94 protein-coding genes, 3 tRNA genes and 1 pseudogene (2 of these 98 cut by a window edge) are annotated in these 115,343 nt (G+C 46.7%); 51 read left to right on the forward strand and 47 right to left on the reverse strand.

Annotated elements, in window-relative coordinates; all coding sequences use genetic code 11:
• Positions 1-352 carry the 5' portion of an efflux RND transporter periplasmic adaptor subunit gene (locus DWX84_RS06320; RefSeq protein WP_008779760.1) on the reverse strand. Its footprint begins 680 nt before the window's first position, so only the first 352 of its 1,032 coding nucleotides appear in the window; its start codon is at positions 350-352; its stop codon lies beyond the left edge, outside the window.
• A gap of 145 nt (positions 353-497) precedes the next feature.
• Between DWX84_RS06320 and DWX84_RS06325 the strand changes: the two genes are divergently transcribed.
• From DWX84_RS06325 to DWX84_RS06335, 3 genes are read left to right on the forward strand one after another with little or no spacing between them, the layout of a single operon-like run.
• Entirely contained in the window at positions 498-1,376 is an 879-nt protein-coding gene (locus DWX84_RS06325; protein WP_005862798.1) for an AraC family transcriptional regulator, read from the forward strand.
• 58 nt (positions 1,377-1,434) lie between these two features.
• Positions 1,435-1,749 carry a nucleotidyltransferase domain-containing protein gene (locus DWX84_RS06330; RefSeq protein ID WP_005862799.1) on the forward strand — a complete coding sequence of 105 codons (315 nt, stop codon included), beginning with the start codon at positions 1,435-1,437 and terminating at the stop codon, positions 1,747-1,749.
• The gene (locus DWX84_RS06335) at positions 1,746-2,153 is read left to right on the forward strand and encodes a HEPN domain-containing protein (RefSeq protein WP_005862800.1); all 408 of its coding nucleotides are present in this window, start codon (positions 1,746-1,748) and stop codon (positions 2,151-2,153) included. Before DWX84_RS06330 ends, DWX84_RS06335 begins: the two co-directional genes overlap by 4 nt.
• Before the next feature lie 13 nt (positions 2,154-2,166).
• On the opposite strand, the gene DWX84_RS06340 is transcribed toward DWX84_RS06335, so the two are convergent.
• A complete protein-coding gene (locus DWX84_RS06340) occupies positions 2,167-3,072 on the reverse strand; it encodes a glycyl-radical enzyme activating protein (RefSeq protein WP_121960735.1) in 906 nt (301 codons plus the stop codon).
• Between the two features lie 3 nt (positions 3,073-3,075).
• The gene (gene hypD, locus DWX84_RS06345; protein ID WP_121960853.1) at positions 3,076-5,508 is read right to left on the reverse strand and encodes a trans-4-hydroxy-L-proline dehydratase; all 2,433 of its coding nucleotides are present in this window, start codon (positions 5,506-5,508) and stop codon (positions 3,076-3,078) included.
• A 345-nt stretch (positions 5,509-5,853) separates the two neighbouring features.
• On the opposite strand from hypD, the gene DWX84_RS06350 reads away from it, so the two are divergent.
• On the forward strand, positions 5,854-8,301 hold the full coding sequence (locus DWX84_RS06350) for an ABC transporter permease (protein WP_121960736.1): 2,448 nt from the start codon (positions 5,854-5,856) through the stop codon (positions 8,299-8,301).
• Positions 8,302-8,375: 74 nt separating this feature from the next.
• Here the strand turns inward: DWX84_RS06350 and xylE are convergent, their stop codons facing one another.
• From xylE to DWX84_RS06370, 4 genes are all read right to left on the reverse strand, one after another.
• Positions 8,376-9,923: a D-xylose transporter XylE gene (gene xylE, locus DWX84_RS06355; RefSeq protein WP_121960737.1), complete on the reverse strand. Its 1,548-nt coding sequence runs from the start codon at positions 9,921-9,923 to the stop codon at positions 8,376-8,378.
• A gap of 96 nt (positions 9,924-10,019) precedes the next feature.
• Positions 10,020-11,348, reverse strand: a complete 1,329-nt coding sequence (xylA, locus tag DWX84_RS06360) for a xylose isomerase (RefSeq protein WP_121956782.1) — start codon at positions 11,346-11,348, stop codon at positions 10,020-10,022.
• A gap of 35 nt (positions 11,349-11,383) precedes the next feature.
• On the reverse strand, positions 11,384-12,868 hold the full coding sequence (locus tag DWX84_RS06365; protein WP_122377450.1) for a xylulokinase: 1,485 nt from the start codon (positions 12,866-12,868) through the stop codon (positions 11,384-11,386).
• Positions 12,869-12,880: 12 nt separating this feature from the next.
• Entirely contained in the window at positions 12,881-13,621 is a 741-nt protein-coding gene (locus DWX84_RS06370; protein WP_048928412.1) for an NUDIX domain-containing protein, read from the reverse strand.
• Between the two features lie 240 nt (positions 13,622-13,861).
• On the opposite strand from DWX84_RS06370, the gene DWX84_RS06375 reads away from it, so the two are divergent.
• Both DWX84_RS06375 and DWX84_RS06380 read left to right on the forward strand, forming a co-directional pair.
• Positions 13,862-15,682 carry a TrkH family potassium uptake protein gene (locus tag DWX84_RS06375; RefSeq protein ID WP_048928411.1) on the forward strand — a complete coding sequence of 607 codons (1,821 nt, stop codon included), beginning with the start codon at positions 13,862-13,864 and terminating at the stop codon, positions 15,680-15,682.
• A gap of 12 nt (positions 15,683-15,694) precedes the next feature.
• On the forward strand, positions 15,695-16,381 hold the full coding sequence (locus DWX84_RS06380; RefSeq protein WP_048928410.1) for a TrkA family potassium uptake protein: 687 nt from the start codon (positions 15,695-15,697) through the stop codon (positions 16,379-16,381).
• A 69-nt stretch (positions 16,382-16,450) separates the two neighbouring features.
• Here DWX84_RS06380 and DWX84_RS06385 read toward each other — a convergent pair whose 3' ends face one another.
• Both DWX84_RS06385 and DWX84_RS06390 read right to left on the reverse strand, forming a co-directional pair.
• Positions 16,451-17,332, reverse strand: coding sequence for an aldose 1-epimerase family protein (locus DWX84_RS06385; protein WP_048928409.1), 882 nt, complete (start codon positions 17,330-17,332; stop codon positions 16,451-16,453).
• Positions 17,332-18,111 (reverse strand): hypothetical protein, encoded by a 780-nt coding sequence (locus tag DWX84_RS06390; protein ID WP_048928408.1) that lies wholly within the window; start codon positions 18,109-18,111, stop codon positions 17,332-17,334. Before DWX84_RS06390 ends, DWX84_RS06385 begins: the two co-directional genes overlap by 1 nt.
• A gap of 237 nt (positions 18,112-18,348) precedes the next feature.
• Here DWX84_RS06390 and DWX84_RS06395 point away from each other — a divergent pair, with 237 nt between their 5' ends.
• Genes DWX84_RS06395 through DWX84_RS06410 form a run of 4 tightly spaced genes read left to right on the forward strand, consistent with a single transcriptional unit; the run spans position 18,349 to position 23,151 of the window.
• Positions 18,349-19,281 carry a DUF362 domain-containing protein gene (locus DWX84_RS06395; RefSeq protein ID WP_005862822.1) on the forward strand — a complete coding sequence of 311 codons (933 nt, stop codon included), beginning with the start codon at positions 18,349-18,351 and terminating at the stop codon, positions 19,279-19,281.
• 6 nt (positions 19,282-19,287) lie between these two features.
• Positions 19,288-20,886: a 4Fe-4S dicluster domain-containing protein gene (locus DWX84_RS06400; protein ID WP_048928407.1), complete on the forward strand. Its 1,599-nt coding sequence runs from the start codon at positions 19,288-19,290 to the stop codon at positions 20,884-20,886.
• A 36-nt stretch (positions 20,887-20,922) separates the two neighbouring features.
• Positions 20,923-22,053, forward strand: coding sequence for a tRNA guanosine(34) transglycosylase Tgt (gene tgt / locus DWX84_RS06405; protein WP_005857473.1), 1,131 nt, complete (start codon positions 20,923-20,925; stop codon positions 22,051-22,053).
• Between the two features lie 12 nt (positions 22,054-22,065).
• Positions 22,066-23,151, forward strand: coding sequence for an LptF/LptG family permease (locus DWX84_RS06410; protein ID WP_005857475.1), 1,086 nt, complete (start codon positions 22,066-22,068; stop codon positions 23,149-23,151).
• Positions 23,152-23,242: 91 nt separating this feature from the next.
• Here the strand turns inward: DWX84_RS06410 and DWX84_RS06415 are convergent, their stop codons facing one another.
• The gene (locus DWX84_RS06415) at positions 23,243-24,247 is read right to left on the reverse strand and encodes a DUF4925 domain-containing protein (protein WP_122297265.1); all 1,005 of its coding nucleotides are present in this window, start codon (positions 24,245-24,247) and stop codon (positions 23,243-23,245) included.
• 163 nt (positions 24,248-24,410) lie between these two features.
• On the opposite strand from DWX84_RS06415, the gene DWX84_RS06420 reads away from it, so the two are divergent.
• Positions 24,411-24,800 carry a putative quinol monooxygenase gene (locus DWX84_RS06420; protein WP_048928253.1) on the forward strand — a complete coding sequence of 130 codons (390 nt, stop codon included), beginning with the start codon at positions 24,411-24,413 and terminating at the stop codon, positions 24,798-24,800.
• A gap of 73 nt (positions 24,801-24,873) precedes the next feature.
• Here the strand turns inward: DWX84_RS06420 and DWX84_RS06425 are convergent, their stop codons facing one another.
• Complete coding sequence (locus DWX84_RS06425; RefSeq protein WP_048928252.1) at positions 24,874-26,199, reverse strand: PhoH family protein; 1,326 nt, start codon at positions 26,197-26,199, stop codon at positions 24,874-24,876.
• 167 nt (positions 26,200-26,366) lie between these two features.
• Here DWX84_RS06425 and DWX84_RS06430 point away from each other — a divergent pair, with 167 nt between their 5' ends.
• Entirely contained in the window at positions 26,367-26,978 is a 612-nt protein-coding gene (locus tag DWX84_RS06430) for a MarC family protein (protein WP_005857556.1), read from the forward strand.
• A 76-nt stretch (positions 26,979-27,054) separates the two neighbouring features.
• Here the strand turns inward: DWX84_RS06430 and DWX84_RS06435 are convergent, their stop codons facing one another.
• Complete coding sequence (locus DWX84_RS06435) at positions 27,055-29,421, reverse strand: outer membrane beta-barrel family protein (RefSeq protein ID WP_048928251.1); 2,367 nt, start codon at positions 29,419-29,421, stop codon at positions 27,055-27,057.
• 183 nt (positions 29,422-29,604) lie between these two features.
• Between DWX84_RS06435 and DWX84_RS22155 the strand changes: the two are divergent.
• The 5 genes and pseudogenes from DWX84_RS22155 to DWX84_RS06460 all read left to right on the forward strand — a co-directional run.
• A pseudogene (locus DWX84_RS22155) lies at positions 29,605-29,685 on the forward strand (cysteine hydrolase); the annotation flags it as partial.
• 295 nt (positions 29,686-29,980) lie between these two features.
• A complete protein-coding gene (locus DWX84_RS06445) occupies positions 29,981-30,862 on the forward strand; it encodes an AraC family transcriptional regulator (RefSeq protein ID WP_005862871.1) in 882 nt (293 codons plus the stop codon).
• Positions 30,863-30,957: 95 nt separating this feature from the next.
• Entirely contained in the window at positions 30,958-33,339 is a 2,382-nt protein-coding gene (locus DWX84_RS06450) for a response regulator (protein ID WP_121960740.1), read from the forward strand.
• Positions 33,340-33,422: 83 nt separating this feature from the next.
• On the forward strand, positions 33,423-34,943 hold the full coding sequence (locus DWX84_RS06455) for a sensor histidine kinase KdpD (protein WP_008779740.1): 1,521 nt from the start codon (positions 33,423-33,425) through the stop codon (positions 34,941-34,943).
• 24 nt (positions 34,944-34,967) lie between these two features.
• Complete coding sequence (locus DWX84_RS06460; RefSeq protein ID WP_005862877.1) at positions 34,968-35,651, forward strand: response regulator transcription factor; 684 nt, start codon at positions 34,968-34,970, stop codon at positions 35,649-35,651.
• Here the strand turns inward: DWX84_RS06460 and DWX84_RS06465 are convergent.
• Entirely contained in the window at positions 35,641-35,898 is a 258-nt protein-coding gene (locus tag DWX84_RS06465; RefSeq protein ID WP_005862879.1) for a TIGR03905 family TSCPD domain-containing protein, read from the reverse strand. The two genes, DWX84_RS06460 and DWX84_RS06465, sit on opposite strands and share 11 nt — an antisense overlap.
• An 83-nt stretch (positions 35,899-35,981) precedes the next feature.
• Here DWX84_RS06465 and DWX84_RS06470 point away from each other — a divergent pair, with 83 nt between their 5' ends.
• The gene (locus tag DWX84_RS06470) at positions 35,982-37,298 is read left to right on the forward strand and encodes a folylpolyglutamate synthase/dihydrofolate synthase family protein (protein ID WP_122377451.1); all 1,317 of its coding nucleotides are present in this window, start codon (positions 35,982-35,984) and stop codon (positions 37,296-37,298) included.
• Between the two features lie 23 nt (positions 37,299-37,321).
• Positions 37,322-38,737: an MFS transporter gene (locus tag DWX84_RS06475; RefSeq protein ID WP_005862883.1), complete on the forward strand. Its 1,416-nt coding sequence runs from the start codon at positions 37,322-37,324 to the stop codon at positions 38,735-38,737.
• 148 nt (positions 38,738-38,885) lie between these two features.
• On the opposite strand, the gene DWX84_RS06480 is transcribed toward DWX84_RS06475, so the two are convergent.
• Positions 38,886-39,290 carry a hypothetical protein gene (locus DWX84_RS06480; RefSeq protein ID WP_122377452.1) on the reverse strand — a complete coding sequence of 135 codons (405 nt, stop codon included), beginning with the start codon at positions 39,288-39,290 and terminating at the stop codon, positions 38,886-38,888.
• A gap of 272 nt (positions 39,291-39,562) precedes the next feature.
• On the opposite strand from DWX84_RS06480, the gene DWX84_RS06485 reads away from it, so the two are divergent.
• The 6 genes from DWX84_RS06485 (at position 39,563) to DWX84_RS06515 (ending at position 47,474) form a co-directional block, all read left to right on the forward strand.
• Positions 39,563-39,949: a helix-turn-helix domain-containing protein gene (locus DWX84_RS06485; protein WP_122145081.1), complete on the forward strand. Its 387-nt coding sequence runs from the start codon at positions 39,563-39,565 to the stop codon at positions 39,947-39,949.
• A gap of 633 nt (positions 39,950-40,582) precedes the next feature.
• Positions 40,583-41,836 carry a DIP1984 family protein gene (locus DWX84_RS22160; protein ID WP_306769542.1) on the forward strand — a complete coding sequence of 418 codons (1,254 nt, stop codon included), beginning with the start codon at positions 40,583-40,585 and terminating at the stop codon, positions 41,834-41,836.
• A gap of 387 nt (positions 41,837-42,223) precedes the next feature.
• A complete protein-coding gene (ispE, locus tag DWX84_RS06500) occupies positions 42,224-43,039 on the forward strand; it encodes a 4-(cytidine 5'-diphospho)-2-C-methyl-D-erythritol kinase (protein ID WP_048928247.1) in 816 nt (271 codons plus the stop codon).
• Positions 43,036-43,617: a class I SAM-dependent methyltransferase gene (locus DWX84_RS06505; RefSeq protein WP_122377453.1), complete on the forward strand. Its 582-nt coding sequence runs from the start codon at positions 43,036-43,038 to the stop codon at positions 43,615-43,617. The genes ispE and DWX84_RS06505 overlap by 4 nt, the downstream gene beginning before the upstream one ends.
• A gap of 11 nt (positions 43,618-43,628) precedes the next feature.
• The gene (locus DWX84_RS06510) at positions 43,629-46,121 is read left to right on the forward strand and encodes a prolyl oligopeptidase family serine peptidase (RefSeq protein WP_122377454.1); all 2,493 of its coding nucleotides are present in this window, start codon (positions 43,629-43,631) and stop codon (positions 46,119-46,121) included.
• Positions 46,122-46,319: 198 nt separating this feature from the next.
• A complete protein-coding gene (locus DWX84_RS06515) occupies positions 46,320-47,474 on the forward strand; it encodes a carboxymuconolactone decarboxylase family protein (RefSeq protein WP_048928244.1) in 1,155 nt (384 codons plus the stop codon).
• 84 nt (positions 47,475-47,558) lie between these two features.
• Here the strand turns inward: DWX84_RS06515 and DWX84_RS06520 are convergent, their stop codons facing one another.
• On the reverse strand, positions 47,559-48,560 hold the full coding sequence (locus DWX84_RS06520) for a malate dehydrogenase (protein WP_005862899.1): 1,002 nt from the start codon (positions 48,558-48,560) through the stop codon (positions 47,559-47,561).
• 154 nt (positions 48,561-48,714) lie between these two features.
• Here DWX84_RS06520 and DWX84_RS06525 point away from each other — a divergent pair, with 154 nt between their 5' ends.
• A complete protein-coding gene (locus DWX84_RS06525; RefSeq protein WP_121960744.1) occupies positions 48,715-50,565 on the forward strand; it encodes a YgiQ family radical SAM protein in 1,851 nt (616 codons plus the stop codon).
• A gap of 126 nt (positions 50,566-50,691) precedes the next feature.
• Here DWX84_RS06525 and DWX84_RS06530 read toward each other — a convergent pair whose 3' ends face one another.
• Genes DWX84_RS06530 through DWX84_RS06540 form a run of 3 tightly spaced genes read right to left on the reverse strand, consistent with a single transcriptional unit; the run spans position 50,692 to position 52,486 of the window.
• Complete coding sequence (locus DWX84_RS06530) at positions 50,692-51,072, reverse strand: RidA family protein (protein ID WP_005862903.1); 381 nt, start codon at positions 51,070-51,072, stop codon at positions 50,692-50,694.
• A gap of 27 nt (positions 51,073-51,099) precedes the next feature.
• Positions 51,100-51,846, reverse strand: coding sequence for a 23S rRNA (guanosine(2251)-2'-O)-methyltransferase RlmB (rlmB, locus tag DWX84_RS06535; RefSeq protein ID WP_036628747.1), 747 nt, complete (start codon positions 51,844-51,846; stop codon positions 51,100-51,102).
• 49 nt (positions 51,847-51,895) lie between these two features.
• On the reverse strand, positions 51,896-52,486 hold the full coding sequence (locus tag DWX84_RS06540; RefSeq protein ID WP_005857603.1) for a thymidine kinase: 591 nt from the start codon (positions 52,484-52,486) through the stop codon (positions 51,896-51,898).
• A 283-nt stretch (positions 52,487-52,769) separates the two neighbouring features.
• On the opposite strand from DWX84_RS06540, the gene DWX84_RS06545 reads away from it, so the two are divergent.
• Genes DWX84_RS06545 through DWX84_RS06565 form a run of 5 tightly spaced genes read left to right on the forward strand, consistent with a single transcriptional unit; the run spans position 52,770 to position 59,994 of the window.
• Positions 52,770-53,810: an efflux RND transporter periplasmic adaptor subunit gene (locus DWX84_RS06545; RefSeq protein WP_121960842.1), complete on the forward strand. Its 1,041-nt coding sequence runs from the start codon at positions 52,770-52,772 to the stop codon at positions 53,808-53,810.
• A 5-nt stretch (positions 53,811-53,815) separates the two neighbouring features.
• Entirely contained in the window at positions 53,816-56,857 is a 3,042-nt protein-coding gene (locus DWX84_RS06550) for an efflux RND transporter permease subunit (protein WP_121960843.1), read from the forward strand.
• Between the two features lie 10 nt (positions 56,858-56,867).
• Positions 56,868-58,178 (forward strand): TolC family protein, encoded by a 1,311-nt coding sequence (locus DWX84_RS06555; RefSeq protein ID WP_121960844.1) that lies wholly within the window; start codon positions 56,868-56,870, stop codon positions 58,176-58,178.
• Between the two features lie 3 nt (positions 58,179-58,181).
• Positions 58,182-59,222 carry a sensor histidine kinase gene (locus DWX84_RS06560; protein ID WP_005862913.1) on the forward strand — a complete coding sequence of 347 codons (1,041 nt, stop codon included), beginning with the start codon at positions 58,182-58,184 and terminating at the stop codon, positions 59,220-59,222.
• On the forward strand, positions 59,215-59,994 hold the full coding sequence (locus DWX84_RS06565; RefSeq protein ID WP_172618151.1) for a LytTR family DNA-binding domain-containing protein: 780 nt from the start codon (positions 59,215-59,217) through the stop codon (positions 59,992-59,994). Before DWX84_RS06560 ends, DWX84_RS06565 begins: the two co-directional genes overlap by 8 nt.
• On the opposite strand, the gene DWX84_RS06570 is transcribed toward DWX84_RS06565, so the two are convergent.
• The 10 genes from DWX84_RS06570 to rpmB form a co-directional block, all read right to left on the reverse strand.
• Positions 59,991-60,623 (reverse strand): hypothetical protein, encoded by a 633-nt coding sequence (locus DWX84_RS06570; RefSeq protein ID WP_005857615.1) that lies wholly within the window; start codon positions 60,621-60,623, stop codon positions 59,991-59,993. The two genes, DWX84_RS06565 and DWX84_RS06570, sit on opposite strands and share 4 nt — an antisense overlap.
• 75 nt (positions 60,624-60,698) lie before the next feature.
• Complete coding sequence (recN, locus tag DWX84_RS06575; RefSeq protein WP_005857617.1) at positions 60,699-62,363, reverse strand: DNA repair protein RecN; 1,665 nt, start codon at positions 62,361-62,363, stop codon at positions 60,699-60,701.
• A 7-nt stretch (positions 62,364-62,370) separates the two neighbouring features.
• Positions 62,371-63,282 (reverse strand): DUF4835 family protein, encoded by a 912-nt coding sequence (locus DWX84_RS06580; RefSeq protein ID WP_008772391.1) that lies wholly within the window; start codon positions 63,280-63,282, stop codon positions 62,371-62,373.
• Positions 63,279-64,484 carry a bifunctional phosphopantothenoylcysteine decarboxylase/phosphopantothenate--cysteine ligase CoaBC gene (coaBC, locus tag DWX84_RS06585; RefSeq protein ID WP_121960846.1) on the reverse strand — a complete coding sequence of 402 codons (1,206 nt, stop codon included), beginning with the start codon at positions 64,482-64,484 and terminating at the stop codon, positions 63,279-63,281. The genes DWX84_RS06580 and coaBC overlap by 4 nt, the downstream gene beginning before the upstream one ends.
• Positions 64,485-64,533: 49 nt before the next feature.
• Positions 64,534-65,685, reverse strand: a complete 1,152-nt coding sequence (locus tag DWX84_RS06590) for an iron-containing alcohol dehydrogenase (RefSeq protein ID WP_121960847.1) — start codon at positions 65,683-65,685, stop codon at positions 64,534-64,536.
• 4 nt (positions 65,686-65,689) lie between these two features.
• On the reverse strand, positions 65,690-66,460 hold the full coding sequence (locus DWX84_RS06595) for a 3'-5' exonuclease (RefSeq protein ID WP_005857624.1): 771 nt from the start codon (positions 66,458-66,460) through the stop codon (positions 65,690-65,692).
• A 10-nt stretch (positions 66,461-66,470) separates the two neighbouring features.
• On the reverse strand, positions 66,471-67,595 hold the full coding sequence (gene dnaN, locus DWX84_RS06600) for a DNA polymerase III subunit beta (RefSeq protein ID WP_005857626.1): 1,125 nt from the start codon (positions 67,593-67,595) through the stop codon (positions 66,471-66,473).
• A 220-nt stretch (positions 67,596-67,815) separates the two neighbouring features.
• Positions 67,816-67,968, reverse strand: a complete 153-nt coding sequence (locus DWX84_RS06605) for a DUF4295 domain-containing protein (RefSeq protein WP_005638125.1) — start codon at positions 67,966-67,968, stop codon at positions 67,816-67,818.
• A gap of 16 nt (positions 67,969-67,984) precedes the next feature.
• Complete coding sequence (gene rpmG / locus DWX84_RS06610; RefSeq protein ID WP_005857628.1) at positions 67,985-68,173, reverse strand: 50S ribosomal protein L33; 189 nt, start codon at positions 68,171-68,173, stop codon at positions 67,985-67,987.
• 19 nt (positions 68,174-68,192) lie between these two features.
• A complete protein-coding gene (gene rpmB, locus DWX84_RS06615) occupies positions 68,193-68,432 on the reverse strand; it encodes a 50S ribosomal protein L28 (RefSeq protein ID WP_005857630.1) in 240 nt (79 codons plus the stop codon).
• 234 nt (positions 68,433-68,666) lie between these two features.
• Here rpmB and DWX84_RS06620 point away from each other — a divergent pair, with 234 nt between their 5' ends.
• The 11 genes from DWX84_RS06620 (at position 68,667) to htpG (ending at position 82,415) form a co-directional block, all read left to right on the forward strand.
• Positions 68,667-69,269: a nitroreductase family protein gene (locus tag DWX84_RS06620; protein WP_036615787.1), complete on the forward strand. Its 603-nt coding sequence runs from the start codon at positions 68,667-68,669 to the stop codon at positions 69,267-69,269.
• A 14-nt stretch (positions 69,270-69,283) separates the two neighbouring features.
• The gene (gene lpdA, locus DWX84_RS06625; protein WP_048928256.1) at positions 69,284-70,633 is read left to right on the forward strand and encodes a dihydrolipoyl dehydrogenase; all 1,350 of its coding nucleotides are present in this window, start codon (positions 69,284-69,286) and stop codon (positions 70,631-70,633) included.
• Positions 70,634-70,661: 28 nt separating this feature from the next.
• Positions 70,662-71,405 carry a lipoate--protein ligase family protein gene (locus DWX84_RS06630; protein ID WP_036630461.1) on the forward strand — a complete coding sequence of 248 codons (744 nt, stop codon included), beginning with the start codon at positions 70,662-70,664 and terminating at the stop codon, positions 71,403-71,405.
• A gap of 104 nt (positions 71,406-71,509) precedes the next feature.
• The gene (locus DWX84_RS06635; protein ID WP_121960848.1) at positions 71,510-72,844 is read left to right on the forward strand and encodes a dihydrolipoamide acetyltransferase family protein; all 1,335 of its coding nucleotides are present in this window, start codon (positions 71,510-71,512) and stop codon (positions 72,842-72,844) included.
• A 23-nt stretch (positions 72,845-72,867) separates the two neighbouring features.
• Positions 72,868-74,901, forward strand: coding sequence for a thiamine pyrophosphate-dependent enzyme (locus tag DWX84_RS06640; protein ID WP_005862955.1), 2,034 nt, complete (start codon positions 72,868-72,870; stop codon positions 74,899-74,901).
• Positions 74,902-74,934: 33 nt separating this feature from the next.
• Positions 74,935-75,438 carry a flavodoxin gene (locus DWX84_RS06645; RefSeq protein WP_005857641.1) on the forward strand — a complete coding sequence of 168 codons (504 nt, stop codon included), beginning with the start codon at positions 74,935-74,937 and terminating at the stop codon, positions 75,436-75,438.
• 324 nt (positions 75,439-75,762) lie between these two features.
• Entirely contained in the window at positions 75,763-76,203 is a 441-nt protein-coding gene (locus DWX84_RS06650) for a MarR family winged helix-turn-helix transcriptional regulator (RefSeq protein ID WP_005857644.1), read from the forward strand.
• On the forward strand, positions 76,184-77,503 hold the full coding sequence (locus tag DWX84_RS06655) for a TolC family protein (protein WP_008772398.1): 1,320 nt from the start codon (positions 76,184-76,186) through the stop codon (positions 77,501-77,503). The genes DWX84_RS06650 and DWX84_RS06655 overlap by 20 nt, the downstream gene beginning before the upstream one ends.
• Positions 77,504-77,518: 15 nt before the next feature.
• Positions 77,519-78,589: an HlyD family secretion protein gene (locus DWX84_RS06660; RefSeq protein ID WP_009017263.1), complete on the forward strand. Its 1,071-nt coding sequence runs from the start codon at positions 77,519-77,521 to the stop codon at positions 78,587-78,589.
• The gene (locus tag DWX84_RS06665) at positions 78,586-80,190 is read left to right on the forward strand and encodes an MFS transporter (RefSeq protein ID WP_172618150.1); all 1,605 of its coding nucleotides are present in this window, start codon (positions 78,586-78,588) and stop codon (positions 80,188-80,190) included. The genes DWX84_RS06660 and DWX84_RS06665 overlap by 4 nt, the downstream gene beginning before the upstream one ends.
• Before the next feature lie 170 nt (positions 80,191-80,360).
• A complete protein-coding gene (gene htpG / locus DWX84_RS06670) occupies positions 80,361-82,415 on the forward strand; it encodes a molecular chaperone HtpG (protein WP_121960849.1) in 2,055 nt (684 codons plus the stop codon).
• A 57-nt stretch (positions 82,416-82,472) separates the two neighbouring features.
• Here the strand turns inward: htpG and DWX84_RS06675 are convergent, their stop codons facing one another.
• The gene (locus DWX84_RS06675) at positions 82,473-82,796 is read right to left on the reverse strand and encodes a co-chaperone YbbN (RefSeq protein WP_005862963.1); all 324 of its coding nucleotides are present in this window, start codon (positions 82,794-82,796) and stop codon (positions 82,473-82,475) included.
• Positions 82,797-82,908: 112 nt separating this feature from the next.
• On the opposite strand from DWX84_RS06675, the gene DWX84_RS06680 reads away from it, so the two are divergent.
• The 5 genes from DWX84_RS06680 to nrfA all read left to right on the forward strand — a co-directional run bounded on the left by DWX84_RS06680 (position 82,909) and on the right by nrfA (position 87,183).
• Positions 82,909-85,227 carry a patatin-like phospholipase family protein gene (locus DWX84_RS06680; RefSeq protein WP_008772403.1) on the forward strand — a complete coding sequence of 773 codons (2,319 nt, stop codon included), beginning with the start codon at positions 82,909-82,911 and terminating at the stop codon, positions 85,225-85,227.
• A 76-nt stretch (positions 85,228-85,303) separates the two neighbouring features.
• Positions 85,304-85,380, forward strand: a tRNA-Arg gene (locus DWX84_RS06685).
• Between the two features lie 27 nt (positions 85,381-85,407).
• A tRNA-Arg gene (locus DWX84_RS06690) sits at positions 85,408-85,481 on the forward strand.
• A gap of 28 nt (positions 85,482-85,509) precedes the next feature.
• Positions 85,510-85,583 (forward strand) — tRNA-Arg (locus DWX84_RS06695).
• A 139-nt stretch (positions 85,584-85,722) separates the two neighbouring features.
• On the forward strand, positions 85,723-87,183 hold the full coding sequence (gene nrfA, locus DWX84_RS06700; protein ID WP_005862965.1) for an ammonia-forming cytochrome c nitrite reductase: 1,461 nt from the start codon (positions 85,723-85,725) through the stop codon (positions 87,181-87,183).
• On the opposite strand, the gene DWX84_RS06705 is transcribed toward nrfA, so the two are convergent.
• Positions 87,180-89,495 carry a sensor histidine kinase gene (locus DWX84_RS06705; protein ID WP_048928234.1) on the reverse strand — a complete coding sequence of 772 codons (2,316 nt, stop codon included), beginning with the start codon at positions 89,493-89,495 and terminating at the stop codon, positions 87,180-87,182. The two genes, nrfA and DWX84_RS06705, sit on opposite strands and share 4 nt — an antisense overlap.
• Positions 89,496-89,595: 100 nt before the next feature.
• Between DWX84_RS06705 and DWX84_RS06710 the strand changes: the two genes are divergently transcribed.
• Positions 89,596-90,057 (forward strand): hypothetical protein, encoded by a 462-nt coding sequence (locus DWX84_RS06710; protein WP_008772406.1) that lies wholly within the window; start codon positions 89,596-89,598, stop codon positions 90,055-90,057.
• A 97-nt stretch (positions 90,058-90,154) separates the two neighbouring features.
• Positions 90,155-91,426, forward strand: coding sequence for a phosphoglycerate kinase (pgk, locus tag DWX84_RS06715; RefSeq protein WP_005862970.1), 1,272 nt, complete (start codon positions 90,155-90,157; stop codon positions 91,424-91,426).
• A gap of 90 nt (positions 91,427-91,516) precedes the next feature.
• Here the strand turns inward: pgk and pulA are convergent, their stop codons facing one another.
• Positions 91,517-93,514, reverse strand: coding sequence for a type I pullulanase (gene pulA / locus DWX84_RS06720; RefSeq protein WP_121960850.1), 1,998 nt, complete (start codon positions 93,512-93,514; stop codon positions 91,517-91,519).
• A gap of 129 nt (positions 93,515-93,643) precedes the next feature.
• Positions 93,644-95,161 (reverse strand): replicative DNA helicase, encoded by a 1,518-nt coding sequence (dnaB, locus tag DWX84_RS06725; protein WP_008779715.1) that lies wholly within the window; start codon positions 95,159-95,161, stop codon positions 93,644-93,646.
• Between the two features lie 90 nt (positions 95,162-95,251).
• On the opposite strand from dnaB, the gene DWX84_RS06730 reads away from it, so the two are divergent.
• Together DWX84_RS06730 and DWX84_RS06735 are read left to right on the forward strand one after the other, a co-directional pair.
• Positions 95,252-96,439, forward strand: coding sequence for an immunoglobulin-like domain-containing protein (locus DWX84_RS06730; RefSeq protein ID WP_122377455.1), 1,188 nt, complete (start codon positions 95,252-95,254; stop codon positions 96,437-96,439).
• A gap of 325 nt (positions 96,440-96,764) precedes the next feature.
• Positions 96,765-97,691 (forward strand): magnesium transporter CorA family protein, encoded by a 927-nt coding sequence (locus tag DWX84_RS06735; protein ID WP_005862977.1) that lies wholly within the window; start codon positions 96,765-96,767, stop codon positions 97,689-97,691.
• 93 nt (positions 97,692-97,784) lie between these two features.
• Here DWX84_RS06735 and DWX84_RS06740 read toward each other — a convergent pair whose 3' ends face one another.
• From DWX84_RS06740 to gmd, 15 genes are all read right to left on the reverse strand, one after another.
• Positions 97,785-100,028 (reverse strand): GH92 family glycosyl hydrolase, encoded by a 2,244-nt coding sequence (locus DWX84_RS06740; RefSeq protein WP_005862979.1) that lies wholly within the window; start codon positions 100,026-100,028, stop codon positions 97,785-97,787.
• Positions 100,029-100,068: 40 nt separating this feature from the next.
• On the reverse strand, positions 100,069-102,246 hold the full coding sequence (locus DWX84_RS06745; protein WP_121960852.1) for a family 20 glycosylhydrolase: 2,178 nt from the start codon (positions 102,244-102,246) through the stop codon (positions 100,069-100,071).
• A gap of 127 nt (positions 102,247-102,373) precedes the next feature.
• Complete coding sequence (locus tag DWX84_RS06750; protein ID WP_005862983.1) at positions 102,374-102,619, reverse strand: RNA-binding protein; 246 nt, start codon at positions 102,617-102,619, stop codon at positions 102,374-102,376.
• 603 nt (positions 102,620-103,222) lie between these two features.
• Complete coding sequence (rplT, locus tag DWX84_RS06760; RefSeq protein WP_005857682.1) at positions 103,223-103,567, reverse strand: 50S ribosomal protein L20; 345 nt, start codon at positions 103,565-103,567, stop codon at positions 103,223-103,225.
• 106 nt (positions 103,568-103,673) lie between these two features.
• A complete protein-coding gene (gene rpmI, locus DWX84_RS06765) occupies positions 103,674-103,871 on the reverse strand; it encodes a 50S ribosomal protein L35 (protein WP_005857684.1) in 198 nt (65 codons plus the stop codon).
• A 55-nt stretch (positions 103,872-103,926) separates the two neighbouring features.
• A complete protein-coding gene (gene infC / locus DWX84_RS06770) occupies positions 103,927-104,553 on the reverse strand; it encodes a translation initiation factor IF-3 (protein WP_008779711.1) in 627 nt (208 codons plus the stop codon).
• 33 nt (positions 104,554-104,586) lie between these two features.
• On the reverse strand, positions 104,587-106,542 hold the full coding sequence (thrS, locus tag DWX84_RS06775; RefSeq protein WP_005857688.1) for a threonine--tRNA ligase: 1,956 nt from the start codon (positions 106,540-106,542) through the stop codon (positions 104,587-104,589).
• Between the two features lie 90 nt (positions 106,543-106,632).
• On the reverse strand, positions 106,633-108,756 hold the full coding sequence (locus DWX84_RS06780) for a tetratricopeptide repeat protein (RefSeq protein WP_048928229.1): 2,124 nt from the start codon (positions 108,754-108,756) through the stop codon (positions 106,633-106,635).
• Between the two features lie 41 nt (positions 108,757-108,797).
• Positions 108,798-109,130, reverse strand: a complete 333-nt coding sequence (locus DWX84_RS06785) for an acetyl-CoA carboxylase biotin carboxyl carrier protein subunit (RefSeq protein ID WP_005857691.1) — start codon at positions 109,128-109,130, stop codon at positions 108,798-108,800.
• A gap of 12 nt (positions 109,131-109,142) precedes the next feature.
• A complete protein-coding gene (locus tag DWX84_RS06790) occupies positions 109,143-110,690 on the reverse strand; it encodes an acyl-CoA carboxylase subunit beta (RefSeq protein WP_005857693.1) in 1,548 nt (515 codons plus the stop codon).
• Positions 110,691-110,710: 20 nt separating this feature from the next.
• Positions 110,711-111,268, reverse strand: coding sequence for a peptide deformylase (def, locus tag DWX84_RS06795; protein ID WP_005857695.1), 558 nt, complete (start codon positions 111,266-111,268; stop codon positions 110,711-110,713).
• Between the two features lie 3 nt (positions 111,269-111,271).
• A complete protein-coding gene (gene ruvX / locus DWX84_RS06800; RefSeq protein ID WP_008772415.1) occupies positions 111,272-111,694 on the reverse strand; it encodes a Holliday junction resolvase RuvX in 423 nt (140 codons plus the stop codon).
• A 69-nt stretch (positions 111,695-111,763) separates the two neighbouring features.
• Entirely contained in the window at positions 111,764-113,161 is a 1,398-nt protein-coding gene (locus DWX84_RS06805; RefSeq protein ID WP_048928228.1) for an undecaprenyl-phosphate glucose phosphotransferase, read from the reverse strand.
• A 97-nt stretch (positions 113,162-113,258) separates the two neighbouring features.
• The gene (locus DWX84_RS06810) at positions 113,259-114,404 is read right to left on the reverse strand and encodes an OmpA family protein (protein WP_005857701.1); all 1,146 of its coding nucleotides are present in this window, start codon (positions 114,402-114,404) and stop codon (positions 113,259-113,261) included.
• Positions 114,405-114,511: 107 nt separating this feature from the next.
• Positions 114,512-115,343 carry the 3' portion of a GDP-mannose 4,6-dehydratase gene (gmd, locus tag DWX84_RS06815; RefSeq protein ID WP_048928227.1) on the reverse strand. It continues 320 nt past the right edge of the window, so the window shows 832 of its 1,152 coding nt (coding positions 321-1,152); the start codon falls outside the window, past its right edge; it ends in the stop codon at positions 114,512-114,514.

The following is a 115,343-nucleotide window of genomic DNA, read 5'->3' on the forward strand; positions in this document are numbered from 1 at the left end:
GGGCATAGGCGTCCTCCGCTTGTCGCAAGGAAGCGGCCGAGGCGTTATAGGCGTTTTCCAGCGTCGCCTTGTCTAACACCGCTAGTAGTTGGCCCTCACGGACCTTCTGCCCCTCGCCCACCAATACTCGCTCTACATTACCCATCACCTGAAAACTAATCGAGGAGGATACGACCTCCTCTACCGTTCCCACGTAATTCCTTGTATCCGCCGGAACGGTCTTCGCTACCTTCACGATCTCCACCGGGATCTCTTTGCTATCCCGTCCCTCTTTTTGACTGCCCGAGCATCCGGACATCACGAACACGACGGATAATAATCCTCCATAAACAATGCCTTTCATCCTTTTCATATCCTATGATTTATTATACCGCGAAGATGATGAGTTTATCCACTCCAAAGAAGTTCCGTTTTGCAACCAAATTGTCCTATTTGACACATTTCAATTGGATTATTCTATTATTTCACTAATTTTATCGCCCAAACAAGAATAAATTATGAACGTAACAGATCTACCTCAAGCTTGTATCTCTCTTATCGAGAACGTACCCGGCATAGACTTTATCGACGAGGATTTCGCCATATTCGATAACATCGACGATATTCCCTCGCTCGACCATCCGATGCGAATAGACGCCGTCGTATTCGCGCTTTGTACGAAAGGCTTCATGCGTATACGGATCAATATGGAGGAATATGTCGTAGGGGAAAACCATCTCGTATTGTCCTTGCCTGATCAGATCATCCAACACGTGGAACGTAGCGAGGACGTGGCCGGGATCTTCATCGTCATCTCCAAGAATTTCATGGAGGAGATCATTCCTCATATACAGAATACCTTGCCGGCGTTCTTCTACATCAAGGAGCATCCGGTCACTGAGTTGAATGCCGAGGAGATAGGTTGTATCAAGGAATATCATTCTTTTCTCTGGAAGAAAGTGAAAGCGAAAGGGCATCCTTACCGGAAAGAGATTGCCCAGAGCTTATTGTTGGCGGTATTCCACGAGGTTTACGGCATGTTTAAGAATCATATGCCGATCGAGGTGAAGAAGAGCCGGCAAGAGGAGTTGTTCGCGGCGTTCATACAAACGCTCGCCTTACATCATAAGCAGGAACGATCGGTAGCTTTCTACGCCGGGAAATTATGTGTGACTCCCAAATATTTATCTCTTTTGGTAAAGAACGTCAGCAACCGTACGGCCGGGGAATGGATCGATAATTACGTTGTCTTGGAGGCGAAGGCGTTATTATCCTCCTCCACCCTTTCCATCCAAGAGATATCAGACCGGCTAAACTTCGCCAACCAATCCTTCTTCGGTAAATACTTCAAGCAACACGTCGGGATATCGCCTACGGAGTATCGGAAGAAATGGTAATAATCAGAAAAATAATTATCTTTGTCTCACGACAGAAGTCATTTAATGAAAAGATAAAATGAAACGAACAGAAATTATAGATCAGATAAAAGATATCATGCGCCGGATAGCTCCCACGGCACAAACTATCTTATTCGGTTCGGAAGCACGTGGAGACGCTCGGATTGATAGCGATATCGACTTACTCATCTTGATAGACGGAGAGAAAATGACTTTGGAACGAGAGGAAGAAATTACTTTACCCTTGTATGAGCTGGAACTAAAGACTGGCGTAAATATCAGCCCCATCGTCATGTTAAGAAAACTCTGGGAAAACCGTCCCTTTAAAACTCCTTTCTATATTAATGTTATAAACGAAGGTATTATATTATGAAAGAGATCCTAGATGAAGAAAGTAAGAACGCATTGATTAACTATCGAATCCAACGTGCTTATGAGACATTGAAAGAAGCTCAAGTGATGATGCGTGAGTCTTTCTATAATGCTGCTGTTAATCGCCTCTATTATGCATGCTATTACGCAGCGGTTTCCCTGCTATTAAAATATGATCACCAACCACAAACACATAATGGAGTTAAGACTATGCTTGGATTACATTTTATCTCTACCGGAAAGCTTCCTATAAAAATCGGGAAAATATTCTCGACTTTATTTGAGAAAAGACATAGTGGAGATTATGACGATTTTGTTTATTGTGATAAGGAAATGTTGGATAACTTATATCCGCAAGCCGAATTATTCATTCATACAATCAACCAATTATTGAAAGAAGAATAGTTCCCAAAGAGAACTATCCTCCGATCAACGCAGTTATCCCGCAAGAGGCGAATTGATCGATACACCTTTGCAGGACTGCTTCGGAAGGGGTGGATAGCGGAAGGTGCCCGGGATTGTAGAGGGTTCCTCGCTTATCGTGCTTACCTTTTCCGATGTCGTGGTACGGGAGGAGATTAACGACTTTCCGCTCCCACGGCAAGGAGGCTAGGAAGGTGGCAGAACGGGATATATTTTCCTCGTCCGCATTGACGCCCTCGATCAACGGGATACGGATGAGGAAGTCTATGCCGGCCTCGGCGATCATCCGAAGATTGGAGAGGATACGCTCGTTCGGGACACCCGTGAAACGACGATGGCTACCGGAATCCATATGCTTTAAATCCACCAGAAAAAGATCCGTGCGCTCCATTACGCTCCGGACGGTATCCGGCGAGGCGAACAAGGTCGTATCCACCGCACGATGGATTCCCAACGCTCCGCAACGATCCAGCAGGGCAACCAAATCCGATGGATGCGACAACGGCTCTCCCCCGCAGAAGGTAACGCCTCCCTCGGAGCGATCCATAAAGACCGTCTCTTTCTCGATCTCACGCATGACCTCGTCGATAGAATACTCACGGCCGGACATCTCCATCGCCAAGGTGGGACAAACCTCGGCGCATCTACCGCATGTCCGGCACAGAGAGCGATCCGTGACGATGCCCGCTTGCGTCAAGGTCAACGCCCCGACGGGGCAGGCATTCACGCAGGTCCCGCAACCTATGCACTTCTTTCTCGTATACAGCTTCTCCGCCCGGGGCGAGATGCCTTCCGGGTTATGGCACCATACGCAGGCAAGCGGGCATCCTTTCATGAAGATCGTGACACGAATGCCCGGCCCGTCGTTTATGGCGTATCGTTTGATATCGAATAACAGCATGGCCTAGAAAGTCTCTTGCTCCGTACGTGCGATCACGTCCGCTTGCAAATCGGCGTTCATATCGTTGAAATAGTCGCTATAGCCCGCTACACGGACCAGCAGATCCCGGTAGTCCTCCGGACACTTCTGGGCGGCGTAAAGCGTTTCCGTATCCACGATATTGAATTGGATATGATGGCCACCCAAGGCAAAGTAGCTACGGATCAAGGAGGCCAGCTTCGAGATATCCTCCTCCCTCTGGAGCAGGCTGGGCAGGAAGCGTTGGTTCAGCAGCGTGCCGCCGCTCTTCACCTGATCCAGCTTGCCGAGGGACTTGACAACGGCGGACGGCCCGTGGGTATCGGCTCCGTGCGAGGGCGAGGTACCGTCGGAGATGGCGCGCCCGGCCAAGCGGCCGTTCGGGGTGGCTCCCATCACCTTGCCGAAGTAGACGTGGCAAGTGGTGGATAACATATTCAAATGGAAACACTCCCCTTTCGTATTCGGCTTGCCCTCGATCGCGTCATATAAATCGTCGAAGACACGGACGGCGATCTGGTCGGCGTACGGATCATCGTTGCCAAAGAAAGGCGTACGGTTCAGGATCATTTGGCGCATTGGCTCATGTCCCTCGAAATTATCCGCCATCGCATCCAACAAGGCCTGCATCGTGAAGGTCTTATCCTCGAAGACGTGTTTCCGTAAAGCGGAAAGGCTATCGGTTATCGTGCCTAATCCGGTACACTGGATATAAGTGGTGTTGTAACGAGGCCCGCAATTGTAGTAATCCTTACCCTTCGCGATACAATCGTCGATGAACAGGGAGAGGAACGTGGCGGGGGCGTACTTGGCGAACATGCGGTCGATATAGTTGCTGACCCGCACCTTCATGTCCACGAAATAATGGATCTGGCGCATGAATGCCGCGTAAAGCTCCTCATACGTCCGGAAACCACGGGGATCGCCGGTCTCCAGACCGACCTTGCGACCGCTTACCGGATCTACGCCGTTATGCAGCGTCACCTCCAATATCTTCGGCACGTTCAGATAACCGGTCAACACGTACGCCTCCTTCCCGAAAGCGCCCACCTCGATGCAACCGCTGCAACCTCCCTCGCGGGCGTCACGCAGCGACTTGCCTTGCCGCATCAACTCCTGCACGTACACATCCGGGTTGAATACCGACGGGTAGCCATGGCCTTGGCGGATCACCTTGCACCCGGCACGAAGGAAACGCTCCGGCGTACGGGCACTGACGTGGATGGCGCTGCCGGGCTGGAGGATATGCAGCTCCTCGATCGTCTCCAACATGATATAGGAGACCTCGCTTACGCCATCGCTACCGTCCGCCCGGATGCCGCCGATGTTCAGGTTCGTGAAATCGTTATAGGTTCCGCTCTCCTTCGCCGTGATACCCACTTTCGGCGGGGCGGTATGATTGTTTACCTTGATGAAGAAGCAAGACATCAACTCTTTCGCCTCGTCACGGGTCAAGGTTCCGGCGGCGATTTCTTTCTCGTAGAAAGGCGCCAGATGCTGGTCGAAATGACCGGGGTTCATGGCATCCCAACCATTCAGCTCCGTGATCGTACCGAGGTGGACAAACCAGTACATCTGGATCGCTTCCCAATAGGTACGGGGAGCGTGGGCGGGAACCCGGCGGCATACCTCGGCGATCTTCCTCAGCTCGGCGGCACGGCGGGGATCTTTCTCGGTGAGAGACATCTCGTCAGCCAAGTCCGCGTGTCGCTCGGCCAGCAGGATAGCGGCGTCGCAGGAGATAGACATGGCCGTCAGTTCCTCCTGCTTGTCCGTGGCCTCGGGGTCGTTCATGAAATCCAAGGCGCTTAGTTCCCCCTCGATACGTTTCTTCAAGTCCAGCAGGCCATATTGGTAGACCTTGCCGTCCAAAGCGGTATGCCCGGGGGCACGTTGCTCCATGAACTCGGTGAACATACCCACCTCGTACGCCTCTTTCCATTCCTTGGGGACGTGGCTGAAGATGCGTTCCCGCTGGGTACGGCCTTTCCAGTACGGGATCACCTCCCGCTCGTAGGTATCGATATCTTCTTGACTGATGGTGTAACGTTGCAGCTCCCGGGTATTCAATATATGCAAGTCCTCCACGCTATGGCAGGTAAGTTCCGGGAAGGTAGGCACGGCTTTGGGGCGGGGCCCCCGCTCGCCAACGATCAACTCGTCCTCGCCGATATAGATCGTCTTCCGCTTGCAGATCTCAAGGAAGTTCAGGGCACGCAGGATAGGGATCGGATACTTCCCGTAATTCTCCTGATAGAAACGGGTCTCGATCAAGGCCCGCTCGATGGAGAGGGAAGGTTGGGCCTCGAAGGTCTGCCGGCGCAGACGTTTGATACGGTCGTTCATCCCGAAATTGTTCGCTCCTACGGAAGAGACGGTATCATGTACGCATGAATGTGTGTGATGGGTTGTATTCATAAAATTATATGTTTTATCGTAGAGGTAGGATCTATCCGCCCTCATCAAGGTTATTTTTTATTGTTACACAGGACGGGCATCCCCGCCCCCATGAGTTTATATAGGGAGAGTATCTGCTAGAGATAAAACATCAGGCAGTTGAAAAGCATCCGATAGCCTTTGTGTAACATAGCGCTTGTTTCTTTTTGAAGTATGATGGCAAAAATAAGGAAATTATTGATAATATCACAATTCATCAACAGAAAGTAACCGTTTGTCAAAAAAATAACACAGGAACGTAAATAAAGGAATAGCTTTGCTTTGTATTTCCAGATCAAAGGGTTTAAAATTAAAAGAACTTATACCATGCAAAGTACATTCAAGAACCTGCTTTATGTCTTGAGACATTATAAATTAGCGACGGTCACTAATCTTTTAGGACTTAGCTTCGCTTTCCTGTTATTCATGCTGATAAGCATACATGTCGGTCATGAATATAGCTTCGACGCTTCCCTCTTGAACAGGGAAAGGATTTTTCAGTTAGAAAACAAGCGGGATGACGGGATATGGGAGGCTAATTTCGCACGTCCACAACTCGAGCGTTTCATCGCCGCCTCCCCTTATATAGAAGCGGCCGCTATCACAAACAACCTTGTTTACTCCTCCGTACGTTTTGGGATATCAGCCAGTGAAGGGCCCGACGCACGGAGCTATATGGAGCAGGTGGAACGGATCACCCCGGGATATACTAAGATCTTTGGCTTCGAGCTGGTGGCCGGCGATACGGATTGCCTGAAACGTCCGGAAGGGACGCTGATCCCGGAGAGCATGGCCCGGAAACTCTTCGGCGAGGAAAATCCTATCGGGAAGCCGGTTTATCTGTCGGAGTTCGCCGGGGCCGAAGGCTCGATTATATATGGGCTTAGTTTTGAGCCGGCATATATCGTGGGAGGCGTCTTTCGCGATTTCCCGGAAAACACCCGGGTGAAGAATGCCCTGTATATCCCGATCATGGAGAAAGAGATGATGGAAAACTGGCATACCGGCCTTTACTATTGTTATCTGCTGATGTCGACACCGGAATCCGCCTCTGTCACTACCGAGACCTATATGGCCGATAGCCGGGCTTTCCTGAAAAGTTTCACGATCGAGGATATGCGCCTCCGGCCCTTGTCTGATCTCTATTTCGGCCAGCCGGTCCGAGCGGACGCCGCTCCCATCGGTAATAAGCTACGGACGAATATGTTATTCTTTATCGCCATCCTGATCATAGGTATCGCCTTGGTCAATTATATCAACCTGTCGATAGCCTTGGCACCGATACGTACCAAGTCGATCACCATCCAGAAAGTGCTGGGAAGCTCGGACACCACGCTACGGAAGTATCTGGTCTTGGAGTCCTTGGGAATCTCGGTTGTCGCCTTCTTCCTCGCCTTGCTTTTCCTGTTATTTTTGAATAACGTGCAATGGGTCACGAATATGGTGGGGCATCCGTTGGATCTGTATGCCAACTGGAAGATTCCGGCGTACACATTCTTCCTTGTCGCAGGCGGCGGTATACTGGCCGGTTTGTATCCTGCTTTCTATATTACCTCGTTTCCTCCTGTCATGGCGCTGAACAAGTCTTTTACCCTTAGCGACCGGGCCAAGAACACTCGCAAGTTACTTATAGGGTTCCAGTTCGTTATCTCGATCACGCTGATTGTCGGAGCGTTGTTCGTCTCCTTGCAAAACAGATATATAGGGAACGTGGACTTGGGATTTAACAAAGAAAACGTACTGGAGGTAAGACTAAGCATGGGGGCGGCCTTGAAAAAGGGCGAATTGTTCAAGGCACGTCTCTTGGAAAGCCCCGCTATCCGTGATGTTTCCTTTAGCGAGTTCAAATTTGTCTCGGACGAATCACGTTCTTTCATCGGGTATAATTACAAAGGCCAACATTATTATATGAGCTGGCTGGGAGTATCCGCCAATTTCCCGGAGCTAATGGATGTAAAGATGATCGCCGGAAGGAAGTTCCGGCCGACGGATGAGGCGGCGGATAACACGCAGGTCGTTTGCCTCCTTAGCGAGACGGCAGCGAGGGAGATCGCCTCGGGTCTTTCCCCCGAGAAACTGGACGACCTATCGGACTTGGTAGGGACAAGCATCACGGATAATGATATACCGGTACGGATTGTCGGTATCTTTGAGGATGTCCATTATGAATCCCTGTATAAAGAGTTACGCCCGATGGGACTTTGGACCTCGGCTAAGAATCATTACCGCCGTTCGGTGCCGGAAAGATACGCTTATGTCAAGATCGCCGGCGGAAATCCCCGGACGGCTATCGAGCATATCCGGAAGGTAACGGATGAATTGATCCCGGGTTATCCGGCCGATATCCATTTCTTTGATACGGCGCTGGAGGAGCTTTACAGTAAAAGTGGGCGGCAGGGAGCGCTGATTACCGCCCTTTGCCTGATGGCCGTCTTTTTATCCCTCGTGGGAGTATTCGGACTGGTTATCTTTGAGCTACAGGGACGGGAAAAGGAGATAGCCGTGCGGAAAGTACATGGGTCCACGGTCCGGCAGATCCTTTGGATGCTGAACTCGTCTTTCCTCCGGATCACGCTCGTCTGTTTTATTATCTCGATCCCGCTTGCTTATTACGGGGTGAATGTTTGGCTACGAAGCTTCGCTTATAAAACGCCGATCTACATATGGGTATTTTTAGTGGCTTTGGTAATCATAATGACACTGACCGTATCTACGGCTACTTTCCAGAGCTATCGGGCGGCGATGGCGAATCCGGCGTCTAAATTGGGGCATTAAGGTTCATTACGAAAAAAGGACGGGTAGATTGATCCGTCCTTTTTTACTCATATATTATCTTGTCTCAGGTTTGGTTACCGTTTCCAATAACCTTCCATCTCCTCCAGCGTCTTTCCTTTCGTCTCGGGGACAAATTTCCAGATGAACAACGCCGCCAATATACCCATCACGCCATAGATCCAATAGGCCATACCGTGATTGAACGTATCGGTCAAGTATTGATTCTTATCCAGCATTGGGAATGTCCATGATACCAAGAAGTTGGCAATCCATTGCGCCGCTACGGCGATACTCATCACCGTGGAGCGAATCGAGTTCGGGAAGATCTCGGCCAGCAGCACCCAGCAGACCGGGCCCCACGACATAGCGAATCCCGCCGTATAAACCAGCATGCAGACCAATGATCCCATACCCACCGAATGGGTATAGAAAGTAGTTCCCAAGATCAACATAGATACCGCCATGACGAGCGCCCCGATAATCATCAACGGGCGGCGTCCGAACTTATCCACCGTGAAAATAGCCAATACGGTAAACGACAGGTTCACCGCCCCTACCACGATCTGTTGCAAAAGGGCGGCGTCCGTGGCCGCTCCCATCGTCTTGAAGATCTCCGGGGCATAGTAAAGCACCACGTTGATCCCCACGAATTGCTGGAAACCGGAGAGCAGCACGCCCACCAAGATGATCAGCACGCCAAACGACCGGATCGGGAACAGCAAGGCGATACAGAAACTAGCCAACAAGGCGATCTCCAACGCATTCGTATTACCTGCCCACGACAACAACCCGTAGCCGGCCAAGAACAGCGCCAGCCAAGTCCCCATAAACCGGAAGTAAGGCTTCATCGACGGAGCTTTCTCCTTGAAACTATTCCGTATGTCCTCCAGCTCACGGCCAGCGTCCGCCCGATCCATCAAATGGCTCAAAACGCCTAACGCCTGCTCCGTACGCCCACGCATCACGAGGTAACGAGGCGTCTCCGGCACGAACATCAAGAACGAGAGGAACAATACCGCCGGAATAATCTCAGAAGCGAACATCCAACGCCAGCCGATCGTATTCAGCCAAGCAGCATCTCCTTGAAGGGCGATCGTATAATTCACGAAATATACCACCAGCATACCAAAGATAATGGCAAACTGGTTCCATGCCACCAGATTCCCCCGGCGATCGGCCGGAGCCACCTCGGCGATATACATCGGCGATACCATGGAGGCCAGCCCCACGCCAATACCTCCCAGAATACGATAAGCCACGAACGCATACATAAACGTATGATCGCCACTTCCGGGCATGCCGATAAACAGCTCCGGCCAAGCCGAGCCGATAGCGGAAAGCAAGAAAAGGATAGCGGCCAGTATCAACGTAGGCTTCCTGCCGTAACGCTGGCTGATCCACCCGGCGAACGAGGCGCCGAGGATACATCCGATCAACGCACTACTTACCACGAACCCCTCCAAGGCGTTGGCTTGATCCAACGGAAGCCCTTGCGGCTCGATGAAGAACTTACGCAAAGACTCTACCGTACCGGAGATCACCGCCGTGTCATACCCAAACAGCAGACCTCCCAAGGTAGCGACCAAGGTAAGAGCGAAAATATAAGTGTTGTTATTTTTCATGGAATAGATTTATTAATTAAAAACTGAGAATTGAGAGCTGAAAACTAGGGCTTACGCACGATAATTTTCAATTCCCAATTCTCGATCTTCAATTATTTAGATATGCAGATTTACAATCATCTCGTATAATTCCTGCTTACCGCTGATCTGTTTCGGCTCGCCGTCACGCAAAGCGATCGTACGAAGATCTTCCAGCGTAAGCTTGCCATCCTCGAATGCCTTGCCCTCGCCGGCATCGAAACTAGCGTAACGCTCGGCACGCATCTTGCGGTAGTCTGAGTTCTCAAGGATATCGGCGGCGATCATCAAGGCACGGGCGAAAGCGTCCATACCACCGATATGAGCGATGAAGATGTCCTCCAAGTCCGTAGAATTACGGCGGGTCTTGGCGTCGAAGTTCGTACCTCCGGTAGTTAGGCCACCTCCCTCAAGGATAACCAGCCAAGCCTGTGCCAGCTCATAGATATCCATCGGGAATTGATCCGTATCCCAACCATTCTGGTAATCGCCACGGTTCGCGTCGATACTGCACAACATGCCGGCGTCGGCGGCGGCTTGCAACTCATGCTCGAATGTATGTCCGGCCAAGGTAGCGTGGTTCACCTCGATATTCAAGGCGAAATCCTTGTCCAATCCATAATGGCGAAGGAAACCGATCACGGTCTCCGAATCCACGTCATATTGATGTTTCGTCGGTTCCATCGGTTTCGGCTCGATCAGGAACGTACCCTTGAAACCGTTCTTACGGCCATAATCACGGGCCATCGTCAACATCATGGCTAAATGATCCTTCTCTCGTTTCATGTTCGTGTTCAATAGGCTCATATAACCCTCACGGCCGCCCCAGAATACATAGTTCTCGCCCCCTAAAGCGATACAAGCGTCGATAGCGTTCTTGATCTGCGTGCCAGCGCATGCCACGGTCGGGAAATAAGGGTTCGTAGCGGCGCCGTTCATATAACGCTTATTGCTGAAGACGTTCGCGGTAGACCATAGAAGCTTCTTTCCGGTAGCGGCTTGATGCTCCTTGGCATGTTCCACCATCGTCTGCAAACGTTTCTCGAACTCGCCCAGCGTAGGAGCCTCGTCCACCACGTCCACGTCGTGGAAGCAATAGTAAGGAATATTACATTTGGTCATAAACTCGAAAGCGGCGTCCATCTTGTACTTCGCACGGGTGATAGCGTCCGTGCTGTCATTCCAAGGGAATGATTTTGTTCCACCACCAAACTGATCACCTCCCTCAGCACATAAGGTATGCCAATAAGCCATAGCGAAGCGCAAATGATCCTTTAGTGTTTTACCCATAACTACCTTATCCGCGTCATAATAATGAAATGCCAACGGATTTTTTGACTCACGTCCCTCAAACTGAATCTGTCCGATTCCCGGGAAAAATTCTTTCTCTCCTTTAAAGTAACTCATAATAATATATATTAAAAATGTAAATAATTCAGCCGTTAAATAGATTGTTCCAAGCGTTCTTTCCACGTCTCGAACGCCCCGCAATAAGCATTCGCCTTGAAACCGTCCGGCTCGATCACGTTGATCTTCTTCAAGGAAGCGAACGCTTCTTCCGCATTCTTGTAGATACCGGCACCAATACCGGCACCCTTGGCCGCGCCTACCGCGCCATTCGTATCATACAGTTCGATCACCGTACCCGTCACGCCCGCCAAGGCATCCCGGAAGATCGGGCTTAAGAACAAGTTCGCGTTCCCCGCACGGATTACCTGAATATCGATCCCCATCTCATTCATGATATCCATACCGTATTTAAAGGCGAACACGATACCTTCTTGCGCCGCCCTAGCCATATGGGCCTTGGTATGTATGTTGAAGTTCAATCCATGCACCGAGCAATCGATCTGCTTATTCTGCAACATACGCTCCGCCCCGTTTCCGAACGGCAAGATCGAAAGACCATCGCAGCCGATGGGAACCGTAGCCGCCAAATCATTCAACTCATTATAGTTGATGCCTTCCGGCGCTATATTCCGTTTGATCCAAGAATTAAGGATACCGACCCCGTTGATGCACAACAAGACACCCAAGCGGGTCTGCTCCGTCGTATGGTTCACGTGGGCGAACGTATTCACACGGGAAAGCGTATCGTAATTCACCTTGCCGTTCACACCATACACCACTCCGGAAGTCCCGCCGGTAGCCGCTATCTCACCCGGATTCAATACATTCAATGATAAAGCGTTATTCGGTTGGTCACCCGCACGATAGGTAACCGGCGTACCTTTCTTCAGTCCCAACTCGGCCGCGACCGAGGCGGTAACCTCGCCCTGCAAACCGAACGTCGGACGGATATCGGCGATCAGATCCTTACTGAATCCATAATAATTCATCAAATCCTCCGATAAGGCATTATTCTTGAAGTCCCAGAAAATCCCCTCCGACAAACCGGAAACCGTAGTCACGATATCCCCCGTCAGACGCATAGCGATGAAATCTCCCGGCAACATGATCTTATGGATACGGTCGTAGATATCCGGCTCGTACTCCTTGATCCAAGCCAGCTTAGAAGCGGTAAAATTACCCAGCGAGTTCAATAGGTGGGAAAGGCATCGCTTCTCGCCTATATTCTTAAACGCACGCTCACCATAAGGAACGGCACGGCTATCGCACCAGATAATAGATGGACGAAGCACCTCCATCTTCTTGTCCACCACCACCAAGCCATGCATCTGGTACGAGATACCGATCGCCTTGATATCCTCGCCTTTCACCTTCGCCTTGCTCATGGCACCTTTCATAGCGATCTTCACGTACGACCACCAATCCTCCGGATTTTGCTCCGCCCACCCCGGACGCAACGCCTTGATCGGGGCCTCTTCTTTGGGATAAAAATCCGCACCTATTGTTAACCCGGTCTCCTCATCGACGATAGAGACCTTGATGGAAGAACTTCCAATATCACATCCTAACAGACACATAATCGTATGGTTTTATATCTTATTAAACTTCGAACGTTGTTGATTATATTTCACCTTATCAAACCGATAATACCGGGCGGCACGATGGGCGACCCCATCTTGCATATCGTCCGTGGGCACCACGTAATCCAAGGAATTCATCTTCTTATGAAAATTGCGCACGTCCATCTCACGGTTATAGATCACCTCGTACGTGCGCCTAAGCTGGAACGCCGTGAACTTCATCGGCATATAGTCGAAAATGATGGCGGGCTCCTTCTCTACCCAATTACGGATCTCCTGTATGGCAGCCTCGATAATCTCTTTATGATCGAATGGCAAGCGAGGAAGCTCGTCGATAGGGCACCAACGGATCGACTCGGATTTATCGGCCGGACACGTCTTCCTGCTATTCTTGCACAAGGCGAGATAAGCGACCGTGATCAACCGTCCGATCTTCACCTTGGAAGTCGCCTCCAGCCACATCACGTCCAACCGGTTCGAGGTACGGGCGGGGGAACCGAAACAACGGAATTGTTTCAATTGGACACGCTTCAAGCCGGTCGAATCATTCAGTATCCGATAGGCGGCGTCATCTAAATCCTCGTTCTCATAGATCAAGCTGCCGGGTAATTTATAGCCAATCAACTCGCCTTCCTCACTTTTTCGCTCCGCCAACAGCACGGTGAGCTTGTCATCATTGATGCCGAGAAGAACACAGTCTACGGAAACATAAGGGGACAGCATCTCTCTATTCTCGTTTTGTGTATCCATGATATCAGTAATTAGATTTGCGCAAATATAAGTATTTTTCTAAACAAAGCAATTACAAAAGGTCTTTTTTGCATCTCCTAATTGATTATTTTTCTGATATTTCAGTATCGTACATCATACAATATGCTATACAACACATAATGTAAGTAAAACAATTAGTATGAGAACAAATAATGAAGGCGCTTTCACGTACCTCTAACTTTTATTTCCTACATTTGTTATATTTATAAAACATCGGACATGAATCTAAAAAACATATACTTCTCTTGGCTGATTTATTGGGGTAAAATGAAGGGATTATTGAACGGGATAGCGGAAGCGATTATCCTACTCGCCTCCTTAGCCTCTTTCTTCGTATTGATCTACCAATTCGGCTTTGTACAGACACCCGATTCCGTCCATATCCTAGAGCGCTCCCGCCCATTCATCCTGCTAGCTTTTTTCACGGGCATAACACTCCGGTACGTGGTGAGGTTCCAAGAAATCATACAGGAGAAAATGTTGTATCTCGATATCAGCATCTATTTCCTTTTATTCGCCGTATTATCCAGCAAGATATTTTTCAAGGATGCCATAGCGCACTCTTTGCCTTATTTGTCTTTCCTTACGAAACCTCTCTTCGTATATGTCTTATTATTGCTGCTTAGCACGATTCACTTATCCCGGCAGACGTTCACGCTGATGCAGACACGGATCAAGCCCTCGTTGCTTTTCTTGCTCAGTTTCGTGTTCGTGATATTGGTCGGGGCCGGGTTGCTATCGTTGCCGAACGCCACTACGCACCGGATTCCGTTTATCGACGCTTTGTTTATCTCCACGACCTCGGTATGCGTAACCGGACTAACCACCGTCGACGTAGCCACTAGTTTCACGCATATCGGGCATATTATCATCATGATTTTAATACAGATCGGCGGTATCGGGGTCATGACATTTACCTCTTTCTTCGCCCTCTCCTTCATGGGAAAATCCTCTTTTACGAGCAAGATGATGCTGAAAGATATGTTGAACGAGGATCGGACGGGAGGGTTGTTCCGGGTCATCTTAAACATTCTTTTCGTGACCTTGTTTATCGAGGGGATCGGCGCCTATTTTATTTATATGGACGTACGGGGAAGCCTGCCGGGAGGTACGCAGCAGGAATTATTCTACGCAATGTTTCATGCCGTGTCCGCTTTTTGTAACGCAGGGATCTCTACCTTGAGCGGCAATATGTACGATCCGTTAGTGGCGGATAAGTACAACCTCCATTTCTGGATAGCCATGCTGATTATATTCGGAGGCTTGGGCTTCCCGATCGTCTTCAATTACCTGAAACTCTTGCATCACTTGCTGATGAATGGTATCAAGATATTGATCGGTAAGCAAAAGCATTATATCCATACGCCCCGTATTATTAATGTACATACGTACATTGTTGTTATATCTACCTTGATCCTGTTAATTACCGGAACGGCTTTCTACCTCTTTTTCGAGTATGACAATACCTTGGGCGACCTTCCCCTGCGGGGGAAACTGGCAAATGCGTTCTTAGGCGCCGTCACGCCTAGAACGGCAGGATTCAACGTAGCGGATATGGCTACATTGGCCCCTCCGACCTTAATGCTGACGTTGATCCTTATGGTAATCGGAGCCGCCCCTATGTCCACCGGCGGCGGATTGAAAGTGACCACCGTTTTCGTAGCTCTGGTTACGACCTTGAACGCCGCACGTGAGAAAGATAAAGTGGAAGTGAGAAAACGGGAGATCGCCCCATTCGCCATCCGCCGGGCATTCGCTATCATCATGATGTACTTCATGTGGGTGGCGATCGCTACGTGGGTATTATCCTATACGGAAAAAGGGGCGCCGCTGTTCTCCCTATTGTTCGAGGTTGTTTCCGCCTTGAGTACCGTAGGCTTGAGCATCGATTATACCCCTCACCTCACCCCTATCGGGAAAATCATCATTATCAGCACGATGCTGGTCGGACGTATCGGGGTATTGGCCTTCCTCGTAAGTTTCTGCAAGGAATACACGAAAAAGAACTACACATATCCACAAGAAAATATATTAATGTAAAAATAAGATAGCATGAAATATTTAGTAATCGGATTAGGGAATTTAGGACGTGCGATAGCGAAAGACTTGACACGTGTCGGCAATGAGGTGATCGGCGTAGACATGAATCTGCATCGTGTCGATATGCTGAAGAACGACATAGCGGGGGCGGTCGCCTTGGACTCTACGGACAAAGAGGCATTGAGCACCCTGCCATTGAGTGAGATGGATGCCATTATCGTAACATTCGGTAAGGATTTCGGGACTTCCGTTCAGACCGTCGCTTTATTGAAAAGTCTGGATGCGGGCAAACTGATCGTGCGGGCGATCTCCTCGATCCATGAGACGGTGATCCGTGCGATCGGGGTAAGCGAGATTATTACCCCGGAAAAGGATTTCTCTACGATGTACACCTCCCAAGCCTCTTTAGGCGGCCTGTTCCGGCATTGGTATAAAGTAACCGACACGGAACATCTCTATAAGATCAAGACACCGGCCACTCTTGTCGGGCAAACCATCAAGAACATCGATTTCGAGGAGAATTTCGGCATCCATCTGGTAGCGATCGAACGTCCTTACGAGAAAAAGAACCTGATCGGGCTCACACAGACAGAATACAAGGTTATCAGCCGTATCACCGAGGAATTGATGATCGAGACGGATGATCTGCTGATCTTATTCGGAAAGATGGAGCTATTGAATAAAATAGCCAACATCTAAAACAAAACATAGGCAGACGATCACGATATAATCAGCGTCGTCTGCCTACGGCAAATATCAACGAAGCGATCAAGCCCCCGCTATCTCTATCGTATAGGAGGCATCGAAGACCTCTCCCGGTTCCAAATGCCATACCCAATCCCGGTCTTTATACTCACCCGTATAATCCACCCGGTCGCAACGCCCATACCAAGGTTCGATACAGACAAACGGAGCGTTTCTCGTAGGCGGAGACCATAAGCCTACCACCGGAGCCGTAAAGGTTAGCGAAAGGTACGGATGTTTCTCCACATCCAATAAGTCCACCCGCTTAATCTGGCTGTCCTCCAAGATAAACGTATCGATATCGAACGTATGGATATTCAACGGCAGCAACCCGTCCGCATCCAAAGGTACCGGACGAACCACGTCCCCTACGCACCCTTTCTCCACCAGCGCACGGTATACGAGCTCTTTTTTCACATCGAAAGCGAAATACCCCCGATCCGGTTGATCCACCTCATAATTCGGGTACAGGAAAGCCGGATGAGCGCCGATCTGGAAATGCATCGTCTTATCTCCCGTATTCTTCACACGCCAAAGCACCTCCACCTTATTGCCCTCCAAACGATACCCGATCTCCAGAAGGAAAGGGAACGGATAGGCTCTCAGCGTGTCCGGGGTACTTTCCAGTGCGAAACGCAACTCGTTCTCCGCCTCATCGATCAACGTAAAATCCATATCCCGTGCAAAGCCGTGCTGCGACAGCGGATACACGGTTCCCTCGTTCCGATACTCGGCCTTCCATACGCTCCCGACGATCGGGAACAATACCGGGGAATGACGTTTCCAGAAAGCGGGGTCCGCTTGCCAGAGATACTCCTTTCCCGTAGCGTTCGCCACGATACTACTCAACTCCGCTCCATGTTCGGAGACACGGATCGTTAGTTCTTGATTTGATACTGTCTTCATTATGATAAGTTTAGTAATTGTTCGGCGGGAAGTCCCTTGCTTTTCAAGAAACCGTTCAAAGTCCCGAATAATAAGGGCTGCCGCCGGAAATCTTCCAGATAAACCCGTTTCAGGCAGTCTACCGGCATCGATACCGGAACGTATGGGATCAAGTTTCCATGCTCATAACGATAGAGCACCTCGTCCGTAGCTTGCAGCGAGGCCAACCGCCATTCCTTATCCCCCACCGAGGAAGGCTGCTTCACCTCCAGACAGGCGTTACACAGCATCGAGAAAAAGCGGGAATCAGGCGTAAAGCCCGTGTGCTCCTCATCAAAAAAGAAGGTATCGTATTCCTTTTCCAATTGTGCCGTAAAATGGTTCAAGATAGGCTCCTTCTCATACTTGCAGGACAACAGGGAATAATTCTCGAACAGGCAAAGCTCGCCCAACGACTGATAGTCCAGCTCAAGGACCAGAGAAGGCTCGGCAGAGCGGGCCGGCTCACCGGGTTTCTCATACAAAGGGATCACGTACATGCCTATCTCCGGCCCCACCAGCATCCGGCTGTCCTGTCTGAAAAAGGGCATCGCCTTCTTGCTCTTTTCCACAGGTATCCCTTTGCGTTCCTCATACAAGCCGATAGACTCCCTAAGCAAGGAAAGCCCATACTCGATCTCCTCTTGCGGCACGATATGCATCAACCCCTTCGCCGGAAGCGTGAAAAAGGAATCAGGCCCCGAGGTAGTCCGAAAGCTTTCGACAAAAGCGTTCAATGATACTCTACAATATAAAACCATACAATCTGTTTTTTGCCTCGCAAGGTAGAAAAATATTATCAGAACCGATATGCCTTCCGACAAGAATTTATCTTATTACGCAAGATCACTGCAACCCGGGTTGCAGTAAAAAGCAGTTCTACTTTGTAAAAGGAGTTGACTCGCATATCAAAATAATCATTATCTTTGTTCGGAATAACAAGCGAGTAAAAAAAGACCGTACCGTAAATCAAGTATAAACCAATATAGTATACAATTATGAAACGTCGTGATTTTTTAAAGACCAGTGTCATCGCTAGCGCGGCTCTATCCTTAAATTTTGAAGGTCTGCAAGCGGCCCTTTCCACGAACACCGTAGCCGTAGAGAAGGCTCCCGATATGGTAGCCGTTATGGGTGGAGAGCCGGAGGTGATGCTAGATAAAGCCTTGGAAGCCCTTGGCGGTATCGGAAACTTCGTAAAGAAAGGACAAAAGATCGTAATCAAGCCGAATATCGGTTGGGACCGCTCTCCTGAATTGGCCGGTAATACGAACCCCAAATTAGTGAAAGCCTTGGTCAAGAAATGCTTGGAGGCCGGCGCCTCTAAAGTGACCGTATTCGACCACACCTGCGATAACTGGCAGAAATGCTATGAGACGAGCGGGATCGCCGAGGCCGTAAAAGAGGCCGGAGGTATCATCATGCCTGCCAACGATGAGAAATATTTTAAGGAAGTATCCATTCCGGGTGGCGTGAACCTGAAAAGCGCCAAGATCCATGAGGCCCTGATCGAGGCGGACGCATGGATCAACGTCCCCGTATTGAAGAACCATGGTGGGGCGAAGATGACTTGCGCCATGAAGAACTATATGGGAATCGTATGGGATCGCCGTTTCTTCCATCAAAATGATTTGCAACAATGTATCGCCGATATTTGCACTTGGCAAAAGAAACCGGTATTGAACATCGTGGACGCTTATCGCATCATGCACCAAAACGGCCCGCAAGGAAAGAGCGCGGCCGATGTGGCTACCTTGAAATCCTTGATCGCCTCCACCAATATCGTCGCTATAGACACCGCCGCCCTTCGCCTGTTCAACCAAGTGAAGAAGCTGGATATGGCCGCCGTAGGTCATATCGGTAAAGGCGAGGCTTTAAAGCTGGGTACAACGAATCTGGATAATGTCACGATCAAACGTATTAAGATATAATCGAGGATGAAGAAGCCTAATTACTTAAAAGGATTGCGGGTCGTACTCGCGATCCTCATTTTCGTACCCATACTTTTATTCTTCGTTGATTTCGCCGATGTATTGCCGGACAACCTGCACACGTTGTTGCATCTCCAGATCATGCCCGCTATTTTAGGGGGAATGGCGGGGTTGGTAGTCTTCCAATTCGTATTGGCTTTATTGTTCGGCCGGATCTATTGCTCGGTTATTTGCCCGGCGGGCGTATTGCAAGATATTATCAACCGGGTTTTCTGTATCGGAAAGAAGAAAAAGAAAGGAGTACGCAGGTTCAGCTATCATAAGCCCATGAATATCTTACGGTACTCTATTCTCGGGCTTACATTCGTACTGGCTGTTTTCGGGATGATCGAATTATGTACGTTGCTAGATCCGTACAGTAACTTCGGCCGTATAGCGAACAACCTGTTCCGTCCGGTCGTCATGTGGGTCAATAACCTGCTGGCCGACGGATTGGCACGGATGGATAACTATACGCTTTATCACGTCACGATTAGCAACGTGACGGTATTCGGCGTGATATCCGCTTTGGTTGCGCTACTCGTATTCATCATCATGGTCGTATTCCGGGGAAGGTTGTTCTGCAATACGCTTTGCCCGGTAGGAACGCTGTTGAGCCTGATCTCCCGGTATTCGTTTTTCCGGATCTCCTTTGACAAAGAAGCCTGTACGCATTGTGGTAATTGCGAGCATACTTGTAAGGCGGAGGCGATCGACAGCAAGAACCTCACCGTAGATACCTCCCGTTGCGTAGATTGCTTCAACTGCGTATCCTCGTGCGCTAAAGGAGGATTGCAATATCGTTTCAAGCCTTCCTTCAAGAAAGAAGCCGAAACAGCTCGCATACAAACGGACGTGATCCAACAGGCTACCGCTCCGAACAGCCGCCGTACATTTCTCTCGGCAGGGGCTACCGTCGCGGTCTCCCTCCCGATCGTATCCACCATTGCCCAAGGAATTGAAAAAGGGCATGGCAAAGGGCAGCACGGGCAAGGTAAGCACGGCAAGAAATGGCCCCCTATCGTACCGCCGGGAGCGATCAGCTTAGAGCGTTTCAAGGATGTATGTACCGGATGCCAGATTTGCGTGACCCAATGCCCGAGTCATGTACTACGTCCCACGGGACTGGAGTACGGCTTTGATTATATGTTGAAACCCCGTATCGCTTACATCGACAGTTATTGCAACTACGAATGCACGGTCTGCTCGGAGGTTTGCCCCACGCACGCTATAAAGCCGCTTACCAAGGAAGAGAAAGCGACTACGCAAGTGGGCATCGCCACCTTCTTCATCAACCGCTGTATCGTAAAGACGGAGGGGACGGACTGCGGGGCCTGCTCGGAACACTGCCCTACCCAAGCCGTGCATATGGTTCCTTACGAGGGCACGCTTACCATCCCGCAAGTAAACCCCGATCTTTGCATCGGTTGTGGCGGCTGCGAATCGATCTGTCCCGTACGCCCGATGAGAGCGATCATCATCAAGGCAAACGAGGTACACAAGTTCGTGGAGAAGCCCAAAGAGGAAGAGGTGAAAAAGGTAGAAATAGATGACTTCGGATTCTAAGAGAAAAATGCTACCTTTGTCACAAATTTTTGATACATGACATTTGAATTACAGTATAACGATACGAAATCGAACGCTAGGGCGGGCTTGATTACCACCGATCACGGGGTAATCGAGACGCCTATTTTTATGCCCGTGGGTACGCAAGGTACGGTAAAGGGTGTACATATGACCGAGCTAAAGGAAGATACCAAAGCACAAATCATCTTGGGGAATACGTACCATCTGTATCTTCGTCCCGGTATCCAGATCTTGGAGCAGGCCGGAGGCTTGCATAAGTTTAATACATGGGATCGCCCGATATTGACCGATAGCGGGGGGTTTCAGGTATTCTCCCTTTCCGACAATCGTAAGCTGCATGAAGAGGGAGCCGAGTTCCGCTCGCATCTCGACGGCTCCAAGCATATGTTCACGCCGGAGAAGGTGATGGATATCGAACGCTCTATCGGTGCGGATATCATCATGGCCTTCGATGAGTGTTGCCCGGGAGATGCCGACTACAATTACGCCAAGCAATCACTGGGTCTAACCGAGCGTTGGCTGGATCGTTGTTTCGCCCGCTTCAACAGCACGGAGCCGAAATACGGCTACCGGCAAAGTCTCTTCCCGATCGTACAGGGATGCGTCTATACAGACTTGCGGCAGAGGGCGGCGGAGAACGTGGCCCGAAAAGGCGCCGATGGAAACGCTATCGGGGGACTGGCCGTTGGTGAGCCTACCGATAAGATGTATGAGATGATCGAGGTCGTAAACGATATCTTACCGAAAGATAAACCTCGTTACTTGATGGGCGTAGGTACCCCGATCAATCTGCTGGAAGGGATCGAACGGGGCATCGATATGTTCGACTGTATCATGCCGACCCGTAACGGACGCAACGGCCAACTCTTCACCCGCTTCGGTACTATCAATATGCGTAACAAGAAATGGGAGAACGATTTCTCGCCGGTCGATCCGGACGGACATTCCTACGTGGATACCTTATATAGCAAGGCTTATCTGCACCACTTAATCAAGGCGAAAGAAATGCTTGGCTTACAGATCGCTTCTATCCATAACCTCGCTTTCTACCTATGGCTGGTGAAAGAAGCGAGGGCACACATCATCGCTGGCGATTTTACTACATGGAAAAGTGGTATGGTCCGTCAATTAGCGAACCGGTTATAAAAAACGAGACAGATGAAATTTAAACTAAAACGGATCGATTGGTATATCATTAAGCAGTTTCTGGGCACGTACGTGTTCGCTATCGCCTTGATTATCTCTATCTCCGTCGTTTTCGATATAAACGAGAAGATCGATAAGTTCTTGAATCCGGATGTCCCCTTGAAGGCGATCATCGTGGATTATTACTTGAACTTTATCCCCTATTTCGCCAATTTGTTCAGTCCGTTGTTCACATTTATCGCCGTGATCTTTTTCACGTCGAAGCTAGCGGATCGTTCGGAGATCATAGCGATGCTTGCCAGCGGTATGAGTTTCCGTAGGTTAATGCTTCCTTATGCGGTCTCGGCTACGATTATCGCTATCGTGACGTTTATCCTGAACGCTTACATCATTCCCCCGGCGAATGAGACTCGTATCGATTTCCAGAACAAATATATCCGTAACAAGAAGGTGGATTACGTAAAGAACGCCCAATTGGAGATCGAGCCGGGTGTTATCGCTTATTTCGATAGCTATGACGCTCGCTCGAACATGGGATACCGTTTCTCTTTGGAGCATTTCGAGGATAAGAAATTGATCTCCCGCCTGACCGCCAAGTCGATCAAATACGACTCGCTTTATCAATGGACCGTTATCGATTATATGATCCGTGATTTCGATGGCATGCGGGAACATATTTCCCAAGGCTCCCGTAAGGATACGACCTTGACCATCGTGCCCTCGGACTTCCTGATTTCCGTGAATGATTGCGAGACGATGACAACGCCCGAACTGAATACGTATATCAACCGGCAGAAAAAAAGAGGTATCGGGAATATACAGACCTTCCAGATCGAGTATCATAAGCGCTTCGCCACGATTATGGCGGCGTTTATCTTGACTTCTATCGGAGCGTCGTTGTCTTCCCGAAAAATAAAGGGAGGTATGGGTATGAATATTGGTATCGGATTGGCGTTGAGTTTTTCTTACATCCTGTTTATGACGGTTACTTCCACCTTCGCTATTAATGGTTATGTGAGTCCTGCCGTAGCGGCCTGGATACCGAATATAGTTTATACATTTATAGCGATATTCTTATATCAGAAAGCACCAAGGTAATTGATTAACTCCTATATTGGTATAACTCTGCCAAATTTCATCCAGTTGTAGAGACGGGGCGTGCCCCGTCTCTACAACCTAGGATTTTCAATTATTTCGTGAAATTAAGTCCAAACTCTAACGTTTTTGCGTTCGGAAGTAGTTGCAATACCATATCTACCATTTGCTGATAATTCTCCGGAACCATCGGTTTCAAGATAGGAGCTATCATGGTCAAAACCGGTACGATTAAATCCTTATCCGCATAAAAAGTAGCCTCACTTCCATCCACCTTCATGTTAAGAGGTAGACCATAATAACCTCCTAAATCAACCAAAAGCTTCATGATCTCGTCAATAGAGATACCAGCGGCCTCCAATTTGTCACCAGCAGCCTGTTGTAATAAAGTAGTCAAGACTGTCACATAATTTTTATCCACAGCCACCATAAATTTCCCGTCTACCACACAATATTGGATACTTGCCATTTTCGTGATCTCACCGATTCCTTTATCCTCAGAAGCCCCTATAGGTCTCCAAGAAACATCGAAGATTCCATCTTCCGGTAAGTTAACATTTACAGCGCTTACTTTGCCCCAAATCAAGTTACCGATAGCAGGTTTTATCATAGGCACGAGATTATCGATAGTAGAATTCCCGGTAACTATATTCGCATAAATAGCTCCCGCACCCGCTTTCAAGCTCCAATTACCTACGATAGAAGAAGTTAATTTACGAGTATAAACAACAGAAGCTACGCCCCCTTTCACCGTACCATTTACCGATACCACGCAATCGCCAACCGTACTCTCGCCGGTAAACGTATAAGTGCCGTCCGCTTCCTTCAATGCGGCATCGATAGCGACCGACTTATTTTCGGGGATGATATTGTTCAAGGTTACGGATGCCTTCTCCGCAGAGGAAGCGGCAATCACGACCGATTTACCGTCAACAGGGATTGTCACTTCACCCATTACCAGATAAACGCTCTTACCCTCGTACGTTTTCGACAGATCTTGCCAGTTACCGGAAGAACTTGAATCGTCATCATCACCACATGCCGTAAAAAAACCCATCGTGCAAATCACGGCAAATACATACAACAAACTCTTTCTCATGACTCTTGTTTTAAATTTAACATAAATAGCTATTAATATTATCACAAATATATCCATTCCAACTTCCACTAACAACAATAATTTAATATCAGATGTTCAATTCCTGTGTTTAGATCAAAAATTCACTACTTTTGTCGTATCAAATACTTAAAAACAATCTATCATGAAGAAAGTGTTTATCTCAATGGCCTGCGTATTAATCGCTCTATCCGGTTGCACGAATGGAGGAAGCAATAAAGAATACATGGAAGTCGTACTGAATATCAAACGGAAAGTAAAACCCGAATGTGTCTCCGCCTTAAAGGAATCATTCTTGAAATGCAAGGAAAGCACGTTGCTAGAACCGGGATGTATCGACTACGGCATGTACCAGTCCCTCACCGATAGCACCGAATTCTTTATCGCCGAGACTTGGAAAAACGACGGGGAATTACAAAAGCACGGCGAAACCGCCCATCTTAAACAACATCTGAATGAGATCAAAGATATGGGAGACCCTTCCTGTAAAGGTAGTTTCCGGAAGATTTATGTCTGCCCGAGTGTAAATGACTAATCATTAAGAATTGAAGATTAAAAATCAAGCTTCACATAAGCGTTTATTTTCAATCTTCAATTCCCTATATTAATTACAAAAGATCTGACGCTAACTCAGATAATTCGCTTCGCTCGCCTTTTATCAAGTTGATATGGGCGAACAAGTCCTGTCCTTTCATCTTGTCGATCATATAGGCCAAGCCATTACTTTGGGCGTCTAGATACGGGGAGTCAATCTGTTGGATATCTCCCGTGAAGACCATCTTCGTTCCCTCTCCCGCACGGGTGATAATCGTCTTGATCTCATGCGGCGTGAGGTTCTGGGCCTCATCGATGATACAATAAGTCTCGGACAAGCTACGCCCCCGGATAAAGGCCAACGCCTCGATCACCAACTGATTGTTCTTCTGCATATCGTCAATCTTACGAACATTGGGATTACCCGGGGCAAACTGAGTCTTGATCACGTTCAGGTTATCGAATAGAGGTTGCATATAAGGAGCGACCTTTTGCTTCTCGTCACCCGGAAGGAAACCGAGATCCTTATTCGCCAAAGCGACGATCGGACGGGCCAAAAGTATCTGTTTATACGTGCCGGCTTGTTTCAAGGCAGAGGCCAACGCCAACAACGTCTTTCCGGTACCGGCCTTTCCGGTCAGCCCCACCAGCTTGATATTCGGATCGTTCAACACCTCGAAAGCGAAACTCTGCTCGGCATTACGGGGCTGGATACCAAAGTTCGTGCCTTTATCCACCTTCTTGATCTTATCCGTAAACGGATTGTAGCGAGCCAATACACTATTACGTACGCTTTTCAAGATAAAGCATTCGTTCGGGTCGAGCTTAGACTTGATATCCAACGAATCTGCGTCCACGCCTTCCGGAGAGCTGTAGATCTTGTCGATCAAATCGGGGTCTATATTCTCATAGGTCTCTTGCGCACGCTCGAAAATATCTACATTCACGACCTTATCCGTGATATAATCCTCAACGGGAATACCCAAAGAACGAGCCTTCATACGAAGGTTCACATCCTTGCTGACCAAGGTTGTCTTGATCTTCGGATTCTTCTCGGCGATCGTCAACGCACAAGACAAAATACGGTGATCTGGCGTTTTATCCGGAAAAGAATGCGCTATTTTCTCCTGGTACTTATCACCGGTCACGATATAGAGTGTACCTTTTCCCGGTCCTAGTGAGGCGCCTTTCAAGAACAGGTCATTACTGGTCAATAAGTCTAGCTCCCGAACAAACTCACGGGCATTATAATTGATCTGCTCACTCCCCTTCTTGAACTTGTCCAACTCTTCTAATACCACGATGGGTAGATAGATATCATTTTCCTGAAAGTTCTCGATGCACTTATAGTCATGTAATATGACATTCGTGTCCAACACAAAATTCTTCTTTGCTCCCATGGCCTTTCGATTTAATGATTATTGCTTCTAATATAAGAACAATTCTGACACGTTGATAGTTCAGGCCTGCTAAAATTAGTTACACACACCAATAATTTCGTCATATTGACCAATTCAAAGAAAATATGTATCTTTACGAGGATAAAAAAACACAGGAGGATAACATCATGTTCACAAATTTCAATTTCCAGCAAATACTTAGCGCCTTTATCGTATTATTCGCTGTTATCGATATAATCGGAGCTATTCCCATCATCATAGACCTAAAGGATAAAGGCAAGGATGTCAATGCGTTGAAGGCAACCCTAATCTCTTTTCTATTGTTATTAGGGTTCTTCTACGCCGGGGATATATTACTCAGGCTTTTCCATGTGGACATCGAGTCGTTTGCCGTGGCCGGCGCTTTTGTGATCTTCCTCCTATCTTTAGAGATGATTCTCGACATAGAGATTTTCAAGAATCAAGGGCCAATCAAGGAGGCTACGTTGGTGCCGCTGGTATTCCCGTTGCTAGCCGGAGCGGGATCGTTCACCACTTTATTATCGCTCCGTGCGGAATATGCCAGCGTGAATATTATCGTGGCGTTAATACTGAATATGCTATGGGTATATTTCGTGGTTCGTATGACACGGAAGGTGGAAAGGGTTTTAGGAAAAGGCGGTATTTACTTGATCCGTAAATTCTTCGGTATCATTTTATTGGCGATATCCGTAAAATTATTCATGAGCAATATCACCCTGCTAATGGAACAGATAGAAGCGAGTACGAAAGCAATATAGGATTTCCTTTAAAAGAGCATCCAGTTTCATCCTATTGAAACAAAGAGTTCATTAGGATGAAACTACAAGGCATCTATTATTTTCCGAAACGGGATGTGTCTATCGAATCATGTTCCTTCTCCTTGTAACCACCAAACTTCCAGACAAAAGATAATTTCAGACATCTCTCATCATTCAATTTCCTCATCCGGCTCCATTGATTGCCTTGGTTTATCTTGATGGTACGTGGAATGCTGCTGGCGAAAATATCGTCTCCTTTAAGTGTCAAGCTGGCACGGTCATTCAAGAAAGTCCATTTTAATCCAGCGGATATCTCATACATGGAACCCAAGTCGTATATACCTTGGATGGCACCGGGAGTCACGTATTGGCCGTCTATCGTCATTTTTAAATTCGGTTTATCACATAGGTTAAATGTGTTACTCATATGCGCTAACCCTAGATAAGCCTCACGGTTATATGAGATGCCGTGGAAGTTATCATTCTTCTCTTGCATCCTCCAACCTCGCAGTGTGATGCGGCTATTCCAAAAACGACCCACATTAAAAGGAATGATCACCGCCAATCCCGCTTCCAGACTATAATCCATATTCTCGAAACGAAAAACGGTCTTCAGTTCCGTATCGCTTTGATAAGGAAGTTGGGCGAAATAATCCGGCGTGTATTCACAGAACGCTACCAGCATATACTTTTGGCGGAAGATATAGACCATCTGCCCCTCATACGTGCGATAAGGTTTCAACAAGGGATTTCCCGCCACCTCCGAGTAAGAGTTTAGAGGCGTTACTTGCGGGGAGACTTGCCAATAACCGGGATAGGTCTTATCGCTACTTATATCGAATTGTAAAATATGTCGGGGAGAAAACGTATAGCTCAGGGATACGGTGGGAAACAACGCCCCCTCATTCCATAGGTTCATATTTTCCCGGCTAGAGGCGTAGTCAGACTTAAAATACTCCCCTTTCAGCCCGACCGTAGCAGAGAAACGCTCTCCGAAGCTTTTCGATACCTCGGCGAAAATATCAGCGATGTATTCCTTTTGTGTATTATCCTCCAACGCTTCCTCGTCCATCTCATAGCCAGCACCTTGCTCATATAAATACTCCGAATAGTTTTTCGACGAGGCGTAACCTCCATGCACGCCGTAATTCAATCCCCACCCGGAAGCGAAACTATGTGTCTTATTTAGGAATACGGACCAGCGGGATACATCCTGTCTCGTATTATTTATCATATCAGTCCGGGAACCATTCGTATTCGTATCCTGGTAATCAAGTACCGAGGGCGAATGATAACGGGTGAAATCCGCTCCTGCCGATATCCCGGCATGTCCGTCATATTGTAAACGTATATTATGAATAGCGGAGTGCCCGTCATCACGGACCAAGCTCGTACTCTCACTTTTATTTTCCGGCTTCGACAGATCCAGATATGAGGTAAAGGCATCACGGTCCGATAAGACTTTATCTCCCTTCAGATAATATGCCAAAGAGAGTTTATCCTCATTCGCGAACGTATAATCCATTCCCAGACGAACCGTTCCTCTATTTACATGGACAAGGGCCCGATTATGTTGGCTTATTTCCGTCATACCACTATTTAATGTATGGCGGGCCAACATATCCTCCCCCATCACATCCCGTCTCTTATTACCATTCAACAGGAAATCTATGCTAAAGCCCTTATTCGTATAAAGTAAATTCACATGCGCATCTCCCCCCGCATGGCGATATTGGGTGTAATCCACACCCGTTTCACCTTGCCAAGAAGGAGTCTCGGACTCATTCTTACTCAATACGACATTGAGTAACGCCCCCTTGACATTATATTTAGCTGGAGCGTTATACATCACCTCAGCCTTTTCGACCCTTGAGGCCGGCATAGTTTTCAGTAACTGGATTAATTGATCTGCCGACATTGTCGTCAACTGCCCATTCAAGATTATATTCAAACGACTGGCCCCTACCAGCTCCAGATTATCATTCCGCTCGATAAGCCCCGGTAAGTCCTTGATGATCTCAAAAGCGTTCGTGGCAGTCTTATCCTTCATCAGTTGAGGGACATCATACGTCAGCTTGCCTCCCTCCAGTTTCACTTGCGGGCGTTCTCCCTTTACGGTAATCTCGGCCAACTGATAATCTTTCTCCTCCAGCACCACCGTACCTACGTTGGCGGTAGTTATCTCTTTCTCTACCATATTATATAAGATGTGTTGGAAAATAAGTCGATACGACTGGTCTAGCGGATGATTCAATCGAAAATCCCCAAGCGTATCGGTAACCACGGCATCCACATATACAGAGTCGAGGGTCTGTAAAATCACCGCCACTCCATCTACCGGCTGTTCCTTGCCATCCATCACCTTCCCGGAAATACCTTGTGCCATAATCTCACCGAGACTCATCAGCAAGCATAAAATCATGTAGTAAATAGTACGTTTCATATCGGTTTGTTTTTATCATTTTTCGTTCATACAAAAGAAACGTATTCTTAAAAGAAACTATGTTACCACTCACTTACGAAGTCTTACCTTGTCTTATCAGGAATGTTATTTAGTCTTATCGCCATTTATCAAACCCAACAAAGAGGAACAAGGTAATCTAGAAAACACCTTCGGAAAAGTAGTATGAGTGGTATCCTTTATGCTAAATCTCACCTAAGGGAATTGCAGGAAAAAGGTTTCAAGGCCGCCGTACTCTTTGACGCGAAAACGTAAACTGAACATTAAGAGGTTCTAACTGTTGATATATCAATCAAATATTTGAAGATAACCTATTAAAAGTTGAAAATCATGTGTACAAGAGTAGTTTATTCGGGAACAAACGGGATGGTAGCGACTGGTCGCACAAGACTTTAAGCCGGCGCAACCGTTCAAGTTTATGGGTGTAAAGGATCTTATTTAGTCTTGGCTAACTATTTTTTGGGATAATATGTTCCATATTTCCTTTTACAACATTTGAGTTTCAATTAATATTTATATTTGACGTCAAAAATCTTACAATATGGATAAACAGTTCCTCTGCCTTGATTCACCTACGGACTTTATGGTTGGTAAATACATATCCGCCGACGAACTCAAGGAGTTTATAAATATTCCTTGTAAGATAAAAGCTGGGGTCTTTATCCTTTGCATGGAAGGGCAAATACGCTCAACTATCAATATGTCAGAATTGACCACTTCGAAACTCAATGTTGTAACGCTATTGCCCAATAGTCGCATACAAATACATGAGATATCCCCCGACATCTTGATCTATTTCATAGCGTTCTCTTTCGATTTTATGTGTTACACCAATTTTATCAAGAGCACGATGGGTTATCTACTGATGATTTACAGGTATCCGATTATAAAAATATCCCAAAACAGGGCCAACCTGATCACGAACTTCTACGAGCTTCTCTATCAATATGCCGTATATCCCGATATCTTGAACAATAAAGAGATGATAAAGGCCATTTTCATGATGTGTAGTCAAGGTATCATAGAAATATACAGTAAAATTTACCCATTAGAGAAACAGGAACTTACACGTCCGTTACAAATCTATCAAGAGTTCCTAAATATGGTATTGAGATACTATACGAAAGAGCATAACGTATCGTTTTATGCCGAGAAGTTGGGCCTCACGTTCTCTTATTTCTCGACATCCATCAAAAAAGCGATCGGAGAGACTCCTCAAGAGATCCTCACGCAAACAATAATCATAGACGCTAAGGCTCAGTTGAAAGGGACCAACCGAGAAATCAAGAACATAGCGATGGACCTCGGTTTTAATAATCTATCGTTCTTTAATAAGTTCTTCCGTCGAAATGTAGGCATGACTCCACAAGAATACAGGGGTAAATCGTATACCTATTCTTGTTACCAGAAAACATCCGACTAGCCGAAAGCAAAAACGGAACATATTATCAAAAAGAAGAATTTCAAGGGTACCTTTTATAATTTTTACTTTTGTAGGATAATATAAAAAGACATACGATGGAAGGGCGAGAGACGGATCTAGAATACAACTTATTGATGGGGCTTACGGGAGCTAGCGTTAGCAAACATTTATTGGATGAGCATTTCACACTTTTATGGGCAAATGACTTCTATTACGATATGATAGGTTACCCCAAAGAAGAATATGAAGCTCTTTTCCACAATAAACCCGATTTGTATTTTAAAGGTTATGATGAAGCTTGGAATATATTATCCAAGAATGTTTACGAGACGATAGCTAATAAAGCCAGCGGTTACGAAACCGTTATCCAGATGCCAACGAGAAAAGGAAAAAGATGGACTAAAATCACCTCAACGTTTACCGACCAACTACAAGACGGCATCCCTATCTCCTATACGGTAATGACCGATGTAGAGGACGTAATGCGAAGGCGGATCGAGCAAACGATCACTTATGATAATATCCCCGGCTTCATATCCAAGCATAAAGTACATAAAGACGGCAGTTTTACATTGCTGGAGGCAAATGATAAATATATGGACTTCTCTGGTATCGATAAAAATTCTTTTTTATCTTTCAGTCCTTTCTCCCGTTTAGATGAAACAAGCCGTAATACGATGAACGCACATATCTCCTGTATGCTAAAAGGGGAACCTGTACATTTCGTTATCCAGTCGAAAGACAAAAACGGAAACGACGCTTGGCTACAGTTGAACGGGGAATGTATTGGCTGGGAAGGTGACGAGCCTATCTATCTTATCGTTTACATCAATATCACCGACATTACCGAACAGAGGGAGTTGCAAAAGAAACTGGAGAAACAGTCAAAGCAACTTAAAGAAGCACTAAAGTCGGCGGAACAAGCCAACCAAGCCAAATCTGATTTTCTCGCCCGCATGAGCCACGATATCCGTACACCCATGAACGCCATCATGGGAATGGCGACTATAGCCAAAGCCCATGTAGATGAACATGAAAGAATACTAGATTGTATGGAAAAAATCAATGGAGCCTCTAAATTATTATTGAGTCTGATTAATGAGGTTCTCGATATGTCCAAGATCGAGAGTGGCAGGTTAATTCTTTCGGAGGATGAGTTCAATGTGGGTGAGCTCTTGCAAGACTTGGTCGTTATGATGCAACCGGAGATCAAAAACAAACAACAAACTTTAAATATACACGTCAAGAACCTGAGGCATGAGAATGTAAAAGGCGATACGCAGCGTATCAAGCAGGTATTGATGAATATCCTCTCGAACGCAATTAAGTATACGCCGGAGAATGGGCGAATCACGATAGAGATCTACGAGAAGGCCCCTCATAATGGCATCGGAAATTATCAATTCGTGTTTGAGGATAACGGAAGAGGTATGAAACCGGAGTTTCTGGATAAGATTTTCGAGCCTTTCGAGCGTGCGAGCGATGATGAGATCAAGAGGATACAAGGTACTGGCCTCGGGATGTCGATCAGCCATAAGATCATTCAGATGATGGGAGGAGATATCAAGGTGGAGAGTGAATATGGCAAAGGTTCCCGCTTCACCATCGACATGCCATTGGTTTGCCGGGATCAGAAGCCCGATGATAAGATAGAGGTAGAAGGTTTAGAGGTTCTTGTGGTAGATGATGATAAGATCGCTTGTCTAAACACGTCTAGCTGTTTGCGAGAGATCGGGATAAACAGTGAATGCGTATATTCAGGTAGAGAAGCTATAGAAAAAGTACGACAGCATCATTTAGCGGAGAAAGAGTATTTCGCCGTGATCATTGACTTGAAGATGCCTCAAATGAACGGCATTGAAACAACCCGGCAAATCAGACGTTTCGTGGGAGCGGACGTACCGATCATCATTCTCTCCGCATACGATCTTGAGGAATATGAGGCAGAGGCTAAGGAGGTTAAGGCCAATGGATTCATCACCAAGCCTCTCTATAAGTCCAAGCTACTCCAAGTATTGAGATCTTTCCTTGACGAAGGAGACCAGCCGGAACCGATCCGCCCATTCAAGTTATCAAACGTCGATTATTCCGGCAAGCGCATCTTGCTGGTGGAGGATAACGAGTTAAATCGTGAGATCGCCGTAGAGATCATCGGCAGCACCGGTATCACTATCGATACGGCGATAAATGGGCTCGACGCCGTACATAAAGTCTCCCAATCGGAAGAAGGATTTTACCAGATAATACTGATGGATATCCAGATGCCTATCATGGACGGTTATGAGGCGACCCGGCAGATTCGTTCCCTCCAACGAAGGGATATCGCACATATGCCAATTATAGCCATGACCGCCAACGCTTTTTCCGAAGACGTGACAAACGCTATCAAAGCGGGCATGAATTATCATTTGGCTAAACCGATTGATATTGGGGCGTTGATGGGCATCCTTAGTAAATATTTACAAGCGCCCGCATAAAGTTTATCTTGCGTATTAAAAGTTCATGTAATAAAATTGTCTATTTTTAGCGATCAATTCGATTATAAGCATAAAGAGACTTCATGAACATCAGACTTCGTTTTAAGTTAATCGCTTTGTTGATCGTCCTATCGCTGGCCGGGCTTTTGGTTTTCCAAGGATACTGGCTGAAAGGTTTATATGATACATTATATAAACAGATGGAGATCAATATAGAGGAAGCGATGAAGATCGCCGACTATAAGGAGTTGTTCCTGCGCATCCGATCTATCAAAAAAGAACAGGGAGCGCTGGGACCTCAAACCCAAGATGTGTACTTCAGCTCAGAGCTAGATCCGTCTAATAAGCAGAAGATGGACGCAAAAGCTTCGATCCATCCGCAGAAAGAAGATCCTGACCTTAACCGGGAAGATATCTTCAAGACGGCAAATCCCGACTCACACATGAAACTACATATCGATTACGGGGATGAGGAGGACTTTAGCTCGATAGACTCTACCCTAACGGATTACCTATATGTAATCGGCGAGGTGGAGGACATGGTGCAGCAAGCGATGCACGCGAATATAGATTCTATAAAACCAATTGATTTCAAGACCTACAACAAATTATTAACCTCGGAGCTGGAGGCAAGAAACATCGTAACGGAACATGAGCTGGTAACGATTTATAAACCAAACAACGGGGACGAGAAGGGTTGGATGCATCTGGACAAGCCAGAACGATTCACTACGTGGAAAAACCCCGTGCATTTCGATTACCCGCTCCATAACGAGAGCACGTTACAATATCGCCTGTTCCTCAAATCGCCGGCTAGCGTGATACTCACCCAGATGAAAGGCATCCTGATCTCCTCCTTCCTATTGCTTTTGCTGATCATTTGCGCTTTCATATACTTACTCCGCACCATCTTAAAGCAAAAGACCGTGGAAGAATTGAAGACCGATTTCACCAACAATATGACGCATGAGCTGAAAACCCCGATCAGCGTCAGCTATGCCGCCGTAGACGCATTATTGAACTTTAGCGATCCCGTCAACGAGAAACAGAAGAAATACCTGACGATCGTTAAAGACCAACTTATCCATCTTACCGGATTGGTGGAACAAATCTTGACACTCGCCGTAGAGAACCGCAGTACCTTCCGCTTGCGCCCCGAAACCATCTCATTAAACGAGTTGGTGAACTCCCTCATCGAGCAATACAAACTGAAAGCGAGCAAACCCGTGGAGTTTACTTGCTCCATCCCCGAGGATATAGAATTGGTGGCCGATCGTACCCACCTATATAATATGTTGAGCAACCTTATCGATAACGCGATCAAATACGCCGACAAGGAACCTTGCCGCATCGAAGCGACAGCCCGGCAAGACGATCACGAAACGACAATCTCCATAACCGATAACGGCCCGGGTATCAGCGAAGCCAACCAGCGGCAGATATTCGACAAGTTCTTCCGGGTTCCCAGCGGGAATATCCACAACGTGAAAGGTTATGGCCTAGGATTATATTACGTAAAAGACATGATGGGTAAACATGGAGGAACAGCCCGTGTGGAAAGCGTCCCCGGCAAAGGCTCCACCTTTACCCTGCATTTTAAATAATAATCCGAAAATCAAGTATCAAATATGGAAAAGATAAAAGTACTACTAGTAGAAGACGAGCCTACATTGGCCATGATCATCAAGGATACGCTGGATGGGAACGAGTTCGATATCACCCTAGCGGCGAATGGCGAGGAGGGCCTCTCCCGTTATGCGGAGATCAACCCGGACATTATCGTAGCGGATATCATGATGCCCAAGATGGATGGTTTCACGATGGTCAAATTGATCCGTAAGACGGATACGCACACCCCTGTCCTATTCCTATCGGCCCGTTCCGCGGCCAACGACGTGGTAGAGGGCTTCGAGACAGGCGGCAACGATTACCTGAAAAAGCCTTTCGGCATGGCGGAATTGATCGTGCGCATCAAGGCGTTACTGCATAAGGTGTCCGTCCAAAGACCGGAAGCCACCTCTTTCCGTATCGGGCTTTATACGTTCGATTCCATCACGCAGACATTGGTCTACCGGGGAGAGAAACAACTCCTCAGCAACCGGGAATCCGAGATATTGAAGCGCCTTTGCGACAATAAGGACCAAGTATTACCGATGAAAGAGATCTTGATAGACCTTTGGGGAGATGATTCTTTCTTCAACGCACGCAGCCTGCATGTCTTTATCACCAAGCTACGTCATAAGTTATCGAAAGACGAGTCTATCAAGATTTTGAATATCCGGGGAATCGGATATAAGCTGATCATCGATTGAATTGCTTCAATGCCTGTGCCATCTGGTCCGGGCATGAAGTTCCCCTTCCATGACAATCGATGCCAGACAAACGGCCGATAGCGTCTTCGATGCGCATACCTTTCAATAAGGCGCACATGCCTTGCCCGTTACCGTGGCAACCTCCTACAATCTGCACATTCTCGATCACGTCCTCCTTCGCGTCGATCACCATCAACTTAGAACAAACGCCTCCTTGAGGCGTATAGGTTATACGTCGTGTTTCCATTTTCTTTTTCTCTCCTTTTTATAAACGAGTCGCAAAGGTATAAATAAATTTAACTACATTTGTAGCATCTAATTTACAAAAACATGACATACGAGGAAACGCTACACTATCTATATACCAGCATCCCGGTCTTCCAACACAGCGGAGCTTCCGCTTACAAACCCGGTCTTGGTACAAGTATCGCCCTAGATGATTATCTGGGAAATCCGCATAAAGCCTATAAGACCATCCATGTAGCCGGAACAAACGGCAAAGGCTCGGTCAGCCATCTATTGGCGGCCATTCTCCGGCAATCCGGTTTCAAGGTCGGGCTTTATACCTCTCCCCATTTAGTGGACTTCCGGGAGCGCATCCGGGTGAACGGGAAAAAGATCTCCCAAGATTACGTGGTCGATTTCGTCGAACGCCATCGTTCTTTCTTCGAGCCTCTCCATCCTTCTTTCTTCGAGCTGACGTCCAGTATGGCTTTTGAGTATTTCCGCGACCAGCAGGTAGATTACGCAGTTATCGAGGTCGGGCTTGGCGGTCGTTTGGACAGTACGAACATCATCACCCCGATCTTGAGTATCATCACGAATATCAGTCTGGATCATACGCAATTCTTGGGAGATACGGAGGAGAAGATAGCGGCGGAGAAAGCCGGCATTATCAAAAAAGGCGTACCCGTCCTTCTGGGGGAGGCAGAGAAACGCTCCGTTTTCGACCTCTTCCAGAACGAGGCGAGAAAGGCAGGAGCACCCTTCCACTACGCCTTGAGCATGGGAATGCTGGAGGGGACCGGAGGGTTGTCGATGGTACACTGGAAGTTCCCCTCCGTAGAATACGGCGAGGTGATCGGCGAGCTTGCCGGAGAGGTACAACAAGCCAACGCCATCACGGTGTTCTCCGCCCTGCACCTGCTCCGCGAGAAGTGCGGTGTTGACATCCTGCCCGAGGCCGTCCATGAAGGGTTCAGGCACGTGACCCAACTGACGGGTTTGATGGGCCGCTGGCAAACCTTGCGGACAAAACCGACCGTCATTTGCGACACCGGGCACAACGTGGGTGGATGGAAACACATAGCGGAACACCTGAATGCCATGAGAAGCCGTTTCCGCGAAATTTATATGATCGTCGGTATGGTGAACGACAAGGATATCGACGGCGTATTATCCTTGATGCCACCAGATGCTTCTTATTTCTTCACGCAAGCCTCCGTGGAGAGAGCGATGCCCGTAAAGGATTTCGCCATGAAAGCCATGCGGAAGGGACTGCCCGGAGTCCTTTGCGAAACGGTGGAAGAGGCGGTCGAGAAAGCGTTAAAAAGTGCCGGCAAGGATGACTTGATCTTTATCGGCGGAAGCACCTTTATCGTAGCGGACGCTCTCCCCTTGTTCATGAAAGAAGACGAATACAAATAATATAACTCTATAAAACAAATATCATGATAGAAAAAATTCATCAGAAACTAAGCGACTCGAAAGTCGCACGCTGGAGTGTACTCGCTTTGGCGGCATTCACGATGCTTTGCGGATACTTCCTTACGGATGTAATGGCTCCGCTTAAACCGATGTTGGAAGAACAGCTAAGCTGGACGAGTACGGAATATGGTTGGTTCACCAGCGCTTACGGTTGGTTCAACGTATTTCTTTTCATGTTGATTATTGGTGGTATCGTTCTGGATAAGATGGGTGTCCGTTTCACGGGTGTCGCTTCCTGTATCTTGATGATTATCGGTTGTTCCATTAAATATTACGCCATCTCGGACGCGTTTACGATGGAAGGAGAGCTTTTCGGATGGAAAGCGCAAGTGATGGTGGCCGCCCTCGGATACGCAATCTTCGGTGTCGGCGTGGAGACCGCCGGTATCACGGTATCTAAGATTATCGTACGGTGGTTCAAGGGAAAAGAGATGGCGTTGGCTATGGGCTTGGAGATGGCTACGGCTCGTTTGGGTACGGCCTTGGCTTTATCTATCACGGTTCCCGCCGCCAAGTACTTCGGTAGTATCTCCGCTCCTATCTTGCTTTGTCTTTGTATGTTGTGTATCGGTTTGATCGCCTTCCTCGTATTTTGCGTGATGGATCGCAAGCTGGACGCTTCGATGGACGCTATCGAGCAAGCCGAGGAGGAAGAGCCTTTCCGTTTGAAAGATATCTTATTGATCGTTACCAATAAGGGTTTCTGGTTGATCGCTCTGCTTTGCGTATTATTCTATTCGGCCGTATTCCCCTTCTTGAAATACGCTACGGACTTGATGGTCAATAAATATAACGTAGATCCGGAGTTGGCGGGAAACATCCCGGCTATCTTACCTTTCGGCACGATTCTTCTGACTCCGTTCTTCGGTAACTTATACGACCGTAAAGGTAAAGGGGCGACGATCATGATCTATGGTGCCTTGATGTTGATCGGCGTGCATTTATTATTCACACTTCCGATCTTGAATCAGTGGTGGTTCGCGACAATCGTGATGATCGTATTGGGTATCGCTTTCTCCTTGGTTCCATCGGCGATGTGGCCATCTGTTCCGAAGATTATCCCGGAGAAGCAATTAGGCACGGCTTATGCCTTGATTTTCTGGGTACAGAATATCGGTCTGAGTATGGTTCCCTTATTAATCGGCTGGATATTGGATACGTATTGCAAAATAGACAATGGTACGGGCAAACCGGCTTACGACTATACGATACCGATGGCAGTCTTCACCTGCTTCGGTGTACTCGCCCTCTTCATCGCCTTGATGTTGAAACGTGAGGACCGGATCAAAGGCTACGGCCTTGAATTGCCGAACATCCAAAAGGACGCCGATAAAGCCGAGGCCGAGATAATCGCTAAAGAGATGATCGCGGAGCCTTAATAAAGCTCATAACCCTAAATAAATGGAAGGCGCTGTAAACTTGATTTACTGCGCCTTTCTTTTTGATGACTGAAAACCATCGTCATTGGAACACACAAAAAGTTCGTTTGAAAAAGAGGAGTAGCGAAACAACTACAATATGCCTTATTCATAAAATCTTTTTTAGCGGTAATATTAATAAAAAGCACCCTTGATTTTCGGAACGGCATATTGAAATGTGGCATTTATCCGTGGTCCAGCCATCCAAAAGGAAATCATATGTATAGGTCTTAACGCAGTGGCTTATATATTTCATTAGATCCTTATTATCAGTTAAGAATAGATATACAGCTTCACAAATGTCGTTTTGATTAAAAAGGCAAGTGAGCGTGGAGGTCTTGAATAGGACTTCCAATGTAATCTGACTTACGTCATTCCACGTATAAGTGATCGTACATAAATCCAGATCCTTCAATAACATCTGCGCCTTTCTTACCGGCAAACCAATTACTTGATGGGATAAGCTTATTATCTCGGAATAATCCTTTTGAGGATACTGATTTTGAGTTTCCATTGATTTCTGTGTTTATCATTCGCAGACAAAATAAGCTTACCGCCTGCTGATATACCATCAATCCCCTTGATAAAATATCAATGTCACGACTAATATTATCAGATGACAGAGATAAATGATATATCTGACTACGTATTTACGGTCGGTAACAATGCCCATCGTAATTTGTAGTTATAAATAAAATTAGGTGCGGTTGCTCTGGATATCTGATACAATAGTAAGATAACTCAGATTTAATACTTATTTTTGTAACAGGATCAATAAGAATTGACATGGAAACAACATTTACCAGAAGAAATAGTCATGGAGCCAACTTAAAACGTTGGAGAGAATGGAGAGGCATCAAACAAGAAGTGCTCGCCGACAAAATTGGGGTATCACAAGCCACCTTATCCGGCTACGAGAAAAAAGACGAATTGGAACCTGAGGTATTGGAAAAGGTCACGAAAGCTTTGGATATTCCGATAGAGGCGATCACGGAATTGAATGAAGGGACATCTATCAATATTTTTTCCGGCACGTGGCAAGATAACGCAAGCGGAAATGTTCAAAATCAAACTTTCAATCCCATCGATAAAATAGTCGAGCTTTACGAACGATTACTAAAGGCCGAGCAAGAAAAGGTTGCCATGCTCCATGAAATCATAAAGGATAAATAAGTATCGATTATAGAGACCGTAAGCGAAAATGAGATAATCTTGACATTATGATCGAAATAACAGAATAACGATGTCAAGACCTTTTTACAAATAGAGAAAAAGAGGGAGAGACCTATGATGAAATCATACGTTTTCCCTCATTTTCTTGCCTAAATACCCCTGTTTGGACTCAAAAGTAATAGAGTTAGGTAACACAAAAGGCTGTATTAGGCAACACGACCGTATGTATTAGGTAACGCAACCGTATGTATTAGGCGATACATAAGGAAGAAACAGCCCTCACATCCTATAGAATCGGAAAACGCACCCGTATAAAAGGCTATTTTCACCTAAGAATATGAGATAAGATGAATTAATTTCGCTAGAATGAAAGGGCCTATTTCCATAAAGAGCTACAAGACAATTAGATGATATTATTTTATGTCATTTTCGGAAGCAAGGCGTACCTCAGCCCGGAAAAAACGCTTCTCCGGGAGTTCAGATTACAGAATGTCAAAACGTCAAACCTGCTCTTTTACGCATGATGCCTATGACTATGTCCGTAAGAAGAAAACTAAAATCAAATTCAAATAATATACTTACAACATTAATTATGTACAATAAAATATTTATTTTTACACAAAATCTGTTGTTATGACAAAAGAACAATTCCTAAACGATCAGTATGTATCTGGATTTATCCAGTGGCTTCGTGATAAACTATCTAATTTCACCCATTCATATTACAATCAGAAAGAGAAGGAGGAATGGCAATGTACCTCTTTTTATGATGCTTGCCACAAATATAAATGGGGAGGTCTAAATTGGGAGGAAAACAATGCCTTATTGGAAAGTTATGCCAAACGACTTAAAGCGAGTATCCGAAATAATGACAACGAAGCTTGCCAAGATGCTTGCCTCGATATATTAAAATGGGGAGGCGTTATACGGGAAAATCAAGAAAGGATCAAGGCACAAACCAACCTTGTGAATTATCTAATGAAGGCAGAAGAGGTCTTAACCCGTGACTCTTTAGATATAAAGGATGAGATAATTATTATGAACTCAGGATTCACCAAGATTTATTCTTTATATATAAATGATTTTATCATCTACGATAGTCGTGTAGGAGCCGCTTTATGCTATTTGGTGAAACTATATTGTATAGAGCAGAAACAAGGCGGTGTCCCTTCTTCATTAAAATTCGCCTATGGTGATGCCCGAAATCCGGAGGTTAATCGGAATCCTAACAGCGACATTTACAAATTCTCTAAACTTGATCGAGGAAAAATCCATATTGAATGCAACCTTAAAGCCAATTGGCTATTAAAAGAAGTATTAAACTTCCCAGAATGCCAATTTAAAGACATGCGTTCTCTGGAAGCAGCCCTCTTCATGATCGGGTATGCAATTCCAAAAGAGCAAGAACAGCAAACATTAAAAACATACCGAATTATGAAATTAGCAGAAGCTCTCAGCTTACGAGCTGATTTACAAAAAAGAATATCACAACTGGAAGTCCGGCTAAAAAACAATGCCCGGATTCAAGAAGGTGAAGAGCCCGCAGAAGATCCACGGGGGCTTATGGATGAGTTGAATAATAATCTGAATGATTTGGAGACACTGATTTTCAGAATCAACCGAACCAACATGGCTACCCTTGCAGAAGGTACAAGCCTTACGGAAATGATCGCAAAGAAAGATATCTTAGCATTGCGCATCTCCGTCCTTCGTTCCGTCACGCAATCGGCAACGGGCAGTTTAGAACGTTATTCGGCAAATGAAATCCGTTATGTCCGCACAATAAATGTGGCAGATTTACAAAAAGAAATAGATTCATATTCCAAGCAATTACGTGAATTGGACGTGAAGATCCAACAGCTAAATTGGTTGACGGAACTGATATAAAGCATAATTTAGGTAGTTCTTTTTAAATAGGGCGAGTATATCTCTGGCAATTGAGAATGAATTGTCGAACCTACTGCGAATGGAAGCGAGAGCGGAGCATAGCGCAAAAAGAATCGTAATGCTCAGTATTGTTACAAGCTCAAGCCACAGGTTGCATTGTTACTACCGCATACTGACTATAAAGAGAATGAGGGCGGGTCGGAGGGATTTTCTTTTAAGCAGGCATTTAATTATGGGCATCCTAATGGATATGGAGAAACAGGTCGCTGGCGGTATGACACTTATGGAGAAATTTTGGTGTGATTATCCTATTTGCCCATCAGATTAAGGTAATTCTGATCGGTAAACATTATCTTCGCGTATCATATAAAACAAACATTAAATACTATGATCTGTTTCCCGAATGCCAAGATAAACCTAGGTCTGAACGTGGTAAGCAAACGTCCGGACGGTTATCATAATATAGAGACCATCTTCTATCCGATCCCCGTGAAGGATGCCCTCGAGATCGTCGCCTCGGATCAGCCCAGTTTCACGCAAACCGGAATCCCGGTAGACGCTCCCCAAGAGAAGAACCTCGTCATAAAAGCGTTGAACGCCCTAAAGACGAGATACGAGATTCCCCCGCTAGAGATCCATTTGTTGAAAGCGATACCTTTTGGCGCCGGGCTTGGAGGAGGTTCCGCCGATGCCGCCTTTATGTTGAAGCTGGTCAATGATTTCTGCGGTTTGGATATTCACCCGGATGAGTTGGAGGCGATAGCGTCCACCATCGGAGCCGATTGCCCGTTCTTTATCCGTAACACGCCGGTATTCGCGACCGGCACGGGAAACCAATTCGAGCCCGTGGACTTGTCCTTGAAGGATTATTATCTATGCTTGGTAAAACCGGATGTAGCCGTCTCCACTCCCGAAGCCTATTCGATGGTAACACCCGCCGCGCCCGAGACCTCCTTGAAAGAGATCATCCGGCTACCGGTATCCGAATGGAAAGAGCGGATGGTGAACGATTTCGAGCGAAGCGTATTCCCGAAGCATCCCGTGATCGAGCGGATCAAGGATACCTTATACGAGGGAAGCGCCTTATATGCCGCCATGTCCGGCTCCGGATCGTCCGTGTTCGGTTTGTTCGAAAAACCAACCCATTTCAAGGAACAATCCCTGTTCAGCGATTGTTTTCTATGGGAAGGACAATTATCATGAATCAAATAGAGACTTTTTTTGATACGATGGCGGAACGCTGGGACGCTGTCTGCGTACATGATCCGGAAAAAATCCGGACGATATTGGATCGTACCAACCTGCGGCGGAACGCTCGCATCCTCGATGTCGGTTGCGGCACGGGGATATTGGAAAGTTACCTGCTGCCGTACGAACCCCGCCAAATCGTAGCTATCGATATAGCGGGCCAAATGATCGAGAAAGCACGCGTGAAATATCCGGATCATCCGCTCATCGAGTTCCTCCAAGAGGACGCTATGAGCTACGAGGGGAAAGGATTCGACTATATTATCCTATATAGCGCTTACCCGCATTTCATGCGGCCGGAACGGTTGATCAAGCATATGAGCGACTTGCTCGTGCCCGGCGGTAAATTGGTTATCTGCCACAGCGAGAGCAAGGAAAAGATCAATACGCACCACCATCGGCACGCCGATCGATTATCGCTGCCCTTGCCCCCGGCCCGAGAGGTGGCGGCATTGATGGAGCCTTATCTTCTTCCGCTCGTCGTAGAGGATACCGAACAGCTTTACATCGTTTGCGGAAAACGTTTATCCTAAACTAATTATATATGAACAGAAAAACTAACTTAATTCCGGCATTGCTTCTTTCCGCCCTTTCGCTTTACGCCATGGAAGACGTGAAAGTAACGCAATTCCAGCACGCAGGCCCGTTCACGGTCAACAAGCCGATCCTAGCGGACAGCCTCAACGTAAACGGCAAGCCTTTCGAGGCGAAGAATCTATTAAAAGCAACCTTACCGTTCGAGCAAACGCTTGCGAACGCCACGGTACTCGACACTGACACGGCAGGTGCGATCACCTTCGCCGCCCCGCAAAAGGGATATGCCTTGCATCTATTCTCTTTCTTCTTGAACAGCGACCGGTACGTAAAAGGTACGCTCGATATATCGGGTCCCGGGGCGTTCGAAGTATTCGTCAATGATAAACCTGTCGGAGCCTCTTCCGAGTTGGTGATGGAACCCCGCCGCTATCAAGTAGTCGTTAAATACCTGACAGCGGAAACAGACACTTGTCCTCCCAGCCTAAAGGCTACCTTCAAGAGCGAGGCGGAAGCGAAAGTCGTAGCTTCCTTGAACCCGGAGAAACGCTACACCCTTCTGAATATCCTAGAAGGAAAGGATTTCCAAGGCGTAAGTGTCTCCCCGAACGGGAAGTATGCCTTGGTAAAATACGTCAACCGATTCCCGGAGGGCAAGAGCGAATCGTACGGGCAATTGATGGATGCCGCTACGGGACGGGTCTTATTGCAAGACGGAGGTTTCTTGACAACCGCCAAATGGATGCCTAAAAGCAACCGATTGTATTACACCCGCACCGGTCTGGACGGTACGGAGTTGGTAACCGTAGATCCGGCGACCTACCAACAAACGGTATTAGTCCCGAACCTTCCGAAAGGGCGGTTCGTATTCACCCCCGATGAGTCCACGCTTCTCTATACCGTAGAAGAGGAAGGTCCCAAGGAAGGGACGGACTTGATCCGTGTATTAGAGCCGGCAGACCGCATCCCGGGTTTCCGTGACCGCTCCTTTATCTGGCGGTATGACTTAAAAACAGGTTTGTACGAGCAACTTACTTTCGGGCATACGGACACTTATATCAATGATATCAGCGCTGATAGCCGCTATCTATTGTTCAGCACCAGCGACCGGGTGTACACCTCCTTGCCGCACTCCCGCAACTCCCTTTATAAATTGGATTTGCAGACCATGGCGATCGATACGATCTGGGAGAAAGCCCCGTACGTAAACCAAGCCGCCTTCTCGCCCGACGGTAAACAGTTATTGGTAGCTGGGGCAGGCGACGCTTTCGACGGGATCGGACGAAATATCAAGCAAGGACAGATCTCCAACTCGTACGACGGGCAGTTATTCCTATACGATCTGGCAAGCCGTAAAGCCTCCCCGCTCACCAAGGATTTCAATCCGAACGTGATCGATGCCGTATGGAACCGCTTCAACGGGCAAATCTATATCCTCTGTGAGGATGAGGATTACCAACGGATCTATACGTGCGACCCGGCAAATGGAAAGATCAAGCAAGTAGCCGCCTCCGAGGATATTATCATGTCGTATGCGTTGGCCGACAACGCTCCGGTTCTCTTCTATTACGGACAGAGCGCGTCCAACGCCAACCGCCTTTACGCTTACGACCTAAAAGGTGGAAAGAACCGCTTGGTGTATGATCTCTCGCAAGATAAATTAAAAGATATCGCCTTAGGCGAGGTACACGACTGGAACTTCAAGTCGGATGACGGTACGACGATCCAAGGTCGTTATTACCTGCCGCCTCATTTCGATCCGAATAAGAAATATCCGATGATCGTTTATTACTATGGCGGTACTTCCCCGACGAACCGTGCGCTGGAGATGCGTTATTCCATGCATATGTACGCCGCTCTCGGATACGTGGTCTACACCTTGAATCCGAGTGGAACAACGGGCTTCGGACAGGAATTCGCCGCCCGCCACGTGAACGCATGGGGCCTGAAGACCGCCGATGAGATCATCCAAGGCACCAAGCTGTTCTGCAAGGAGCATTCGTTCGTGAACGAGAAGAAGATCGGTTGCATCGGTGCCAGCTACGGCGGATTCATGACACAATACCTACAAACCCGTACGGACATTTTCGCCGCCGCTATCAGCCATGCCGGTATCAGCGCGTTGAGTAGCTATTGGGGAGAAGGTTATTGGGGATATGGCTATTGCTCCGTAGCGAATGCCGGCACTTATCCTTGGAACGCCCCGGAGTTCTTTACTAAGCAAAGCCCGTTGTTCAACGCCGATAAGATCAAGACCCCGCTCCTATTGCTTCACGGCAACGCCGATACGAACGTACCCATCGGGGAAAGTATCCAGATGTTCGCCGCCTTGAAGATCCTAGGAAAGACCGTGGAATTCGTGCAGGTGGATGGCGAGAATCATGGTATCGTAGGTTATCAGAAGCGTATAGGCTGGCAAAATACCATCTACGCATGGTTCGCCAAATGGCTGAAAGACGAGCCGGAATGGTGGAAAGCCTTATATCCGGATCGTACTTTATAAGAATATTTATTTGAACGAAAGCGTCTGTGTCTCCCGCAAGGGAATCGCAGGCGCTTTATTCGTTTGCTCAACCCCAGCTGTCATCCGGATCAGCTCCGTTTACGAACGGTAATTTTGATACAAAGATCCGTAATATATATACATATACTTGAGATAAATCCGAATATCTTTGTGATGTCAAACAATAACGATATCCTCATGAAAACAAAAGTAATCGTACTCTTCCTGCTAGGCTTCATACCAGCCTTCGCACAAGATATCCCAACTTCTAAAACAGAACAAAATATGGACAGAATCGAACGCTGTAAAAAGAATTACACCGAGCTATTCGGAGGCGAGGCATTGACCGGACAAGGAACAGATCCGGAAATGATGGACATTCTCCAGAAATTCATCTTCGGGGAGGTATTCCGCACAGGAGATCTTGATAAAAAGACCCGGGAGCTTATCACTTGCACCATATTAGCCACGATGCAAACCTTGCCCCAACTGAACGCCCACGCCAAAGCGGCGCTAAACGTAGGCGTCACTCCCATCGAGCTACGGGAGGCAATATATCTATGTGCCCCGTTCATCGGTTTCCCGAAGACATTGAATGCCTTAAATACCATCAACGAGGTCTTTAAGCAACAAGGCATCGCTTTGCCTCTGGAGAGACAAGCTACCGTTACGGAAGAAGATCGCCACGAGAAAGGACAAGCCATACAAAGCCGGCTTTACGGCGAGGGAATCAAAGAGGCCATGAGGAACGTCCCGGGAAATATGGGTCCGGAAGTAGAGCGATTCCTCACCGAATTCTGCTTCGGAGATATCTATACTCGCAACGGGCTAGACCTCAAAACCCGGGAGTTACTGGCTTATTGCATACTAACGACCCTTGAAGCCGAAAGCCAACTACACTCGCATCTCGAAGGGAACTTACTGGCCGGCAATAGCAAGGAGACCTTAACGGCGGCGGTTATACAATGTCTTCCTTATATCGGCTTCCCTTCCGCTATCAAAGCGTTGAAGATCATTAAGGAGTCCTCTCAGCCCGCCCCTGAGAAGAACTTAGTCCGCCTATCCAAGATCACGGTCGATCCCGCCCAGTTGGAACGTTATAACGCCTTTCTGAAAGAAGAGATCGAGGCTTCCATGCGTCTAGAGCCGGGTGTTCTTACACTGTATGCCGTATCGGAGAAAGAAGATCCGCATAAAGTAACCATCCTAGAGATTTACGCGGATCAAGACGCTTATAAAAGCCATATCCAAACGCCCCATTTCCAGAAATACAAACAAGGAACATTACAGATGGTGCAAGAGTTGGAACTGGTAGATAGCACGCCCCTGATCCCCGGACTAAAGATAAAATAAAACAAGAATCCCCGCTTTCCGGCACGAAGCCATCTAAGCGGGGATTCCATATATCCATGAAAATCTAAATTACTTGTTATTCGATCATTTGATATTCGGATTCAATTTATGCCATTCGGAAATAGCGGGAAGCACGCCCATAGCGATCACCTCGTCACGTAAAGCGCAAAGGTGCTTGTAGCTCTTCTCCAAGGCAGCCTCTTCTTCCGGTGTACCATGCACCTCTTTCAACGTTACGCCGTCTTTCGTAATCGAGGTCTCCCAAGCCATCATGATATGATCGAACTTACCGTTTGATACATAAGCGCCAGCCGGCCAACGGAACGGTTTACCACCCATTGCCGCAGCGATCATCTCGATAGATACATACGACGGGCTTTGGAAGGAAGAACGGCCACGCAAGGCGATAATGTTCGCGCCACCCTTCGTAACCTTTGTCTGTATCTCCGCCCATTGATCTTTCGTCAAGGCATCCGTACCGATAAGCTCAGTTAAAGGTTTACCATCCACTTTAGCGGTAGAGGCGAAAACAGCCATTTGCTCGCCATGGCCACCATACGTACGGCAATTCTCAACCTGATCCATAGAGATACCGAAATGTTTTGCCAACTCACTGCGTAAACGAGTAGAATCCAATGCGGCCAACGTCGTAACCTGAGAAGGTTTCAAGCCGGAATACAATAAGGTAATCAAACCGGTAATATCCGCCGGGTTAAAGATAACCACGATATGCTTTACGTCCGGGCAATAAGCCTTTACGTTCTTGCCGAACTCCTCGGCGATAGCGGCGTTTCCTTTTAGGAGATCCTCACGGGTCATACCTGCCTTTCTTGCGGCACCACCGGAGTTAACGATATATTTAGCGCCAGTCAAAGCCTCCTTGATGTCTGAGGTAAAAGTGATGTTTACACCCTCGAAACCACAATGGAATAATTCCTCGGCAACTCCCTCCAAACCCGGTGCGTAAGGGTCGTACAAACAAATGTTGGAAGTTAGTCCCATCATAATAGCGGTCTGTGCCATATTAGAACCGATCATACCTGCTGCGCCGACAATCGTCAGCTTCTCGTCTGTGAGTGTTTTCATAAGAAACCTTGTTTTTAAATGTTTATTTTTCTTTTCGACACAAAGATACGAGATTGAGAACTCTTGTCCTAATCATAAAAACGAATCCCCCATAAATAAAAGTTATGAATAGCGTCTCTATGATTATTCCAAGATTATCACGTACCTTTGCATTATGAAAACATTTAAACTAGACAATTGGTTGCCCACAACGAAGAAAGAAGTCGAGGCACGGGGATGGGATTACCTCGACGTGATCCTTTTCTCTGGAGACGCCTATGTGGATCACCCCTCTTTCGGGGCGGCCGTGATCGGTCGTGTATTGGAAGCGGAAGGATTACGGGTAGCGATCGTACCGCAACCGGATTGGCGGGGAGATTACCGGGATTTCAAGAAGCTCGGCGTTCCCCGGCTTTTCTTCGGTGTATCCGCCGGTGCCATGGATTCAATGATCAACCATTATACTGCCAATAAGCGATTACGCAGCGACGACGCCTATACGCCGGACCAACGTCCGGGAATGCGTCCGGACTATCCGAGCATCGTCTATACTAAAATACTGAAAGAATTGTATCCGGATGTCCCCGTCGTATTGGGTAGCATCGAGGCCTCATTACGCCGGCTTACGCATTACGATTATTGGCAAGATAAGCTATTACCGGGAATCCTTGCCAGTAGCCCGGCCGATTTATTGATTTACGGCATGGGCGAGAAGCCGATCAAGGAGTTGGTGCGCCGCCTAAAGTCCGGCATTCCTTTCAACGAGATCAAGGACATCCGCCAAACGGTTTATCTGGCAGACAAAGAGGATGCGAAAGACGATGATATCGTGCTCTTCTCGCATGAGGAATGCCTAAAAGATAAATTGAAACAAGCGAAGAATTTCCGGCATATCGAAGAGGAATCCAACAAGTACAATGCCTCACGTATCTTGCAAAAGGTAGGAAAGCAAGTGATTGTGGTGAATCCTCCCTTCCCTCCAATGACGGAAGCGGAGATAGATGCCTCCTACGACCTTCCCTACACCCGCTTGCCGCATCCCAAATATAAAGGGAAAGTGATACCGGCTTTCGAGATGATCAAGTTCTCGGTGAATATCCACCGGGGTTGTTTCGGAGGATGCGCGTTCTGTACCATATCGGCGCATCAAGGGAAGTTCATCGCCTCCCGAAGCAAGGAATCGATCTTGAAGGAAGTGAAAGCGATTACCGAAATGCCGGATTTCAAGGGATATCTAAGCGATCTGGGAGGCCCTTCCGCCAATATGTACCGTATGAAAGGGAAAGATGAGCGGATTTGCGCCAAATGCAAGAAACCGTCTTGTATCTCCCCCGTCGTTTGCAAGAACTTGAATGCGGACCATACGCCGCTACTGGATATCTACAAAGCGGTAGATAGACTTCCCGGGATCAAGAAGTCGTTTATCGGAAGCGGTGTACGCTATGACCTGTTATTGCACCGTTATGCGGATGAGTCTTTAAACAAGGCAGCTCAAACCTATACCGAGGAATTAATCGCCCGCCACGTATCCGGCCGTTTGAAAGTGGCCCCGGAGCATACGCAAGACGAGGTGTTGAAACAAATGCGTAAACCGTCTTTCTCGCAATTCGGACAGTTCAAGAAGATATTCGATAAGGTAAACCGGCAATATGGGTTGAACCAGCAACTCATCCCCTATTTCATTTCCAGCCATCCAGGATGTACCGAGGCGGATATGGCGGAGCTGGCGGTGATCACCAAGAGCTTGCATTTCCAGTTGGAGCAAGTACAAGACTTCACGCCTACGCCGATGACATTGGCTACGGAGATGTATTATACCGGATATCATCCTTATACGTTGGAGAAAGTATATACGGCCCGCTCAAAAGAACAAAAGTTGGCACAACGCCAGTTCTTCTTCTGGTATAAACCCGAGTCACGCCGTCAGATCATGCAAGTATTGCAAAAGATGGGACGAAAGGATTTGATTGAGAAATTATTCGGACAGAGGGGTGACATGAATCCCGCTCCCAGAAAAAGAAGATAATAGGCTTTTGAGATTAGCTGTATCGATGAATTACGAGAGTAGTCGCATCGTATCACGGGAGTAGTCTTGATGGATAACGAGAGTAGTCTCGACTAGCGATGAGACTACTCTCGTTATTCCTTATGATTATTCTTTCACGGCGATCACCTCGATCTCTACCAAACCATTCTTCGGCAGTGTCTTAACGGCTACCGCCGAACGTGCGGGAAACGCACCTTCGAACTGAGAGGCGTATACCTCGTTCATAACGGCGAAGTCGCCCATATCCGCTAAAAATACGGTTGTTTTTACGACATCATTGATGCTATAACCTGCCTCTGCCAAGATAGCGTGAACATTCTTGAACGCTTGGGCGGTTTGTTCCTTTACGGATCCCTCAACGAAAAGTCCCGTAGCAGGATCGATACCCAGTTGTCCGGAAGCGAACAGCATATTACCTACTTGCACCGCTTGGCTATACGGACCGATAGCGGCGGGAGCGTTTTTTGTAGCGATAACTTTCTTCATTTTCTTCTTTAGTTTATATACATATTATTATTGTTGCTCGTTCATACGTTGGCGAACCACCTCGTACACCAAAATGGAAGTGGCTACGGACACATTCAAGGAACCGATCGTTCCGAATTGCGGAATCTTTACCATATTATCGCAGATGCGCAAGTTCTCCTGAGACACACCCGTATCTTCCGCTCCCATCACGATCGCAACCGGTCCTTCATACTTCACCGCCGTATAATTCTCCGCCGCTTTCTCGCTGGCGGCAAATACCTTCACCCCGCTTTGCTGCAAGAAACGGATCGCTTGGTTGATACTCTTCTCCTTACAAACCGGCAATACATGCAAGGCGCCGGCAGAGGTCTTGATCGCGTCGGCGTTTACCGAAACGCTTCCTTTTGCCGGAATCACAATCGCATCGACTCCCGCACACTCGCAGGTACGGGCAATAGCGCCGAAATTACGCACGTCCGTAACCCCATCCAGCAATACGATGAAAGGATCTTTTCCTTGCTCATACACAAAAGGAATGATATCTTCCAAGCTCTGGTAGGTAACCGCCGACATAAAAGCGATCACCCCCTGATGATTCTTTCGAGTCAAACGATCCAAGCGTTCAGCCGGAACACGTTGTACCGGTATCTCACGGCCTCTCAGTACCTCAAATAACTCTTTGGATAGATCCCCTTGTAAATCCCTTTTCACAAGGATCTTATCTACCTCCTTATCAGCCTGTATAGCCTCAATCACGGCACGAATGCCGAACACCATCTCGTTTTCTTTCATACTTTATATAACGCAAAACTATTAATTTCACAAATGTAGGGATAAATAATCAATTCTTCAAACCTTCAGCCTTCGCATAGCATTCCCGGCATAAAGGCTCGTATTCGGATTGTTCCCCTAAGAAGACCCGTTTATCATTTCCCACGATACGATGGGATACGTAAGCCAAACGTCCGCATTTCACGCAGATGGCATGCACTTTCGTCACCTCATCGGCGATAGCGCATAGCTCCGGCATAGGACCGAAAGGAACTCCCTTATAGTCCATGTCCAACCCAGCCACGATCACCCGGATACCGTTAGCGGCCAATTGATTGCACACGTTTACCAATCCCTCATCGAAAAACTGGGCCTCGTCTATCCCCACCACATCGATCTCGGAAGTGAACAATAGGATACTGGAGGAAGAATCCACCGGAGTAGAAGGAATCGAATTACTATCGTGCGAGACCACGTTATCCTGCGAATAACGGGTATCGATCGCAGGCTTGAAAATCTCCACCCGCTGCTTGGCGAATTTAGCCCGTTTCAAACGGCGGATAAGCTCCTCCGTCTTACCGGAAAACATGGAACCGCAAATCACCTCGATCCGCCCTTGTCCCGGATACTGGAATATATGTTCTTCTGAAGGCAATGTCATTACTTTCTCCTTTTTTGCCGGCAAAAGTACATAAAAAAGCGGAACCGCGGAAGTTTACTCACCGTATCACCGGTTCTAATTGTCACTGCACAGGCGTTGCAGTGGGCACTGCCTATAGTGATACACGGTGTAAGGCATCCATCGTCCGCCTCGTTATAAATTAAGGTTGGGCCGGTCTATTTTCCAGTTGAGCGACGGTATCTTCCGGTTCAGTAAAAATCCGCCTTATTCCTTCATCCATTGCCTCTATTTTTGCCCGGTAACAAATAACTAGGTATATCTTATGAGAAGAATTTCATACATCCTGCTTCTGGGCATCCTTTTATCGGCATGCCAAAAGAACACAAAGTCCGAAGGCACGAACTTACCTGTCGAGGTGATCTCTCCAATAAAAAAGACAGAGATCGGCAGAAGTCGTGAATACACCTTTTTATCAAGGCCCTACAATGAGACGGTCCTATCTTTCCGCATCAATGGCCCCGTCTTGAATTTCGACTTACGGCCCGGACAAGCGTTTTCCAAAGGCAGCACGATCCTCTCGATCGATAACCGTGACTTCTTGATTCGCAAGCAGCAAACAGAGGCGCTCTATTCGCAAACCAACCAAGAGTATAAACGGATCGAGGCCCTTTACAAAAAGAATAACATCTCCGGAAGTAATTATGAGAAGGCGAAAGCGGATTTCCTTGTTGCCAAATCCAATTACGAGACCGCCGTCAACGCCCTAAGCGATACCCATCTGTCCGCCCCTTACGACGGATATATCCAAAATATCCATATCGAACCTTTCCAAGACGTGAAAGCGACCGAGCCAATCCTTACCTTCATAGAACTGGACAGGCTGAAGATCGAGACCTATATACCAGAGGAAGTCGCCTTACACTTATATGATAAAGAAAAACAGAAGCTATGTCAAATAGGAATCCATTTCGATACGGCTCTCGAACGGACAATCACCCCTTCCGATTTATATGTGTCTAAAAGTACGACAAACAATAACCTCTCTTATCTGCTGACCGCCATTGTCCCAAATCCAGATATGGAATGGCTGGGCGGAATGGGTGGAATCCTCTCGATCGACCTACCCAAAGAAGAGCGGTCTCAAAATCTATGGCTTCCCTTAACGGCTATCTGTCATCGCCCCCAAAAAGGAGATTATGTATGGGTGGTTAAAGGAGACAAGGTTAACTCCGTTCCCGTCAAACTCGGTAAGCAAAGAAATAACCAGATAGAGATCGTGGAAGGAATCACGGAAAATGACCTTGTCATATTGACAAGGCAACGTTTCCTTTCCGAAAATAGTACCGTAACCATCCAAAAATAAGTAAGATGCAAAAATTCATCAAATATTTCCTGAAAAACAAAGCGGTTACATGGCTCCTGCTAGTCCTGATCTTGGCAGGGGGACTGTTCTCTTACGCAAAGATGGGAAAACTGGAAGATGCCCCGTTTACGATCAAGCAAGCCTTGGTACTTACCCCTTATCCCGGCGCCTCCCCCTCGGAAGTTCAGTCCCAAGTGACGGATGTGCTGGAAGAAGCCATTCAATCCTTAGGCGAGTTATACTATCTGAAGACAGAGAACCGGGCTGGACTTTCCAAGATCACGGTCTACGTGAAAAAGGAAATCCGGGCCGACGAGATGCAGCAGTTATGGGATAAACTACGCCGAAAGGTAAACGACGTACAAGGCAAATTACCTTCCGGAGCGGGAACCTCCATCGTCAATGATGATTTTGGCGATGTATTGGGTGTTTTCTACGGATTGACCGGAGAATCTTATACCTACCGGGAACTGGAGGATCAAGCCAAACTGATCAAAGACGATTTACTGAAAGTAAAAGACGTGGCAAAGGTAGAGATCTACGGCATACAAACTCCCGTAATCGATATCCGGATAAACCCCACGATCTTATCCAATCGGGGTATTACGACAGCTGATATCAAACGGGCGTTCGACGGACAGAATAAAGTGGTAGACGCCGGGAGTATTCGCAACGGGGAGACTCGCATACGTATCGAATCCACCGGTAATTTTTACTCCTTGGATGATATCCGTAACCTTACGATCGTATCTCATTCCGGCGAGCATTTCCGGCTAGGCGATATCGCCCGTATCGAAGAGGGTTACCAGACTCCGCCCCAAAACTTCATGCGCATCAATAACAAGCAAGCGGTCGGTATCGCTATCTCTACCATACCGACCGGGAACGTGGTCGATATGGCCAAAGCCGTGAAAAAGCGTATTCAATCATTTTCGGAGACCATGCCCAAGGGTTTTGAGCTCACCTCCATATACGACCAAGGATATGAGTCCGCCGTGGCCAACCAAGGATTTATCTTGAACTTGATCATCTCCGTCGTGACCGTAGTAGCGATCTTATTGTTCTTTATCGGTTTCAAAAACGGCCTTTTGATCGGTAGCGGATTGGTTTTCTCTATCTTCGCCACTTTAATTGTCATGTTCGCCAACGGGATCGCCTTGCAACGAATGTCTCTTGCCGCTATCATCATCGCGATGGGTATGTTGGTAGATAACGCCATCGTAGTATCGGACTCTGCCTTGGTAAATATGCAACGAGGCATGCGCAAACGTATCGCGATCATGAGGGCTTGCTCATCCACCGCCCTGCCTCTACTGGCGGCTACGGCTATCGCGATCCTCACGTTCTTGCCCATTTACTATTCACCGCATATCACGGGCGAATTACTTTCATCCTTAGTGATCGTGATCGGAGTATCCTTGATGTTCAGCTGGGTGTTCGCGCTTACGCAAACCCCATTCTTCATCCAAGAGTTTGTACGGCGCCCCAGACCGGACGAGTTAACAGGGGAATTATTCTCCGGAAAATACTATGATTATTTTCGGTCTTCCCTACGCCTTGTCATCAAATACCGATACGCTACAGTAGGTATCTTATCCGTTCTATTGGTTATCTCCGCATGGAGTTTCCAGTTTATCCCGAAAGTGTTCGTGCCCTCGCTCGATAAGCAGTATTTCACTTTAGATATGTGGCTACCGGAAGGTACAGCCATCGAGGAAACCGATCGATACGCTACCGATATGGCCGAATCCATCCAAGAATATTCGCAGACGGAAATGGTTTCCTCTTATATCGGACGGACACCGCCCCGTTATTATCTATCGAACGTTAGCTTCGGTCCCCAACCAAACTATGCCCAATTATTGGTAAAATGTAAGACATCCGGAGAGGCCCGGGAATTGCATGCCTTGCTACAAGACTCTATTCGCTTAAAATATCCGGAACCGCTCATCAAGGTGAACAAGTTTGAGTTAAGCCCGCTTACGGAAGCCTTGATAGAAGCCCGTTTCCTCGGGCCGGACCCGGCGGTATTGGACTCTTTGGCTGGAGTAGCTATCGACATTATGCGAAGGAACCCGAAAGTAGCCAATGCCCGGAATGAATGGGGTAATATGACCTATATGATACGCCCGGTATATGATCCGGTAAAAGCCGGTTCCTTAGGTATCACCAAGGCCAATTTGATGGAATCCGTCAAATCCATCGAGGAAGGTACGGTTATCGGGATTTACCGGGATGAGGAAAAGAAAGTCCCGGTCTTATTGAAATCGGAGACGAGCGGAATCAATGATCCCCATTCATTAGGCGATTTCTCGGTCTGGAATGGAGAGAAATCCGCTCCTTTGTCGCAAGTAACCCAACAAGTAACCTCTACATGGGAATATCCGCAGATCAAGACCTACAACCGGCAATTGTCTATGGCAGCGATGTGTGGCGTGAAAAACGGTTACACCATGTCTGAGGTACACGGTGAGATTCGGGAAGAGATCGAGAAAATGAACCTGCCCCAAGGATATAGCTTCTTCTGGGATTCACAATACAAAGACCAGACGGAGGGATTACAAGCCCTTGTCAAATTCTTCCCGTTGGCTTTCTTGATGTTGGTTGTTATATTGGTCGCTTTATTCTCCAATTTCCGTCAACCGATAATCATCCTTTGCGTGCTCCCTCTCTCCTTAATCGGGGTAGCGATCGGTATGTTACTTACCGGGTTCGATTTCGGCTTTTTCCCGATCGCCGGATGGTTGGGGCTCTTGGGTATGATTATCAAAAACGTAATCGTATTATTAGACGAGATTAACACGCAACGTCGTAACGGTATCTCTCCATACGACTCGATCATAGAGGCAACCATCTCAAGGACTCGCCCGGTCTTGATGGCGGCTACCACGACTATTCTAGGAATGGTGCCTTTACTTTTCGACGTAGCGTTCGGTGGAATGGCGGCGACTATTATCTTCGGACTCACCTTCGCCACCTTACTTACGTTATTCGTAACCCCGACGTTATACGCATTGTTTTACCGGATTCATTCACCTCACAAATAAACGATTAAAAATGGACAAAGTATATATTATCAGCGGTCTCTTATCCTTCCTATCCTTCCCGTTAATCGCACAAAACAGCGATTATCAAGCGCAATATAGGGAAAAAGTCTTGGAATACAACCAAGACTTGAAAGCAGCGGGATACAACGAGGCCATGAAACAGGAAATGATCAAATCGGCCCGTGCGGATTTCAAACCGAAACTCTCGGCGGGAGGTAATTTCAATTATACCGGTAATCCTCTAGAACTATCGATTGATTTGCCATCTATGAGTTCCCCCCTTTATTTTCAAGGTAAAGATCTGAAATATGGGGCGACTCTCTCCCTATCACAACCGATTTATACCGGAGGCGGCATTCGTGCCAACTACCAAAAAGCACGGAAGGAAAAAGAGTTGGCATCCAATGAATCCAATCGTATAAAAAGCAATACCCTACACGACGCCGATATCTACTATTGGAACGCGGTAGCCCAACACGAGCTGGTTTTCGTGGCACAGGCATTTCGTACATCTATACAGCAACTGGTAGAGGTCGTACGCCACCGGGTAGAAGTCGAATATATCGATCGAAACGATCTTCTTATGGCGGAGGTAAAACTAAACGACGCGGATTTCCAGTTATTGCAAACTCGTGATAACGCCGAGATCGCACGTTTAGCCCTTAATTCTTTCGCTGGTGTAAACCCGAGCGATACCTTGCCGATCGATCATTCCGTAATCGCCCTCAAACAATTTATCCCTTTATCGGATGAGATAGATAATGCGATAACCAGCAGGCCGGAATACCGGATCGCCCAAAACAAGATCGAGTTACAGGAATCATCCCGGAAAATAGCAGATGCCCGTTTCTTACCCCAATTCCATATTGGAGTAGATGGAAGTTATTCCTCACCGGGCTATAACTTCAAATCCGACCTAGATCCGAACTATGCGATCTACGCCAAGCTCAGTATCCCGCTCTTCGAATGGGGAAAACGTAAGAGTACCCGCAACGCTTCCTCGTACGCCATCAATATGGCTCAACAGAATCTCAGCAAGGCGCAAGATAAGATCCGGCTGGAAATACAAACCGCCCATTACAACTATAAGCAAGCTATCGATAAAGTCAAACTAACCGAGAGCTCATTATCAAAAGCATCCGAAAGTGAACAAATGGCCATGGAGCGTTATAAGGAGGGGAATGTTTCCATCGTCGAGGTTATCAACGCTCAACTATATCATCAGCAAGCTCAGGTTAATTATATACAATCCAAACTAAACGCACAGATGGCGAAGACGGATTTCGAACGGGCAATTTATTATCTTCGCGAAAAAGAATAGGTCATGAAAGAAATATCATACGGGAAATCGGCATGTATCCTTTTGTTTTCGGCATTAGGGGTCTTTTCCTATTTCTTGCTGTTATATCATACGGAGCTACAAGAGCGCATCCCCGATATAAAAATTTCATTGATCGCTTTGTCCATCACGATAGCGGTATTCAACCTGTTCGGTTTCAGTTTACTGGTCAGCAGTAATTGGATGGCTACCAATTACCCATTGTATTATATCGATAAGAGCCGGATGTTATGGCATTATCTACTGGTAGCGATCCTATTGCTACTTATGAATTGTACCCTGTTTATCTCGTTGAAATGGATCACAAGCATTGGCGATCCTTTCGTGATCCGGGCAAAAGGGGCCGGTTTAGTAATAGCCGTCTGGTTCGTGGAGATGATCATTTTCAGCCTTCTCTTGATTAATTATTCGATGCGTTATACATTGAATTTATATAAGGAGAAACAAAGATTGGAAGCAGAATCTATACAAGCTAAATATACCGCTCTCCAAAGCCAGCTAAATCCTCATTTCCTGTTTAATAGCTTGAATACATTGATAGCGGAGATAGAGTATGATCCATCTACGGCGGTCAAGTTTACGCAGCATCTATCCGAGGTATACCGTTACGTGCTCCGCCAGCAACAGTGCCAGATCGTCTCTTTAAAAGAGGAGCTTGATTTTCTGGATTCCTATATATTCCTCCATCAAGTCCGGCTGGGAGATTGTTTGTCGTTGGAACGCGATCTTCCCGACAACGTCATTGACCATCAATTGCCCCCACTGACACTGCAACTACTAGCCGAGAATGTCGTGAAACATAATTATATCGACGATTTTAACCCGATGACCATACGAGTATATACTGAAAAGAACGGTCGATATCTATGCGTCAGCAATACATTACGACCTAAAAAAGTCTCAAACGCATCCGGTAAAGGATTAAAGAATTTGTCGGAGCGTTATCAATTACTATGTAAGCAGGATATCCAGATCCGAAAAAATGATCACCAATTCACCGTATCAATCCCACTTATTTATGAATAATATCCAAGTAGCCATTATCGAAGATGAGAAACCGGCCGCCCGGTTACTGGAAGGTATGATAAAGAAATTACGCCCGCAATGGGATATCATCAAGATACCCGGAAGCATCGAATCATCCGTGGCTTGGTTCGCTTTCCATCCGCATCCGGATATCGTTTTTCTGGATATCCAGTTGTCGGATGGAAATTCTTTTTTATTTATAGAACAGGCTTGTCCTACAAGTCTCATTATCTTTACGACCGCTTACGATGAATATGCGGTCCGGGCCTTTACGGTAAACAGTATTGATTATCTACTCAAACCGATACGACAAGAGAGATTGGAGGAAGCCATCCAAAAATTCGAGCATGTCACGTCTAAGTACAATCAGAAGCTCTTAGAGCAAAATGATTTATTGGAAGTACTCCATTCCCTCACGTATCCCGGCAAGAAATACAGGACCCGTTTCCTTATTTCCGGCAACGAGAAACTGATCACTTTACAGGTGGAGGATATCGCCTACTTTTATTCATTAAACAAGATCACCTTCGCTGTCACACGCCAAAACAAGGAGTACATAATCGATTTCCCGCTGGATAAACTCATGGAACAATTAGATCCCGATAAATTTTTCCGGACGAACCGGCAGACGATCATAAATATCGAATCCATCGTGAAAATAGAGCCCTATTTTCAGAATAAGGTCATTGTCCACATAAAGCCGGAACATAAAGAGAAAATATTGGTCAGCAAAGAAAAATGGGCCTCTTTCAAGCTATGGTTGAATTATTAGACCTTTCGCCCATTGCTATAATACCGTTCTTTTCTATCGTCCCGATCCTTCTTATTCTTTTTAGGTTTGGGCTTATCCGGTTTCGCTGGTTTCCGATAGTCATGACGATGGTTGTCACGATCCCAATGTCTATCTGAGTCATGCCGGTCGTCTCTCCAATGATTGTCATGGTGAATGGTACCCCAGCGGTAATTCCAATAGTTATCCTCATAGCGACGGCAGTCATGGGACGGGCGGCGATCCGGATATCTCGGATTCGCATACCATCCCCGATAATCATGGATACGTTGCGGATGCTCCCTTACAAAACGGACATATAGATTGAACTGGGCCGGAGTCAATATACGTTGGATCTTACGATCCCTTTCCATGCGCAAATCGTAAATACGACGAGCTGCCCGGTCCCAATACCGATAGTCACGGCGGGCCTCCTTCTCTATTTTCTGTCCGTACTTATGGATGATCTTATGGTATTCCGCTGCTTGGCGAGCGGGCAAATGCATCGCTTGCTCCATCCAAAGACAATTTTGACAATGCGGTTCATTCCACCCAAAACTGATCCAAAACTGGCTGTAAGCGGGTAAACTGCACAATATAGCCAACACACATAGTAAGCTGAATCGTTTCATGTCTTTTCAATTTTAAGTTAATAATAAAGCGAATCGTTTGTTCTTTTATCTAAGACTGCCCTACTTCAGAAAGGTTTAATCCTTGATACCCAACAAATCTTTCGCATTGGCAAGAGAAGCCTCTGTCAACGAGGCTCCGCTCAACATACGGGCCACCTCGTTCACACGTTCCTCCCCCTCTAATTGCTTGATACGGGTCAGCGTACGGTCTTTGGTATCCTTCTTATAAACAAAATAATGAGCTTGCCCCTTCGCCGCTATCTGAGGTAAGTGAGTGATAGCGAAAACTTGCATCTTTGTTCCGAGTTCTTGCATGATATCCCCCATTTTATCGGCGATATCACCCGATACCCCCGTATCTACCTCATCAAAGATAATAGTAGGTAAAGCGGTGAACCCGGCAATCATAGCCTTAATGCAGAGCATCAACCGGGAGATCTCACCTCCGGAAGCGGTTTGGGCTACCGGCTGCAATTCTGCGCTCTTATTGGCGGAGAACATAAATCGGATATCGTCCATTCCATCGCTCTCCGGCTCTTTGCGAGGAAGGATGTCCACACGGAAACGGGTATTCGGCATCCCCAACGGAATAATCATCTTGACCAATTGCGAGGCCATCGCCGTGGAAGCGACTTTACGCTGCTCGCTAAGCACGGAGGCCTGTTGAAGCAACTCTTTATACGAGGCATCCAATTGACTCTCTAACAAACCGATTTGCTCATCGAAAGAATCGATCGCACGCAATTGCTCTTGGTATTGATCCCGTATAGCGATCAATTCATCCACGGTGGAGACACGGTGTTTTTGCTGGAGCGTATAAAGGGTATTCAAGCGTTCATTCACCCATTCCAATCGTTCCGGGTTGAACTCTACATCTTCCTTTAAAACGTCTGTCTCGGAAGCCAGATCATTCAAGTCGATATAAGCCGAGCGGATTCGCTCGGAGATCTCCTTGGCTTTCGGGAAATATCTTTCTAAGGAATCCACGGTGGAAAGGGCTTCCTTGAGTATTTGGATGGCTCCTTGCTCCTCGCCGTCCAAGAGTTCGGTTACCTTATATAAAGAACTTTTGATCTCCTCCGCATGCGAGAGAGTTTCTTGCTCTTGCTCCAACTCATCCTGCTCATCCGGTTGAAGGTTGGCTTCGTCCAATTGTTCCAATTGAAAACGGATATAGTCTTCCTCCTGCTTGCTTTGAGCCGCTTTGTCCCTCAAATCTTTCAGTTCCCTTCGCAACGCCTGATAACGGGTAAATTCCTTCTTATAAAGAATGAGCAAGATCTCATTTTCGGCCATTACATCGATCACTTTCAGCTGGAAACGGTTATCGCCCAACAATAGGTTCTGATGCTGCGAATGGATATCGATCAAGCGGCTTCCCAACTCTTTTAAGATCGTAAGGGAAACCGGAGAATCATTGACGAAGGCACGGGATTTGCCGGAGGCATAAAGCTCCCGACGCAAGATACAGCTATCCGCGTCGTACTCAAGGTCGTTACTTAGGAAGAAAGGCTCCAACTGATATTTTGAGACATCAAATACGGCCTCGATCACACATTTATCCGAACCTTTCTTTATACTCTTACCATCCGCACGTTGTCCCAGCACCAATGACAAGGCTCCTAATATAATAGATTTTCCCGCTCCGGTCTCACCCGTTATCACCGAGAAGCCTTTATCAAAGCGGATATCCAAATTGTCTATCAAGACAAAGTTCTGTATAAATAAGGATTTCAACATAACTATTTTACCTTACTGGTTTTTGAAGCTCTTCCAAGCGAGTGGATTGTGCCGGATAGATCTCGAACAGCATCTTATAGCCCTCTTGCCGCTCTTGTGTGGTCGCTTTCGAATAAATCGCGATAATCTCATCTAATTTAGCGTCGGCGAACATTTGTAGAAGCACAGAAGTAGGCCGGGCTTTCTTTACTTCCTGCAAGGCGGGAAGCGCACCGATGATCGTCGTACGTCCGCGATCCGGATTTGCCGCCATTTCATCGAGTCCTTTCCGGTGATACGTGTACCACATTTCCCGGAAAGCGTCGGATGCGTTATCTTGCAAAGCCGTCGCTACGGCATGGCGGTTCTGGTTGCTATCAAAAGCTTTCCAGCCCGTCCACGACATCTCGGACTGGGCCATGTTCACGATTTGCTGGGCTTGCTGTATATAGGTAGTTCCACCTTTCGGGGCGAAACTATCGAAATCAAGCCCCAAGATCACATAGACGTAAAACACGATAGTGGCCGTAAGATTGCTGGTCAGCGTATTTGAGTTATAGTCCAATGGCTCTCCCTCCGTATATTCAAAATCCAACTGTTGGTCCCGGAAATTCAAAAGAGTGGTCGTATAACTGGAATTATAGACCGGACGGCGGGCTTGTATCTGGATCTCGCTCTTGAAGTTCGTCTCATCCAATTCATTCACGATAATCGTCATCGTACAATCGATCTTCTCATTGACAGCAAACGTGGCATCCGTCCATTTCCGGTTATTCACGAACTCAGTCAAGGAGTTCTGCAAGGTCGTGAAGATTTGCTTGTTAGCGGTCGCGATCTTGTCTCCGTTTACCGTGATACGGGCGTTCAACTCTTGCGCCTTCCCACAAAAAGGAGCGGCGCAAAGCATGAATAGATAAAACAGTCTTCTTACTTTTCTCATTTCAATAATGTTACCAACTTATTTACGATATCAGAGGCTACCTCCCGCTTCGTTTTGAGCGGATAGCTCGTTACTCCTCCGGCATTGTCGATAATCGTGATCTTATTGGTATCGCAACGGAAACCGGCACCTTGGTCTCGTAAAGAATTCAAGACGATGAAATCGAGATTCTTCCGCTTCAGTTTACCTTCGGCATGAGTGGCCTCGTCGTTCGTCTCCAGGGCGAACCCCACCATGACCTGTCCTTCCCGCTTGATCGCACCCAAAGAGGCGGCGATATCCGGGTTCGGAACCAAATGAAGCGTCATCTCTCCCTCTGTTTCCCGTTTGATCTTCTGCTCGGAAGCATTCTCCGGACGGTAATCGGCGACAGCGGCACATAATATGGCAGCATCGCTACTCGGGAATGCGGTTATCGCCGCTTGGTACATTTCCCCGGCAGACTCAACATCGATTCGTTTAATAGCCGGATGATGTGTTTTTAAAGAGACTGGACCAGCGACCAAAGTCACCTCCGCCCCTCTCTCCGCACAAGCTTCCGCTAAAGCGAACCCCATCTTACCGGAAGAGTAATTACCTATAAAACGTACGGGATCTATCTTTTCATATGTCGGACCTGCTGTTATTAAGATCTTTTTTTTTTCAAGATCTTTTTGAGCGAAAAAGAAGTCTTCCAAAACCTCGATAATCTTATCGGGTTCTTCCATCCGGCCTTTACCAACCAAATGGCTCGCCAATTCCCCCTCGGCAGGTTCGATAATCCGGTTACCGAATGAACGCAAGCGCTCCAGATTCTGTTGGGTACTCGGATGAGCGAACATATCTAAATCCATGGCCGGAGCCACGAATACAGGGGATTTGCAAGAAAGATAAGTAGTTATCAGCATATTATCGGCGATTCCGTTCGCCATCTTACCGATCGTGGAAGCGGTAGCCGGAGCAATCAACATGGCATCCGCCCAAAGCCCCAGATCCACATGGCTATTCCATGTACCATCCCTATTGGAAAAAAACTCGCTGATTACAGGGTGGCTACTCAACGTCGATAACGTAAGCGGAGTGATAAACTCTTTTCCCGCCGGCGTGATAACCACTTGTACCTCGGCTCCTTTTTTCACCAATCCCCGGATGATATAAGCGGCTTTGTATGCGGCTATACTCCCCGTAATCCCTAATATAATATGTTTATCTTTCAATGTCATATATCGAATCAATTTATCTTTGCCAGTAGAGACGTAGCACGTTGCGTCTCTACAACCTCAACAAAAGAATCTCTTTGGCTACTTTTGAGTTTATATTGCCATATTCGCCAAGTTTCCATCCCATTCGATCGATAGGTTCCACCAAAGCATCCAAGTCGGACTCCTTGATCCCATAGTCGGAAAGACGGGTCTTTAATCCCATGAAATGGAAAAAATCTTCCGTAGCCTCTATTGACTTTTGCGCCTTTTCATCGGCAGATCCTTCGGTAATACCAAATACGACCTCTCCCATCCGGATCAGTTTCGCCGTTTTCTCCTTACGCATATAGGTCATGACACCCGGCAAGATAACCGCCAAAGTCTGGGCATGATCCAAGCCGAACTGCGCCGTCAATGCATATCCCATACGGTGTGAGGACCAGTCTTGGGGTACTCCTTGGCCAATCCAACAGTTCAAGGCATTCGTAGCCGCCCACATCAAATTAGCACGAATATCATAATCATTCGGGTTTTGCAAGACCTTGCGGCCTTCTTCCACGATTGTCTTCATCAATCCCTCGGCAAAATAATCTTGAACCTTAGCGTTCACCGGATAAGTCAGGTATTGCTCGACCACATGGATAAACGAATCAACGACACCGTTAGCCACCTGTCGCTCTGGTAAAGAATAAGTTACCTGCGGATCTAAGATAGCGAACTTAGGGAACACCAACGGAGACATGAAATTCAATTTCTCATGAACAGATTCCCGGGAAATTACCGCCCGTTCATTCATTTCCGAACCGGTAGCGGCCAAAGTCAGCACTACTCCTAAAGGAAGCGCTTTCTTTATCACGCCACCTTTCGACAAGATATCCCAAGGATCTCCCTCGAAAAACGTAGCCGAAGCGATAAATTTCGTAGCGTCGATCACTGATCCGCCGCCTACCGCCAGCAAGAAATCGATATTCTCCCTCTTCACCAACTCAACAGCCTTCATACAAGTCTCATAACGGGGATTCGCCTCGATACCACCAAACTCATAGGTATGGAAGTCTTTCAAAGCTGCCGTCACCTGCTCATAAATGCCATTTTTCTTAATGCTACCGCCACCGTATACCACCAGAACCTTACTTCCTTCTGGAATTAACGCAGACAAACGGGCAATACTTCCTTTGCCGAACACAACCTTTACAGGATTGCAAAACTCAAAATTATTCATCGCCTTATTTTGAATTAAAGTCTCTCAAACGGATCTCTGTCAACATTTTCTTCGTATTCAACGGGAAATCGCCATTCATGATCCAAGAATAATAACCCGGATCCGACTTCAAGATCTCCGTTACCAAACGGCCTTTATACTTACCGAAGTTAATAACCTCCTCGCCTTTATCGTTGTAAACCATACGTCCGGCGAAATCCACATTATTCGAGTAGCAGGAATATTGGGAAAGGAAAGCTACGTCATTCTTCAAATCCGGATAGCGATCCAGCTGCGCTTTCAACACCTCATACGTAGCCAACGTATCAGCCTCAGCCGTATGAGCGTTCTCCAAGCTTTTATTGCAATAGAATTTATAAGCGGCAGATAACGTACGTTGCTCCATCTTATGGAAAATCGTCTGTACATCGATAAATTTGCGCCGGTTCAAATCGATATCCACACCCGCACGCAGAAACTCCTCGGCAAGCATGGGTATATCAAAACGGTTGGAATTATATCCGGCCAAATCACAACCCTCGATCTGGGTTGCCAAAGATTTAGCGATCTCCTTAAAGGTCGGACAATCTTTTACATCTTCATCGGTTATGCCATGAATAGCGGTAGATTCGGGGGGAATAGGCATACCGGGATTTATCCGGCGTGTCTTCGTTTCTTCTTTCCCATTTGGGAAGACCTTCACGTAGGAAATCTCTACGATACGGTCCTTTACGATATTTATACCCGTGGTCTCTAAATCAAAAAAGACCAGCGGGTTCCTTAAGTTTAACTGCATTATTTATTTATTAGTCATTCAACATCATCGGCATCAGCAACATGAGCAAGTCCTCGTCCTCATCATTCTCAGAAGGAACGATCAAGCCGGCACGTGAAGGGTCCGCTAATTCTAATACAACCTCTTCCGAGCTGATATTTCCAAGGATCTCGATCAGATATGTAGCCTTAAAACCGATGCTTAACTCCGTCCCGTCAAACTGACAAACAATACGCTCTTCCGCAGAAGTGGAGAAATCGATATCTTGGGCGGAAACCGTAATCAAGCTATCCTTCAAGTGCAACTTCACCAAGCTGCTCGCCGGATTAGAAAAGACAGAAACACGCTTTAAAGCATTCAAGAAAGAGATACGATCGATCGTTACCTTAAACGGGTTTTCTTGAGGAATCACACTATTATAGTTCGGGTAACGCCCCTCAATCAAACGACAAACCATCTCGAAGTTCGTGCAAGTAATATACGCATTGTTATCATCAAACTTAATCAATACTTGCTCCGACTCCTTCGCCAACAAATTCTTCAATAAATTAGCCGGCTTCTTCGGCAAAATGAAAGAAGCCCGTTCCGGGGATTTCACCGCCAAGTTACGCAAGCGAACCAATTTATGTCCGTCTGATGCCACGAACGTCAAATCATCCGTATGGATATCGAAATAGACACCATTCATTACAGGGCGAAGCTCATCATCGGCCGTGGCGAACAAGGAACGACTGATGCCGTTTAACAGCATCTGGGCATCCATCGAGATAGAGATAGCGTTATCATTCAACGGCTTCTGCTGCGGATATGTGTCCCCTTTCTGACCGATAAAATTATACTTACCATTCTGGAAATGAATGAAAATCTCCAAATTCTCATCATTGATATCAAAAGTAAGCGGTTGTTCGGGAAGCTCTTTCAGCGGATCGAGCAGTATCTTGGCGGAAACCGCAAAGAGTCCGGCACCTTGGGCATTCATGACGTCTACGGAAGTCACCAACCGGGTCTCGGCATCGGAAGCTGTCACCGTAAGCGTATTTCCTTCTAGGTTAAAAAGGAAGCTGTCCAGAATCGGTAAAGAGTTCTTGGAAGCGATAACCTTGCTTATAGACTGTAAACGTGATAATAGCGCAGTGCTGGATACATCGAATCTCATAGCTTTAATTATTTTATCTTGTTATATTATTATTTCACACAAACTACCATTTGGATGGGAAGAGACACGGCATGCCTCATCTCGACAAATTAACCCAACAAAATTAAGAAAATATTTTATTTGTAACCAACTATACTTTCAAAAGTTTAGGGTACAAAAAAAGCTTCCCTCCGCTTTATCGGAGAGAAGCCTCTTATATTCTTTATTATTCGCTACTTAATTATTTAGCGAAATAATCTTTTACTGCTTCGTTAGGGATCATTTCTTCTTGGAAGATGTATGCACCTGTTTTCGGAGACTTAACCATTTTAATCACTTTGGAATAAGTACGACCGTCACCTTTCTTAAATGTTGCAACTGCTTTTTTTGCCATCGTTTAAAATCTCCTATTACTTAATTTCTTTGTGTAACGTCATCTTCTTCAAAACCGGATTGTATTTCATCAATTCCAATCTCTGAGTAGTATTCTTTCTATTCTTCGTAGTGATATAGCGAGACATACCCGGCATTCCACTTTCCTTGTGCTCTGTACACTCAAGGATTACCTGTACTCTATTTCCTTTTGCTTTTTTTGCCATTTTCTATATCCTCCACAAATTATGCGTTCAAATAACCTTTTTCAGCCGCCATCTTGATAGCCGCATCCAAACCTAACTTATTGATTGTACGTAAGCCAGCCGCAGATATATTCAAGCTAACCCAGCAATCCTGCTCTACCCAGTAGAACTTCTTCGTAAACAGGTTGACATTGAACTTACGTTTCGTTCTTCTCTTTGAGTGAGAAACGTTGTTTCCAACCATTGCTCTCTTTCCAGTAATTTGACAAATTTTAGACATTTCTAATCTGTTCTTTTAAATTATACGAAATTTAAGTCAACTCCTGCTATGTGTCTTCCCTTTCTGAACTAGCATCATGAACAAAAACGAAGATTCTAATAGAGTCTTATCTTTACAGGGTGCAAAGGTAAGAATTATTTTGATTTATCCGCAAGAATTCTCAAATATTTTTTCCTCAACAAATCATGTCTTAAATTAGTTATAGGTATATAACAACATAACATGATATTCATTATGGCAAGAAGTTTTAAAGAAGCGATCCAGCATCGCCGGACACATTATGGAATAGGTAACAACTCTCCCATTTCCGACAACGAGATTCATGAGATTATTAAGACAGCGGTCACTCACGTTCCCTCCGCATTCAATTCGCAGTCTACGAGAATCGTACTGCTACTGGGTGAAAGCCACAAGAAGCTTTGGGAAATCGTAAAAGACACGCTTCGTAAAATCGTCCCCGCCGAAGCCTATAAGGCTACCGAGGCAAAGATAGATAATTCTTTCGAGGCTGGCTATGGCACGGTCCTCTTTTTCGAGGATACAGCGGTAGTAGAAGGCTTACAGAAGCAATTTCCTTCTTATAAAGAGAATTTCCCGGTATGGTCCCAACAGACATCGGCTATGCATCAATTCGCGGTATGGACTATGCTGGAAGACGCCGGCTTCGGCGCTTCTTTGCAACATTACAACCCGTTGATCGACGAGGCGGTCGCTAAACAATGGCATATCAATCCGAACTGGAAACTGATCGCCGAGATGCCGTTCGGAACCTCTACCCAGGAACCGGGAGAAAAACAATTCGCTCCATTAGAGGAACGAATTTTAGTATTCAAATAATTATAATAATGTATATGGAATATGACATAGCAATCATAGGCGGTGGACCTGCGGGTTACACCGCCGCCGAAAGGGCTTCGGAGAATGGATTAAAAACGATCCTTTTCGAGAAGAACGCTATCGGTGGCGTCTGCCTAAACGAGGGATGTATCCCGACAAAAACTCTTTTATACTCCGCCAAGATACTAGACAGTATCAAAAGTGCCTCCAAATATGGTATAGTGGCGATGAAAGACCCAAGTTTCGACTTGGCAAAGATTATCGACCGGAAGAACAAGACCGTCCGTAAACTTACGCTCGGGGTAAAAGCCCGGCTTACGGGTAACGGCGTCACCATTGTAGAAGGAGAGGCACGAATCACCGGAGAGGAGTTTGGAAATATACGGATTCACTGTGATGGAAAAGAGTATTTAGTGAAGAATGTGTTAGTATGCACAGGCTCTGAAACCGTGATCCCTCCTATCAAAGGGTTATCAGAGGTCAAGTATTGGACTTCCCGGGAAGCCCTTGATCTCAACGATTTGCCAAAATCGTTAGCGATTATCGGTGGTGGCGTGATCGGAATGGAGTTCGCCTCATTCTTTAACAGTATGGGCGTAAAGGTGAAGGTAATCGAGATGCTACCCGAGATATTAGGGAATATGGATAAAGAAACCTCAGCGATGCTTCGATCCGAGTATAAGAAAAAAGGCGTAGAGTTTTTCTTGAATACCAAAGTTACAGAGGTATCGGCAGAGAAAGTCTTTGTTGAGAAAAACGGTAAGGCAGACACGATTGAAGCCGATAAAATATTGGTGAGCGTGGGCCGCCGTCCGATTACAAAGAGTCTGGGACTCGAAAATCTAGCGATCGAAATACAAGGGGCCGGCGTAAAGGTAAACGAACATATGCTGACTTCCCATCCACATGTATATGCGGCTGGAGATATTACCGGTTTTTCCCTGCTGGCACATACGGCTTACCGGGAAGCGGAAGTTGCCATACACCATATCCTAGGCATACCGGACGAGATGAGCTATAAAGCCATTCCGGCGGTAGTTTATACGAATCCGGAATTGGCGAGCGTGGGTAAGACAGAAGAGGAATTGGTAGCGAACGGGGAAAGTTTTCGTGTTCAAAAGATCCCGATGACCTATTCCGGACGTTTCGTCGCAGAGAACGAGAATAGTAATGGTTTATGTAAACTGATCACGGACGACGAGGATCGTATCATCGGTTGCCATCTACTAGGGAATCCGGCATCCGAGATTATCGTCACCGCCGGAATCGCTGTCGAGAATGGTTATACAGTCGATGAATTTAAGAAAAATATTTTCCCGCATCCGACAGTCAGTGAGATCCTCCACGAAAGTTTATATATCTAATAAAACGCCTAACTAAAACAGTTTCCTGATGCTTTGCATTCACAATACACAAACGGATCCATACTTCAATTTGGCCGCCGAAGAGTATCTGCTCAAGAATTTCAAAGAGAATATTTTCATGCTTTGGCAGAATGAACCATCAATCGTGATCGGTAAGCATCAGGATGTATGGGCCGAGGTAAATCTCAAATTCGTACAAGACCAACAAATCAAGATAGCACGCAGGTTTTCCGGTGGTGGTGCCGTTTACCATGATCCGGGAAACCTGAATCTTACATTTATAGAGACCGGCCAGATTATGCAGACCGACAAATATACCATCCAGATCATGAATTTTCTCAAGACATTGGGAGTACATGTCGAGGTGGATGAACGGAAAGGATTAACTATCGGAGGATTTAAAATATCGGGTAGCGCACAGAGTATCCATAAGAATCGGTATATGCACCATGCTACCTTATTGTTTTCCACCGATCTGGATAGGCTCGTCACCTCCTTGAAAAGTACATCCCGTCAAACACCAAAGAAAACAGGAGGTAAACGATCGACATTCGTTAAATCTGTACGGAGTCCGGTCACGAATATCAGCGCCCATCTTCCGGCTTCTATCTCCATCCAGCATTTTAAGAAAGCGCTTCTTTACTATTTCACGATCAATAATCCCGGCATACAGGATTATTCCTTCACGCAAGCAGACTTGGAAGCCATCTATCGGCTTAAAGAGCAGAAATATGCTACAGCCAGCTGGAACTTTAACACTTATACACTATAATACAGAAACTTACCTTCTTGATCTTTGTTCTTATTATATACCGTTTGTAGAGACGGGGCACGCCCCGTCTCCCCACTATATAACAGTAATTAAAAAATCAAAATATGGCTACATTTGAGATAAAGATGCCTAAGTTGGGCGAAAGTATTACAGAAGGAACCATCATCTCATGGTCGGTAAAGGTAGGTGATACCGTAGAGGAAGATGATGTCCTTTTCGAAGTAAGCACAGCGAAAGTAAGCGCTGAGATTCCATCCCCCGTTGAGGGAAAAGTAAAACAACTTCTTTTTAATGAGGGAGACACCGTAGCGGTCGGTACAGTCGTAGCGATCCTTGAGATCGAAGGTGAAGGAGAGGATAACGGAGCTCAGCCGGAAACCTCGGAGGCTCCTCAACCGAAAGAACAAGTCCCCGCTCCCGTCCCAGAGGAATTATCAAAGAATTCCCAAGAGGAAGATCGTTGGTATTCTCCCGTCGTATTGCAATTAGCGAAAGCTGCCGGTGTATCGCAAGATGAACTGGATCATATTCCGGGTACCGGATATCTGGGACGTCTCAGTAAGAAAGATATTCAAACGTATATCGATCACAAAAATAAAGGTACGGAAATGCCGAAGCCGAAACAGGCTCCTGTTTCTTCCATGCAGCAAACGGCTACGAGCACGCCAACAATTACGGTAGCGCCGCCGACCGCTCCTTCCATGCCTATGACAGCGGCCACTCCATCTGCTCCACTCGCCCAAGGAGACGAGGTGAGAGAAATGGATCGTGTACGTAAGATCATTGCGGACCATATGGTATTATCGAAAAAAGTATCTCCGCATGTGACGTCGGTTATCGAGGTAGACGTGACCCGACTGGTTAACTGGCGTAAAAAAGTGAAGGATCAATTCTTCAAGCAAGAAGGCATCAACCTAACTTATATGCCGGCTATTACCGAAGCGACCGCCAAAGCGTTGAAAGCCTATCCATTAGTAAATTCATCCGTGGACGGTTACAATATCATCCTAAAGAAGCCTATTAATATAGGTATAGCGGTTTCCTTAAACGACGGAAATTTAATTGTCCCGGTTATACACGATGCCGATAAGTTGAACCTAAGTGGCCTCGCCTCACAAATAGATACCTTGGCGGCTAAAGCCCGTGAGAATAAGCTCGCCCCGGATAGCATCCAAGGCGGAACATTCACGATTACGAATTTCGGAACCTTCAAGAGTCTGTTCGGCACCCCGATCATCAATCAGCCTCAAGTAGCGATCCTAGCCGTCGGTTATATCGAGAAGAAGCCTGCGGTAGTAGAGACGCCCGAGGGAGATACGATCGCTATCCGTCACAAGATGTACCTCTCACTCTCCTACGATCATCGTATCGTGGACGGAGCTTTGGCGGGAGCCTTTTTACGTTCCATCGCCGACGAACTAGAGAATTGGAACGCTTAATACATTATATATAATAGAACAACATGAAAAAGTATGATATAAAAACAACAGATAAGGAGACTCTCAGGAAATGGTTTTACCTTATGACACTCGGAAGGGCGATCGATGAGAAGGCTCCCTCCTATTTATTGCAATCTCTCGGCTGGTCTTATCATGCCCCGTATGCCGGGCACGACGGGATACAACTCGCCATGGGACAAGTATTCGATAAGGACACGGACTTTCTCTTCCCCTATTACCGGGATATGTTGACGGTTCTCTCGGCGGGAATGACTGCCGAGGAGATCATCCTGAACGGTATCTCCAAGGCGACCGATCTGACCAGTGGCGGCCGCCACATGTCTAACCACTTCTCTAAGATGGAATGGCATATCGAGAACGTTTCTTCCGCTACGGCGACTCACGATCTCCATGCCGCCGGCGTGGCACGGGCGATGGTTTACTATGGACAGAAAGGCGTAGCGATTACCTCGCACGGTGAATCGGCCGCTTCCGAAGGCTATGTGTATGAGGCAATCAATGGCGCCAGCAATGAGCGACTGCCGGTTATCTTTGTCTTCCAAGACAATGGATATGGTATCTCTGTCCCCAAAAAGGACCAGACGGCCAATCGTAAAGTTGCCGATAACTTCTCTGGCTTCAAGAATTTACGTATTATCCATTGCAATGGAAAAGACGTGTTCGATTCCATGAATGCCATGACCGAGGCCAAAGAGTACGCGATCGCCAACCGGACTCCCGTAATCGTTCAGGCCAATTGCGTACGGATAGGCTCCCACTCAAACTCCGATAAACATACCTTGTATCGTGATGAGAACGAGCTTACCTATGTAAAATCCGCCGATCCTTTATACAAATTCCATCGCATGCTGATTCGTTACGGACGTTTCACCGAGGAAGAATTGAAAGAGATCGCGGATCTAGCGGCTAAAGACCTGAAAGCCGCCAATCGGAAAGCGATGGCCGCCCCCGATCCCGATCCGTCTACCGTCAAGGATTACGTCCTCCCGGAACCTTATCAACCTCAAAAATACAAAGAAGGTGTTCAAAACGAGGAAGGAGAGAAAGAAACGCTAGTTACGGCGATCAACAAGACGTTGAAAGCGGAGTTCCGGCACAACCCGGATACGTTTATCTGGGGACAGGATGTAGCCAATAAAGAAAAGGGTGGCGTATTCAACATCACCAAAGGCATGCAGCAAGAATTCGGTATCGAGCGAGTCTTCAACGCCCCTATCGCCGAGGATTATATCGTAGGGACAGCGAACGGTATGTGCCGCTTTGACCCGAAGATCCATGTAGTGATCGAGGGCGCGGAATTCGCCGATTACTTCTGGCCGGCCGTCGAGCAATACGTGGAATGTACGCATGAGTATTGGCGCAGCAACGGGCAATTTACCCCAAACATCACTTTGCGCCTAGCCTCCGGAGGCTATATCGGAGGAGGGCTTTATCATTCCCAGACCATTGAGGGCGCATTGACCTCATTACCCGGTGCCCGGATTGTTTATCCCTCTTTCGCAGATGATGCCGCCGGACTGTTGCGGACGAGTATGCGTTCTAAAGGCTTTACGCTCTATCTGGAACCGAAAGCGCTCTACAACGCAGTAGAAGCCTCCACCTTTGTCCCCGAGGATTTCGAGGTTCCGTTTGGGAAAGCCCGCATACGCCGTCCGGGAAAAGATCTGACAATCATCACTTATGGCAATACGACCCATCTTTGCCTCAACGTAGCCGAGCTTCTTTACAAAGAAAAAGGCTGGGAACTGGAGGTTATCGATCTTCGTACCTTGATACCATTGGATAAAGAGGCGATCTTCAACTCGGTGAAGAAAACCAGTAAAGTATTGATCGTACATGAGGACAAGGTCTTCTCTGGCTTCGGAGCGGAAATTGCCGGCATCATCGGCTCGGAACTATTCCAGTACTTGGATGCTCCGATCCAACGGGTAGGTTCCCTATTCACTCCGGTTGGTTTCCATCCGGTCTTGGAACGGGCCATCCTCCCCAACGAGGAGACCATCTATCATGCGGCAAAAGAACTGCTGCTTTATTAGATCCACATTCGTTAAATCTTTAAAAGTATCACAATGAAAACAGGATTATTTTACGGAACGGGCACAGAGAAAACAACCTTTGTCGCCAATAAAATAAGAAAAGCTTTCGGGGAGGATCAGATCGATATCATCCCTATTGAAAGCGCATGGAAAAGAGATTTCGAGGCTTACGACCATATAATCGCAGGAACCTCTACTTGGTTCGATGGCGAGCTTCCCACCTATTGGGACGAGATCATCCCGGAACTGGTCACTTTAGACCTTAAAAATAAGAAGGTCGCTATTTTCGGTCTTGGAGATCAAACGAATTATCCGGATAATTTCGCCGATGGAGTCGGCATATTGGCAGACGCTTTCACCTCCTGTGGAGCGACTTTAGTAGGCGAGACCTCTTCGGATGATTATTTCTTTAATGCCTCCAAAGCCTTGAAAAATGGCAAACTACTAGGCTTAGTCCTCGATTTGGAAAACCAACCGGATCAAACCGACAAACGAATCGAGCGATGGGTGAAGCAATTGAAGGAGGCGTTTGGATAAAGAAGAATGCATCTTAAACTCGTAAACGAGAACTAAACAGAAAGCGTAACGAATCACTCCACGGGTTTGTTACGCCTTCATTCTATACACCTGTCTTTCATACACATACTGTGCCAACATCTGCCATCGCCTTGGCACAGCTGTGCCACGCTGATGGCATACCCGTGCCATAGTGATGGCAAGCCCGTGCCACGCCGATGGCAAAGCTGTGCCACCTAGATGGCAAACATACTTTATTAGCGAGACGCTAATTAGTTAAATATTTGACTAATCCGAGAAAAAACGCTATCTTCGCGCCCAGCAAGTTTAAAAGAATTATAAGTAATGGTAGAAGGTAAAGAATTCCGGGAACTTATGTTACAAGTTGTCCGCACACGCATGGCATTTCGTCGGTCTATGCAACGAACGCTGAAAAAGAACAACGCCGGTATAACATTTGAGATGCTTCAAATCTTGAGTTGCCTATGGCACGAACAAGGTATCACCCAACAGGTCTTGGCAGAGAGAACGGCAAAGGATAAGGCTTGTCTGACAAACCTAATGAACAATTTAGAGAAGAAAGGCTACGTCCATCGGAAAGAAGATCCCGAGGACCGGAGGAACAAACTGGTTTTCCTAACCCCGGAAGGAGAAGAATTCAAAAAGCAAATTCGCCCGATCCTTGATCAGGTTTATGTACATGCGGAGCATATTATCGGAATAGAGAACGTAGAAACCATGTTATCCGAATTAAAAGCAGTACATAATGTCCTTGAGAATATATAAAAAGCACGTATTGAGCCTCTTTTGTATGACGGTCGCTACATTTCCGGCAATCGCCCAAACCGATTCGCTCTTTTTGACCATCGACCAGCTTTTCGAGAGAGGCGTACGGCATAGTCTGCAGATCCAAGCAGACGTCTTAAAAGAATCGATAGCGCAAGAGAGAACCCATACGGCACGTTCCGCACAATTGCCAGACCTGCAAATCGGCTTGAAAGGTGGATATGTAGGGCAACCGATCCTCTTTGAGCAAGGACTCGCCCATCCGACTCGCCCGGAAGCGCCCGATTGGTCCCAGAACTATGCCATCGACCTTACCCAACCGATATATCAAGGCGGTAAAATCCGGTATTCCATTCGGAAAGCGGATCTGGAGAAAGAAGTCGCCTCTTTACAAACGCTCACAGACCAGAGTGAGATCAAGCTCGGTCTATTAAACCAATACATCGGTCTTTTCAGCCTGTTTAAACAACGTGAGGTGCTTTCCCGTAATATCGAGGAATCGGAACGCCGCCTGCAAGATATCCGGCGTATGAAAAAAGAGGGACTGATAACCAATAACGACGTATTAAGAAGCGAGATGCAATTAACCAACGACCGCCTATCCTTGCAAGAAACGGATAATAGCCTCATACTGGTATCACAGCAATTGGATATCCTGATCGGTCTCGATGAAAATCTATTGCTCAAACCAGATACCACGTTACTGGACCAAACCGTATCTTTAGAAACTTACGAAGATTATGTAGCCCAAGCCTATTCCAATGATCCGGCGATACGTCTACTCCGGAAACAAACAGAGTTAGCCCAAAATGATATACGTTTGACTAAAGCCTCCTCGCTACCCAGCCTATCGCTATATGCGTCGAACACATTGGCACGTCCAGTCTCCCGAACATTAGCGGATATGTACAATAACAACTGGAACATAGGGCTGTCGCTCTCCTACCCTTTATCCTCTTTATATAAAAACAACCATAAGATAAAGGAAAGCAAATGGATGGTCTCGTTACATAAAAACGAGGAGGAACAGAAAAAGCAGAAAATCCGTATGGAAGTACGCACCGCATTCTTACGTCATAAGGAGGCTCTACAAGAAGTGGAAGCCTTGAAGTTATCCGTACGGCAAGCTCAAGAGAACTATAGGATCATGCAAAACCGGTATTTAAACCAATTGGCGATCCTAACCGACTTACTCGACGCGAACTCGGTTCTCCTCAACGCGGAGCTACAGCTCACGAATGCCCGTACCCACGTGATTTACACTTACTATCAACTACAGAAGGCTTGCGGCCGTCTCTAAAAAGAAACAACGACTATGGCAAACGAATTAAAAGAGAAACATCAAAGACTAAAGAAAGTAAGGACACGGAATATAGTATTAAACTCCATATGTATCCTTTTAGCCGGTTCCGGCATTTGGTGGACAGCCAATTATTTCTGGCGTTACATCAATTATGAGGTGACAAACGATGCCTTTGTGGACCAATATATCGCCCCACTAAATATACGTGCCTCCGGCTACATAAAAGAGGTCCGTTTCAAGGAACACCAGTACGTTCACCAAGGGGACACACTTCTCATACTGGACGATCGGGAATATCGGATCAAGGTAAAAGAGGCAGAGGCCGCGTTGATCGATGCCCAAGGATCACAAGACGTACTTCGTTCCGGTATCGAGACCTCCCATACGAACATCGCCGTACAAGACGCCAACATCGCCGAGGCTAAAGCCAAGCTTTGGCAACTGGAACAGGATTATCACCGATTCGAGCGGCTGCTGAAAGAAGAATCGATCCCCGAGCAACAATACGAGCAATCCAAAGCCGCTTTCGAGGCGGCGCAAGCCCGATATCAGGCGTTGGTGGAACAAAAGAAAGCCGCTTTCTCCCAATTCACCGAAACCAGCAAGAAGACAACAGGAGCCGAGGCGGCGATCTTACGAAAAGAAGCGGATCTGGATTTAGCGAGGTTAAACCTTTCCTATACCGTTATAACCGCCCCTTACGACGGTCATGTAGGCAGACGGACCTTAGAGCCCGGACAATACGTGCAAGCCGGACAAACGATATCCTACCTCGTACGAGATAAAGACAAATGGATCACGGCCAATTACAAGGAGACCCAGATCCCCCACATCTATATCGGGCAAAAAGTACGTATCAAGGTAGACGCGTTGCCGGGAAAGATATTCAACGGGGAGGTAACCGCAATCTCCGACGCCACAGGCTCCAAATACTCATTGGTCCCGACCGACAATTCCGCCGGAAACTTCGTCAAGGTACAACAACGTATCCCGGTACGGATAGACTTGGAAAATCTATCGCAAGAAGATACGCAATACTTAAGAGCAGGCATGATGGTTGAAACAGAAGCCTTACGCAAATGATCACGATGAAAGAGCTTGGGGCACCGATCCGCCAATGGGTGCCGGACTGGTTAGGATTGATTTGCATCTTCATCGTTATCCTTCCGGTTACGATGCTAAACGGTTCGTACACCGGCAGTATGCTGGAGGTATCAAACACGCTAGGCACGAACACCGAGGATATAACCATGGGATATTACGCGGCAGCGGCGGGAATGGCGGTATCCTATCCGATTATTCCGAAGATATTAGAAGCCTTCTCTATAAAATTCTTATTGTTAGCGAATTTAGTCGCCCAGTTCTTCTTAAGCTGGATCTGTGCCCGCTCCCAGAACGCCGACATATTGATCGTCTGTAGTTTCGCGATCGGTTTCCTGAAAGGGTTTCTCATGCTGTGGTTTATCCGGTACGCACAAAAGATATTCAGCCCTAAAAATATACGTAGCCAATTCTACTCCTACTTCTATCCTTTTGTTTTCGGAGGGGGACAAGCGTCCATGCTTGTTACCGCACAGTTAGCCTACCATTACGACTGGAAATATATGTATTACTTCATGATGCTAATGATTTTATTGGCCATAGTAGTGGTAATCATCTGCTTCCGCCATAACCGGCCGATCAAGTCCATCCCCTTGGCCGATCTACACATCCGGGAAATGTTCATCATATCCACCGGATTGTTAATGCTTATGTATGTCATTAATTACGGGAAAGTACTCGACTGGATGGCATCCCCCAAGATTTGCCTTTATATCATGATCGCCCCGATATTGATCGCTTTATTTATTTGGTATCAATATCATTCGGAACGTCCGTACGTGAATCTGGCGCCTTTATACCAGCCGAAAGCCATTATCGGTTATTTCTATATGATGCTTGTCATGTTTTTCAGTACTTCGACTACCTTGTTGACCAGCTACCTGACCAGTATCTTAAAGGTAGACAGTACCCATACCTATTCCCTTTATACTTATTTGCTTCCGGGATATGTCTTGGGGGCGTTCATCTGTTTTTGGTGGTTCCGGTGGCAACGTTGGCGGTTTCGTTTCTTGATAGCGGGAGGAATGAGTTGTTTCGTCCTGTTCTTCGGGAGCCTTTATTTCGGGATCTCACCGGATAGCAGATACGAGATGCTCTACTTTCCTATATTCCTCAGGGGATTGGGCATGATGGTTCTTATCATAGCTTTCGCCTTATTTGCCGTGGAAGATTTAAATCCTAAATATTTATTGTCAAACGCTTTCTTTCTCATCATTTTCCGTTCGGTATTATCCCCCATCATGGCGACTTCTTTTTACAGTAATATACTATATCGCTTGGAACAAAAATATATGTATTCCTTATCAGAAACCGTTACGCTGGCCGATCCTCTAGCCGCCTCACGCTATAACCAAGCGCTTGGCAATGCCTTGACCCAAGGGCATCCCTACGACGAGGCAGCGCAAATGGCTACCAATACACTCTATAATACGTTACAGCAACAAAGCTTATTATTGGCGTTAAAAGAGATACTGGGGTATTTATTAGTCATCTCCTTATGCATAGCGATCGTATCCCGCTTTATCCCATTCCATAAAACCATCCGTGTTACATTCGCCAAGACAGGAGATGATATGGTTTGATCAAACTATGCCCGGCTGCAAATCTATCAGCCGGCATCTGCCTTTTTGTCATTTATAGTTTATCCGAAACATTTTGGCATTCGTTTTGTATAGGAATAGGCAGATCTTGAGAATGATCAGGATCAGGAATACGCACAAAATAACAATAAAAATAATAAGATATTCAGACTATGAGCAGTAAACAAGGTAACATCGGAGTAACATCGGAAAACATCTTTCCGATTATCAAGAAGTTCTTATACAGTGATCACGAAATCTTCCTTCGTGAACTTGTTTCTAATGCGGTAGACGCTACCCAGAAGTTAAAAACGCTTTCTTCCGTAGGCGAGTTTAAAGGCGAACTCGGTGATTTGACCGTACAGGTTAAGTTCGATGACAAAACGATCACGATCTCTGACCGGGGTATCGGTATGACAGCCGAGGAGATCGATAAGTACATCAACCAGATCGCTTTCTCCGGCGCCGAGGAGTTCGTTGAGAAATACAAGAACGACGCCGCTTCTATCATCGGTCACTTCGGTCTTGGTTTCTACTCCTCTTTCATGGTTTCCAAGAAAGTAGAGATTGTGACGAAATCGTACAAAGAAGGCGCTGTTCCCATGAAATGGAGCTGCGACGGTACGCCGGAATACTCCTTGGAGGAAACGACGAAAGAGGATCGTGGTACCGATATCATCCTGTATATAGACGACGAGAATAAAGATTTCTTGAACAAGGACAAGATCAATGGCTTGTTGACAAAATACTGCCGTTTCTTACCGGTTCCTATCGCGTTCGGCAAGAAGCAAGAGTGGAAGGATGGCAAATATGTAGATACGGACGAAGATAACGTAATCAATGACACCAAACCGGCGTGGGTTCGCAAACCGGCCGATATGACCGACGAGGATTACAAGAAGTTCTATCGTGACTTATATCCTATGACGGATGAGCCGTTGTTCTGGATTCACTTGAACGTAGACTATCCGTTCAACTTGACCGGTATCTTATATTTCCCTCGCATCAAGAGCAATATCGACTTGCATCGTAACAAGATCCAGTTATATTGCAACCAAGTATTCGTTACGGATTCCGTAGAGGGTATCGTTCCTGAGTTCTTGACATTATTGCATGGTGTATTGGATTCGCCGGATATCCCGTTGAACGTATCCCGTTCCTATTTGCAAAGCGATCAGAACGTGAAGAAGATCTCCAACCACATCACGAAGAAGGTGGCAGACCGCTTGGAAGAGATCTTCAAGAACGACCGTCCGCAGTTCGAGGAGAAATGGGATAGCTTGAAACTATTCATCCAATACGGTATGTTGACTGATGAGAAGTTCTACGACCGTGCGGCTAAGTTCGCCTTATTCAAGGACGTCGAGGGCAAATACTTCACTTTCGAGGAATACAAGAATTTAATCAAGGACAACCAAACAGACAAAGAGGGTAACTTAATCTATCTGTATACGACCAATAAAGACGAGCAATACAGCTATATACAAGCCGCAAAGGACAAAGGTTACAGCGTCTTGGAAATGGACGGACAATTGGATGTACACTTGATCGGACAATTGGAGCAGAAGTTCGAGAAGAGCCGCTTCGTTCGTGTGGATAGCGATACGATCGATAACCTGATCCGCAAGGAAGACTCGAATAAGGTAACCTTGAGCGAGGAGCAGAAAACGGCCATGCAGGAAGTATTCAAGAGTCAGATGCCGAAATTGAACAAGACCGAGTTCTACATAACATTCGAGGCATTGGGCGAAAACGCGAACCCTGTCATGTTGACACAAAGCGAGTATATGCGAAGAATGCGTGAGATTTCCGCTATGCAACCGGGTATGTCTTTCTATGGCGAGATGCCGGATAGCTTCAACTTCGTATTGAATACGGATCATCCGTTGATCAAGAAAGTATTAACAGAAGAGGAGCAAGCTTGCGACGAGAAGTTAAAACCGATCCTTAGCGATATCAAAGGATGGGAGGCTCGTCAAGCCGACTTACGTGAGGCTCAAAGCAAAAAGAAAGAAGATGAGATCACGGCGCAAGAGAAAGAGGATATGACCAACACCAACCATAAGCTGGATGAGCTTCGTGAGCAACGCAACCAAGTTCTGGCCGAGTACGCCGGTACGAACAAGACAGTTAGTCAGTTGATCGACCTTGCTTTGTTAGGAAACGGTATGCTGAAGGGAGAGGCCTTAAGCCAATTCATCAAACGTAGCGTAGAACTGATCGGATAAACCAATCCTCACATATATAAAAAACCGTTCCTTCTCGGGGGAACGGTTTTTTTAGTTTCAGCCCACGACATCCTCGACCACTTTCCGCAACCTATCCAAGCTCATCTCGCCGGATTGTCTCCACAAAGCCTCCCCTTTCCGTAGCAGGATAAAAGTAGGAATCGATTCCACCGTATACAAATCGGCAAGAGCGCTCTCCTCCTCGATATTGATTTGTACCACTTCTAATTTTCCTTTCTCCAATTCCTTGAACTCCTTCACGATCGGCATCATTTTCTGGCAATGAGGGCACCAATCCGCATAAAACTCAGCCATGACCAAAGCACCGGTCTCCATAACGGTCTTATTCCGCTCTTCCCTATTCAATTCTTTCTCTTTCATAACATCATCTGTTTTAATTGTATTGATAACTCAACAATACGAAAAAACAAAATGTTTATGTTTCTAAAGAAATACTTCTTACATTTGGAGAAGAAAAACAGATTGGGTTCATATGAGGAAAATAACAGTTATCATAGCCTTATTCCTTGCTGCCATTCAGATTGTTTCCGCCCAGAAAGTAGGGTTGGTACTCAGTGGCGGCGGTGCCAAAGGAGCGGCACATATCGGAGTGATCAAGGCGCTGGAAGAAAATAATATACCGATCGATTACATTACCGGTACCTCCATCGGGGCGATTATCGGTAGTTTATACGCTATGGGGTATTCCCCCGAGGAGATGCTGGAGCTGATGCTTTCCAAGGAGTTCGCCTATTGGCAAACAGGTACGGTGGAGGAGCAATATACCTATTATTTCAAGGAGCCTTACCCGACCCCGGAATTTGCGCATTTCTCCATCGATATGTCCGATTCCCTACAGATCAAGGCTAGCTTCTTACCGCAAAGCTTGATCAATCCCATACAGATGAATCAGGCGTTCATGGCCTTGTTCTCGCAGGCGACGGCAAAGGCGGGGTGGAATTTCGACAACCTGTTTGTCCCTTTCCGTTGCGTGGCCTCGGATATATATACTAAAAAGCCGATCATCTTTAAGAATGGGGATCTGGGAGACGCCGTACGTGCCTCCATGACTTTCCCGTTTTTCTTCCAGCCCATATGGAAAGACAGTATTCCTTTATTCGATGGAGGTATCTACGATAATTTCCCGGTAGGCCCGATGAAAGACGCGTTCCACCCGGATTTCATTTTCGGATCGACAGTATCGGGAGGGAACAAAAAGCCTTCGGAGAATCCTTATAACCAGATCGAGACCATGATCATGCAAAAGACCGACTATGAGGTACCGGAAGAAGATGGCATGATGATTAAATTCAGTTTCCCTACCGTCTCCTTATTGGATTTCCAGAAAGGCAAGGAGCTTATGGACATCGGTTATAAACGTACCCTTTCCATGATCGACTCCATCAAGCAACGGGTTCCCCGGGAAGTGCCTTTAAATGAGGTTACCGAAAGAAGAAAAGCCTATAAAGAGAACCTTCCCCCGCTGATCTTCCGCAATATTTACGTGACGGGCGTATCCGAGGCCCAGCGTAAATACATAGAGGCCCAATTACACAGGGATATCAATAACGAGTTCTCCATGGAAGAGTTCAAGCGGGCTTATTTCAAGATGCTGACCTATTCCAAGATTAGGGAAATCATGCCGCATGCCGTTTATAACCGGAAAGAGAAGAAATTCGATCTTTATCTGGACGTGAAGATGAAAGAAGAGATCACGGTTGGCTTCGGTGGAAACGTATCGTCTCATCAAGCGAATCAATTATACCTAGGATTGGGGTATCAATATCTGGGACGGTTCGCCGCCGACGTAAACTCGAACTTTCAAGTGGGTAACTCCTTTAGTGGTGTCATGTTGAGTGGCCGGATGTACCTGCAAACGCAAATCCCCACTTATTTAAATTGGCAAGGAGTCTTCTCGGACAAGAAATATACGGAAAGCCAATCCCTCTTTTATGAGGATATAGTGCCCGCCATGATTAAGCAGAAAGAACTGTACATGAAACTAAAATTAGGCTTCCCCTTCCTCAACCACGCGAAAGCGGAGATCGGGTTCGCCTACGGACGGTTGAACGATTTCTATTTGCAGAGCACCACGATACCTTTCCCGAACGCCTCTTTCGACCATAGCTGGTACGATTTATTCAGTGGTTCGTTAAGTATCGAGCAAAACTCACTCAACACCAAACAATACCCGATAAGCGGAAAGCAGCAATTCCTAATCGCCCAATACGTAACCGGTACGGAGAAGTACACTCCATCCCCCACTTCCGCCACGACGGAAGCCCCGATTGGTCGCAAAGTGCATAGCTGGCTGCAACTGAAAGGGCGCTGGAACCAATACCAGACGCTGAGCAACCGTTTCAACTTAGGTTATTTGGCGGAAATGGTCATATCCAGCAAGAACCTCATGAATAACTATACGGCTAGCGTATTACAGGCCCCGGCGTTTACCCCGACACCCCATAGCGAGATTGTATTCAACGAGGCGTTCCGGGCGAACCAATATGTGGCTTTCGGGCTTTCCCCGATCTTGAAGTTAAGCAAGCTTCTGCACTTCCGGTTGGATATGTATGGCTTCGCTCCGCTCTATGAAATACAAAAGACGGTGCCGGAAAACAACCCGTATGTCGGAATCCCACATTATGGTAAGTTTTTGCACTCGTTTAATTATATGGGTGAAGCGGCGGTCGTATTGCAATTGCCATTTTTATGTATAAGTCTGTACGCCAACGGATACAGTTATCCGAAGGAGAATTTCAACTTTGGCTTAAACATTGGTTATCTGATCTTCAATCCAAAAATGTTAGATTAAATTCGCAAAAAAGTAGTCGAAACGTTTGCATATTTAAAACAAAAACGTACCTTTGCACTCGCAATCACGAAACAATGGCCGCGTAGCTCAACTGAATAGAGTAGCTGACTACGGATCAGCCGGTTACAGGTTTGAATCCTGTCGCGGTCACCATTCGAAGATAGCAATAGAATATATCTTGGCTCCTTAGCTCAACTGAATAGAGCATCTGACTACGGATCAGAAGGTTAAAGGTTTGAATCCTTTAGGAGTCACTTGAATATTCAAATTCATTTACAGATTGGCTCGCTAGCTCAACTGAATAGAGCATCTGACTACGGATCAGAAGGTTATAGGTTTGAATCCTATGCGAGTCACTTGAGAATCCTTATTTCATTCAGCGTCTTCGGAAGCAATGAAATAAGGATTTTTTCAATTTCTACCGGTCGTATCATTATTATTCATATATTCGCAGTTAATACAAAGAATATTTTATTTAAGATAAAAGGTAAACACTTGAAAGCACACTATAAAACTTCTATAGCCATAAGTCTAATCGTCATTATCGTATTAGTGATCTTACGTACCACTGTTACCGGACAAGATAGCATCAAATTCATCGACGATACCGATGATCAGCCAATAGATCAACAAAACAGCGACTCTATAGACCTTCGTTATTCCAATGAGTACCAAAGTTGGAAACAAACCTCGGACACGACTTTCCGCAGTTTGTTTAATGGGAACCAACAAGCTGATATCTTGGCCGAACATCCCGTAATGGTGGTATTATGGGCAGGATACGCTTTCTCCAAAGATTATCTAAGTCCCAGAGGGCATATGTATTCCATAGAAGATCTATACAAAAGCCTGCGGACCGGCTCTCCCATGACCCCGACGAGTGGCCCCCAGCCTGCCGCATGCTGGGCATGTAAAAGTCCGGACATACCCCGCTTATTAACGACCACCGATGCCAAGACCTTATATAAGAAGAAATGGGCGGAGCTAGGCAACGAGATCGTAAATCCAATCGGATGCGCAGACTGCCATGAACCGCAAAGCATGGGATTGCGCGTGACCCGCTCATTCTTGAAAAGTGCCTATAAGCGCAACGGATTACGTATAGAGGACGCAACCGAGCAAGAGATGCGATCTCTAGTATGCGCCCAATGCCACGCCGAATATTATTTCCAAGGAGAAGATCGTATACTAACCTTACCTTGGGATCAAGGTTATACGGTAGAAAATATAGAAGCCTATTACGACAGCATAAACTTCACCGATTTCACCCATAAATTAAGCCGGGCACATTTGATAAAGGCGCAACATCCGGATTTCGAGTTATTCCAGATGGGCATTCACGGGCAAAGAGGCGTTTCCTGCGGAGAATGCCATATGCCTGCTGTCGGGGAAGATGAGAACCGGTACAACAACCATCATATCAAAAGCCCGTTGGCGATGATAGACCGTACTTGCCAAGCCTGCCACCGGGAAAGTGAGGAGACCTTACGCAAGGATGTTTATGAACGGCAAAACAAAGTCTACGCCATACGCATGCGTGTAGAGGAAGAATTGACAAAAGCCCATATAGAAGCGAAATTCGCTTGGGACAAAGGCGCTACGGAATCTCAAATGAAAAACGTATTAAAACTGCTCCGGCAGGCACAATGGCGTTGGGACTTCGCCGTGGCCTCACACGGGGCGGCTTTCCACGCGCCCCAAGAAGTCACACGTATCTTGGGCAGCGGACTCGATAAGGCTACCCAAGCCCGCATCCAGATCATGAAGGTCTTAGCGCAGCTAGGCTATACCCAAGATGTTCCGATGCCGGATATCTCCACAAAAGCGAAAGCCCAGCAATATATCGGCCTCGATATGGAAGCCGAGCAACAGGCCAAACAAAAGTTTTTAGAAACCGTCATCCCCCAATGGCAGGAAGAAGCGAGAGCCAATAAACGATTCATCGAAGGTAATTAAGTTCTTTCCTCCAGCTCCAATCCCGGGGTATAAGGTAGCGAGATCGTAAACTTACTACCTACGCCAACCTCGGATTCCAACGATATGCTTCCATGAAACGTATGAACGATACTCTGGCAGATCGCTAACCCCAAGCCTGTACCTTGAGCAAACTCATCCAGTTTCTGGAAACGCTCGAATACCTTTTCCTTTTTATCATCAGGAATGCCCTTACCCGTATCTTTCACGGAAATAAGGATCGATTTTCCATCTGCGCTAAGTTCGTATCCGATCTCGATATATCCCTTAGCGGTAAACTTCACCGCATTATTAATGAAATTGGTACAAACCTGCGTCAACCGGAAATGATCCGAACGGATGATAAGAGGTTCATGGGGAACCCTTATCTTTAACTCCACTCCCTCCGGCATCATCAATTGATGCGTATGGAAGATATCTCCCATCAGTTTACTCAGATCGAGGTTCTCATAAGAGAAAGACATGCTACCGGATTCTATGCGTGATAGATCCAAGATATCGTTGATCAGCTTAAGCAACAGGTCACTGTTTTTGGTAATCAGATCTATAAACTCCGCCTTTTCCTCCGGTTCCAAAGGCATATCCGAATTGAGCAATTGGGAGAAGCCTACGATCGCATTCAGAGGCGTACGTATCTCATGGCTCATATTCGCCAGAAAGACTAATTTCATCCGATCGGATTCCTCCGCTTTCCGGCGGGCGGCTATAAGGCTATTCTCCGTGTCTTTTATCCGCTGGATATTCAAGCATAAGCCACTTACCTCAACAGCTTCGTCATCGGAAACCGAATCTTTCTCATTCTTATTTTGGGCATAGCGAAATTCCCACCACTCATACCCCTTCTTATTAAAGTTACAACGACGTTGCGTCACTTTCCGGGAAAGAAAGCCACTATCCAGCAGATTCCGGTCTCGAAGGAAATTATCCAGTTCTTCAGGATGTATAGCATCCTGAAACTCCTCGATTTTCATCGGCACACAGGGCATACCTAAGTAATGGTAGAATCTATTATCAAACTCGAATACCCCTTTGCTATACCGAAAAGCGAAAATGTTGCCGCTATCCAACGCAAAAGAAAGAAAAGTCTTCTCCCTTTTTAACTTCTCCTGCGCATCCTTCTTATGTAAAGCCTCCTGTATATATCGCTTTCTTTGGTAACTAAAAAGCAGAAGCAACATCACCACCAGAATAAAGCCGGCAGCCCATATATAATATTTATATTGAACGACAAACGGCATATTCGCGATAATAGCTCCTTCCGGCAATTTACTACTATCAATGCTCCATCGTTCTAACACACCGTAATCAAAAACATAAGCCTTGTTACTCTCTTCGATTTGCGGAAAATCGGACGGGGGCGTTCCTTTCAAGATAGAGACGACCCGGTTTACAGCTGCCTCTACCTCATCCTTAAAGACAGTTACATACCCGCCAACTACGCCATTCTGATTTCCGATCAACTCATTGATCACGGAGAAACATGGAAAGGCGCTGAGCCGCCCCAACGAGATTGTCATATAATCCCTCTTGGTTGCCAGATACGCTTTATTATAATAATTCTCGCCGAATCCCTTAATCAGGGCATTCGCCGATTTCGTACTGAGTGTGCTTATATACATCGTATCCGGCTTTATCTTAGGTATATCCGATATCGAAATCCCGTTCTTTCCGGATAAACGTACCCGATCCAAGGAATATATATTGTTCACGGCACAAATATCCTGAATCTGCGCATTCATGTCCGCCAGCATCATATTATCCTGAAAGGTATCGTCCGAGACTCTTATGACGATGCAATTACCAACAAGCCGCCGTATCAATTCTATATTCCTCTTATAATCCGGTTTATCATAAAAGCCCATCATATTCGGATATTTCCGGATGATCGGGATATTGGGATAACTAACCCCCATAAACACGACCGGGATCGATTTAGCGAGGGGATGCCTGCTACTTATCAAAGCGTTCAAGGCTTGATCGTCATTGACCAGAATAATATCCGGGTTCCATGTCGATAACTCATTCAGTTTCTTGAATAATTTCTGTCGCTGTTGCTTCTCCGAATATTGCTCACAATCCAAATAAAAAGAATAGACACTCGCATGTATCCCCTTCTTCCGCAAATCACTCGACATGATTTCCTTCATCTTCTCATAGGCGGGAAAATGTTTTTCGTAAGATTGAATCACGAGTATACGCTTCTCCTCCGATAAGTCTGTAGAGGATTTACATGATATACAGGTAACAAAGAGAAATATGATGGATATTATTCCAAATAAGCGCTTAGCTGGCATATCGTTCCTTTAAGGTGTTTTCTATGACTTTACAAAACTAAAGATTTATTTCGTACATTTGAGCATATTTTTCACGAAATACAATCAAAACATCAAATATATGAAACAAGAAATCCAACTGAACGAACACAACAAGCAAGAGTATCCTCCTATGCACACGGCGGAACATATCTTAAACCAGACAATGGTACGGATGTTCGGATGTCCCAGATCCAAGAACGCACACATAGAGAGGAAGAAGTCTAAATGCGATTATCTATTGGCGGAAGAGCCCAGTGCGGAGGTCATGGCCGAGGTTGAGAAGAAGATAAACGAGGTGATCGACCGGCACCTGCCCGTAACCATCGAGTTCATGCCGAAAGAAGAGGCCGGAGATATCGTGGATTTAAGTAAATTGCCCGACGATGCCAGCGATACATTACGTATCGTACGCATAGGCGATTACGATGCCTGCGCATGTATCGGATCGCACGTGGCGAATACATCCGAGATCGGACATTTCAAGCTGTTGAATTACGACTATGCCGACGGGAGATTACGGCTACGTTTCAAATTGGTATAAAATTTAAAGCAAGCGCAAACGGTCAAATAAAAATATTTTATGTAAGTTTGCAAGCGATTAAAGGAACATTTTAATACAGACATTAAATACAATAGTTATGCAAACAATTGACAATTTCAATTTTGCCGGCAAAAAGGCATTTGTAAGAGTTGACTTTAACGTTCCATTGGACGAAAACTTCAACATCACCGACGACACTCGTATGCGTGCCGCTCTTCCTACATTAAAGAAGATCTTAGCGGATGGTGGTAGCGTAATTATCGGTTCTCACCTAGGTCGTCCGAAAGGCGCTACTGATAAGTTCTCCTTAAAGCACATATTGAAGCACCTTTCTGAGTTGTTAGGCGTAGATGTTCAGTTTGCAAACGACTGTATTGGCGAAGAAGCCGGCGCTAAGGCTGCCGCTTTGCAACCGGGCGAAGCTTTGTTGCTTGAGAACCTTCGTTTCTACGCTGAGGAAGAAGGCAAACCAAGAGGTTTGGCTGAAGACGCTTCTGACGAGGAGAAGAAGGCTGCCAAGAAAGCCGTTAAAGAAAGCCAGAAAGAGTTCACGAAGAGATTGGCCTCTTACGCTGACTGCTATGTAAACGACGCGTTCGGTACCGCTCACCGTGCTCACGCTTCTACGGCTTTGATCGCTGACTACTTCGATACGGACAACAAGATGTTCGGTTATTTGATGGAAAAAGAAGTGAAGGCTGTCGATAAGGTTATGAACGACATCCAACGTCCGTTCACCGCTATCATGGGTGGTTCTAAGGTTTCCTCCAAGATCGAGATCATCGAGAACTTGTTGAACAAGGTAGACAACTTGATCATCACGGGTGGTATGACTTATACTTTCACGAAAGCGCAAGGCGGTAAGATCGGTAAGTCTATCTGCGAGGACGATAAGCTGGATCTTGCTCTTGATTTGATCAAGAAAGCGAAAGAAAAAGGCGTAAACTTGGTATTGGCTGTTGACGCTAAGATCGCTGACGATTTCAGCAACGACGCTAAGACTGATTTCGCTCCGGTAGATCAGATTCCTGATGGTTGGGAAGGTCTTGACATAGGTCCGAAGACCGAGGCTATCTACGCTGACGTTATCAAGAACTCTAAGACGATCCTTTGGAACGGTCCTACGGGTGTATTTGAGTTCGAGAACTTCACGCACGGATCTCGTACGGTTGGTGAGGCTATCGTTGAGGCTACGAAGAACGGCGCTTTCTCTTTAGTAGGTGGTGGCGACTCTGTTGCTTGCGTTAACAAATTCGGTTTGGCTAACGGCGTATCTTACGTTTCTACAGGTGGTGGCGCTCTTCTTGAGGCTATCGAAGGTAAGGTCCTTCCGGGTATCGCAGCTGTAAAAGGCGAGGCTTACAAATAATCAGATAAGTAAGTGATTTAATAAAAAATCCCCCGGGACGCTCGAGATATTCGAGATGTCCCGGGGGATTTTCTTTGATTTAGTTCCGTATTAATCTTGTTTCAAGATCAAGGCGGAAGAGGCGCTTACGGTAGTTTTACCCTGTACGGAACCTTTACCGTCCAGATAAATCCGACCGTCTTTACAAACCGGAATCCATGTTCCTTCCGGCAGAGAAACCGTTACCGCCTTCCGGTTCCCGTTAAAGATAACCATAATCTTCTTCCAACTATCCCCGTTCGCATGTTCCCCTAAGGTATACGCTACGACACCGGGCTGGTTCACTTCTTGGAATTGAAGGGCCTCCCTCACTCCCTCGGCCGTGGCGATACGGAAAGCCGGGTGCGACTTACGAAGGGCGATCAAATCCTTGTAATAGTTGAAAACATCCTTGTTTTTTGCCTTCAAAGACCAGTCGATCTCATTGATTGAATCGGGCGATTGATAGCTGTTATGTACGCCCTTCTTATCGTGCAGCAACTCCTCTCCTGCCCGCATGAAGGGAACTCCTTGCGAGGTGAAGATGATGGTCTGGGCCAACTTGCCGAATCGTATCAACTCATCCGGGGTAGCGTCTTTCGGGGCCGAGAGCTTCAACTTATCCATCAAACAAAGATCATCGTGGCAAGAGACATAGTTGATCACTTGCGTAGGCTTGTTCGCATAAGGCGCTTTGCAATATAATATTTGGTTATAGTCGATTTGCGGATGGCGGATAGCGCCTACAATACCGAACTTAATAGACTCCTCGTTACCTTCCGGCTTTCCGGAGGCGAAACCGGCCTGTGTAGTCTCGAATACGCTTCCTTTTAAAGCATCCCGCAGGTCATCGCTAAATACGGCCACATCATTCAGTTTCGGGGCGTTTACCTTGATCGCCCTCTGATCCTCCGGTAGCGGGGAATCGCTGGCGGTCCAGCCCTCGCCGTATACGAAGATGGAAGGATCTAGTTTGGTTAACTCGGCTTTTACCTCGTTCATGGTCTCTACGTCATGGATGCCCATCAAGTCGAAACGGAAACCATCCACATGGTATTCCTCGGCCCAATATTTCACGGACTCCACGATATAGCGGCGTACCATCGCCCGCTCCGAAGCGGTCTCATTACCACAGCCGGAGGCATCCGAATAGCTTCCGTCCAGTTTATGACGGTAGAAGTAACCGGGGACGGTCAAGCTGAAATTCGACCCGTCACCCACGAAGGTATGATTGTAAACCACGTCCATGATCACACGGATACCATTCCGGTGCAACCCCCGCACCATCTCCTTGAACTCACGAATACGAGCCTCGGGATTGTAAGGATCGGTGGAATAGCTCCCCTCGGGGGCGTTATAGTTCTTGGGATCATACCCCCAATTGTACACATTATCTTGCAAGCGGGTCTCGTCCACCGAGCCATAATCATAGGAAGGAAGGATATGGACATGGGTAACGCCCAACTCCTTCAGATGATCCACGCCGGTAGCCACGCCGCCCGGACCTTTCGTGCCGTTCTCCGCCAAGGCGAGAAACTTACCTTTATGCGTCACGCCGGAGTTCGCGGCGATCGAGAAATCCCGATGATGCATCTCGTAGATGATAATATCGGAGAAGCTTTTCAACTCGGGAGATTTATCCGCCTCCCAGCCCTCCGGATCGGTAGCCGCCCAATCGATCACGGCCGCACGGTTTCCATTCACCCCGACGGCTTTCGCCCAGATACCGGGAGTCTCATCCAGCCATTTATCGCCGATACGGATCTGGAAGGTATAGAAGGAGCCTTTCAGATCCTCGCTCACGGAGATACGCCACGTACCCTTATCCGAGGATTTCATCGGCAACCGGCGGACAGGCTCCCCTCCTTCACCGGAGGCGTAAAGATTCAAGCGGACTTCTTCCGCTGTCGGGGCCCAAAGGGTGAACACGGATTTCGTGGGAGAATAGAACAACTCCAGATCGTCTCCCTCATAGGAAGGGTATTCATCAAAGGATTTGTATTCTTTCGGCGAGTTGCAGCTAAGCAACAGCGACAGGTATATAGATACCGGAACTAAGTGTCTCGTCATGGCTGATTCAGTAATTTGTTTTCAATCACAAAGATAGAAGATTCGAACCGGATTCGCCAACGAAACAGAAAAGAAGAGGCGAAAAATCTACCGCAAACGTTTTCGCCTCTTTCGTTCATTCATGCTATATTAAAACGGAACCTCGTTGCTGCTACCTTGACTTAGGAAATCAGCTCCCGGCGATGGGATCGGGGGCATCGGGTCTCCACCGTTCATGGTTGAGGAGAATTCCCTTACCGCTATATCTTCCTCTACGTTCATAAACTTGGCGAACTCGCTCTTAAAGCGCAGCCGGACATCCCCCACGGCACCGTTACGATGCTTGGCGATAATGATCTCGGCAAGACCGATCAGAGAATTTCCCCGCTCATCTTCCGTAATCTTATAATATTCGGGACGGTGGATGAAACATACCATATCGGCATCCTGCTCGATAGCTCCGGACTCACGCAAGTCGGCTAGCTGCGGACGCTTACCTTCCACGCCTTGACGGGCTTCCACACCACGGTTCAACTGCGACAAGGCGATGATCGGGATATTCAATTCCTTGGCCAATCCCTTCAACGAGCGGGAGATCGTACTCACCTCCTGCTCACGGCTACCGAAGTTCATACCGCTGGCGTTCATCAACTGAAGGTAGTCGATAATGATACATTTAATGCCATGCTCACGCACCAGACGACGGGCTTTCGTCCGCAGCTCGAAGACGGACAAGCTCGGGGTATCGTCCACGAAGATCGGGGCGTCGTAAAGCTCCTTGATCTTAAAATCCAGCTGTTCCCACTCGTAGCTCTCCAAGCGTCCGCTCTTGATCTTCTCGCCCGGTATCTCGCAGACATTCACGATCAGACGGTTTACCAACTGCACGTTACTCATCTCGAGCGAGAACAGGGCGACAGGCGTATTGAAATTCACCGCCATATTCTTCGCCATGGAAAGAACGAAGGCCGTCTTACCCATGGCCGGACGGGCGGCGATAATGATAAGGTCTGAATTCTGCCAACCGGAAGTCATCTTATCCAACCCCTCGAAGCCCGTACGCAATCCGCTCAGACCTTCCTTCTGGAGGGCCGCCTTTTGCAACATCTCCATAGCGTCCTTGATGACGGGGTTGATCTGGGTGACATCCTTCTTTACGTTACGTTGCGAGATCTCGAACAACTTGCCCTCCGCCTCTTGCATCAGGTCCTCTACATCGAGCGTCTCATCAAATGCCTTTCCTTGGATCATCGCCGTGAAAGAGATCAACTCCCTCGCCAGATATTTCTGGGCAATGATCCGGGCGTGATACTCGATATGGGCGCTACTGGCCACCTTGCTGGTAAGTTGAGAGATATAAAACGGTCCGCCTACATCCTCCAATTCTCCCCGTTTCTTCAATTGCTCCGTTACGGTAAGCATATCCACGGGACGCTGGCTCAACGCCAAGTCTACGATAGCGGCATAAATCTTCTCATGCGCTTTCTCATAGAAACACTCCGGCTTCAAGATCTCGCTGACGATCGAGTACGCATCTTTCTCCAGCATCAACGCACCCAACACAGCCTCCTCCAACTCACGGGCCTGTGGCTGAAGACGCCCCATATCGGGGAGCATCTCCACAGGCTTTTTCCTTCCTCTTCCTGTATTTCTTGTTCCTTCTGCCATCATTCTTTCTATTTGGGGAGTCAAAGGTAATATCTTTTACCCATTTCTGAAAAAGATTCTTTATATTTAGGAATTAAAACCTGTCGAATCATGAAAGCGTATTTTATCGGATTAGTTATCATGGGAGGTTGCCTATTATACGGCTGCCATACCAAACAAAAGAAAGGGGAAAACAGTAGCGACTACTCAGCCGACTCCCAATCCATAGCACGGCAAGATTCCCTACCGTTACCGACTGATACCCATGCCGCATCTTCAGTTTCCACGGAAGGATGGACCGCCAAGCAGATACGGGACAGCATAGAATTGTTCTTCGGCAAGGAATACGATACCCTTCCCCCGCATCTCCGGAAGATCCGCAGAAACATGGCCTCCCTCTGGAACACGGACGACTCCGTCTTCCTACAGCTTATCATAGCGGAAGCTCCGTATGTAAAAGCATTTAAGACGTACGTATTCGACTCGCCCCTCATCCGGATCGGCGGAGGCCCTTACGACCGGTCGCCCGAGGAATCTCTTTGCGAGGACACCACCCACTTCTCCATGCGAGTAAGTCCGAATGTCTACCCAACCAACATCGAACGGATCGAGATCGCCATCACCAACCATACCGACCTAGAAGGGATGGGAGGCGAAAGTTATTTCATCGAGCATTTCGACGGGAAGGCATGGAAAGGGGTCCCGCAACCCAACTTTTTTGTTGATATCGGCTATCCGATCTTTCCAAACGAGACAAGAGACGATTTCTCGGCCACCTTGATGCCTGAGCTCAAGGAAAATCCACCGGGATTGTACCGGGTGCATAAGACCGTCATCACCGGACAGGGCGCCGGCATCGTCCATTATCCTTTGGCCGCCACGTTCTACCTATCCGATAACCCGGAAGATTATGAGGAATACACACGCTTCGCCAGCCGGCTCCACGAGCCTCGCCCCATGGCCGAGTTCAAGGGAGGAAGAGAAGCCATGACCCGTTTCTTCGAACAGAACCTGCGTTATCCCGAATCTTATAAAGGTACGGGCACGAAGGTACGACTCTTCTACTCCTTCACGATCGATTCCTTAGGAATGTTACAGAATCCCGTAAGCCTACCCGAGAATATACTGTATCCTCGTGATACGGGGAAAACCTATGATGAGTTCCGCGATGAAGCCTTACGGGTACTCCGGTTGATGCCCGCATGGGAACCCGCCGTAAGCCGTATCCATGGTCCGGTCAGCATAGATACCGGGCTCTTCTTCTACTTCAACGAAGAGGGGAAATGCGGGATTGAATAGATGGCCAGTACTGCCTAAGAAGTATTGGAGTACTTCTTAGGCAGTACTCGGGTACTTCCATGAAAGTACTCCAGTACTATTACCAGAAGTATCGCAATACTCTCAGAGAAGTAAGCCTATGCTAACGTAAACTGGCAACAATATTGCTGTCAGCATACAGCGACATAACTTTACTTACGTAAAAAAGTATTATCTTTGTACCCGTAAAAAGTAATTTTCAAATTATGGACGACAGTATCCCGCTAGAAACAGAACAGAGTATGAACTAACGAGGCGGAGGGTTTCATTGATCCTCTGCTCGGATTAAACACGAAAGGAGGCAATAATGAGACAATTTCTTTATTGTGAGGCCGGTTATGTGGAGAAGAACCAATGGCTTCCTAACAGTTGGGTAAACGTAGAGTGCCCGACTCCCGAAGATCTTCAATTCTTGATGGATCGATTTAACGTACCCGAATCATTCTTGAGCGATATAGCCGATACGGACGAGCGTCCCCGTATCGAGTACGAGGGGAATTGGTTGCTTACCATCTTACGTATCCCGTTGCAGAACCAAGATCATGACATCCCGTTCAATACGGTGCCGATCGGTATCATCACGAACAATGAGATCATCGTAAGCGTATGTTACCATAAGACGGACTTGATCCCCGATTTCATCCGCTATACCCAACGGAAGGAACTCCAGATTAAAAACAAGTATGAGTTGATCCTCCGGCTGATCCACTCATCGGCCGTATGGTTCCTTAAATACCTGAAACAAATCAATTACGCCGTCACCGAGGCGGAAAAGGCGTTGGAGAAAAGCATCCGCAACGAGGATCTGCTAGCGTTGATGAAGCTGGAGAAGAGCATGGTATTCTTCAACACCTCCATCCGCGGGAATGAGGTGATGCTGGCCAAGCTCCAGAATATTTTCCAAGAGCCGGAATATATCGACAAGGATTTGGTGGAGGACGTGGAGATCGAGTTGAAACAGGCCCATAACACGGTAAATATCTATAGCGATATTCTTACGGGTACGATGGACGCTTTCGCCTCTATCATCTCCAACAACGTGAACACGATCATGAAACGTATGACATCACTTTCCATTATCTTAATGGTTCCGACATTAATCGCTAGCTTCTACGGGATGAACGTCCCGATCTACATGGAGGATATGCCGCATGGTTTCGTGGTTATCATCTTGCTCTCGATCTTGCTATCCGCTACGGCCTTTTTTATATTCAGGAAGATCAAATGGTTTTAGGATATCAAAAAATAAACCGGACGCAGATCACCCGTGCTTGTCGGTGTCATCTGCGTCCGGTAAATATCAAATTCGGTATATCTTTATCTTGGCTTACTTATGCGTATCCTCGAGGATATAACGCAAGGTTCCGGCATTTACCAAGTCCTCTTGCGAGATGGTGTAGCCCTTTAGCTTTTTATCGCCGGCGAAAACGTCCTTGATGTAGATCGCTTCCGGATTACTATGCTTAGACTCGATTACCAATTCGCCTTTAGGATAGAATTTCTTGTCGAGCTGGATCGTAACCTTATCGAAAGTCGGGGAAGTCAATACATAGTTCACGTCGCCCGGACAAGCCGGATAGAAGCCCATCATGGAGAAAATAGCCCAAGCGGACATAGTGCCTGTATCCTCGTTACCCGGGACACCGTTCGGGGCGTTATGATAGCAATCCTTCAACAACTGACGGACCAACTTCTGAGTACGCCAAGCCTCTCCCTTGAAATAACTAAACAAATAAGGATAAGCGATATCCGGCTCGTTGGCGGGATCATAATTGCCGTCATCGAATACCTTCTGCAAATGATCGACAAATTTCTTATCGCCTCCCATCAATTTGGCCAGTCCCTTGATATCGTGAGGAACATAAAACGTATAATTCCATGCGTTGCCTTCATGGAAACCGGGACTAGGCTCGAAGTTCTCGCCTTGTTTCGGATCGAACGGAGAGTAGAAAGTGCCGTCCGGCAAGATAGGACGCAGCGTTCCGAACTCCTTGCTATAATAATGTTTGTAACCTAAAGAACGGTCACGGAATAACTTGGCATCCTCTTTCTTACCCAAGGCTTGAGCGAAATTAGCCAAGTTCCAGTCGGCGATATAATATTCCAGCGCATGAGATACGGAGTTATCGTATTGCTCACGCAAAGGAACATAGCCCTTGCTGAAATAATCGTTCGCGTCCGGACGAAGCAGGTTGAACTCTCCCGGGGTAGTAGCGCCTTTACGCATCGCCTCATAAGCGGTTTGCTCATCAAAGTCACGCAAGCCGCGCATCCATGCGTCTACGATATACGGGATCGAGGGATCGCCCTCCATCGTAAAGGTCTCACGTCCGTAAAGCTCCCATTTCGGTAACCAACCGTTTTCCCGGTACATATCCAGCATCGTACGGATAATATCTAATTGACGCTCCGGATAGAGCAAGGTCATCAGGGTACTTACGTTGCGGTACGTATCCCACAGGGAGAAGACCGTATAACGGTTTCCGGTGGTATGGCCTACTTTCAGGCTCTCCATCATCGGGTACTCGCCGTTCACGTCTTGCAGGATATTCGGATGGATCAGCAAATGATACATACCGGTATAGAATATCGTTTTCTCGTCTTTCGTACCTCCTTCCACTTGTACCTTGGAAAGATCCTTGTTCCACATCGTGCTAGCCGCCGTACGGACCTTGTCGAAATCGAAGCCGGGCTGCTCCGTATTCATGTTCAGGCGGGCGTTCTCGATGCTCACGTACGAGATACCCATCTTCACCTCGATAGCCTCGCCCTCGTCCGTATCATAATCGAACCATACGCCGATGTCGTCTCCGCTCATCTCACGGGTATAACTGGTATATAACTTATACTTGCCGGAGTAGATATCCCATTCGGCCTCTACCCCCTTCATCTCACGTTGTTTCTTCCAATAACCCATCTTCTTCGGGGCCTTGTTTACCTTCATCACGAAGTAAACCGGGAATACGGCCTGTGGATTATAGCAGAACGTACCTAAAAGCTTACTCCCCTCGATCTCCGTATCATTCACGATACGTACCGTAGCGCCGGTCTCGTTCGTCAAGCCCTCGCCTAGGTTCAAGAGGATATGGCTCTCCCCTTTCGGAAAGGTAAAACGGCTCAAGCCCGTACGCATGCTGGCAGTAGCCTCCGCCTTGATATTATACTTGGTCAAGGTATTGCTATAATAACCGGGATGAGCCACCTCGTCCTTGTACTCACTGCCGTAAGCCTTATAGTCCACGTTCAACTCGCCCGTCGTCGGCATCAATAGCAAACCTCCCAGCTCCGGGCATCCCACGCCGCTCAAGCTGCCGTGGGCGAATCCCGTAAAGAATTTATTGTCTGCCGAGTAAGGAGTAGACCACCATTGACTATCCTTGTCAAAACGGTTCTTCTCCGACCCCATGACGTTGAAAGGAACCACGCTCATCATACCCTGCGGACAAACCGCACCGGGATTCGTCGTACCGTAATTGCTCGTACCGATGAAGGGGTTCACATAATCTACCGGTTGCTGCGCCGTAGCGAACAGACTGCCACACAACAGGAAGGTCATTAACTGTTTCTTCATTTGATAAATGTATTTTAGTTGATAATTAATTGATTCATACTTACCAGATCACGATCTCATCCGTGAAGATGAAACCCTTATTTGCCTCTTTTGCCTTGATACGGATATAACGGGCTTTCCAATCGCCGTTAAACGTATATTCCTGAAAAGACAGGTCTTTATCCGTATTGGATATCGTAGTAGGGATAACTCCCTGCGAGATATAGCTCTCCCCGTCTTCCGATGTCAGCAACTCCACCTCTCCCGGTTGGTACACGCCCGGGCCGATCAATTGCATAAAGCGGGACGATACCTTATGGATATCCGTCACCTCGCCCATGTCCACCACGCAATCCAAGTCATTCAAATAACCCTGCCAACGGCCGTCCAGATAAGTCAAGCCTCCCCTATAGCCGTCCAGCAAGGCGTTCATGCCACCCGCCATATAACCGCTATACAGCTTACTATTATAATGTATAGGCTTATTGATACCCCGGTGATAATCCACCTTCTTCTCGGTAGGCGTTCCTTGAAGCTGCCCGTCACGGAAAATAGCGGCCTTGATATCAGCGGAGTCTTTCACCACGATCGGGCCGTTATAGACCCGGGAAGAGGCGGCGGGAATAGAGCCGTCTGTCGTGTAACGTATCTCCGCCGGATATTTCTCCGCATCCAACATGACCTTGATCTCTCGCCGCAAGGTATCTACCTCCATCGTGGTCTCGATCTCGTCCGAGAGCGTGAACGTATTGATACCCATCCGTTGCAGAACCGGGATATTCGCGTTCATACGAGGCTTAAAATCCTCCCAACTACGATCCTCTTGCGGAGTCCATCCGATCTCGGCGACCGCCAAGGCACGAGGGAACATCATATACTCCAAATGTTTCTCATCCTTGATATACTCCGTCCATGTATTCGCCTGCACCCCTAGGATATGCTTACTTTCCTCGGCAGTCAACGAATCCACAGGCACTGGATTATAACTGTACGCCCGCTTGATCGGCGTATAACCGCCGATGGCATACGGCTGTGTCTTCGGATCGGCTTGATAGAAATCGAAATACATATAACCACCCGGTGTCATGACCACGTCGTGTCCCATGCGGGCGGACTTGATTCCCCCTTCCTCGCCCCGCCAAGACATGACGGTAGCCTCCGGAGCCAAGCCCCCTTCCAGAATCTCATCCCAACCGATCAATTTGCGGCCTTTGGAAATCAGGAATTCCTCGGCACGATGAATCATATAGCTCTGCAACTCATCCACGTCCTTCATCCCGTTCCGGCGCATCAAGCCTTGACATTTCGGGCAGGTCTTCCAAGCTCCCTTCCCGGCCTCGTCTCCCCCGATATGGATATATTCGGAAGGGAACAACTCGATCACCTCGGACAATACATCCTCCATGAACGTAAACGATTTCTCGTTGCCGATGCAGAAATCACCCGTCGTATAAGGTTTGCCGGCACAACTCAACTCCGGGTACGCCACGAACACCTCGTCCGAATGCCCCGGGAATTCGATTTCCGGTATTATATTAATATGCCGAGCCGTAGCGTAATCCACGATCTCACGGATATCTTCTTTCGTAAAATAACCGCCATATGCCCCCGGAGTTCCTTCCGGCAGATACTTGCGATCCTTTCCATCCCACCATTTCTGCCAATCGGATTCCGTACGGAAAGCCACGTCCGTAGTCAGTTTCGGGTATTTATCCATCTGGATACGCCAACCACCGGCATCCGTCAAATGCATATGAAGCGTATTCAATTTATAATAAGACATGACGTTCAATAACTTCATCACCTCCTCTTTCGGGAAGAAATGACGAGAGACATCCAGATGCAAGCCACGATACGGGAAACGGGGATTATCTTGGATCGATACGCAAGGAATCCCTTTCGACGTATACAGCTGGCGCAACGTTTGTTCCCCGTAAAACAATCCGGATTTAGAGGCGGCTCTCAACTCGATCCCCTTCTTGGTCACATTCAACGCATATCCCTCCGGATTTCCGCCATTGAAAGACTCATCGACCACGTAACGGATCGTACCCGATTGATCATTCCCGAATACGAGATTACTATCTACTTTGAAATAACCGCCAGTCACCTCGATATGGGCCGGCTTAGGGATTAAATTCACCTGCGGAACCTCCTTGGGAGCACAGGAAAAAAGTAGCGAGGAACAAGCGAGAGCAAGTCCGGTTACTTTCATGTAAGACCGTTTTGGCAACGTCATAATACTTATTTTTTAGTTGTGTTATTCTTGGTGCGTAAATATACGACAATAATGGACAATATCAAAAAAGCGGAAAGACTATCGTCTCCCCGCTTCAGAGTTATTTTAAGATGTATATCTTCTAAAATTAACGTCTAGGAATTGCTTCTTTTACAACCATCTGACGACCTTCGTACTCAGCTTGGTTTAATTCCTCGATAGCTTTTTGAGCCTCGTCTACGTTAGGCATTTCAGCGAAAGCAAAACCCTTAGAACGTCTAGTATCACGATCAACAATTAACTTTACTGAATCAACAACACCATACTCTTCTAATACTTGTTGCAAATCAGACTCTCTTACTCGATAACTCAAGTTTCCAATGTAAATATTCATACAAAAAAATTAAAAATAAATTAATAATAAAACAAGTGATGTTAGTGAAGATCGATTTCTAGAAGAATATATTATCATTACTGAGAATAGAAACTCGAAGATAAAGAGCAAGACAAACTATCTTTTGTTTGTTGGTACAAAGGAAAGCATTCTTTTTGGATTACCAACTATAAAACCTAATTTATTTTCAAAATAATTCACTTTATCCTCAGAAGACTACTTATATGAGCTAACGAGACTACCTGCGTGAACCGCATAAAAAAGAAGAGAATCTAATTAAAGATCCTCTTCCCTATTTGAAAAAGCCGCACTGTAGATGTGAACAAACTCCGTATGACAGGATTTGAGTGCTTTGCCACCTTTGTAATCCGCCGTGCTAAGCATACCCCGAAGGGCGCGGCCCGCCATTGGCGACAAGAGCTATGTCTCGGAATTAAAATAAACTGATGAGTTTCCCAATCGAACAAGTGCGGCTTAACTCATTCCCTGTTTATCTTTTTCTTGTTACAAAGATATGTAATCGTATCGACATAACCAAACAAAAACAACAAAAAAAGAGCCTCCTTTTCGGGGAGGCTCTTTATTAACTATATAGCAAAAATCTTATTTTACTTTAGCTACGATAGCCTTGAATGCTTCCGGATGGTTAACGGCCAAGTCTGCCAAAACCTTACGGTTGATCTCGATACCGGCAGCGTGCAAAGCACCCATTAGGCGAGAGTAAGACAAACCTTCCATACGAGCGGCAGCGTTGATACGCTGAATCCACAAAGCACGGAAATTACGTTTCTTGTTACGACGGTCGCGGAAAGCATAAGTCAAACCTTTTTCCCATGTATTCTTCGCTACGGTCCAAACGTTCTTACGTGCACCATAATAACCACGGGTTAGTTTTAAAATCCGTTTTCTTTTTGCTCTTGAAGCAACATGATTTACTGATCTAGGCATAATTCTAATCTGTTTTGAATGTTAGCGTCATCTCTTAGGATGAACTTGATTGCTAAATGCATTCGGTTAATAAAAATCGTTATAAAACTCGCTTAATGAATAAAGATTACTTCATGCAAAGCATCTGCTTTACGTTGCTTACGTCAACACTAGCTACCAAACCCGTGTGAGTAAGATTTCTCTTTTGCTTCTTAGTCTTCTTTGTTAAGATATGACTCTTAAAAGCGTGTTTTCTTTTGATCTTTCCTGATCCGGTAAGGGCGAACCTCTTTTTGGCACCGGAATTAGTCTTCATCTTAGGCATTTTCCAATTATATTTTAATTATTAAACTTAACCTCCCTTCTATCAGGGACGGATTTTATTCTTCTGTTTTCTTATCACCCTCGCTTTTAGGCTTAGGTGTCGTGATCACTTTCTTTACAACTTTCGGAGCTGCGGCCGCAGCCGGGGCTGAACCAGTGCCCGCTTTCTTCGGAGTAAGCATGATAATCATACGTTTTCCCTCCAATACCGGCAACTGCTCTACTTTTCCATAATCCTCCAAATCGTTGGCAAAACGAAGCAGCAGGACTTCTCCCTGTTCCTTGAAAAGGATAGAACGGCCTTTAAAGAACACGTAGGCTTTGACCTTCGAACCTTCCTCCAAAAATCCCTTAGCGTGCTTCAATTTAAAATTGTAATCATGATCATCTGTCTGAGGCCCGAAACGAATCTCCTTCACGACCACTTTCACAGATTTCGCTTTTTGCTCTTTCTGACGCTTTTTTTGCTGATAGAGGAATTTCTGGTAGTCGATTACTCTACAAACGGGGGGCGCAGCATTTGGTGAAATCTCGACTAGATCCATCCCCTGCTCTTCCGCTATTTTCAGCGCTTGAGCGATCGGATAAACACCCGTCTCAATATTGTCACCTACTAAACGAACTTCACGAACACGAATACGTTCGTTGATTCTATACTGTTCTTTCAGATTGTCATTCTTCATTCAAAAAGATTTATTCTCCTCGTTATTAGTTATTTAATCATTACTTTTTTGCCAGCGATTCATCATTTCCTCTACCTCGCCATTCAAAAGCGCTGCAAAGGTAGCAATTTTCATCGAACCTTTATCACCTTCGCCCTGTTTTCTTACAGAAACTTCACCATTTTCTGCTTCTTTTTCTCCAACGATGAGCATATAAGGGATTCTTTTCAATTCATTGTCACGAATTTTACGACCGATCTTCTCATTTCGGTCATCTACGATAGCACGGATTTCCTGATTACCCAACTCACGCGCGATTTGCCAAGCGTAATCATTAAACTTCTCGCTGATCGGCATGATACATACCTGCTCCGGAGTCAACCACAACGGGAACTTTCCGGCGGTGTGCTCGATCAATACGGCAACGAACCGTTCCATGGAACCGAACGGCGCACGGTGAATCATAACCGGACGGTGCTTCTGGTTGTCGGCACCCGTATATTCCAATTGGAAACGTTCCGGTAAGTTATAGTCTACCTGAATCGTACCTAACTGCCAACGGCGGCCGATAGCGTCTTTCACCATGAAGTCGAGTTTCGGACCGTAGAAAGCGGCCTCTCCATATTCGATCTTAGCTTTCAAGCCTTTTTCCTCACAAGCCTCTACAATCGCTTGCTCAGCCTTCTCCCAATTCTCGTCGCTACCGATATATTTCTCACGGTTCACCTTGTCACGCAAGGAGATCTGAGCCTCGAAGTTCTCGAAATTCATCGTCTTGAATACGATCGAGATGATGTCCATTACGTTCAAGAATTCCTGCTTTACCTGATCGGGGCGGCAGAAAATATGAGCATCATCCTGCGTAAAGCTACGTACACGGGTCAATCCGTGCAACTCTCCGCTCTGCTCATACCGGCAAACCGTACCGAACTCAGCGAGACGCAACGGCAGGTCCTTATACGAACGAGGAGAGTTTTTATAGATCATACAGTGATGAGGACAGTTCATCGGTTTCAAGAAGTATTCCTCACCCTCCTCAGGTGTATGGATCGGTTGGAAAGAATCCTTTCCGTATTTAGCGTAGTGGCCGGAGGTAATATACAATAATTTATTACCGATCGGCGGACACATTACCTCTTGATAATTATAACGAGCTTGGATACGACGCAAGAACTCTTGCAGACGCAAACGCAAGGCGGTACCTTTCGGCAACCACATCGGTAAGCCCTTACCTACCGTATCGGAGAACATGAACAAGTCCATCTCCTTACCGATCTTACGGTGGTCACGTTTCTTGGCCTCCTCCAACAATGTCAGATACTCATCCAACATCTTCTTTTTCGGGAAAGTGATACCATACAAACGAACCAATTGCTTGCGTTTCTCATCGCCACGCCAATAAGCGCCGGCTACGCTCAATATCTTGACAGCTTTCAGATAAGAGGTATTCGGTAAGTGCGGTCCTCTACACAAGTCCGTAAAAGAACCCTGCGTATAGGTAGTGATCGTACCGTCTTCCAACTCACTGATAAGCTCTGTTTTATACTCTTCACCTCTATCGCCGAACATCTTCATGGCATCCGCCTTGGTAATGTCCTGACGTTTGATCTCTTCTTTCTTGGCTACCAGCTCAAGCATCTTAGCCTCGATAGCAGCGAAATCACCCTCTTTGATCACGGCCTCACCCGGATCCACGTCATAATAGAAACCGTTCTCGATCGCCGGACCGATACCGAATTTAATACCCGGATATAATTCCTGCAAAGCCTCTGCCATAAGGTGAGCGCTGGAATGCCAGAACGCATGTTTACCTTCCTCGTCTTCCCACTTCAAAAGTTTCACCGTAGCGTCGTCGTTGATAGGACGGCTTAAGTCCCAAACCTCCCCATTCACGCTTGCGGCTAGGACTTCCTGTGCCAAACGAGAACTAATGCTTTCCGCTATCTGCATAGCAGTCGTTCCCTTTGCATATTCTCTTACGGAATTGTCCGGAAATGTAATCTTTATCATATTCTATTCTCTAAAATTCTTTATATTCAGCCCACAAAGTTAATATTTCTTTTCTATCAGCGAAACATTTAACTCGAATAATTTGCGTTATCACCGGCTTGTCATTCGCTTGATGATATTATAGGCGTTGTAGATACCCAATTCCCCTGCCTTGCTCAAGTCGGCGATGCCCCGGTTCACGTCACCTTGCGACAGACGGGCTAACCCACGGTTGTAGTAAGCCTCGGCAAATTCAGGGTCCCGCTCGATCGCCTCGTTGTAATCAACGATAGCGGCACGGAAATCACGCTGGGCGCAACGCAGATTCGCACGGTTAAAGTAAGCGTACACAAAACCCGGGTTCAGCTTGATCACCATATCGTAATCCCTCATGATCTGCTCATGCTCATAGGCTCGCTTATTATCCTTCAGCATAGCGCTCCGGAGGTCCACCGAGGTGTTGGCGTTTACCTGCGACTGTGCGGACTTACCAATATTCAAGTTCATTCCCGAGCCACTCAAGTCGTACGTATCCTTGCTAGCCTGCTGGGATTGGGTGTACATCAATTGCTTATAACGTTCCACGGCACGATTGAAATAAGCCATCGTGAACGACGGGTCTCGCTCGATCGCTTCCGAGAAATTCTTGATCGCCTCCGAGAAATCCTGCACCAACATGAAGTCCATCGCACGGCCAAAATAAGCGTTAGCGTTGTTCGGATCACGCTCGATCTCCGCCGAATACTCGTCGATGGAGGCGAAATGCACGGCGATTTGGTCCTCAGTCAAAGCGGCCTCCTCGTTCGTGATACGCAATTTACGCTTCAAGACCATCTGGCCATTGTAATCCTCCACCATCTTGTCGTAATAAACAAGTTTCTTTACGGGATCCGCCTTCTCGTAATAGGTCAAGACAAACTGGGGTTCCAGATCCACATGGACATTCCGGTCTTGTACACGCCCACGGACCTCACTTTGGTATTTACTTTTACGCTCCTGCTCCTTATCGTATACCACCAAGCGGTTGAACTTATTGATATTCTTATCGGATTGCTCACGAGTATTCTCCTCCGAATCGTCCGTCTTGGCATCTCCGTTCACCGCTGTATTGGAGCCAGAAGACGATGTCTTCGGGAGCTGTCCGTTCTTGGCCTGCTCCTCCATCTTTATGGCTGCCCAATAATCACGGTCTGCCCCCACGTTATCACCTAGCTTACGCTTTGCTTCCGAACGGCTCACAAAGCCTGGCAGGAAAGTAGGATATTGCTTCAAGACCACGTCGTAATCCTGCACGGCCCCCCGGTAGTCGCCCGTCTCGAAACGGAGCAACGCACGGTTGTAATAAGCCATATAGTTATCTGGCTCTTGCTGGATAACGACATCGAAGTCCTCGATAGCCCGGTTATTATCCCCGACTTGGAACCGAAGCAACCCCCGGTTAAACCGTGCGATCAAGTTCCGGCTATCCATGCTGATCACCTGATCGTAATCGGCCATCGCACCTCTCAAGTCATTCATCTGATAACGAACTAGCCCCCGGTTAATATAATATCCGCTCTCACGGGTATCCAGACGTAGAGCCTCGTTCAAATCGGCCAGAGCGTCCTTATAATCATCCATTTGATAATGAAGGATCGCACGATTGCCATACGCCGGCGCATAATAAGGATCCATCTCGATCGCCTTATTATAATCGGCCAAGGCTTTCAACGTATCCCCTTTCTCCAGATACATAGCGCCCCGTGTCATATAATTCATGGAATATTTCGGATGGGCGGTCATTAAATCATCGAATGTCTTCTCCGCCCCGTTGTAGTCTTTTTTCTGGATAAAAGCCACCGCCATATTCACCAGCATCTGGCGGTCCTCGGGTTTGAACTCAAGTCCTTTCTGGTAATCGTCGATCGCCTCGTCGTATTTCTCCTGACTTTGACGGGCGATGCCGCGAGCGTAATACGCTTGCGTTAAAAAAGGGTTCCGCTGAAGACATAAAGTACAGTCTTCCTCGGCCCCCTTAAAATCGTCCAGATTTATCTTCGCCACCGCACGGTAAAAATAGGGTTCCGCCAACCAAGGTTTGGATTTGATAACTTGATTGAAGTACTGAATGGAAAGAACATAATCCTCAAAATAAAGGGCGTTCCTGCCAATGGCCAATACACGGTCCGTATTAATCTGCGCAAAAAGCGAAATCGTAAATATCTGTAATATCAAAAAGAGTGTTGCCTTCTTCATCCTATTAAAAATGATTGAGAGGCAAAAATAAGTAAATTATCTTACTTAGACTCTATTTTTACCATTAAATGATTCTTCGTTATCTTATCGCCCTCTTTTACATTGAGCTCGACAACGACTCCCGATATGGGAGCGACCACCCGGTTCTGCATTTTCATCGCCTCATGGATTAGCAGAAGTTGCCCAGCCTCCACAGCCTGTCCTTCTTCTACCATAATCTTGATAATCGTTCCGGGAAGATGAGAAACCACGTCACCAGCCGACGGCTTATGCCACATCGGTCGGCTCTTATACTTCGCTGTCAGCAACGTCTTATATTTACGTGCCGTCACCACAAAGTCTACATATTCTTCTTGCTGGTGTTTCTTTTCCATACTCTCATCAATTTAGAACGGAGGCAAACCGTGCTTCTTGGCCGGTCTGTATTCCTCTTTTAGAATGGAAAGCTTCAGTGCGTGTAGCAATAATGAACGGGTTTCTTTCGGTTCGATCACAGAGTCGATAAATCCCTTGGAAGCCGCCACGTACGGGTTCGCGAATTTCTCGATATATTCTTTCACCTTCTCCTGACGCATAGCGTTCTGATCTTCCGCCTCCATGATCTCCTTGCGGAATATGATGTTAGCTGCACCTTCCGGACCCATAACAGCGATCTCCGCGCTCGGCCAAGCGAACATGAAGTCAGCGCCCAAGTGACGGGAGTTCATAGCTATATAACCTCCACCGTACGCCTTGCGCAAGATAACCGTGATCTTAGGAACAGTAGCTTCCGAATACGCATACAGAACCTTAGCCCCATGACGAATCACACCCGCATGCTCTTGATCTACGCCCGGCAGATAACCCGGCATATCCTCCAACGTGATGATAGGAATATTGAATGAGTCGCAGAAACGGATGAAACGAGCGGCCTTGTCAGCGCTATCACAATCAAGCACGCCGGCCAGAACCATCGGTTGATTGGCAACGAAACCTACCGTTTCTCCTGCCATACGGCCAAAACCGATCACAATATTAGCGGCCCACAACTCTTGAATCTCCAAGAAGTCCGAGTCATCGACGATACATCTGATAACGTCTCGCACATCATACGGCTGTTTCGGGTCCGCCGGAACTACTTGCTCGATATTCAGCATAGCGGACGGCTCTTTCGGCTCAACCACTTTCGCACGCTCCTGATTATTCCAAGGGATGAAGCTAACCAAACGTTTCACCTGATCGAAACATTCTTGCTCGCTCAAGGCATAGAAATGAGCGTTACCTGTAGTCTCTGCATGAACACGTGCGCCACCAAGGTCTTCCATTGAGATATCCTCACCCAGCACGGTCTTGATAACGTTCGGTCCCGTGATAAACATCTTAGAGATGTTCTCAACCACAAACACGAAGTCCGTCAACGCCGGAGAATAAACGGCACCACCGGCACAAGGACCGAGGATCAAGGAAATCTGAGGGATCACGCCCGAGGCGATCGTATTGCGATAGAATATTTCACCATAACCAGCCAAAGCACCAACACCTTCTTGGATACGCGCGCCACCCGAGTCATTGATTCCGATGATCGGGCATTTCATCTTCAACGCATGATCCATGATCTTGGTGATCTTACGAGCATGCTGCAAACCTAACGAACCACCGGCAACCGTAAAGTCCTGCGCATAGATGCAAACCGGGGCACCAAAGATCGTACCCGTACCGGTAACCACACCATCACCCGGCAGAACCTTCTTCTCCATACCGAAATCACGGCCATCGTGTTTCACGAACATGTCATACTCATGGAAAGAGTTCTTATCCAACAAAGCCAAGATACGCTCCCGGGCAGTAAGCTTACCCATCGCCACCTGCTTTTCGATAGCAGCCTCACCACCGCCCATCTCGATAACGGCTTTCTTTTCCCTGAGGGCCTCAATGTTTTTACTTAAATCTGTCATATTGATTATTTATAGATTTATTATTTACCAACGGCTTTTGCCCGGTAAGAGCAACGAACCGTCCCTTTAATAATACTATTTAATTTGCCTTTGTTCAATTGACGGCGAATAGCGGAGACATTGTCGATAAAGACATGCCCCGTCAGATGCTCGCACTCATGCTGCACAATACGGGCGGCGAAACCTTCCACCACTTCCTCGTGCTCCTCCCAATTCTCATCCCAATATCTCACACGAACCGTTTTCGAGCGAGACACTTTCTCGTGTATACCCGGCAGGCTCAAGCAGCCTTCCTCCATAGCTATTTCCTCCTCGCTACGTTCCAAGAACTCGGGATTAATCAACGCACGCTTGAAACCCTTGCATTCAGGGAAGTCATCTCCCATCACATCACCGTCTATAACCACCAAACGGATAGACAAGCCCACCTGAGGAGCGGCAAGTCCTACCCCATCGGCATTATACATCGTTTCAAACATATTGGCAACCAACTGTTTCAAGTCGGGATAATCTTTAGGTACATCCTCAGCCTCTTTTCTTAGTACGGGCTGACCATATAAAAATACGGGTAAAATCATAAGTTATAACTGATATTTTTTACTTTCTAAATAAGCTTGCAAAATAATAACGGCGCTAATCTCATCGACCAATCCTTTATCTTGCCGTTTCTTTTTCTTTAAACCGCCTTCCAACATGGCCTTATGAGCTAAGACCGACGTGAACCGCTCGTCGTAATAAGTTACCGGGATACTTGGTATCGTCCTTTTCAGATGGGTCACGAACGCCTCCACATACTTCATGTTCTCAGAAGGCTCATTGTTCATTTGCTTCGGAAGCCCGACCACAAATAAATCCACCGGTTCCCGCGATATGTAATCCGACAGGTATTTCACAACCTCTCCACTTGGGACTGTCGCCACGCCGTTAGCGATCATTTGTAAAATATCCGTAGCGGCTATCCCCGTACGTTTCCGGCCGTAATCTATTGCAATTATTCTTCCCATCGAGCGCGAATATAGCATAAATATAAATACAGATTACACAAATCCGCAAAAAGTGTGCAACAAATCGGATTAATACGCATTCTTCTCTCCCTTGAACATATTCAGTACCGTAACCACAATAATCTTTAAATCAAGGAAAAACGTCCAATTCTCTATATACCACACATCTCTCTTCACACGTCCTTCCATCTGCTCCAGCGTCTTGGTCTCACCCCGGTAACCGGTGACTTGCGCCCACCCCGTTACTCCCGGTTTCACCAAATGCCGCACCATATACTTATCGATCAACGCCGAGTACTGCTCGGTATGCTTCAACATATGCGGACGAGGGCCTACCACGGACATATCGCCCAGCAAGACGTTCACGAACTGAGGGAACTCATCCAGATTCGTCCGGCGCAAGAAATCGCCGATCCGGGTCTTCCGAGGATCGTTCTTAACGGCCTGCAAGGTATCAGCCTGCGCATTCACCTTCATCGTACGAAATTTGAAACATTCGAAGTCATGCCCATACAATCCCGTACGTTTCTGCTTAAACAAGATCGGGCCGGGTGAGCTTAACTTGATCATTATACCGACCACGATGTACAGGATCGGATAAATCGTGAGCAAAATCACCAAAGAGAAAAATATATCGAACGTCCGTTTCAAGAACCGGTTATAGGCGGATTGCAAAGGCTCCCGGCGGACCGTCAGCAATGGGATCGATTCCATCACCTCCATCACCATACTCTTCTTTACATCCCGGTAAAACTCGGGCACGATATAGAAACGCACCATCTTCTTCTCGGCGAAATTCAGAAGCCGTACGATCTTTCCGTTGTTCGTACCCGGCAAGGTACAATAAATCTCATCGATATCATGCTCCAGCACATACGCTTCCACCTCACTCGTCTTACCCAAGTAATTAGGTAAAACGTCTTTCAACGAGTCATTGTCATCAAAGAATCCCTTTACACTAAACCCATAGCTCAAATCATCTTTCATGACTTGGTAAAGCTCCATACCATTCTTTCCGGCCCCCACAATCACCACCTTCTTAAAGTTATAGCCTTTTCGCCTGTACAACTTTAAAGATAGGCGCACCAAAACCCGCCAAAGCGAAAACAAGATGATAGAAACCCCGTAATAGACCAAGAGGAAGGTAGCCAGAATATCCCCTACATTCAAGAAGATCAAGCAAGTAGCGAATAAAAAGATAAGTACGGTAACCAATCCGAACGCCCGTTGCACAATCTTGTCGATAAACACGACCGCCTGATGCAATTGAATCGGGATAAAATATAAAGAGAAGAAATAACAGAAGTTCAATAACAGAATAACCTCTCTCAAATTATAGGATATCGCTTCCGTGTATTTCGGGCCAAGCAGATGAAAAACGGCCATAAACAAGAGATTCAATACGATCAAATCTCCTACACCAATCAGCCATTGGATTAAATAACCATGTTTTTTGTTCAATATCATAGCAATTCGATAAATTCTCACAAAAGTAAGTATTTTTCGGCGCAAAAAAAAAGGCCGCACTTAGAAGTACGGCCTTTTTAAAGTATTAATTCGTAAATTAATTATTAGCGCTCATAATTACTACACGGTTCCAGCTATTTTCGCCATAAGGTTGTTCGTCCGAACCTCTCCACTCGATAGTGATCTGGCTAGAAGAGATACCGTATTTATCGATAAGTTCCTTAGCGACCGCTCTAGCACGTTTCTCAGAAAGACCCATGTTATAATCAGAAGTACCCGTCTTCTTATCAGCGTAACCAACTACCTTGATCGGAGCGTTGTTGTTCTTCATGAACTCAGCTGTGTTATAGATATTGATCTGCTGGTTCTTGTCGATCTTAGCGCTGTTGATGCGGAAGTAAACCACATTGTCAACGTAGTTATTTACAACTTCAGTAACTGTCTCTTGGCACTCAGGGCAAGAAACCGGACGTTTGCTCAACTCATCGTTAGCAGCACGCAAAGAGTTGATCTGGCCGTTCAAGTCGTTCAACAAAGCGTAATCCATCGGCTCCAATACCTCGAAGTCTGTCTTACCCAATTTGAATGTCAAACCAGCGCTCAACTGAACGATACCATCTGTCAGGTGATTCATCTCGACACGGTTAAACTGCTCGTTCAACAAAGAACCTTGGATCTCAACGTTCAAATCAACACGTTTGCTCAAACGGAAAGCGGTTAAGATACCAGCGTTCAACGTAGGAGACTCCGTTCTTGGACGATCATAAGACTCTGTAGTCTTGAAACGCTGCGCATAACCAAAACCGACCCAAGGAATCAAGCGGAACACTTTAGATTCTCTGTAAGGAGCCCAGAAGTTAGTAACATCCCACAACAAATCTACGTGAGCGGCTACATATTTATTATGTTGCATAAACTGTGCGCCATCACCTTCAAAACCGTGGATAATACCACCATTTAACTGGGTACGGAATCCTAAATACGGATTAAACCACTTACCAAAAGATACTTGTGGAGCGAAGTTTAAACGATTCTTGAAATCAGCCTCTCCATTTTGGTCTCCTAACAATACGCTGGCTCCACCCGCAATTGAAATAAACCAATTGTCGCGAGCTTTATTCTTCTTGAAATTAGTCTTATAACCAGCCTCATTGCTGAACCCCACCTGCGGTTGATATTCCTGTGCTGCCACAGAGAATACAAAACCTGATAACAAAGCTAAAAGTAAAACCTTAGTCTTCATATTTTCAACATTTTAATTAAACAATCAATTACCTAATATCTTAAAATTGACACAAAATTAACTCTTTTTGTAATTACAACAAATAAAATCTTCAAATTGTTTCGAACTCACTCGAAATAGTTCAAAATTTTATAGCCCCCCTCTTTCAGATAAGACTCCTTCTTCATTAGTTTTATATCGTTCTTCATCATATCCTCAATTAAAGCCGCTAATGAATACTCCGGTTCCCACCCTAAACGAGTACGTGCCTTCGTAGCGTCACCGATCAGCAACTCTACTTCCGTAGGGCGGAAATACTGCGGATCTACTCCTACAACTTCCTCACCCACACGTTTCTTAAAGTTTTCCAGGTAGGCATCACCAACCTTCTTGACGAACAACTCCTCGTCTATCGACTCTAAGATAGCAACCTCGTCTATCCCTTCTCCTTTAAAGCGGATTCCCACGCCAATTTCCTCAAAAGCCATACGGATAAAGTCCCGAATCGTTGTAGTAATCCCGGTAGCTATGACATAGTCCGAGGGTTCATCTTGTTGCAAAATAGCGTACATGGCACGCACGTAATCTTTTGCGTGTCCCCAATCCCGTTTGGAGGAAAGATTACCCATATAAACCTTTTTTTGCATACCCAAAACGATACGTGAAACCGCCCGGGTTACCTTACGGGTCACGAATGTCTCTCCCCTTAATGGAGACTCGTGATTAAACAAGATGCCATTGGAAGCGTGCATATGATAGGCCTCCCTGTAATTCACCGTAATCCAGTAACCGTATAGTTTCGCTACCGCATAAGGGCTTCTCGGATAGAAAGGAGTAGTCTCCCTCTGCGGCACCTCTTGCACCAAGCCATACAACTCAGATGTAGATGCCTGATAAATACGTGTCTTCGGGATCAAGTTCAGCAAGCGGACCGCCTCTAGGATACGCAATACGCCCAAA

It is taken from the genome of Parabacteroides sp. AF21-43 (assembly GCF_003635435.1).
GTDB lineage: Bacteria > Bacteroidota > Bacteroidia > Bacteroidales > Tannerellaceae > Parabacteroides > Parabacteroides distasonis.

Excerpts from the sequence above, each read along its gene's own strand:
- DWX84_RS06470 (WP_122377451.1), top strand. The coding sequence starts at position 35,982 with ATGACATACGAGGAAACGCTACACTATCTATATACCAGCATCCCGGTC.
- pgk (WP_005862970.1), top strand. The coding sequence starts at position 90,155 with ATGCAAACAATTGACAATTTCAATTTTGCCGGCAAAAAGGCATTTGTA.
- DWX84_RS06370 (WP_048928412.1), bottom strand. The coding sequence starts at position 13,621 with ATGGATACACAAAACGAGAATAGAGAGATGCTGTCCCCTTATGTTTCC.
- DWX84_RS06605 (WP_005638125.1), bottom strand. The coding sequence starts at position 67,968 with ATGGCAAAAAAAGCAGTTGCAACATTTAAGAAAGGTGACGGTCGTACT.
- DWX84_RS06655 (WP_008772398.1), top strand. The coding sequence starts at position 76,184 with ATGTCCTTGAGAATATATAAAAAGCACGTATTGAGCCTCTTTTGTATG.
- rplT (WP_005857682.1), bottom strand. The coding sequence starts at position 103,567 with ATGCCTAGATCAGTAAATCATGTTGCTTCAAGAGCAAAAAGAAAACGG.
- DWX84_RS06635 (WP_121960848.1), top strand. The coding sequence starts at position 71,510 with ATGGCTACATTTGAGATAAAGATGCCTAAGTTGGGCGAAAGTATTACA.
- DWX84_RS06650 (WP_005857644.1), top strand. The coding sequence starts at position 75,763 with ATGGTAGAAGGTAAAGAATTCCGGGAACTTATGTTACAAGTTGTCCGC.
- DWX84_RS06735 (WP_005862977.1), top strand. The coding sequence starts at position 96,765 with ATGAGACAATTTCTTTATTGTGAGGCCGGTTATGTGGAGAAGAACCAA.
- DWX84_RS06510 (WP_122377454.1), top strand. The coding sequence starts at position 43,629 with ATGAACAGAAAAACTAACTTAATTCCGGCATTGCTTCTTTCCGCCCTT.
- DWX84_RS06525 (WP_121960744.1), top strand. The coding sequence starts at position 48,715 with ATGAAAACATTTAAACTAGACAATTGGTTGCCCACAACGAAGAAAGAA.
- DWX84_RS06665 (WP_172618150.1), top strand. The coding sequence starts at position 78,586 with ATGATCACGATGAAAGAGCTTGGGGCACCGATCCGCCAATGGGTGCCG.
- DWX84_RS06750 (WP_005862983.1), bottom strand. The coding sequence starts at position 102,619 with ATGAATATTTACATTGGAAACTTGAGTTATCGAGTAAGAGAGTCTGAT.
- DWX84_RS06375 (WP_048928411.1), top strand. The coding sequence starts at position 13,862 with ATGAATCTAAAAAACATATACTTCTCTTGGCTGATTTATTGGGGTAAA.
- DWX84_RS06530 (WP_005862903.1), bottom strand. The coding sequence starts at position 51,072 with ATGAAGAAAGTTATCGCTACAAAAAACGCTCCCGCCGCTATCGGTCCG.
- DWX84_RS06640 (WP_005862955.1), top strand. The coding sequence starts at position 72,868 with ATGAAAAAGTATGATATAAAAACAACAGATAAGGAGACTCTCAGGAAA.
- DWX84_RS06335 (WP_005862800.1), top strand. The coding sequence starts at position 1,746 with ATGAAAGAGATCCTAGATGAAGAAAGTAAGAACGCATTGATTAACTAT.
- DWX84_RS06480 (WP_122377452.1), bottom strand. The coding sequence starts at position 39,290 with ATGGAAACTCAAAATCAGTATCCTCAAAAGGATTATTCCGAGATAATA.
- htpG (WP_121960849.1), top strand. The coding sequence starts at position 80,361 with ATGAGCAGTAAACAAGGTAACATCGGAGTAACATCGGAAAACATCTTT.
- DWX84_RS06810 (WP_005857701.1), bottom strand. The coding sequence starts at position 114,404 with ATGAAGACTAAGGTTTTACTTTTAGCTTTGTTATCAGGTTTTGTATTC.
- DWX84_RS06415 (WP_122297265.1), bottom strand. The coding sequence starts at position 24,247 with ATGAGAAAGAGTTTGTTGTATGTATTTGCCGTGATTTGCACGATGGGT.
- DWX84_RS06340 (WP_121960735.1), bottom strand. The coding sequence starts at position 3,072 with ATGCTGTTATTCGATATCAAACGATACGCCATAAACGACGGGCCGGGC.
- DWX84_RS06740 (WP_005862979.1), bottom strand. The coding sequence starts at position 100,028 with ATGAAGAAACAGTTAATGACCTTCCTGTTGTGTGGCAGTCTGTTCGCT.
- DWX84_RS06400 (WP_048928407.1), top strand. The coding sequence starts at position 19,288 with ATGAAGAAGCCTAATTACTTAAAAGGATTGCGGGTCGTACTCGCGATC.
- ispE (WP_048928247.1), top strand. The coding sequence starts at position 42,224 with ATGATCTGTTTCCCGAATGCCAAGATAAACCTAGGTCTGAACGTGGTA.
- DWX84_RS06710 (WP_008772406.1), top strand. The coding sequence starts at position 89,596 with ATGAAACAAGAAATCCAACTGAACGAACACAACAAGCAAGAGTATCCT.
- hypD (WP_121960853.1), bottom strand. The coding sequence starts at position 5,508 with ATGAATACAACCCATCACACACATTCATGCGTACATGATACCGTCTCT.
- DWX84_RS06630 (WP_036630461.1), top strand. The coding sequence starts at position 70,662 with ATGCTTTGCATTCACAATACACAAACGGATCCATACTTCAATTTGGCC.
- DWX84_RS06410 (WP_005857475.1), top strand. The coding sequence starts at position 22,066 with ATGAAATTTAAACTAAAACGGATCGATTGGTATATCATTAAGCAGTTT.
- DWX84_RS06570 (WP_005857615.1), bottom strand. The coding sequence starts at position 60,623 with ATGAAACGATTCAGCTTACTATGTGTGTTGGCTATATTGTGCAGTTTA.
- lpdA (WP_048928256.1), top strand. The coding sequence starts at position 69,284 with ATGGAATATGACATAGCAATCATAGGCGGTGGACCTGCGGGTTACACC.
- DWX84_RS06595 (WP_005857624.1), bottom strand. The coding sequence starts at position 66,460 with ATGCAGTTAAACTTAAGGAACCCGCTGGTCTTTTTTGATTTAGAGACC.
- DWX84_RS06365 (WP_122377450.1), bottom strand. The coding sequence starts at position 12,868 with ATGTGTCTGTTAGGATGTGATATTGGAAGTTCTTCCATCAAGGTCTCT.
- DWX84_RS06475 (WP_005862883.1), top strand. The coding sequence starts at position 37,322 with ATGATAGAAAAAATTCATCAGAAACTAAGCGACTCGAAAGTCGCACGC.
- rlmB (WP_036628747.1), bottom strand. The coding sequence starts at position 51,846 with ATGAAAGAAAACGAGATGGTGTTCGGCATTCGTGCCGTGATTGAGGCT.
- DWX84_RS06485 (WP_122145081.1), top strand. The coding sequence starts at position 39,563 with ATGGAAACAACATTTACCAGAAGAAATAGTCATGGAGCCAACTTAAAA.
- DWX84_RS06330 (WP_005862799.1), top strand. The coding sequence starts at position 1,435 with ATGAAACGAACAGAAATTATAGATCAGATAAAAGATATCATGCGCCGG.
- DWX84_RS06660 (WP_009017263.1), top strand. The coding sequence starts at position 77,519 with ATGGCAAACGAATTAAAAGAGAAACATCAAAGACTAAAGAAAGTAAGG.
- DWX84_RS06550 (WP_121960843.1), top strand. The coding sequence starts at position 53,816 with ATGCAAAAATTCATCAAATATTTCCTGAAAAACAAAGCGGTTACATGG.
- DWX84_RS06430 (WP_005857556.1), top strand. The coding sequence starts at position 26,367 with ATGTTCACAAATTTCAATTTCCAGCAAATACTTAGCGCCTTTATCGTA.
- DWX84_RS06390 (WP_048928408.1), bottom strand. The coding sequence starts at position 18,111 with ATGGTTTTATATTGTAGAGTATCATTGAACGCTTTTGTCGAAAGCTTT.
- DWX84_RS06680 (WP_008772403.1), top strand. The coding sequence starts at position 82,909 with ATGAGGAAAATAACAGTTATCATAGCCTTATTCCTTGCTGCCATTCAG.
- DWX84_RS06780 (WP_048928229.1), bottom strand. The coding sequence starts at position 108,756 with ATGAAGAAGGCAACACTCTTTTTGATATTACAGATATTTACGATTTCG.
- DWX84_RS06505 (WP_122377453.1), top strand. The coding sequence starts at position 43,036 with ATGAATCAAATAGAGACTTTTTTTGATACGATGGCGGAACGCTGGGAC.
- DWX84_RS06590 (WP_121960847.1), bottom strand. The coding sequence starts at position 65,685 with ATGAATAATTTTGAGTTTTGCAATCCTGTAAAGGTTGTGTTCGGCAAA.
- DWX84_RS06425 (WP_048928252.1), bottom strand. The coding sequence starts at position 26,199 with ATGGGAGCAAAGAAGAATTTTGTGTTGGACACGAATGTCATATTACAT.
- xylA (WP_121956782.1), bottom strand. The coding sequence starts at position 11,348 with ATGAGTTACTTTAAAGGAGAGAAAGAATTTTTCCCGGGAATCGGACAG.
- xylE (WP_121960737.1), bottom strand. The coding sequence starts at position 9,923 with ATGAAAAATAACAACACTTATATTTTCGCTCTTACCTTGGTCGCTACC.
- DWX84_RS06805 (WP_048928228.1), bottom strand. The coding sequence starts at position 113,161 with ATGATATTGAACAAAAAACATGGTTATTTAATCCAATGGCTGATTGGT.
- DWX84_RS06455 (WP_008779740.1), top strand. The coding sequence starts at position 33,423 with ATGAACATCAGACTTCGTTTTAAGTTAATCGCTTTGTTGATCGTCCTA.
- recN (WP_005857617.1), bottom strand. The coding sequence starts at position 62,363 with ATGTTGAAATCCTTATTTATACAGAACTTTGTCTTGATAGACAATTTG.
- DWX84_RS06705 (WP_048928234.1), bottom strand. The coding sequence starts at position 89,495 with ATGCCAGCTAAGCGCTTATTTGGAATAATATCCATCATATTTCTCTTT.
- pulA (WP_121960850.1), bottom strand. The coding sequence starts at position 93,514 with ATGACGAGACACTTAGTTCCGGTATCTATATACCTGTCGCTGTTGCTT.
- DWX84_RS06730 (WP_122377455.1), top strand. The coding sequence starts at position 95,252 with ATGAAAGCGTATTTTATCGGATTAGTTATCATGGGAGGTTGCCTATTA.
- DWX84_RS06545 (WP_121960842.1), top strand. The coding sequence starts at position 52,770 with ATGAGAAGAATTTCATACATCCTGCTTCTGGGCATCCTTTTATCGGCA.
- rpmB (WP_005857630.1), bottom strand. The coding sequence starts at position 68,432 with ATGTCTAAAATTTGTCAAATTACTGGAAAGAGAGCAATGGTTGGAAAC.
- def (WP_005857695.1), bottom strand. The coding sequence starts at position 111,268 with ATGATTTTACCCGTATTTTTATATGGTCAGCCCGTACTAAGAAAAGAG.
- DWX84_RS06555 (WP_121960844.1), top strand. The coding sequence starts at position 56,868 with ATGGACAAAGTATATATTATCAGCGGTCTCTTATCCTTCCTATCCTTC.
- DWX84_RS06460 (WP_005862877.1), top strand. The coding sequence starts at position 34,968 with ATGGAAAAGATAAAAGTACTACTAGTAGAAGACGAGCCTACATTGGCC.
- DWX84_RS06420 (WP_048928253.1), top strand. The coding sequence starts at position 24,411 with ATGAAGAAAGTGTTTATCTCAATGGCCTGCGTATTAATCGCTCTATCC.
- DWX84_RS06385 (WP_048928409.1), bottom strand. The coding sequence starts at position 17,332 with ATGAAGACAGTATCAAATCAAGAACTAACGATCCGTGTCTCCGAACAT.
- DWX84_RS06785 (WP_005857691.1), bottom strand. The coding sequence starts at position 109,130 with ATGGAAAAGAAACACCAGCAAGAAGAATATGTAGACTTTGTGGTGACG.
- DWX84_RS06560 (WP_005862913.1), top strand. The coding sequence starts at position 58,182 with ATGAAAGAAATATCATACGGGAAATCGGCATGTATCCTTTTGTTTTCG.
- dnaN (WP_005857626.1), bottom strand. The coding sequence starts at position 67,595 with ATGAGATTCGATGTATCCAGCACTGCGCTATTATCACGTTTACAGTCT.
- dnaB (WP_008779715.1), bottom strand. The coding sequence starts at position 95,161 with ATGGCAGAAGGAACAAGAAATACAGGAAGAGGAAGGAAAAAGCCTGTG.
- DWX84_RS06675 (WP_005862963.1), bottom strand. The coding sequence starts at position 82,796 with ATGAAAGAGAAAGAATTGAATAGGGAAGAGCGGAATAAGACCGTTATG.
- DWX84_RS06350 (WP_121960736.1), top strand. The coding sequence starts at position 5,854 with ATGCAAAGTACATTCAAGAACCTGCTTTATGTCTTGAGACATTATAAA.
- DWX84_RS06515 (WP_048928244.1), top strand. The coding sequence starts at position 46,320 with ATGAAAACAAAAGTAATCGTACTCTTCCTGCTAGGCTTCATACCAGCC.
- DWX84_RS06565 (WP_172618151.1), top strand. The coding sequence starts at position 59,215 with ATGAATAATATCCAAGTAGCCATTATCGAAGATGAGAAACCGGCCGCC.
- infC (WP_008779711.1), bottom strand. The coding sequence starts at position 104,553 with ATGAAGAATGACAATCTGAAAGAACAGTATAGAATCAACGAACGTATT.
- DWX84_RS06445 (WP_005862871.1), top strand. The coding sequence starts at position 29,981 with ATGGATAAACAGTTCCTCTGCCTTGATTCACCTACGGACTTTATGGTT.
- thrS (WP_005857688.1), bottom strand. The coding sequence starts at position 106,542 with ATGATAAAGATTACATTTCCGGACAATTCCGTAAGAGAATATGCAAAG.
- DWX84_RS06790 (WP_005857693.1), bottom strand. The coding sequence starts at position 110,690 with ATGACAGATTTAAGTAAAAACATTGAGGCCCTCAGGGAAAAGAAAGCC.
- rpmG (WP_005857628.1), bottom strand. The coding sequence starts at position 68,173 with ATGGCAAAAAAAGCAAAAGGAAATAGAGTACAGGTAATCCTTGAGTGT.
- DWX84_RS06620 (WP_036615787.1), top strand. The coding sequence starts at position 68,667 with ATGGCAAGAAGTTTTAAAGAAGCGATCCAGCATCGCCGGACACATTAT.
- tgt (WP_005857473.1), top strand. The coding sequence starts at position 20,923 with ATGACATTTGAATTACAGTATAACGATACGAAATCGAACGCTAGGGCG.
- DWX84_RS06645 (WP_005857641.1), top strand. The coding sequence starts at position 74,935 with ATGAAAACAGGATTATTTTACGGAACGGGCACAGAGAAAACAACCTTT.
- DWX84_RS06325 (WP_005862798.1), top strand. The coding sequence starts at position 498 with ATGAACGTAACAGATCTACCTCAAGCTTGTATCTCTCTTATCGAGAAC.
- DWX84_RS06435 (WP_048928251.1), bottom strand. The coding sequence starts at position 29,421 with ATGAAACGTACTATTTACTACATGATTTTATGCTTGCTGATGAGTCTC.
- DWX84_RS22160 (WP_306769542.1), top strand. The coding sequence starts at position 40,583 with ATGACAAAAGAACAATTCCTAAACGATCAGTATGTATCTGGATTTATC.
- DWX84_RS06395 (WP_005862822.1), top strand. The coding sequence starts at position 18,349 with ATGAAACGTCGTGATTTTTTAAAGACCAGTGTCATCGCTAGCGCGGCT.
- ruvX (WP_008772415.1), bottom strand. The coding sequence starts at position 111,694 with ATGGGAAGAATAATTGCAATAGATTACGGCCGGAAACGTACGGGGATA.
- DWX84_RS06540 (WP_005857603.1), bottom strand. The coding sequence starts at position 52,486 with ATGACATTGCCTTCAGAAGAACATATATTCCAGTATCCGGGACAAGGG.
- DWX84_RS06580 (WP_008772391.1), bottom strand. The coding sequence starts at position 63,282 with ATGAGAAAAGTAAGAAGACTGTTTTATCTATTCATGCTTTGCGCCGCT.
- DWX84_RS06450 (WP_121960740.1), top strand. The coding sequence starts at position 30,958 with ATGGAAGGGCGAGAGACGGATCTAGAATACAACTTATTGATGGGGCTT.
- rpmI (WP_005857684.1), bottom strand. The coding sequence starts at position 103,871 with ATGCCTAAGATGAAGACTAATTCCGGTGCCAAAAAGAGGTTCGCCCTT.
- DWX84_RS06745 (WP_121960852.1), bottom strand. The coding sequence starts at position 102,246 with ATGACGTTGCCAAAACGGTCTTACATGAAAGTAACCGGACTTGCTCTC.
- DWX84_RS06380 (WP_048928410.1), top strand. The coding sequence starts at position 15,695 with ATGAAATATTTAGTAATCGGATTAGGGAATTTAGGACGTGCGATAGCG.
- DWX84_RS06520 (WP_005862899.1), bottom strand. The coding sequence starts at position 48,560 with ATGAAAACACTCACAGACGAGAAGCTGACGATTGTCGGCGCAGCAGGT.
- coaBC (WP_121960846.1), bottom strand. The coding sequence starts at position 64,484 with ATGACATTGAAAGATAAACATATTATATTAGGGATTACGGGGAGTATA.
- DWX84_RS06465 (WP_005862879.1), bottom strand. The coding sequence starts at position 35,898 with ATGGAAACACGACGTATAACCTATACGCCTCAAGGAGGCGTTTGTTCT.